General features: G+C 38.2%; 79 protein-coding genes (2 of these 79 running past the window's edge). 55 read left to right on the forward strand and 24 right to left on the reverse strand.

Annotated features, from left to right (window positions below; all coding sequences use genetic code 11):
* Positions 1-736: the 3' portion of an ABC transporter permease gene (locus AC1DNH_RS06580; RefSeq protein WP_477579376.1), read on the forward strand. Its footprint begins 407 nt before the window's first position; the window shows 736 of its 1,143 coding nt (coding positions 408-1,143); the start codon falls outside the window, past its left edge; its stop codon occupies positions 734-736.
* A 61-nt stretch (positions 737-797) separates the two neighbouring features.
* On the opposite strand, the gene AC1DNH_RS06585 is transcribed toward AC1DNH_RS06580, so the two are convergent.
* The 7 genes from AC1DNH_RS06585 to pgi form a co-directional block, all read right to left on the reverse strand.
* Entirely contained in the window at positions 798-1,250 is a 453-nt protein-coding gene (locus AC1DNH_RS06585; RefSeq protein ID WP_477579374.1) for a QcrA and Rieske domain-containing protein, read from the reverse strand.
* A 35-nt stretch (positions 1,251-1,285) separates the two neighbouring features.
* Complete coding sequence (locus AC1DNH_RS06590; protein ID WP_477608160.1) at positions 1,286-2,233, reverse strand: DUF5777 family beta-barrel protein; 948 nt, start codon at positions 2,231-2,233, stop codon at positions 1,286-1,288.
* 6 nt (positions 2,234-2,239) lie between these two features.
* Positions 2,240-2,782, reverse strand: coding sequence for a YceI family protein (locus AC1DNH_RS06595; protein WP_029278693.1), 543 nt, complete (start codon positions 2,780-2,782; stop codon positions 2,240-2,242).
* 59 nt (positions 2,783-2,841) lie between these two features.
* On the reverse strand, positions 2,842-3,210 hold the full coding sequence (locus AC1DNH_RS06600; protein ID WP_477579370.1) for a hypothetical protein: 369 nt from the start codon (positions 3,208-3,210) through the stop codon (positions 2,842-2,844).
* Between the two features lie 384 nt (positions 3,211-3,594).
* The gene (locus AC1DNH_RS06605) at positions 3,595-5,673 is read right to left on the reverse strand and encodes a M16 family metallopeptidase (RefSeq protein ID WP_477608158.1); all 2,079 of its coding nucleotides are present in this window, start codon (positions 5,671-5,673) and stop codon (positions 3,595-3,597) included.
* Positions 5,674-5,706: 33 nt separating this feature from the next.
* Complete coding sequence (locus AC1DNH_RS06610; protein ID WP_477579366.1) at positions 5,707-7,020, reverse strand: M16 family metallopeptidase; 1,314 nt, start codon at positions 7,018-7,020, stop codon at positions 5,707-5,709.
* Positions 7,021-7,275: 255 nt separating this feature from the next.
* Complete coding sequence (gene pgi / locus AC1DNH_RS06615) at positions 7,276-8,922, reverse strand: glucose-6-phosphate isomerase (protein ID WP_477579365.1); 1,647 nt, start codon at positions 8,920-8,922, stop codon at positions 7,276-7,278.
* 153 nt (positions 8,923-9,075) lie between these two features.
* Between pgi and AC1DNH_RS06620 the strand changes: the two genes are divergently transcribed.
* Complete coding sequence (locus AC1DNH_RS06620; protein ID WP_477579363.1) at positions 9,076-9,588, forward strand: hypothetical protein; 513 nt, start codon at positions 9,076-9,078, stop codon at positions 9,586-9,588.
* Between the two features lie 239 nt (positions 9,589-9,827).
* Positions 9,828-11,132, forward strand: a complete 1,305-nt coding sequence (locus AC1DNH_RS06625; RefSeq protein ID WP_477579361.1) for an amidohydrolase — start codon at positions 9,828-9,830, stop codon at positions 11,130-11,132.
* A gap of 18 nt (positions 11,133-11,150) precedes the next feature.
* Here AC1DNH_RS06625 and AC1DNH_RS06630 read toward each other — a convergent pair whose 3' ends face one another.
* Positions 11,151-13,973 carry a hypothetical protein gene (locus AC1DNH_RS06630; protein WP_477625267.1) on the reverse strand — a complete coding sequence of 941 codons (2,823 nt, stop codon included), beginning with the start codon at positions 13,971-13,973 and terminating at the stop codon, positions 11,151-11,153.
* 13 nt (positions 13,974-13,986) lie between these two features.
* Entirely contained in the window at positions 13,987-15,249 is a 1,263-nt protein-coding gene (locus AC1DNH_RS06635) for a 6-bladed beta-propeller (RefSeq protein ID WP_477585911.1), read from the reverse strand.
* 377 nt (positions 15,250-15,626) lie between these two features.
* Here AC1DNH_RS06635 and prfB point away from each other — a divergent pair.
* The 5 genes from prfB to AC1DNH_RS06660 all read left to right on the forward strand — a co-directional run bounded on the left by prfB (position 15,627) and on the right by AC1DNH_RS06660 (position 20,287).
* Positions 15,627-16,701, forward strand: a protein-coding gene (gene prfB / locus AC1DNH_RS06640; RefSeq protein ID WP_131030342.1) for a peptide chain release factor 2 whose coding sequence is annotated in 2 segments (ribosomal slippage) — positions 15,627-15,686 and positions 15,688-16,701 — 1,074 coding nt in all. Because the reading frame shifts where the segments join, the coding sequence is not laid out codon by codon here.
* 10 nt (positions 16,702-16,711) lie between these two features.
* Positions 16,712-17,626 (forward strand): alpha/beta hydrolase, encoded by a 915-nt coding sequence (locus AC1DNH_RS06645; RefSeq protein ID WP_477625268.1) that lies wholly within the window; start codon positions 16,712-16,714, stop codon positions 17,624-17,626.
* 40 nt (positions 17,627-17,666) lie between these two features.
* The gene (locus AC1DNH_RS06650; RefSeq protein WP_477611709.1) at positions 17,667-18,506 is read left to right on the forward strand and encodes a DUF4595 domain-containing protein; all 840 of its coding nucleotides are present in this window, start codon (positions 17,667-17,669) and stop codon (positions 18,504-18,506) included.
* A 401-nt stretch (positions 18,507-18,907) separates the two neighbouring features.
* Complete coding sequence (locus AC1DNH_RS06655; RefSeq protein ID WP_215132291.1) at positions 18,908-19,735, forward strand: LamG domain-containing protein; 828 nt, start codon at positions 18,908-18,910, stop codon at positions 19,733-19,735.
* 69 nt (positions 19,736-19,804) lie between these two features.
* Positions 19,805-20,287 (forward strand): CAP domain-containing protein, encoded by a 483-nt coding sequence (locus AC1DNH_RS06660; protein ID WP_477610826.1) that lies wholly within the window; start codon positions 19,805-19,807, stop codon positions 20,285-20,287.
* Here the strand turns inward: AC1DNH_RS06660 and AC1DNH_RS06665 are convergent.
* Both AC1DNH_RS06665 and AC1DNH_RS06670 read right to left on the reverse strand, forming a co-directional pair.
* The gene (locus AC1DNH_RS06665) at positions 20,282-21,403 is read right to left on the reverse strand and encodes a glycoside hydrolase family 18 protein (protein ID WP_477585063.1); all 1,122 of its coding nucleotides are present in this window, start codon (positions 21,401-21,403) and stop codon (positions 20,282-20,284) included. The two genes, AC1DNH_RS06660 and AC1DNH_RS06665, sit on opposite strands and share 6 nt — an antisense overlap.
* A 13-nt stretch (positions 21,404-21,416) precedes the next feature.
* Positions 21,417-22,280, reverse strand: coding sequence for a transglutaminase-like domain-containing protein (locus AC1DNH_RS06670; protein WP_116248731.1), 864 nt, complete (start codon positions 22,278-22,280; stop codon positions 21,417-21,419).
* Positions 22,281-22,324: 44 nt separating this feature from the next.
* Between AC1DNH_RS06670 and AC1DNH_RS06675 the strand changes: the two genes are divergently transcribed.
* The 6 genes from AC1DNH_RS06675 (at position 22,325) to AC1DNH_RS06700 (ending at position 30,943) form a co-directional block, all read left to right on the forward strand.
* Positions 22,325-23,107, forward strand: coding sequence for an O-methyltransferase (locus AC1DNH_RS06675; RefSeq protein WP_477625269.1), 783 nt, complete (start codon positions 22,325-22,327; stop codon positions 23,105-23,107).
* Positions 23,108-23,111: 4 nt separating this feature from the next.
* Positions 23,112-23,783, forward strand: coding sequence for a DUF1345 domain-containing protein (locus AC1DNH_RS06680; protein ID WP_477625270.1), 672 nt, complete (start codon positions 23,112-23,114; stop codon positions 23,781-23,783).
* Positions 23,784-24,464: 681 nt separating this feature from the next.
* Entirely contained in the window at positions 24,465-24,833 is a 369-nt protein-coding gene (locus AC1DNH_RS06685; RefSeq protein WP_477585200.1) for a BlaI/MecI/CopY family transcriptional regulator, read from the forward strand.
* Positions 24,830-26,383 (forward strand): N-acetylmuramoyl-L-alanine amidase, encoded by a 1,554-nt coding sequence (locus AC1DNH_RS06690; protein WP_477585199.1) that lies wholly within the window; start codon positions 24,830-24,832, stop codon positions 26,381-26,383. The genes AC1DNH_RS06685 and AC1DNH_RS06690 overlap by 4 nt, the downstream gene beginning before the upstream one ends.
* 12 nt (positions 26,384-26,395) lie before the next feature.
* A complete protein-coding gene (locus AC1DNH_RS06695) occupies positions 26,396-28,567 on the forward strand; it encodes a M56 family metallopeptidase (RefSeq protein ID WP_477610315.1) in 2,172 nt (723 codons plus the stop codon).
* Entirely contained in the window at positions 28,568-30,943 is a 2,376-nt protein-coding gene (locus AC1DNH_RS06700; RefSeq protein ID WP_477579781.1) for an outer membrane beta-barrel protein, read from the forward strand.
* Positions 30,944-31,186: 243 nt separating this feature from the next.
* Here the strand turns inward: AC1DNH_RS06700 and AC1DNH_RS06705 are convergent, their stop codons facing one another.
* Positions 31,187-32,317, reverse strand: coding sequence for a BamA/TamA family outer membrane protein (locus tag AC1DNH_RS06705; RefSeq protein WP_477579779.1), 1,131 nt, complete (start codon positions 32,315-32,317; stop codon positions 31,187-31,189).
* An 821-nt stretch (positions 32,318-33,138) separates the two neighbouring features.
* Between AC1DNH_RS06705 and AC1DNH_RS06710 the strand changes: the two genes are divergently transcribed.
* From AC1DNH_RS06710 to AC1DNH_RS06835, 26 genes are all read left to right on the forward strand, one after another.
* Positions 33,139-34,119, forward strand: coding sequence for a deoxyhypusine synthase family protein (locus tag AC1DNH_RS06710; RefSeq protein WP_477579777.1), 981 nt, complete (start codon positions 33,139-33,141; stop codon positions 34,117-34,119).
* A gap of 255 nt (positions 34,120-34,374) precedes the next feature.
* Positions 34,375-35,667, forward strand: a complete 1,293-nt coding sequence (locus tag AC1DNH_RS06715) for a c-type cytochrome (protein WP_477579775.1) — start codon at positions 34,375-34,377, stop codon at positions 35,665-35,667.
* Between the two features lie 48 nt (positions 35,668-35,715).
* A complete protein-coding gene (locus AC1DNH_RS06720) occupies positions 35,716-38,748 on the forward strand; it encodes a TAT-variant-translocated molybdopterin oxidoreductase (RefSeq protein ID WP_477579773.1) in 3,033 nt (1,010 codons plus the stop codon).
* Between the two features lie 26 nt (positions 38,749-38,774).
* Entirely contained in the window at positions 38,775-40,247 is a 1,473-nt protein-coding gene (nrfD, locus tag AC1DNH_RS06725) for an NrfD/PsrC family molybdoenzyme membrane anchor subunit (RefSeq protein ID WP_029275886.1), read from the forward strand.
* 2 nt (positions 40,248-40,249) lie between these two features.
* Positions 40,250-40,786, forward strand: a complete 537-nt coding sequence (locus AC1DNH_RS06730) for a DUF3341 domain-containing protein (RefSeq protein ID WP_029275887.1) — start codon at positions 40,250-40,252, stop codon at positions 40,784-40,786.
* On the forward strand, positions 40,758-41,363 hold the full coding sequence (locus tag AC1DNH_RS06735) for a c-type cytochrome (protein ID WP_057931704.1): 606 nt from the start codon (positions 40,758-40,760) through the stop codon (positions 41,361-41,363). The genes AC1DNH_RS06730 and AC1DNH_RS06735 overlap by 29 nt, the downstream gene beginning before the upstream one ends.
* Before the next feature lie 15 nt (positions 41,364-41,378).
* Positions 41,379-42,602, forward strand: coding sequence for a quinol:cytochrome C oxidoreductase (locus tag AC1DNH_RS06740; protein WP_276902113.1), 1,224 nt, complete (start codon positions 41,379-41,381; stop codon positions 42,600-42,602).
* Positions 42,603-42,671: 69 nt separating this feature from the next.
* A complete protein-coding gene (locus AC1DNH_RS06745) occupies positions 42,672-43,904 on the forward strand; it encodes a cytochrome c oxidase subunit II (RefSeq protein ID WP_477607807.1) in 1,233 nt (410 codons plus the stop codon).
* Positions 43,905-43,927: 23 nt separating this feature from the next.
* On the forward strand, positions 43,928-45,808 hold the full coding sequence (locus tag AC1DNH_RS06750) for a cytochrome c oxidase subunit I (protein WP_477625271.1): 1,881 nt from the start codon (positions 43,928-43,930) through the stop codon (positions 45,806-45,808).
* 82 nt (positions 45,809-45,890) lie between these two features.
* Complete coding sequence (locus AC1DNH_RS06755; protein ID WP_477585701.1) at positions 45,891-46,949, forward strand: COX15/CtaA family protein; 1,059 nt, start codon at positions 45,891-45,893, stop codon at positions 46,947-46,949.
* 12 nt (positions 46,950-46,961) lie between these two features.
* Positions 46,962-47,870, forward strand: coding sequence for a heme o synthase (cyoE, locus tag AC1DNH_RS06760; protein WP_477625272.1), 909 nt, complete (start codon positions 46,962-46,964; stop codon positions 47,868-47,870).
* Positions 47,871-47,885: 15 nt separating this feature from the next.
* A complete protein-coding gene (locus tag AC1DNH_RS06765) occupies positions 47,886-48,452 on the forward strand; it encodes a cytochrome c oxidase subunit 3 (protein WP_083488668.1) in 567 nt (188 codons plus the stop codon).
* Positions 48,453-48,483: 31 nt separating this feature from the next.
* The gene (locus AC1DNH_RS06770) at positions 48,484-49,197 is read left to right on the forward strand and encodes a cytochrome c oxidase subunit 3 (RefSeq protein ID WP_477585697.1); all 714 of its coding nucleotides are present in this window, start codon (positions 48,484-48,486) and stop codon (positions 49,195-49,197) included.
* 25 nt (positions 49,198-49,222) lie between these two features.
* Positions 49,223-49,576, forward strand: coding sequence for a cytochrome C oxidase subunit IV family protein (locus AC1DNH_RS06775; RefSeq protein ID WP_215130619.1), 354 nt, complete (start codon positions 49,223-49,225; stop codon positions 49,574-49,576).
* Complete coding sequence (locus AC1DNH_RS06780) at positions 49,576-50,271, forward strand: SCO family protein (protein ID WP_477578567.1); 696 nt, start codon at positions 49,576-49,578, stop codon at positions 50,269-50,271. Before AC1DNH_RS06775 ends, AC1DNH_RS06780 begins: the two co-directional genes overlap by 1 nt.
* Before the next feature lie 89 nt (positions 50,272-50,360).
* On the forward strand, positions 50,361-50,903 hold the full coding sequence (locus AC1DNH_RS06785) for a DUF420 domain-containing protein (RefSeq protein ID WP_477578569.1): 543 nt from the start codon (positions 50,361-50,363) through the stop codon (positions 50,901-50,903).
* Between the two features lie 225 nt (positions 50,904-51,128).
* Positions 51,129-51,728 (forward strand): RNA polymerase sigma-70 factor, encoded by a 600-nt coding sequence (locus AC1DNH_RS06790; protein WP_477578571.1) that lies wholly within the window; start codon positions 51,129-51,131, stop codon positions 51,726-51,728.
* Between the two features lie 62 nt (positions 51,729-51,790).
* Positions 51,791-52,951 carry a FecR family protein gene (locus AC1DNH_RS06795; protein WP_477578572.1) on the forward strand — a complete coding sequence of 387 codons (1,161 nt, stop codon included), beginning with the start codon at positions 51,791-51,793 and terminating at the stop codon, positions 52,949-52,951.
* A gap of 343 nt (positions 52,952-53,294) precedes the next feature.
* Positions 53,295-56,921, forward strand: a complete 3,627-nt coding sequence (locus tag AC1DNH_RS06800) for a SusC/RagA family TonB-linked outer membrane protein (RefSeq protein ID WP_477625273.1) — start codon at positions 53,295-53,297, stop codon at positions 56,919-56,921.
* 11 nt (positions 56,922-56,932) lie between these two features.
* Complete coding sequence (locus tag AC1DNH_RS06805; RefSeq protein ID WP_477607797.1) at positions 56,933-58,396, forward strand: RagB/SusD family nutrient uptake outer membrane protein; 1,464 nt, start codon at positions 56,933-56,935, stop codon at positions 58,394-58,396.
* A gap of 8 nt (positions 58,397-58,404) precedes the next feature.
* Positions 58,405-59,787, forward strand: coding sequence for a substrate import-associated zinc metallohydrolase lipoprotein (locus AC1DNH_RS06810; RefSeq protein ID WP_477607795.1), 1,383 nt, complete (start codon positions 58,405-58,407; stop codon positions 59,785-59,787).
* Between the two features lie 11 nt (positions 59,788-59,798).
* Entirely contained in the window at positions 59,799-61,145 is a 1,347-nt protein-coding gene (locus tag AC1DNH_RS06815) for a DUF4302 domain-containing protein (protein ID WP_477578580.1), read from the forward strand.
* A gap of 192 nt (positions 61,146-61,337) precedes the next feature.
* On the forward strand, positions 61,338-61,610 hold the full coding sequence (locus tag AC1DNH_RS06820) for a hypothetical protein (RefSeq protein ID WP_477578582.1): 273 nt from the start codon (positions 61,338-61,340) through the stop codon (positions 61,608-61,610).
* Positions 61,611-61,614: 4 nt separating this feature from the next.
* Positions 61,615-62,013: a DUF983 domain-containing protein gene (locus tag AC1DNH_RS06825; protein WP_477578584.1), complete on the forward strand. Its 399-nt coding sequence runs from the start codon at positions 61,615-61,617 to the stop codon at positions 62,011-62,013.
* An 84-nt stretch (positions 62,014-62,097) separates the two neighbouring features.
* Positions 62,098-62,757: a DUF2461 domain-containing protein gene (locus tag AC1DNH_RS06830; protein WP_477578586.1), complete on the forward strand. Its 660-nt coding sequence runs from the start codon at positions 62,098-62,100 to the stop codon at positions 62,755-62,757.
* 109 nt (positions 62,758-62,866) lie between these two features.
* On the forward strand, positions 62,867-63,706 hold the full coding sequence (locus tag AC1DNH_RS06835) for an OmpA/MotB family protein (protein ID WP_230144482.1): 840 nt from the start codon (positions 62,867-62,869) through the stop codon (positions 63,704-63,706).
* A 666-nt stretch (positions 63,707-64,372) separates the two neighbouring features.
* Here AC1DNH_RS06835 and AC1DNH_RS06840 read toward each other — a convergent pair.
* Positions 64,373-66,964, reverse strand: coding sequence for a hypothetical protein (locus AC1DNH_RS06840; RefSeq protein WP_477625274.1), 2,592 nt, complete (start codon positions 66,962-66,964; stop codon positions 64,373-64,375).
* Positions 66,965-67,202: 238 nt separating this feature from the next.
* On the opposite strand from AC1DNH_RS06840, the gene AC1DNH_RS06845 reads away from it, so the two are divergent.
* From AC1DNH_RS06845 to AC1DNH_RS06860, 4 genes are all read left to right on the forward strand, one after another.
* Entirely contained in the window at positions 67,203-79,859 is a 12,657-nt protein-coding gene (locus AC1DNH_RS06845; RefSeq protein ID WP_477625275.1) for an Ig-like domain-containing protein, read from the forward strand.
* A gap of 37 nt (positions 79,860-79,896) precedes the next feature.
* Positions 79,897-80,898 carry a PorP/SprF family type IX secretion system membrane protein gene (locus AC1DNH_RS06850; RefSeq protein WP_057933132.1) on the forward strand — a complete coding sequence of 334 codons (1,002 nt, stop codon included), beginning with the start codon at positions 79,897-79,899 and terminating at the stop codon, positions 80,896-80,898.
* Positions 80,899-80,906: 8 nt separating this feature from the next.
* Positions 80,907-82,907, forward strand: a complete 2,001-nt coding sequence (locus AC1DNH_RS06855) for an OmpA family protein (protein ID WP_477579969.1) — start codon at positions 80,907-80,909, stop codon at positions 82,905-82,907.
* A 213-nt stretch (positions 82,908-83,120) separates the two neighbouring features.
* A complete protein-coding gene (locus tag AC1DNH_RS06860) occupies positions 83,121-85,919 on the forward strand; it encodes a lantibiotic dehydratase (protein ID WP_477625276.1) in 2,799 nt (932 codons plus the stop codon).
* Here AC1DNH_RS06860 and AC1DNH_RS06865 read toward each other — a convergent pair.
* The gene (locus AC1DNH_RS06865) at positions 85,916-86,779 is read right to left on the reverse strand and encodes a sensor histidine kinase (protein ID WP_477579973.1); all 864 of its coding nucleotides are present in this window, start codon (positions 86,777-86,779) and stop codon (positions 85,916-85,918) included. The two genes, AC1DNH_RS06860 and AC1DNH_RS06865, sit on opposite strands and share 4 nt — an antisense overlap.
* A 394-nt stretch (positions 86,780-87,173) precedes the next feature.
* Here AC1DNH_RS06865 and AC1DNH_RS06870 point away from each other — a divergent pair, with 394 nt between their 5' ends.
* Positions 87,174-87,317, forward strand: coding sequence for a hypothetical protein (locus AC1DNH_RS06870; protein ID WP_230144489.1), 144 nt, complete (start codon positions 87,174-87,176; stop codon positions 87,315-87,317).
* Between the two features lies 1 nt (position 87,318).
* Here the strand turns inward: AC1DNH_RS06870 and AC1DNH_RS06875 are convergent, their stop codons facing one another.
* On the reverse strand, positions 87,319-88,062 hold the full coding sequence (locus AC1DNH_RS06875; protein ID WP_477579975.1) for a LytR/AlgR family response regulator transcription factor: 744 nt from the start codon (positions 88,060-88,062) through the stop codon (positions 87,319-87,321).
* A gap of 378 nt (positions 88,063-88,440) precedes the next feature.
* On the opposite strand from AC1DNH_RS06875, the gene AC1DNH_RS06880 reads away from it, so the two are divergent.
* Positions 88,441-88,815 (forward strand): hypothetical protein, encoded by a 375-nt coding sequence (locus AC1DNH_RS06880; protein ID WP_477579977.1) that lies wholly within the window; start codon positions 88,441-88,443, stop codon positions 88,813-88,815.
* Between the two features lie 27 nt (positions 88,816-88,842).
* Positions 88,843-89,331, forward strand: a complete 489-nt coding sequence (locus AC1DNH_RS06885; RefSeq protein WP_477625277.1) for a type I restriction enzyme HsdR N-terminal domain-containing protein — start codon at positions 88,843-88,845, stop codon at positions 89,329-89,331.
* 146 nt (positions 89,332-89,477) lie between these two features.
* Here AC1DNH_RS06885 and htpG read toward each other — a convergent pair whose 3' ends face one another.
* From htpG to AC1DNH_RS06920, 7 genes are all read right to left on the reverse strand, one after another.
* Positions 89,478-91,364, reverse strand: coding sequence for a molecular chaperone HtpG (gene htpG, locus AC1DNH_RS06890; protein WP_477579979.1), 1,887 nt, complete (start codon positions 91,362-91,364; stop codon positions 89,478-89,480).
* Positions 91,365-92,120: 756 nt separating this feature from the next.
* The gene (locus tag AC1DNH_RS06895; RefSeq protein ID WP_477579981.1) at positions 92,121-92,513 is read right to left on the reverse strand and encodes a response regulator; all 393 of its coding nucleotides are present in this window, start codon (positions 92,511-92,513) and stop codon (positions 92,121-92,123) included.
* Positions 92,514-92,628: 115 nt separating this feature from the next.
* The gene (locus tag AC1DNH_RS06900) at positions 92,629-93,492 is read right to left on the reverse strand and encodes an N-acetylglucosamine kinase (protein WP_029277095.1); all 864 of its coding nucleotides are present in this window, start codon (positions 93,490-93,492) and stop codon (positions 92,629-92,631) included.
* 17 nt (positions 93,493-93,509) lie between these two features.
* Positions 93,510-94,820: a TolC family protein gene (locus AC1DNH_RS06905; RefSeq protein WP_477611180.1), complete on the reverse strand. Its 1,311-nt coding sequence runs from the start codon at positions 94,818-94,820 to the stop codon at positions 93,510-93,512.
* Between the two features lies 1 nt (position 94,821).
* Positions 94,822-97,932: an efflux RND transporter permease subunit gene (locus tag AC1DNH_RS06910; protein WP_029277099.1), complete on the reverse strand. Its 3,111-nt coding sequence runs from the start codon at positions 97,930-97,932 to the stop codon at positions 94,822-94,824.
* A complete protein-coding gene (locus AC1DNH_RS06915; RefSeq protein WP_477579986.1) occupies positions 97,932-98,327 on the reverse strand; it encodes an efflux RND transporter permease subunit in 396 nt (131 codons plus the stop codon). Before AC1DNH_RS06915 ends, AC1DNH_RS06910 begins: the two co-directional genes overlap by 1 nt.
* Complete coding sequence (locus tag AC1DNH_RS06920) at positions 98,324-99,424, reverse strand: efflux RND transporter periplasmic adaptor subunit (RefSeq protein WP_477579988.1); 1,101 nt, start codon at positions 99,422-99,424, stop codon at positions 98,324-98,326. Before AC1DNH_RS06920 ends, AC1DNH_RS06915 begins: the two co-directional genes overlap by 4 nt.
* A gap of 426 nt (positions 99,425-99,850) precedes the next feature.
* Here AC1DNH_RS06920 and AC1DNH_RS06925 point away from each other — a divergent pair, with 426 nt between their 5' ends.
* Positions 99,851-101,629, forward strand: a complete 1,779-nt coding sequence (locus tag AC1DNH_RS06925; RefSeq protein WP_477579990.1) for a M61 family metallopeptidase — start codon at positions 99,851-99,853, stop codon at positions 101,627-101,629.
* Positions 101,630-101,768: 139 nt separating this feature from the next.
* Here AC1DNH_RS06925 and AC1DNH_RS06930 read toward each other — a convergent pair whose 3' ends face one another.
* The gene (locus tag AC1DNH_RS06930; protein ID WP_057933119.1) at positions 101,769-102,233 is read right to left on the reverse strand and encodes a hypothetical protein; all 465 of its coding nucleotides are present in this window, start codon (positions 102,231-102,233) and stop codon (positions 101,769-101,771) included.
* Positions 102,234-102,486: 253 nt separating this feature from the next.
* Between AC1DNH_RS06930 and AC1DNH_RS06935 the strand changes: the two genes are divergently transcribed.
* The 5 genes from AC1DNH_RS06935 (at position 102,487) to AC1DNH_RS06955 (ending at position 111,926) form a co-directional block, all read left to right on the forward strand.
* Complete coding sequence (locus tag AC1DNH_RS06935) at positions 102,487-104,262, forward strand: AMP-dependent synthetase/ligase (protein WP_477580165.1); 1,776 nt, start codon at positions 102,487-102,489, stop codon at positions 104,260-104,262.
* Positions 104,234-105,955: a gamma-glutamyltransferase gene (gene ggt, locus AC1DNH_RS06940; RefSeq protein ID WP_477580163.1), complete on the forward strand. Its 1,722-nt coding sequence runs from the start codon at positions 104,234-104,236 to the stop codon at positions 105,953-105,955. The genes AC1DNH_RS06935 and ggt overlap by 29 nt, the downstream gene beginning before the upstream one ends.
* Positions 105,956-106,037: 82 nt before the next feature.
* The gene (locus AC1DNH_RS06945) at positions 106,038-108,374 is read left to right on the forward strand and encodes a GAF domain-containing protein (protein ID WP_477610009.1); all 2,337 of its coding nucleotides are present in this window, start codon (positions 106,038-106,040) and stop codon (positions 108,372-108,374) included.
* Between the two features lie 116 nt (positions 108,375-108,490).
* Positions 108,491-110,200 (forward strand): DUF885 family protein, encoded by a 1,710-nt coding sequence (locus AC1DNH_RS06950; RefSeq protein ID WP_477625278.1) that lies wholly within the window; start codon positions 108,491-108,493, stop codon positions 110,198-110,200.
* 403 nt (positions 110,201-110,603) lie between these two features.
* A complete protein-coding gene (locus AC1DNH_RS06955) occupies positions 110,604-111,926 on the forward strand; it encodes a DUF6089 family protein (RefSeq protein WP_477580158.1) in 1,323 nt (440 codons plus the stop codon).
* A gap of 318 nt (positions 111,927-112,244) precedes the next feature.
* On the opposite strand, the gene AC1DNH_RS06960 is transcribed toward AC1DNH_RS06955, so the two are convergent.
* A complete protein-coding gene (locus AC1DNH_RS06960; RefSeq protein ID WP_477580156.1) occupies positions 112,245-113,222 on the reverse strand; it encodes a hypothetical protein in 978 nt (325 codons plus the stop codon).
* Positions 113,223-113,331: 109 nt separating this feature from the next.
* Between AC1DNH_RS06960 and AC1DNH_RS06965 the strand changes: the two genes are divergently transcribed.
* Positions 113,332-113,766 carry a MarR family winged helix-turn-helix transcriptional regulator gene (locus AC1DNH_RS06965; protein WP_477580154.1) on the forward strand — a complete coding sequence of 145 codons (435 nt, stop codon included), beginning with the start codon at positions 113,332-113,334 and terminating at the stop codon, positions 113,764-113,766.
* Between the two features lie 76 nt (positions 113,767-113,842).
* Positions 113,843-115,343 carry the 5' portion of a 3-hydroxyacyl-CoA dehydrogenase NAD-binding domain-containing protein gene (locus tag AC1DNH_RS06970; protein WP_477625279.1) on the forward strand. It continues 905 nt past the right edge of the window, so 1,501 of the gene's 2,406 nt are visible here — the first part of the coding sequence; the start codon lies at positions 113,843-113,845; the stop codon falls past the right edge of the window.

Consider the following 115,343-nt stretch of genomic DNA (forward strand, 5'->3'; position numbering starts at 1 on the left):
CAAAATAGGGAGCCCGCAGGCGCTTTTTGAAAAAAATAGCATTTATAAAAAGACTTATATTTTAGGCACAGATATTTACGGACGTGATTTATTAAGCCGGTTGATTTTAGGTATCAGAGTTTCGTTATCTGTAGGTTTAATGGCCGTGCTCATCTCTCTTTTTATAGGCGTGAGTTTAGGAGCCATTGCTGGCTATTTTGGTGGTCGCGTAGACGCAGCCATCAGTTGGTTTATGAACGTAGTTTGGTCACTGCCCTCGTTACTGTTGGTAATCGCCATATCATTCGCTTTAGGCAAGGGTTTTTGGCAGATTTTTATTGCGGTAGGCTTATCAACCTGGGTCGATGTAGCAAGGTTGGTACGCGGGCAGGTAATGGCTTTAAAAGAAGTCGAATTTGTAGAGGCCGCAAGAGCCTTGGGCTTTAGCACGAGCAGAACCATTATCAAACATATACTACCGAACATCGCGGGGCCAATTTTAGTTGTTGCCTCATCAAATTTTGCCTCAGCCATATTGCTGGAAACAGGGTTAAGCTTTTTAGGCTTTGGCGCTCAACCACCTATGCCAAGCTGGGGGAGCATGATTAAAGAACATTATGGTTATATCATTATGGATGCAGCCTACTTAGCTGTTTTGCCCGGTTTAGCCATTATGTTTACTGTTTATGCCTTTAATGTGCTGGCCATAGGCTTACGCGATGCATTTGATGTAAAAGGACAGAATGTAACTGTTTAATCATTGTCATAAAAAAAAGCAGTACCAATTATGATACTGCTTTACCCTTAAAAACAAAAACTTATGCTGTGGCAGTCAGTGTGTTTCCTGAAACAGTAAGCGGATAAACTTTTAGCACACTCGTGGTGCCACCATCATTTGGTTGGGCCAAAATGCTACCCGAAGTGGTATAACGCGAACTATGCAGGCCACATTGAATGTAATTGCTGGCCTGGATAAAACTCAATGCACCGCCCTGGTGTGGGCAAACTGCTTGTGTGGCCACAAACGAGGTGCTGGCATTCGCTGTTGCGATACGAATAAACAATATGCTGTTTACAGTGATAGATGCGCCAACGGTTAGTAATTGCGTACTCAGATCCACACTTGCGGTAGTACCCGAAGGAACACCACCACCATTAGGTTTGTCGGGTTCTGGGGCATCACTCTTTTTACCGCAAGCAGAAAAGCAAGCGCCGGTGCAAACCATGGCAACACCCAGCCCCAATGATTTGATAAATTCGTTACGTTCCATAATTGTTTAGGTTTTTATTTTTGGTTGAATTTGATCTACTTTGCTTTCTTCTTATCGAAAGAGAACCTTCGGGCAATACTAAAACCCCAACGGTATTGTCCCTTCAGCCAAGAGGTATTGGTATCGGTAATAAATTGCGATTCCTGTATGGCCGTGGCATTGGTGAAATTAAGGTGGAAAATATGACCGCCAGTTTCAAACTCCAGTCCGGCACCAAGTGTCTTATAATATTGCGTTCCCAAGGTGTTTTCGAGGTAGGCTTTTTTATCTTTATCTCTGAATGGAATGGTATAATCGGCAACAAAAGCCATCCGTTTAGTGATCTTAATACGCCCACCAACAGACAGTGCAAGCATATCGTTCTGATCTCCAAAAACAGTAAAGTTGCGGTGTACGTACGATGGCATGACCAGCATCGAGAAGTTCGAATTAAATTTACGGGCAATTACCGCTTGCACCACATAGGTCAAACGATCTTGAAATTTGCTGTAAGCATTCACCGCTGTCGGATCAGTTGAAGCTTTTACGGCTGCAATGGTTGTACTGCCAAACAATGTTACCGCTACGGGTACTTTTTCATCATCTGTTTGTTCCAGTAACCGATATTTTAAGTTTCCTTCATACAATTGTGTTACAACTCCGGCGCCTTTTGCCCTGGCTAAGCCTACAGAAAGTTTATCGCTGATTCCATATTCAAAACCAATGCGGATGTCGGTAGATTGATCCAGACCGAAAAAGTTTTTAATTCCGCCACCAGATCCGGCAATGTCTCCAAACCGGTGATCTACCCTGAAATCCATCTCATTTTTGTAAATGGTTTCATTGGTTTGTATGTTAATGAGTTTGGTTGCTTTAAATGTGGCCTTTACATTCTTTTTTTCTACAGGCATCTGCAATGCATTTTCGAGCGAATCCTGTGCAGAAGCAACTATTGGTAAACAAAGGGCAAACAAGTATAAAAGTGATTTTAGATGATATTTCATAAGGTTTTATTTTTTAGGTTGATAAGTAGCCGTCATTTTTACCTGTATGGTTTCGGCAATTTGTTTGAAAACAATTGTTGGGATTTTGATGTCGTGATCAGCAAGCTTTACGTTAAAAGCTGAAGTGGCCTTTATTTCATCAGTTGTAATCACCAGTGAACCTTTGGCTTGATATTCTTTGCTAACCCCATGGATCTGTAGATTGCCTTTCACCGTGATCGGATAGGTTCCAGGTTTCGAAAAATCAATCTGTTCTATAATTTTTCCTTTAAAATCTGAAGTCGGATATTTGTCGCTTTCGATATAATTCTCGTTAAAATGTTCTTGCATCAGTTTTTTCTTAAACTGATAAGAAGTATTGTTGACCTTGAAAATGATATCGTTGGTTTTGATATTGAGAGCCGAAGCCCCTGTTTTGCTCTGTGCATCTATATCCTCTACAGGTGTCGAAGAAAAAAATGAAGAATTTACGCTTTTACTTACCCATATCTGTGCTTTTACGCCTGTGCATAAAAACAAGGCTATTAAGGTGAAAAATAGTCTTTGCATTGGTGTATTTATTTAAATTTTTAGTGGAACCATTTGGATTTAGCGTTAATTTTTATTGATTATTCTGGCATACCTTTATCAAACCATGCTTTTAACAGTGCCTTATCGCTCTCCGATATGGTATTATTGCCTTTAGGCATTGTTTTGGTAACAAATATGGCATTGTTTACACGCACCTCTTTTGCTGATGAAATGCCATTAAAAAGCCAGAAACCCTTCGCACCACCATTAGCACCATGGCAACCTCCACATTTGGTTTGAAACAATGCTCCGGTAAAATTAGTGTAAGTTACATTTGCTGTAGTTACAGTTGTTGGGCCAGTAGGTGGTGGAGTTTCAGGTTTTAATTCCTCTGCTTGTTTTTTAGAGCAGGCAAAAAGCAGGGCAGTAATTGCGGCGAATAAAAAGATTGAATTTTGTTTTTTCATAGGTATTTAGTTAAGATTAAAATTAGTGGTAGATTCATTTCTATCATCTCTGATTGTTGGGCAGTGCAATTGAAATTTTTGCGGCAATAGCCGCATTGTTTTTTGCTTTTATCGATAGGCATAACATAATCAGAAATGCCGCAAATATAATTGCGATAACTTGTTTTTTTGCAACCATATCCGAATTTTTTAAGATTTATGTTTTGTTTATTTGAAAACTATCGCTGTTTTTGTAATAACCATAGGTTTTTAAATAATTTTTATTGAAATCTTAGTCGTTACGTGCACTTTTTGCAATTGGTTGCCTGCAATAAAAAAAAATACAAAAAAAATCCGCCCCGATTTTAAATCGGGGCGGATTTCGAGATAAATTGTATCTAAAACCTAATTAAAATCTTCGGCTTTTAATGGAGGATTAATTTTAATGTCTTTAATTACAACTGAAAACTCCTGAGAACCTTGTGGGGTTGCCGCCGATTGAGTTAAGGTAAACGGAAATAATACATCGCCAACTTTCTTGTAGTTCGAATATTCTGTAGATTGACTAATTTCAGCCCCACCTTTGGTCGTGGTACTTTCATCTTTTAAAAGTAAACCCGATTTGGTATCGTAGTATTCAGTTTTCTTTTTGCCCGATGGTGAAATGATATTCAATTTAAATGCATCAGCAGTACCTACCTTTGCAGTTCCGGCCGCTTCAATTTTCGTTCCATCAGTTGCGTAGTAAATTTGACTACCGTAACCTTTATCATCTTTCTTTTCAGCCAGGTCATCGCCAGTTAATTCAGCCTTTTGGCCCATTTGCATCGCATAGCCCGTTTTGCCATTATAAACCTGTTTCATCACGGTTTGGCCGCCCATAGAAATCTCCACGCTGCTTAAGTTAGGCGCCATGTTTTTAATGGTAACCGTAAGCTTTTGACCTTGCATTTCCATTTCGCCACTTTGCTGTAATGAAGTAATTTTTTTAATGGCTTCTTCACCGCCAATGGCTTTAATGTAGTTTTTGATAATTTCTGCAGGAGCAGCTGTTGGTACAGCAGTAGCTTCGGTTGCTTTAACCGCATTCGCATAGTTATCATAAGCCTGTGTTTTAAAACCTACCTTAGTTAAGCCTGCCGCAAACGCATCAGTTTTACCCACAATAACAATGCGAGTATTATCGTGGTTAAAGTATTTTTTGGTTACCCTTAAAATATCATCGGTTGTTACGGCATTAATCTTTTGTAAATAAGTGCGGTAAAAATCCTTTGGTAAGTTATTAATTAAGATATTACTCGCAAAACCTGCAGTTCGTGCCGGATTTTCTAAGCCTAATGCAAACGATCCGTTGAAAAGATTTTTCGCGTTCTGTAATTCATCAGCAGTTACCTTTGTAGTGCGGATCGTGTTAATTTCTCTTAAAAATTCCACCACTGCACTGTCAACTTTTTCGTTTCTAACGGCTGCATTGGCCGAAAATTTAGATTGGAAACGGCCTGAGCCTGTGCTTGAATATGCACCATAAGTAAAGCCATGTTTCTCGCGGAGGTTATCAAATAATCTCGATTCAGAGCCACCACCTAAAATCTGGTTTGCCAATAAAATCGGGAAATAATCTGGGCTGCTCATTGGCAGGTCGATTAAGTTCACAACTGTAATTTCAGATTGAACAGCATTGCTCACATTAATGATGTCAACTTCTGTTTTGGCAGGATTAGCAACTTTAGTAAGTACTGGTAAAGTTAAGGCAGTTCCTTTCCAATCGCCAAAGGCTTTCTCTGCCAAAGCTTTTGCTGCTTCTGGTTTAATATCACCTACAAAAGTTAAATAACCTCTAGATGGGGTAATGTATTTCTTATAAGCTGCTTTTACATCGTCTAAAGTAATGCCTGTAATAGAAGCCTCCGTTTCAAACTCTCCATAAGGATGGTTTTTACCATAAGCCAATGCATTTACCACACGTGCTGAAATGGCTTTTGCACTTTTTTCGTTAGATTTTAATCCAGTAATGGTTTGCGATTTTAGTTTTTCGAAAGATTCTGCAGGAAAAGCAGGTTTACGGATACTCTCCGCCATTAAAGCAAATGCCTCAGGAAAATAACGGGTTAAAGCAGAAGTTGAGCCCCCATATGCCCCTGCACTTACATCAGCACCAAGCTGATCTACCGCTTCGTCAAATTGTGCTTTTGTTTTAGCTGTGGTTCCCTCGTTCAGCATACTGCCCATCAAGCCTACTACACCTGCTTTAGCACCTTCAGTAATGGGACCTGCATCGATACTATAACTTGCTGCTACTTTTGGTAGTTTATGGTTTTCTACCACCAAAACAGTTATGCCATTCGCTAATTTATAAATCACAGGATCGCCAACGGTAATAATGGGTGCCGGACCTGGTTTTGGTTTGTGGCTTCGATCTATTGTTTGTGCTGAAATACCTTGAGCCAATAAGGAAACTGCAGCTATAATGAATAATTTCTTCATGTTTTTAATAATTAAAATGAAAAAGCGATCAGCTTATTTCTTAGGTAAGTAATACAATACAACTCTTTGGTTTTTGTTCAGGTATTTTTTAGCAACGTCTCTGATCTCCTCGCGGGTGATTGATCTGATTACCTCTAATTCCTTATTGATATCGTTTGTATCCTTATCATGGAAAGTATAACCATCGGCCAGGTTTTCGGCAACACCCAACATTTTACTGTTTGCACTTACGTAGTTGTTTTCGAATTTATTCTGCAGTTTTTTATAATCACTTTCGCTAATCAAATCGGTTTGAAGACGTAAAACTTCTTCATCAATATCTTTTAATAAATCGTTAAGCGGTGTATTTTTATTGGGTAAAGCTAAGGTGATATAAGCGCCATAATCTTCAAGCGAATAGTTAAAAGCAGCAACCTGCAGGGCAGTTTTCTTTTGATCGACCATTTTAGTGCTTAATCTCGAGCTTCCGCCTTCTGATAAAATAGAGCTGATCATACCTAAAACCTTGCTTTCTCTACTCTTCATTCCCGGTACGCGGTAAGCCGCGAAGATGGCCGGGATCTGAATGTTGGCATCATAAGCAGTATCGATAATTTCTTTGGTAATTTCTGGTAATTTGAATTCTTGACGAACAATTGGTGCACCTTTAGGTACTTCGGCAAAGTATGATTTTACTAAAGCTTTGGTCTTCTCTATATCTAAATCGCCGGCAATGGTTAAAACCGCATTGTTAGGCACATAATACTTTTTAAAGAAAGCAATAAACTCGCTCAATTTTGCTGCATCTAAGTGCTCCATTGAACCAATTGGCTGCCAACGGTAAGGATGCCCATCAAACAAATGAGCGAAAATTTTCTCTGTAAATTTTCCGTAAGGAGAGTTGTCTATACGTAAACGTTTCTCTTCTTTTACTACTTCATTTTGTGTTTTTACCCCACCTTCGTTAATTACCGGGTGTAACATTCTTTCGCTTTCCAGCCATAAACCCAGTTCCAATTGGTTTGATGGAAAAAGTTCATAATAAAAAGTACGGTCTTGAGAAGTATTGGCATTGTTCTGGCCGCCGTTACTACTCACTAATTTCATAAATTCACCTTTTTTGATATTATCCGAACCTTCGAATAATAAGTGTTCGAAAAAGTGAGCAAAACCTGTACGCTGGGTTTCTTCATCTTTAGAACCAACATGATACATTACCGAAACGGCAACTACTGGAGCGGTTTTGTCTTGGTGTAGAATGACATGGAGGCCATTGTCAAGGTCAAATTCCGTAAACTGTACTTTTTGGGCAGAAGCACTTAAGCACAGACCGGAAATGGCCAAAGCAAAAAGAATTCTTTTTTTCATAAGTTTATAATTGTTTTTTAATGATTATGAAGCTATCATTAGCATGTTTTTTTGTTATGATGAATAGCATGCTAATGATGGTTTCATTAGTAGTTTTTTTAAATGATTAGAAATAATCAAAGGCGAAAGCGAGCAACTATTTCATTAATAAGTTAATTTGGATTTTTCACTAGCGTGAAGAATAATAAGGATGGCCTAAATTATGGATTTAAACAAAAAAAAGCGAGTATTTACACTCGCTTTTTTTAATATATTTTATCTCCAGGCCTTGTATTGGTTAATTAAGCCGTTGGTTGAGCTATCGTGGCTCGAAATTTTTTCGCTGCCCTCCAGCTCTGGAAGAATTTTTTTGGCCAATTGCTTGCCAAGTTCTACCCCCCACTGGTCGAAACTAAAGATGTTCCAGATAATTCCCTGAACAAATATTTTATGTTCGTAAATGGCAACTAAACTGCCCAAAGTATATGGCGTTACTTTTTTCAATAAGATAGAATTTGTTGGGCGATTGCCTTCAAATACCTTAAACGGCGCAATTTTTTCAATTTCTGAATCTGATTTGCCTTCTTTCTTTAACTCAGCGGTTACTTCTTCTTCGGTTTTACCGTTCATCAAAGCTTCTGTTTGTGCAAAGAAGTTTGACAGTAAAATTGGATGATGATCGCCTAGTGGATTTAAACTCTGTGCCGGAGCAATAAAATCGGCAGGGATAATTCTGGTACCCTGGTGGATTAACTGATAAAAGGCATGCTGGCCATTTGTTCCGGGCTCACCCCAGATAATCGGTCCGGTCTCATAATCAACTTCATTACCGTTCCTATCTACGTGTTTACCATTGCTCTCCATATCTCCCTGTTGGAAATAAGCAGCAAAACGGTGCATATATTGATCGTAAGGTAAAATAACCTGTGTTTCTGCATTGTAGAAATTGATATACCAAACGCCTAACAAACCTAAAATTACAGGCAGGTTGCTTTCAAACTCGGCAGTTTTAAAGTGGTTGTCAGTTGCATGAGCTCCAGCTAACAATTGTTTAAAATTATCGAAGCCTATACTTAGTGAGATGGATAAACCGATAGCGCTCCATAAAGAATAACGACCACCAACCCAATCCCAAAACTCAAACATGTTCTCTGTATCGATGCCAAAAGCAGAAACGTCTTTAGCATTGGTGGATAATGCGGCAAAGTGTTTGGCAATATCGCTTTCTTTTCCGCCTTTATCCAAAAACCAAGAGCGTGCAGAGTGTGCATTCGTCATGGTTTCTTGTGTAGTAAAAGTTTTTGATGCGACTAAGAATAATGTTGTCTCGGCATTTAAATCTGCTAATGTTTCGGCGATGTGTGTGCCATCAATATTCGAAACAAAGTGAATGTTTAAGTGGTTTTTATAATGTTTTAGTGCCTCGGTAACCATAACCGGACCTAAATCTGACCCACCGATACCAATATTAACCACATCAGTAATGGCCTTGTCTGTATAACCTTTCCATTCGCCGCTAATGATGCTGTTGCTGAATTTCTCCATTTTAGCCAGTACTGCATTTACTTCCGGCATCACATCTTTACCGTCAACTAAAATTGGCGTATTGCTTAAATTACGTAAGGCAATATGAAGTACCGAACGGTCTTCCGTTTCATTAATTTTATCGCCGTTGTACATTGATTTTATAGCTTCATCCAATTTACACTCACGGGCCAATTGAATCAATAGTGCTAATGTTTCATCGCTGATGCGGTTCTTGCTATAATCTAGTAGAATATCTTCAAAAAAAACAGAAAACTTATTGAAACGATCTGCATCCTCAGCAAAAAGATCTTTAATGCTTTTTTGGTTAATATCTATAAAATGATCGGCTAAATACTTGTAGGCCTCAGTTTCTGTGAAATTTACTTTAGGTAACATAATCTTTGTTTTTTTGTAAAAGTAATAAAGCAAAAATTTAAAATGGTCTTTTTAATGTTCTAAATGAATAAGAATTTTTAATGTCGATTAAACATAGTAACTTTAATACACCATCCCTGTTAGTTCATCAATTATTTTAACCTTAAATTCTACATGATGTTAGAAAACTTAAATGAAATGGTGCGTGAAAACGTCCAGGAAAGCGTTGTAAACAACACTGCCATTCCGAACGAACAAAATGAAGCAGTAATCCAGGCTGCATCGGGTTCTATCTTCGATACGCTGAAAGATCAGGTATCATCAGGTAATATTGGTGCATTAACCGATATATTTAACGGTAATAAAGCAGAAGGTACCCAGGTTGCTGAGCAGGCTTCGGGGAATTTTATCGATAAATTAAGTGGCTTGGGCATTAATGCTGATACGGCGAAATCTTTGGCAGCAAGCATTATTCCGGGCCTGATTGCCAAGTTTACCCAAAAAACAAACGACCCGAACGATAGCTCCTTTAACATTAAAGATGTTTTGGGAAGTTTGGGTGGTGATGATGGTAAATTTGACGTAAGTGATGTAATTGGAATGTTTAATGGCGGTGGGCAGGCGCAGCAGCCCGGCCAAGCGGGAGGTGGCGGCATTATGGATAAGCTGAAGGGAATGTTTAATTAAGCATTTACTGATTTTTAGGATTCATTTCCTTCAGATCTACCTGTAAAAATATATACTTGAGAAGAGTTGTCAACTTTTAATAGCAAACCTGCCCATTAAAGTTGACAACCCTAAAGTCCATTCTGGAAACCTTTGCGTCGATGCCTGCAGAAATCTGTTGTTATCTGTTCAGGTAAGACCAAATCCCATCTCTCCTTAAAATTGTTTAGCTTAGGGCACCTAAACTAAATAATTCATTTATGAAGAAAATATTCCTGACTGGTTTTTCGCTACTGGCATTAAATTCTTTCGCCCAAAAATCAGATTTAAGACCATTGGTTTCGAAAAAGGCCGATGCCATCGAACAAAAAGTAATTACCTGGAGGCGCGATTTTCACGAACATCCTGAATTGGGAAATACTGAAGTAAGAACAGCTGGTATTATTGCAAAACATTTAGAATCTTTAGGTATTCAAGTAAAAACAGGCGTTGCCAAAACAGGCGTAGTTGGTGTGCTAAAAGGAGGGAAGCCCGGACCAGTAGTTGCTTTGCGTGCCGATATGGATGGTTTGCCTGTTACCGAGCGGGTAGACGTTCCATTTGCCTCGAAAGTGAAAACACAATATAACGGACAAGAGGTTGGCGTAATGCATGCCTGTGGACATGATAGTCATGTGGCTATTTTAATGGGTGTAGCGGAAGTGCTGGCTTCTATGCAAAAAGATATTCAAGGGACGGTGAAATTTATATTTCAGCCCGCTGAGGAAGGTGTGCCTGCTGGAGATGAAGGCGGGGCAGCGTTAATGATTAAGGAGGGCGTACTCGAAAACCCTAAAGTTGATGTGATTTTCGGTTTACACATCAATTCTCAAACTGAAGTTGGCGATGTAACTTATCGCCCGGGAGGTACAATGGCTGCAGTAAACGATATGAAGATTACAGTTACCGGCCGCCAGGCACATGGGGCTTATCCATGGAGCAGTATCGATCCGGTTGTGGTTTCGGCCCAGATTATTAATAGCCTGCAAACGATAGTAAGTAGGAATTTAAATGTGACCGAAAACCCGGGTGTAGTTACCATTGGCGCCATTAATGGCGGTGTACGGTCGAATATTATTCCCGAAAAGGTAGAAATGTTAGGTACAGTACGCAACTTTAGTAAGGAAGATGAGGCCATGTTTATCGAAAGGATTAAAACCATTGTAACCAAAACGGCCGAGGCAGGTGGAGCTACAGCTGAAGTCAAAATCCCCTATAGCAACCATTATCCGGTTACTTTTAATAATATTGCGCTAACCGAAAAGATGTTGCCAAGCATGGAGTCGACGGCAGGTAAGGATCACGTGAAATTAAAACCACCAGTTACAGGCGCAGAAGATTTCTCCTTCTTTCAGGAAAAAGTACCAGGTTTATTTGTGTTTTTAGGAGGGATGCCAAAAGGTAAAGATCCTTTAAAAGCAGCATCGCACCACACACCCGATTTTTATCTTGATGAAAGCGGTTTTGTTTTAGGGGTTAAATTATTATCTAATCTTACTTTAGATTATATGTCGATGAAGAAATAAGATGATTATTAAATCATCTTATTTCTTCACTGGCTTTTTACCAAACTGCCTAGGATAGTATGAAAAAGTTGCCATAAAGTATTGTTGTAATACATTTTGTGTGCCCAAAGTAAAACTGTTAGCGCCACCGTAATTAATGATGTTAGTGTTTTGATGAAGTAGATCCATAGCAGAGAACTTAAACTCGGCATTATTTCCTTTAAGAAAGCGATAAACCGCGCTGGCATTCCAGATGGCAAAATTAATACTGGCGGCACTGTTCGATTTGCTGGAATTAAAGCTAATGTTGCTGCTCAAGGTAAACTTTTTGGTCACATTATAAATACTGCTTAAAGACGTCGTTAAATTTAATCCGCTGTATTTGGTATTAAAGGCTTCCTGTTCCGACCGATAGGTATTAAAACCCTGCCCTACTTCAGTAGCAAACTTATCCTTGTAAGTATAGTTTAAACTTAGTTTCGCATTCGTATTTAAAGTATTTGAAAAACTGAATACGTCGTTTAAGTAACCTGGGTTTTTGGCGATATTGATTCCTCCATTTAAACTGAGTTGCAATTCAGTCGTTTTCAATTTGAAAGCTTTTCTTAAATATCCATCAACATTTAAATACTTATTTCCACTCGCATTGGCTAAGTATGCCGTACGCTTATTTTGGCTGTCTATAAAAATACTATCAACAATTGCATCATCAATTATGCCTGCCGAAACACTAAAGTTATAATTTAAGGTATTTTTGCTTTTCTGATCCGAACGATCGAAGTTAAAGCTGATGGACCTGTCAGTAGCTTCCCTGAGTTTAAGATTGCCCCGCTGTAAATTGTATAAATTGGTACTATCGGTTAAAGGCGCTAGTTGTTGTAAATTGGGTATAGTGATATTAGTTCTATAGTTTAATGATACTGAGTTATAAGATTCGCCATATTGATAATTGCTATAATTGATATTCACTTCAGGAACAAATCTGTTATAGGTTCGGTTAATGTTTTGTTGCACCTTATCCGATCTGTTATCCTGAAAAATAAAACGCTGTTTCGCGGAGATCCCGATGTTTAAACTTTTACTAAATCTGTTTGATAAACTCTTATGGAAAGATTTACTTAGGGTTAGGCCTGGGGTTTCATCAACAGTACTGGTTTTGGTGTTATTGCTTAAATAGGTATTTGTAGCATAAGCACTAGCTTTTAAATCTTCTACCAGGTTATGGTCATTACTATTATTAAGTTCTAAATTGTTGTTTAAAGATAAATCGAAGCCAGCAAGATTTTTATATCCAAATAGTAACGATTTTAAATTGGGTAGTTCTAACGATAGGGTCTGGTTAAAAGATTTGCGCTGTGTATCATAGCGTCTATCGTAATCGGTATTGGTGGCTGCGTTTACAAAAGATCTAAACGAGGTTAGATTCGATCTTTGGTTGTCATTATCATTTATTGATAGCCGATAATTTGCATTAAGACCGTTAAAACGGTGTTCTTTTCTGGTGATATAATTGGAGAGACCATACCTTATACCAAGACTAAAGCCTTTGTCGTTAAAATCATTTTGTGCTTTGGTGTTGTTGGTACTCGTTAACACATTTTGTCCGTTAAAAGCACTTCTTTGTGTATCGTTGTTTGAGCTACCATTGTTTAAAGACATCCATTGGTTAATGTTTAAACGGTGGTTCTTTTTAGTAAATTCTAGACTCGAATCAAAAGCCTGATTGGTTGATGCTGTATTTCCCCTGGTGGTATTGTTCTCGAATATCTGATCGGTACCATTAATAGAAGTTGTAGTTCTCGCATCCGATATATTTTCGTTGTTTTTGTTTTGAACAAAATAATTGGCATTTAACGTGCTTTTTTTCTCATAAGTGGGCTTTTCAATAAAATTATAAGTAAAAGTTACGCCACCAATATTCGGTTGGTTTATGCCTGATTGCCTGAAATCGGGCTGATACTCTACATTGGTAGTTAGTCCTTTAAAAGTACTATTGGCGGTTAACGATCTAATACTGTTGGCTGTTTTATTAATGTTGTTGCTCGCCCCTATAATACCGAGCTGCATTTTGGGCGAAAACATATTAAAACTTGCATCTGTTTCATATTTTTTGGTGGTGCCGTAACCCGCACCAATTTTGCCGAAGTAGCCGATGTCTTTGCCTTTCTTAAGTTTTAAATTAACCGTTAAGGTACTGTCAAGTGGGTTACTCTCATTCCGTTCCCGGTAAACCTGTACCTTGTCTAATGCATTTTTCGCAATGTTTTGGGTAGCCATTTTAATATCACCGCCGAAAAACTGTTTCCCGTTTACCAATAAGCTCTTTACTTCACGGCCGTTAACGGTAATCTGTCCATCGCCCCAAAGGGTTACATTGGGTATTTTGCGCAAAAGATCTTCTACAACCGCATTGCTATCCAATTTAAAGGCTGCGGCATTAAATTCTAAAGTATCGCCATTCATGGTAATTGGCGCTACCCTAATCTCTACATCCTGTAAATTGTTGTCTTTTATAGCGATAATTAATGTTTTTAAATCCAGTGCAGTTTTTCCGTCTATAATCGTGAAATTTTTGCGGAGTAACTGGTAGCCAACATGGCTTATTTCCACATACATTTTAGCATTTAATGGTAAATTTTTGAAGTTAAACTCACCATAGTTATTGCTCAGTTGATAGCTGACTAAAGTACTATCGCCTTTAAATAAAGATACTGTTGCCGATTTTAAATTGTAGTTGTGTGTAGTATCTCTAATAACGCCCTTTACTGCACCAATTTGAGTAGGATTAGCTTGCTGGGCTTTTGAATTGTAAGAACTGAATAATACTAAAAATACGATGAGGTAGCGTAAGATATGGCGCATTTAGATGGGGAAATTAATTTTGTTTAGGTTTAAGTTTAATAATAATGGGGTTACTCTTTTTATTTTGGGTTTTAAAGTAAGCTTCTAAATTGGGCGGGTATTTTGTTGTTTTACCCTCGCTTTGCTCTTTAAAAGTAAACATGGCTAAAGACGAATAATTGGTATATAAATAACCATTTTCGTACATATGAAAGCCACGATTTTTAAAATCATAAAAATCACCACTGGCATCGGTAACGGGTAAAAAAGAGGAAAGCGAATCGGGTTCCAGATCTTGTATAGAGGTTAGCTCAGTGGTTTTTAGGTTGTAAATAATCGCTTTTTTAACGCTTGGATCCCAGCCAAAATTGTTCATTTGGAGGTAAAGATTATCACCTACTAAATAAGGCTTACTTAAATCGTAAAAAACCTTTGGATTGTTTCTGAAATACTCCAATCTCTTTTTAACGTAAATGGGATTGGTTTTGAAATCAGTAGGAAAGGAATTTACTGCAGGAAGTATGATATGGTAAGCAAGCGAAAGTTTAGTGGTACTGGCCTTGAAGATATCGTATGAATAGTAGGTTAAAAAAAACAATTCATTTTCTGAGCCATATTGATATAACGATGAACCCGAACCTATAAATTCATCTGTTTCGTACCTTTTTGGGCTATAGGGGAAATAACCAATTGAATCTTTACCCTTGTTAATTATTCCCACTTCATAATAAGTACTATCCTTCCCCGTTTTTATGATAAAATCGGGTCTTACCAGAGTAGTTTGATTGGCCAGTTTGATGTCGCGGTTATTGCCCTGTTTATTATGCTCTTTGAGTGGTATCTTTTTGATCTGCCTGCCATTTAGATCGAAGTAAAAGGCATTGGGACGTGCGGAAATAACTATAAATTCGACATTATTCTCCTTTCTAGTGGTAAAGCCATAAAAAACTGTCTTGTCTTTGTTGCTTTTATCTTCTTGTTCTATTTTACTAGCGTTAATTTTTGAGCGAAACTTGCCATCTCTAGTAAAAATCAAGATTGCCTTGGTATCGTAATCAAAAATTACATAATTATCGTCTACGATTTTTAGCTGGCTAATATTTCCAAAAAGGCTCTCTTTTGTAGTTTCGAGGGGAATAAATTCTACTTCGCTAAAAACCTGAGAAACAGCCGCGCCGCGCGCAGTTTGAGGGTCGATACGCAATGTAGCCATTTCAGCGCTATCTATTTTACCTGTTTGTGCAAATGTTGCCGTACAGAAAAACAAATAACCTAAAATAAAAAAGAGCATTTTCATTTGTGTTGGTTAAGATGTTAATATTAGTTTGGATATTAACAGATCGATTTGAACTATGCTACTCCATTAATAGCATATGATTTAAATTCCGGCCGATCTGATAAATATTTTCGAAAATTAATCAATTAAATAATTAGTTGATGGTTCATTTTATGATTTTAACAAGTTTTAACAGCAAAGCTGCAGGATGAGTTAATTTATAGAAGCCTATGGTTAAAATGCAAGTAATTTGGTCTTAACTCAATCCTACTTAATGTCCTTAATTTCTCAATGGTAAAAGGACCTAAATTATTTTGTACACCATTAAGAAATGAAGATAGTTAAGGTTTTGGGTAGCGTCTCCTTAATAGTATCTCATAATTGCTATATTTGTTACCATGACCAAAGAAAATATTCAAGATTTAAGGGACAGAGTAACGTCGCTGAGGAGGTATCTTTGACGTTGATGAGCTACTTTACGCCATCCGCGAAGAAGAAAAATTAACAATGGCTCCCGATTTCTGGGATGACCCTAAAAAAGCAGAAAAAATTCTTGCCGAAATAAGTTCAAAGAAAAAATGGACGGATGGCTTTAACCAAACCAATAATGCGGTTGAAGATGCTGCGGTAATGTTTGAGTTTTTTCAATCGGGCGATGCTTCAGAAGCTGAGCTGCAAGACCAGTTCGAGATCAGTAAAACTGCCGTAGAAGAACTGGAACTTAAAAATATGCTCCGTAGCAAAGAAGACCAACTTTCTGCCGTTTTACAGATTACTGCTGGAGCTGGCGGAACTGAAAGCTGTGATTGGGCTTATATGCTGATGCGCATGTATATGATGTGGGGTGAAAAGAACGGTTATAAAATTACCGAACAGGACAGCCAGGAAGGGGAGGTTGCCGGTATAAAATCGGTAACGCTTCAGTTTGATGGCGATTTCTCATATGGTTATCTGAAAGGCGAAAATGGCGTGCATCGTTTGGTTCGGATTTCTCCATTCGATTCGAATGCCCGTAGGCATACATCTTTCGCTTCTGTTTATGTTTATCCCCTGGTTGACGATACCATACAGATTGATATTAATCCTGCTGATATAGAATTCGAAACATTTAGGGCTGGTGGAGCAGGCGGACAAAACGTAAACAAAGTTGAAACAGCTGTACGTTTATACCACAAACCTTCAGGCATTATTATTAAAAACCAGGAGTCGCGATCGCAATTGCAGAATAAAGAGAATGCTATCCGTTTATTAAAATCTCAATTATATGAAATTGAGGAACGGAAACGTAACGAAGCAATTGCTGCGGTAGAGGGATCGAAAAAGAAAATAGAATGGGGCTCACAGATCAGAAGTTATGTGCTGGATGATAGAAGGGTAAAAGATCACCGGACCAATTATCAAACCTCTAATCCCGATGCGGTTTTAAATGGCGATATTAACGGGTTTTTAAAAGCATATTTAATGGAATTTTAATCTAAAACAAATGGGAAAATCATCCATCCTTATCATGTTATTGTTTATGGCAGTTAACTATTCGAATGCCCAAGAAGTTGTACCGTTATATTCAGGTGAAATTCCGGGCGCTAAAACTACACCTGCTGATTATGTAGAAAATACTGAGGTACGTGCAAATGGTACCTTGAGTGTTACCAAAGTATCGGTACCTACGTTTACGGTTTTCGAAGCACCTAAAAATATCGCTAAAGGAACTGCAGTAATCATTTGTCCGGGCGGTGGTTATGGCGCTTTGGCATTTAGCCATGAAGGAACCGATGTAGCCAAAAGATTTAATGCGATTGGAGTTACCGCTTTTGTATTGAAGTACCGGTTACCGAGCGATCAGATTATGGTTGATAAAACTTATGGCCCATTGCAGGATGCACAGCAGGCCATTTACCTGATTAGGAAAAATGCAAAAAAATATGGGATTAAGGCCAACAAGATCGGGATTATGGGTTTTTCTGCCGGGGGGCATTTTGCCTCAACTTTGGTTGCCCATTATAACGATCTTAAGGTTTCCGATCCGGAAAAGATAGATCTTAGGCCAAATTTCGCTGCATTAATTTATCCTGTAATCAGTTTTGAAGAATCTGTACACACTGGTACGATGAAGAATTTATTGGGCCCAAATCCTGCTGATAGTTTGAAACATTATTTCTCGGCCAATAAAAATGTAACCAGGAAAACACCTCCAACTTTTTTTGTGCATGCTAAAGATGATAAAACTGTTCCTTTCGAAAATAGTGTTTTAATGAACGAAGCGTTAAAGCAGAATAAGGTAGATACTGATATTTATCTGTACGAAAAAGGTGGTCATGGTTTTGGTTTAATCAACAGGACTTCGGATGTAGATTGGTTTAACTTGTTGGCTGACTGGATGAAAAAAGAGAAATTTTAATATCTTTGCCGATATTTTAACCTCTTAACCGGAAATTTTAATGCATAAAACAATTAAATATGTTATGGTAGCTTTTGTTGCTATCATATCAATAGCAAGTTGTAAAAAAGAAATTAATGGGAACGCCAAGTTCGATCCTAATGGAAATGGCTGCAAACTAGCCAGTTTAAAGGCCGATCTTGATATTTTAGGCACTTACACACTTGCCTTCACTTACGACGCCTCTGGTAGGATTTCAAAAGCAACCACTACCGACGGTCAGACGAGTAATTATTTTTATACGGCAAATAAAATTACCGCTACCGATGGGGATGGGAATGTGTCTGAAATCGTTTTGGAAAATGGAAGGGCAATATCGAGTGGGAGTGATGGCGTTATTAGTGGAGGTGGGGTTAGTTATAGTTATACCAGAAAATACTCCTACAATGCAGATGGTTATTTAATTCAGGTGAAAAATTATTTAAACGGAGAATTAAATACAACAGATAACTTAACTTATGCTAACGGCAATTTAGTAAAAGCAGTTTCAGTTGATACTCACCTTGGCTACACAGAAACCACTACCTATGTATATTCAACAGAAAATGCGGTAAACACATACGAGATTGCGGATCCACTTTCTTATCATGTTGATTATTTTCCTGGTGGATATTTTGGGAAACAATCTAAAAATGTATTACTTAAAGGCACAGCAAAAACGGTAGACGGCGATGGTGATCCTTTTACTGATGCTGTTTATACCTTCGGCTATCAATACGATGGAAAAGGAAACGCTACATCGGTATCGTTTTCGGTGCTTTCTACTTTTTATCCAAGCAGTGGACCAGTTCAAACGGATACTTATAATGTAAAATATAGCTTAAATTATACTTGTAAATAGATATAAAAAATATCATTGAAAGCCTGATCATAACCATGATCAGGCTTTTGTTTTTGTGGGCTTTATTTCCGTCAATAAAAATTAAACACCTAAACATTTAGAAACAGAAAATAACCCGTATTAAGAAAAGTGATGTAAAAACGCTCATTTTACCACTCTTTTTTTACGATTTAGCCCCTCATTTTTTGATAAGCCTGCGTATATCTTTGCTTACAAGCATGTCGATTTAAAATTGAGATTATGTTTGCAGCCTAACCAAATCTTATGAAAAAAAACCAACCAAGCTTGTCTCCACTACTGTGGTTGCTGAGATCTTTTGTGTTGTTAATTATTGATTTACAGCCGATTGATCACATCCTAATGCCTTACAATTAACCAAATATTTACCTAATTCAAAAAAAATGAGAAATGAAAAAATGAAATGGTGTATGTTATTTACATGCATGTTTGTGGTGCTTTTATCTTGTAAGAAAGAGAAAGAAGAAGTTAAACAAGAAAACGGACAGGTTAAAGCCTGGGAAACATTAATAGATGGTAATTCTCTTGCCAACTATACTAATTTTGAGGCACAATGGAATTATAATTATCCCTGGGGTACCGATCATAATGGTTCTGCCCGCATGGTAGGGAGTACCTCAAATCATAACCAGATCTCGTTAAGCGGAGGTGTACTCACCATTAAAGCTACCCGCTTGGCTTCATCTCCAGGAAACAGTACTGCCAATGGTTTTACCAATATTGCTATTTGGTACAATTCAGGTGCTTGTTACGCCAAACAACAGGTTTTAATTAACGATCAGTTTCCCAGTTATACCATTTCTGGTGATTTTGCTGTACCAACCAGTAAAGGAACCTGGCCTGCTTTTTGGATTACCGGCGTTAATTCATGGCCACCTGAAAGTGATATTATGGAGTTTAAGGGCAATAACACAAATTGGCAGAATACTTATGATGGTGGTTGGGAGAATAAACTCACCGCAGTTTCTAATGCGGGTTCCTACCATAATTACAAATGCTGGTACAATAAGGTAAGTGCAACAGATGTAGATTGCCATTATTATATTGATAACGTTTGGGTAGCCAAGCATACCATGAGTAATTCGGTAAATAAACCCATGTGGCTAATCATCAATATGCAAATGGAAGGCGATAGCGGCTCTCCAGGCCCTTCTGGCAATACTTTCTACACAGGTAAAAATGTTTATATGGGTAGAGAAAGGGCTTTTTAATTTATAAAAATAAATATTCACTTTCGGAGGTAGCTTTATAGCTGCCTCCTTTTGTAGCATAAAATAAATATGAAAAAATGCCTAAGCATGTTTGCCTGTATACTGCTCTGCATTTTATTTGCACAGTGTAAAAAGGATGAAGTGTCTGTGCCAGAGAATGATGTTGATTTGGTAATTGCTAAAATTAATCTGTTAAGGCAAAGTGGGTGTAATTGTGGCACAGCGTACATGCCCCCAGTACCCACCCTATCATTAAATAACCAACTGCAAAATGCCGCAATAAGTCATGCCAAAGATATGGCACAACAAAACTATTTTGATCATTTATCTCTTGAAGGCGGTACTCCAGAGGAGCGTGCATTAAATGCAGGTTATGCAGGTGAATTTAGAGCAGAAAACTTAGCTAAGGGATATGGTCAGGCAGATCAGGTAATTGCTGCATGGAAAAATAGCGTGAGCCATTGTAAAGCCATGATGGATGCTAAAAGTAAAGAAGCTGGTGTAGGCATGGCCCAAAATTACTGGGTGGTAACCTTTGGTAATCCGTTATAATTCTTTTATCGTTTTATCAATCACATCCAATAGTCCATCGGTATAAGCATCATCTGTTAATTCCCAGAACATGATGCCATTTAATTTTTGATCAATTACATATTTGGTTTTCAATGAAATTGATTTCGGATCGTCAAAAGTGGCGAGGTATTTTGTTTGTGGATTATAATAATATGGGGCTTTGGCTTTCTCGTCCCAATAATAAGTATAGCCATTTTCTGCAGTGAACTGCTTTTTAAAATCCTTAAAAGAAACACCGCTTAAAAATTTGGTAGGCTGGTATAATCCCTGGTTGGCATCGATAGTGTTTTCAAAAATACGGGCGTAAAATGCTGCTCCTAATGCAATTTTTTGTGCGGGTACACCTAAATCTATTAAAGCTTTTACAGCGTAATCGCCTGATAAAGATTGTTGAGCGGTAGCATACAACGGGGTATGGTGGCCGCTTTGTGTCGCATATCCGCTTACCAGATCGTAGCTCATCACATTAACCCGGTTTACCAAAGGCATTACTTTATCCCATTCGAAACAAGAATCGATGCAGTTTTTTGTACCGCCTGCAGCAAAGCTAATTTCGGCCTTTTTACCTAATTTTTTACGGAGTTCTTTAATCAGTAAAGTGAAATTATGTTTATCATCAACTGTATATCTATGTCCAGGAAAACCAACTACTGCAGGGTATTCCCAGTCAATGTCTATCCCATCGGCATGGAAAAAATCGAGTATTTCTTTAGTTGTTTTGGCAAATGTTTTTCGTCCCTCAGCCCTGCTGAATACCTCCGAACAATCTTTGCAGGCACTCCAGCCACCCATTGCAATCATCACCTTTAAATCGGGATTTCGTTGTTTTAAAGTCACCATTTTAGTAATCAAGGCTGAATCCCTCGCCGAGCTTATGTTTAAACTATCACCCTTCAAATGACCGAAACTATAAATCAAATGACTCATTTTTTCGATCGGAAAGCTATCTATTACTGAATTATGTCCGGTGTAATAGGCAATAACGTTTGGTTTAATTGTTTTTTGGGCTTTTGATTGGATACTCAAAAATGATAAGGAGATGATGACTGTAATGCAGAACAGTACAGTAGGGGCGATAAACTTTCTTTTGTGCATGGGATCTAGTAAACTATTTTTCGGCAATAATATCTTGAAGTTCGTTCAATTCGGCAACTTTATCGGTAGCCCCTGCATTTTCATAAGCCGAAATCAGGTTTCTGATTACCCGGCGGATAATATCGGTATTGCTGCAAGGCCGGTAATATTCGGGCAGGGCCTCTAAATTAAGCTGGCGAAGAAACTGATCAACATCATGTTTGCCGAAGATATTACCACGGTTAAAAGCATTGATGTAGAAAAGCACACCATATTCAGTTCCTTCCTGTTTGCTATCGTCTATATAACCCAAAATAAAGTGCTGTGGCAAGTTTATTCCATACACAGGCAGGTCTAGTTTCTGTGCCAGGGTAGAATAGATAATGGCCAGCGAAATCTGGTTGCCTTTTTTGCTTTCCAGAACCTGGTTTAAATAAGAATTTTGTGGATCGTGGTGGTTTTTGGTATTGCCACCAAAACCATATTGTTGATACAAAACGTGATTGATCAGTTTTACTTTTTCAACCGAGCTCATTTCATATTGAAGGCCCAACCAGATATCCCTTTTAATTTCTTCCATCTGGTTAATTACCTTTTGCTCATCTAAATCCGGATATTGGTACCGGTTAATAATTAATGCGCCCTGCAATAAATCAAAAGCACCGCTTAAATACCATAAGCTTAAATCTTCTTTAACCGTTTTAAATTGGATCTGATGAACAATATTTTCAATTCGCTCCTGCAACAAGCCATCAAAAGACTGTTCCCAGGCATTTTCTAAAAAATGTACTACTTCGCCGCCATATTCAAGCAGTTTCTTTTCAACATGATGGAACACTTCCTCGTCAGGATCATCCAACAATTTTACTAAAGCACTTATCTCTGCGTTATTTTCCATAAAACATACCTACGTTTGCAGTGTTTAATTACTTTTGCAATATTATGCTATTTCAATTTATTACAGATTACCTTAAACACCGTTTAACAGCAAAAAGCCGACATGGAACGCACTCACCATTCGTGTACAAGCTCGCTGATGAGGTAATTTACGATTTTACCGACAAATCTGAATACAAAAACATAGAAGAACAACGAAAAAAACTTTTTAATGACGATTCGATAATCACTGTTACAGACCTTGGGGCGGGTTCTCACCTCAATAAAAATCGTACAAAAAAGGTAAGTCAGATTGCGAAGAATGCGTTGAAAAGTCCACGCCTGGCCAAACTGATTTACCGGTTGGCGAAAAATACAAATCCTAAAAGTGCTATAGAATTAGGCACTTGCCTTGGCATTACAACGGCTTATCTGGCCACAACAAGTGCTGATACAGAAGTGATTAGCATCGAAGGTTGCCCGCAAACGGCAGAGGTGGCGAGGAAAAATTTCAAGGATCTAAATTTAGAGAATATAGAGCTTCATGTGGGCAATTTTGATTTGATCCTACCCGATATTATTGCCAAACAGCCAAGTTTAGATTTCGTTTACATTGACGGTAACCACCGCAAGGATGCTACCCTGAACTATTTTAACTGGTGTTTGCCTAAAATTAATGAAGATTCACTGTTGATTTTTGACGATATTTATTGGAGCGAAGGCATGAAAGAAGCCTGGGCTGAAATTAAAAACCATCCTGATGTTACCATAACAGTAGATTTGTTCTGGATCGGCTTGGTTTACTTTAAAAAAGGACAGGCAAAAGAACACTTTAAGCTTAAATTTTAAGAAAATGGAAATCGAACCGAAATTAGAAGGTATCCAAAAACGGTCAGCGCTGTTTATTTTGTTGATTAGTCTTTTTTTAGGGATTGCTTTTTATTTGGTTTCGCTTTTTATTAAAATGAGTGTGCTTACACACATTATGCTGGGCTGGGATGCATTTTGTTTGATGCTGATTACCCTCCATTGGTATATGTTTTTTCATACTTCCGCTGCCGAAACACATCTTAAAGCGAAAATGCAGGATGAAACCCGGGGCGAAATTTTTGCCATTGTGTTGGTTTCTACCTTTGCTGGTCTGCTTGCCGTAATTTTGTTGCTGATTAATAAAGATATTGACCCACTCGATTTAGTAGTAGCCATAACAGGTATGTTTTTATCGTGGTTTTTGGTGCATACCACTTTTAGCATGCGTTATGCACATCTTTATTATGGGGATAATAAAAAAGGGCATTCAAATAAAAAAGGAGCAGGACTTGAATTTCCTGGAGATGATGAGCCCGATTTTATCGATTTCGCCTATTTTTCTTTCGTGCTCGGCATGACTTTCCAGGTTTCTGATGTAGAAATTTCAGATCGGAAGATCAGACGGCTTTCCCTTTTACACAGTTTAATCGCCTTTATCTTTAATACCGTAATTGTGGCATTAACCATTAATGCATTGGCTGGTTTAAGCAAATAAGTTTTAGCTAAGGCTTGGAAAACTTACGAAGTTTAGGAAGGCCAAAGCACAGGCGAACTTCGTAAGTTTGGCCTGGTGTGGGCGACACTATAGTAAATTTTAGTATTTTGGAAACGAGCAGTCCAGTTCTTTTGGCGGGCTTCAGTCCCGCTCTCCGTTCCTTCCGGTGAAGAACCGGAACCACTTTGATCGGGTTTAGTTACAAGGGTTAAATGCTTTTGGCCACATGCTAGAAGCAAGCCATTCGGTCATAAACCTGACAAAAGCGAGCATCCCGATTTAAGCACGATTCTTTTATTTTTATTGTGTGCTTGCTTGTTTCACAGGTTTCATCGGGATAAAGCGGATGGCAGGGCTTCATTTGCCAAGAACCACAAGCCGTTTGTTTTCAAATTAAAAATATTAGTGTTTAGGATTTGGAAATGAACAGTCCAGTTCTTTTGGCGGGTTTCAGTCCCGCTCTCCGTTCCTTCGGGTGAAGAACCGGAACCACTTTGATCGGGTTTAGTTATAAGGTTAAATGCTTCTGGCTCCATACCAGAGCAAGCCATTCGTTTTCAAATTAAAATTTACGATAATTTAAGTATTTGTAAATCAGTTATTTAATATTTTAAACTGATTTTTCAGTAATGTAACTTGTTTTTTAGTTGTAAAACTGAAAAATAAGTTATAAGTTTGGGTATGGAAGAATTAACCAAAGCGGAAGAGCGTATTATGCAGGTTTTATGGAAACTGCAAAAGGCATTTGTGAAAGATATTATTGATGAACTGGAAGAAGAACCTAAGCCCCCCTACAATACCATTTCCTCAATTGTTAGGCTTTTAGAGAAGAAAGGCTATGTTAATTATAAGGCCTATGGAAAAACTTACGAATACTTTCCGGCGATTACAAAAGATGAATATGCCAAAACTACCTTTTCGAAATTGTTTTCGGGTTATTTTGATAATTCTCCAACCACCCTTTTATCGTTTATGGTAAAAGAAGAAAAACTAAGTGAAAAGGATATAGAAGAAATTAAAAAAATCATTAACCAAGATCCAAAGTCATGATTTTAATTTACTTATTAAAGGTATCGGCCTGTACCATAATCTTTTTTGCAGCCTATCAGTTTTTACTGGCTAAACTTACGTTTTTCAACCTGAACCGTGCTTATTTATTAATGATGCTGGTGTTGAGTTTTAGTATTCCGGCAGTTACCATCGAAAACCGTCAGGAAGTAATGGTAGCCAGCCAGGAGATTCCGTCAAAAATAGCTTACAGCAACGATGGTTTTGTTGAGCAGGATTTTATAGATGAAGGTAATACTGCCAACACTACCATAAACTGGGATCAAGTGCTCATGTATGGTTACTGCTTGGTTTTAGCCGCCCTTGTTTTTAGAATGTTTTTTATGATGGTACGTATTCAGATTCAATTACGTAAACATGCCATAGACAGAAACGGAGCTGTTATCTTGGTCGATGCGAAATCAACCATAAAAAACTGTTCTTTTTTTAACCAGATTATTGTCGACTCCTCTTTGCAGCACGAAGAAAAGAATCTGGTAATTAAACACGAATACGTTCATGTGAAGCAGTTGCATGCTGTCGACAAACTTTTAGTCAATTTCGTTACTGCTCTCCTTTGGTTTAACCCCATTATTTATTTCTGGCGGAATGCCATCGATCACAATCACGAATTTCTGGCCGACCGTGAAACTTCTAAAGTTGCAGATAAGAAAGTTTATGCTTCCCTGCTCTTAAACCTGGCTATGCCAGCTAAAAATTTAGCCATTAATAGTTTTAGTAAACTTCCACTAAAAAATAGAATCATGATGTTGTATAAAGAACCAAATGCCAAGTTGCAAAAGCTTGCCTATTTAGCCATTGTTCCGGTTTTAATGATCTGCTGTATGGCATTTATAAACCGCAAAGAAATTATTGTTGAGAAAACATTAGCAGGGAACCAGGCTTCGGCAGATGCGCCCATAAAGCCAAATGTTTATGCCATGAGGTATTTAAACAGCAATATTAAGGTTAATCCGAATACTGCTTTTAATGAAGTAGAACCTACATTGGTTATTGATGCCGGCCATGGCGGAAAAGATGGAGCTGTAAGTGCCCTGGATGGACAAAAGGAAAAAGACTTAAACCTAAGGGCGGTAAAAATCCTAAAGGAAGAAGCAGCAAAAAGAGGGATTAAAGTAATATTAACAAGAAATTCTGACCAGTTTATTTCACTTCGCGATCGTTTACCGAAACAAGAGGCTACGGCTTTTATTTCCATCCATCATAATGCAACACTTGCAAATGCCGCTGTACCTTTCGGTGGAATTGAGGTTTATGTTTCGAAACAGAACAGCAATATTAAAACTGCGGAAGATCTGGGGGCTGGTATTTTAAGCAATCTGAAACAGCTTAAAGGGATGGAAGTAAGAGATTCATTAAAAAACGCAAACCTTTTGTTGCTCCGCGAATCTAAAATACCTGCAGTTTTAATTGAACTTGGAAATATTTCGGATAGTAAAACGCTGGAATATATCAATCAGGAAAAAAATATCCGAAGAATCAGCAACCTGATTTTAGATGGATTTGTAGCTTTTTCGAAACGTGGTTGTTAGTAAATTATAGCTATGGAATGGTTAACCTACCTACTCAAAGTTACCGCCTGTACGGTGTTATTCTTTGGCTTCTACCTGCTGGTTTTAAGAAAACTGACTTTCTTTAAAATCAACCGCTTTTATTTGCTGGCTACACTATTGCTTAGTTTTATTATTCCGGCTTTGCAGTTCGAAGTTAAGCGAGAAATAACAATAGTGGAAACTGAGGTTCCGGTTAATATACCTGAAATAAAACCCCTAACTCAAGCACCTGTTCAGCTCATTCAGCCCATTGTGGTGAAGTACCAGCCAGGGGTAGTGCATAAAATCGACTGGATGGCGGTGATGTATTACGTTTATGGTATTACAACTTCACTTTTACTGTTGGTTTGCCTGTGGCGTTTGTTCAGCTTGCTTAAGCATACCAATAGGTACACTAAAAATGGCGATGGCCTAAAGCTGATTACCAAAACAGAAGGTTTTACCAATTGCTCTTTTTTTAACTATGTTTTTATAAATGATGAAGATTTAAGTACAGCCGATTTATCGATTTTGCTCAAACACGAACAGGTTCATGCCAGGCAATACCATTCGATAGATAAAATTGTTTTAATGGTTTTTAAAGCCGTTTTGTGGTTTAATCCTGTTGTTTACTTATATGATAAAGCTTTAGAGCAGATACATGAATATGAGGCAGATGAAATCACTTCTACAGATTTTGGCAATCAGGAATACGCCAACCTCCTGTTAAAATTGACGATCAGCAAAAGTGATGTACCGCTGATCCACAATTTTGTGAAGAGCCCGATTAAAGACCGGATTAAAATGTTGTTCCACGCTAAATCTAAAAACATGAAGAAATTAATGTATTTATTAGCAATACCTGTTGTCATGGGACTGATCTGGTTATTTGCTGTTCAGGTGGTATACGCGCAAAATAAAAAGGAGGAGAGTAAACCTTCAAAAGATTTTTATAAGGGAACTTTGAAGGGAAAAGTGCTGAAAATTGGAAAAACTTCAGTGGGTGGCTATACATTCGATTTATTATCAGAAGGGAAAGTCTATGCGGTAGAAGCCACTGGCTTTAAAGAAAAAATTAAGATTGGCGATGGACTTATAGCCTACATATCGGGTAGGATTGCGAATATGAAGAGAATGAATAAAAGTGGTAAAGTTATCGCAGAAACAGATGGACCAATCTATAATCCGACAAAAGTAACAACCTTAACGGGAAAATTAATTTACGAACCAAAAATAGACAAGCATGCTTTTTTATATGAAGCCAATAAAGCACGTTTTGCTTCCTCTAAAATTAAATCAATTCAAAAAGGTGCCAATGGTAAGATTGAAAAGATTGTTTTGAATGATGGGTTTTTTACCATCAACCTAAACCTTAAAACACAGAACATAAAGGATGACAATTTTAAAGCTGGCGATAAGGTACTGGTTAAATTTATTGGAGAAAAGTTGATTTCAAAAAATACTTATAATACAGATAAAATGATTGTGCTGTATTCTGAACCTAAAAAATATACGATCAAAAATGAAGCGCTTTATAACCGGTTTTATCTTAGCGATGGCAAACAGAAGGTTGCTGCGATGAAAAATGATACAACAAAAGTTGGCGGACCAGTTGAGCCTAAAATCATTTCATTCAAAAAAATAATCGGTGATGTGAAGCATAAAGTTTCTTACATGGAAAATGCGGTTATCGATATTGTGAACTGTAGATTAGAAGCCGAATACGTAGAATTGGATCAACTTAATGGTAAAATGATCGCCAAAAATGCAGTATTAAAAGCCAAAGAAGGTGGATCTGCAACTGCTAAAATAATTGTATTTAATTTGAAAGACGGAAGCTATAGGGCTGAAAATGGAGAGGGTAAGGTTGGATTGAATATACATGATGCTGCGCATGAGAAGGATTTTTTAACAAAGTTGAATGACAAAGTAGAATATGTTGCCAAGGATTCTGTTAAAATGAGTAAGGATAGATCTATCGTATCTCTATTTGGAAATGCAAGGTTGTTCTATAACAAGATAAAGTTGTCAGGTTCTAAAATTGTTTACAATAAAAAAGATAATACAGTGCTTGTTAACGACGCCACCATGACCTCGGGCGATACTAAAGTGAGGGCTGATAGCTTATTTTTTGATATAAAAACAAAAAAAGCCAAATTATACGGTACTGATTTAAACCGTTAGATGTTCCGGTCTATTTTCTTTTTTATTGCTGTTTTTTGTGGCTTCTCTTCCCGGGCACAGTTTAACCTTTCGGGCAAGGTAACGGATAAGGAGTTTAAAACTTTACCCTTTGTTACGGTTAAGATTTCAGCACCTCAAAATAAAGTATTTTATACCCAAACCGATAGTTTAGGCACTTACCAATTCAAATTACCATCGGGGAAATATTCGGTTGTTTTTTCTGCAATCAATTTTAAAGCTGTAAACCAGTCATTTGCCTTAACAGAAGATACTGTAATTAATATTCAACTTCAGGAAAACCCAAACAGGCTTACTGATGTCCAGATCAATGCTAGAAAAGCTTTAATAGAAAAACAGATCGACAGGACCATTTTTAATGTAGAGAATAGCATTTCTGCTGTCGGAACCGATGCATTGGAATTACTTTCGAAAGTGCCTGGCGTGCGGGTTTTGAATGATAGGGTTTCATTGGTGGGCAGGGGTAGTATTAACATTATGATTAACGATAAACTGGTGCCCTTATCGGATGATGAACTGGCGAATTATTTAAAATCAATTCCATCAGGCGTCATTGCCAAGATTGAAGTGATTACCAATCCGCCGGCAAAATATGATGCCCAGGGAAATAATGGCTTGATTAATATTGTATTGAAGAAAGTTACTGCCGAAGGCTTTAGAGGGTCGGTTAATACTGTTTTTTCACAAGCTACTCATCCAACGGCATCAGGAGGTGGGAATTTGAGTTTTCGGAAAAATAAAATTACGCTCTCCTCAAATTTCAATATCAGAAAAGGATCTCTTGTGCCGTTTGAACAAAGTGACGTTTTTTATCCTACACAGAGCTGGAATATTGTAAATAAAGACCGGAATTTTAGAACGGTACCCAGCGGACAGATCGGAATTGATTATCAGGTCTCCCCAAAAACAGTATTGGGTTTATCATATAACGGTGGTTTAACCAACTTCCATTCCGAAGAAAATGTTAAAACCACTGTTTATAGCAAAACAGGTAATTTAGATTCGGTGTTGAATTCTGATGCCAATGCCAAAATCAGGTCTCATTATCATTCGGCCAATATTTATTTAAAACAGGCCTTGGATTCAGCAGGGAAAGAATTGACCATTAACGGCGATTGGTTTAAATACAATGATGATAAAAACAGGCTTTTTAACAATACAAGTTATTCCCAAAATGGAGCGATTATTCCGAATTCTTTTGTCGAATACCTATCAACCAGCAAACAAAATATAGATTTATATACCTTAAAAGTCGATGTAGACTTGCCCTATAAAACCTTTAAGTTATCCTTCGGTACAAAACTGAGCTTTATCAATAACCAGAGTGATCTTGCATTTTACAAAGCCCGTAATGCAATTTACGAATTAGATCTGGGCCAAACCAACCTTTTCAACTATCAGGAAAATACACAGGCCCTCTATGTCAATTATAATAAAACCATAAGGAGTTGGGATTTTCAAGCTGGGCTGCGTGGAGAATATACGCAGATTGATGGCATATCCGTTAATGAACAAAATCGAAATGAGTATTTCCGTCTTTTCCCTACATTTTACATCGCTTATCGTGCAAATGATAAAAGTACTTTTGCGCTTAATTATGGCCGTCGGATCAACCGACCTGCTTACCGTAAACTAAATCCCTTCCGTTGGTACAGCAACCAATATGCTTATACAGAAGGAAACCCTTTTTTGCAACCATCTTATAACGACAACATTGAAATTTCGCATACTTACAATAATGTTTTCACCACGAGACTATCTTTTAGTCATACCACAAACGGCTTTAATGATGTAAATTTTATTGATGCTGGCACTAATATTCAGGCAGCCAAACCTGTTAACTTTATTACAGGGTATCATTATCAGTTCAGCAATGCAGTTACTTTTAATGTGTTGAAATGGTTGGAAAGTATCAATCAGGTTGATGTTTTTTATAATACATCAAATTCCAATATCACGCAAACCCTAAGTAACCTGAATGGATTTGGTGCTTATTTTTCTACATTAAATCAGTTTGTTTTTAACCCATCGAAAACTATTTTAGGCGAGGCGAATTTCTGGTGCCAATTCCCCGCAGTTGATGGCTTGAACAAAAATAAAAGCCAATACAACCTCGATCTGGGTATAAAAACGTTATTATTTAACAAAAAGATACAATTGGCCATTACCGCTACCGATGTTTTAAAAACCAACCAATACCGTTTTAAGAGTTTGATCAATAATATCAGTCAGGAGTACAATAACTATTACGATAACCGCCAACTCAAGATTGCCTTCCGTTATAATTTTGGCAATGAAAAAATTAAACAGCAGGATAGGAAGCCGGGGAACGAAGAGGAGCGGAAGAGGAGTAATTAGGGATGTAGGAGAAAAGGTGCTGGCAAATCGTCATTCCCAACTTGATTGGGAATCGTAATGCCTTAGTAGGGTTTGTAGCTTGCATTAAGATTCCCGCCTGCGCGGGAAAGACGACCATTCGTTGTAATCTGTCATTGGTAACTTGGTTAAAGATCTTTCGACTACGCTCAGGATCACAAAACGAGTAGGTCAACTAATGAACAGGATCATATTACGAAGCCCTCCATCTTGCACACCTTTCGACTAAAACGCTTCTGCTAAACTGATGTAAAACCCGGCCTGGCGTTTTTCATTTGGTAATTTTTCGCCTATTCCATAATCTACCCGAACACTCAAGCCTTTTGCCGGATCGAAAAAGTAGCGACCGCCAAAACCAAAGTTTGGTTTTAGCCCATCGCCGTTAAACTGACCGTTTGCGAATACTTTACCTGTACCCGCAAAAGCTACAATGCCAAAACGGTTCATAAAACGGTAGCGGACTTCGGCTTGTGCCGCCATCAGGTTTTCGTCGCGGTAGCGGCCACTATAGTAACCGCGCATCATCTGGTCGTTGCCTAACTGTTGTAACAGGTAAAATGGGGTGCTTTTGCTTTGGATGGTATAAAAAATGCCCTGTACCCCTAAAACTACTTTTGGTGCCAGACTAAAGAAACCACGGAGATCTAGCTTAATCTGTGAGCCATTAAAACTTTCTCCGCCAAAAAAATCGGGTGCGTATTGATAGGTTGCCCTACCAAAAAAGCCTTTTGTTGGATAATTATTGCTGTTCCGTGTATCGTAACTTTGCGATGCACCGATCCAGGCTACAGATCCACCATCTTTATCCAAAATCTGTGGGTTGGTGGTAAAAATGCCTCCGGCTTCCTTGTCGATAAAATGGTAATTCTCAAAACCTAGCGAAACACCTGTATAAGCCTTCGGTAAGGTGTTCATTTCCGCATCGAAAAGTGTTTTAAATACCCGTTGGTCTAGTTTATCTTCATTTGCCTTTATTGCATTGTTGCCAATACCATAAAAATTAAATGGCTGGTTTTTGAAACGGATATCACCGATAAAATGATATTTATTTCCTTTCGTCCAGGCATCGCCTTTAAGCATAAAATTAGCTGTCTTTTTGGTAGAATAGGTTGTGTTCAAGGCGAAGTTGGAACTGCGGTTCAACGTATCTTTACGGTCTATGTAAAATGAATAAATGGCACCAACACCAAATTCAAACCCTGTTTCCTGACTATAACCAAAAGCTGGTAGAGGTAAAAAGCTTGCTTTACGGGTAGTATCTTTTTCGTTTGAGAGCATCTTTTTGATCAGTTTCATCTGTCCAAACGAACTTCCTGAAATGAGCGCAAGTAAAATAATTAGATAATATTTTTTCATTGCCACAAAGAAAAGGAAATTTAGTTATAGTTCATTCGTTCATTGGTCATTTGTTCATTGGTGACCGCAAACTGCCAATTATTGGTTAATCGGTTAATTGTTTAAAATGGTTAACTGGTCGCGGATATCTTGTAATTAATGTTACTTCAAGTGCTTTTCAAAAAAAGATCCTTCGACTACGCTCAGGATGACAATCGCGAGGGAAATCGGTTAATTGTTCAGTTAACCAATTTGGAGAGAATTCTTCTATTAGCGGTTATTTTATTGTTTTTTTGAAAGCAGATACAGTAGCATTTAGGGGCGAACAGTCCCGCCCCCGCTTCTGCTCCAATGAAACCTGTGAAACAAGCAAGCGCACAATAAAAAACAAAACAGACAAGTTCTTAAATTGGGAGCATCCCGCTACGGTCGGGTTTAGGTGGCGTGGCTTGCCGTACTATTTGGGGTTGCGAGAAGTCATACAGATCTGTGTTTTGTAGCTATGGGTTGGGACAAACTTTAATAATTGTAAGATTTAGGCCACCTAAACCGGATTATAGGGAAAAGCCCACAGGTGAGGTATCCCGATTCATCGGGACGGACTTGTACCGGAAAGCCGGACTACCTTTAATAGGGGCTAAGCAACTGCTTTTCAAAAAAGATCCTTCGACTACGCTCAGGATGACAATCGCGAGGGAAATGCGCTTTATGATTTTAACCGACTTTGGACTGAAAACTATGGACTTGGGACTAATTTAACGCTAAACGCCATGCCCCAAGCGTAAAACGCTTTTACCTTTCGGCCTAAATACCTATTTTTGCGGCAAACAATACAAAACGAAATGAGCAATACAAGAGGACCAATATCTCAGTTTATGGAGCGTAATTACCTCCATTTTAATGCTGCGGCAATGATGGATGCGGCTAAAGGATACGAAATGCATTTAGATGAAGGTGGTAAAATGATGATCACACTTGCTGGTGCAATGAGTACTGCAGAATTGGGAATTTCACTTGCAGAAATGATCCGCCAGGATAAAGTGGCTATTATTTCTTGTACTGGTGCAAACCTTGAAGAAGATATTATGAACCTGGTAGCACATTCACATTATAAACGTGTACCAAACTATCGCGATTTAAGTCCGCAGGATGAATGGGACCTTTTAGAAAACCATTACAACCGTGTTACCGATACCTGTATCCCTGAAGAAGAGGCTTTCCGCCGTTTACAAAAACACATCCAAAAAATCTGGATGGATGCCGAAGCTGCAGGTGAGCGTTATTTTCCGCATGAATTTATGTATAAAATGCTTTTAAGCGGAGATTTAGAACAATACTATGAAATTGATCCTAAAAATTCATGGATGCTTGCTGCGGCTGAAAAGAATTTGCCAATTGTAGTTCCGGGATGGGAAGATTCTACCATGGGAAACATTTTTGCATCGTATGTGATGAAAAAAGAACTTACCGCAACTACTGTAAAAGGTGGTATTGAATATATGGGTTGGTTGGCCGACTGGTATATTGCAAACAGCGGAGGCAAAGGAATTGGTTTCTTCCAGATTGGTGGCGGTATAGCCGGCGATTTTCCTATTTGTGTAGTGCCAATGCTTTATCAGGATATGGAAATGGAAAATATTCCTTTCTGGAGTTATTTCTGCCAGATTTCAGATTCGACCACTTCTTATGGCTCATATTCTGGTGCTGTACCGAACGAAAAGATTACCTGGGGTAAATTAGATATCCACACCCCAAAATTTATTGTAGAAAGTGACGCAACAATTGTAGCACCGTTAATGTTTGCCTGGATATTAAAACAATAATCATTAAAAATAAATAAACCAAATTGGTTTCTAGTATGCCCATTGAAGATAACATATCAAAAATGGGCATTTTTATTGCCTGAATGGCTTGAAATGACATTTGTTTAGAATGATTATAAATTGTATTTCCAGTCACTATTATGTCATGGGATTTATTAATAAGTTATACTTTTGTTCAAGTTTTGGTGGGGCTACCCCTAGTTCAGCATCAATTTCACAACAAAAAGTAAATTAAATAAGTATAAAGTGTTCATTATGAGAGATATCTCGATGATTTTAAAAAGCGTTTGGAAGTCGTTATTCGTATTTTCAGCAATTTCCGTAATAGCGGTTTCTACCGTAAATGCGCAGGATGCTAAAGAAGGAAGAACGCTTTTCAAAGCAAAATGTTCTTCGTGCCATGCGTTAGATCACAAAGTTATTGGTCCGGCATTAGAAGGAGTAAGCGATCGTCACCCTGAAGCGTTCCTGTTAAAATGGATTCCGAACAACGCGGCTATGATTGCTGCCGGAGATCCTGCAGCTGTTAAATTGTTTAACGATAACGGTAAAGTAGCAATGACTACCTTCCCTGAGTTAGATGATGCAAAAGTAAAAGATATCTTAGCGTACATTAAAGAAGGCGAGCCAAAAGCCGCTACTCCGGCAGGTGGTGTTGCAGTAAAAGACGAATCTACTTCAGGTTTATCAATTGCAGGTATTGTGGCTATCGTTGTATTGGCGATTGTTATTTTAGTAATCTTAGGCCGTGCTTCTAAATTGTTAGAACGCCTGATTTTACAAAAACAAGGTATCGAGATTGAAGAAGATGTGCCATTAAAGGTAGGTGTGCGCAAGATGTTCAAAAACAAGAAATTTGTAATGTTCTTTATCTTGTGTTTAATCATCTGTTTAGGTTCATTCGGTTGGATGGGCATGTGGAATACTGGTGTTCATACCGGTTACCAACCAGTTCAGCCAATTAAATTCTCTCACGAGTTGCACGCGGGTATCAATCAGATCGATTGTCAGTATTGCCACAATGGAGCATTTAAATCTAAAAATGCAACTATTCCATCATTAAACGTTTGTATGAACTGCCATAAAGCTGTTCAGGCGAGAGATAAATATGATGGTGAGATTTCTCCTGAGATCAAAAAAATCTACAATGCTTTAGGTTACGATCCTGAAACACAGAAATATGATGAAGGTAAAGCTAAACCAATGGAGTGGGTACGTGTACACAACCTTCCTGATTTTGCTTACTTCAATCACTCTCAACACGTAGTTGTTGCAGAAGATGCAATCCGTAAAGCAAAAGGATTACAACCAACAGAACCTGTATGTTTCGCTTGTCACGGTCCTGTTAATACAATGGAAGAAATTTACCAATATTCTCCATTAACCATGAAATGGTGTATTAACTGCCATAAGGAAACAGATATTTCTGGTCAGAAAAATAATGCTTTCTACGCTAAGGTTATCGAAGCGCACGAGAAGATTAAAAAAGGCGAGAAAATTACACCAGCGTTATTGGGTGGTTTAGAGTGTGGTAAATGCCACTATTAATAGATAGAGTTTAGTAAGAACGTTCGAATAAACAGTAATATAGCTTAAATGGAAAGCAACAAAAAATACTGGAAAGGCTTAGAGGAGTATAACAATACACCCGATTTTGTTAAGAATAGCAAAAACGAATTCGCCGAGCCACTTCCAATAGAAGATGTTTTAAATGAAGCAGGGTTAAGTACCGTTACCCCACGCCGCGACTTTTTAAAGGCGTTAGGTTTTGGTTTAGGTGCCGTTACATTAGCTGCCTGCCAAAGTACACCGTTAAAAAAATCTATCCCTTATTTGGTAAAACCTGAAGAGGTTACTCCAGGTATTCCTAACTATTATACGTCTAGCTTTAATGGCCAGAGTATTTTGGTTAAAACAAGGGAAGGTCGGCCGATTAAAATTGAACCAAATCTAAATGCGGGTCAATTTAACTGCGGTACGGATGCGAGAGCGCAAGCTTCGGTTTTAGATTTATATGATGTATCTAAACTAAAAGCGCCAGCTTTAGTAAAAGATGGAAAAGTTGAAGAAACTACCTGGGCAAAAATCGACAGCTTTGTAAAAGGCGAGTTGGCAAAAGCACAGGCGGGTGGAAAGAAAATCCGTGTTGTAGCATCAACCGTAAACAGCCCATCAACTAATGCAGTTATTGCGCAGTTTATTGCAAAATATCCTGCTGCTAAATTGGTTCAGTACGATGCGGTTTCTTATACTGGTATTATCCAGGCTAACCAAAACAGTTTCGGTAAAGCAGTTTTACCTAAATACAACTTTGATAAGGCCGATTTAATTGTAAGTTTCAGTGCCGATTTCTTAGGTACCTGGATTAGCGGAGAAGAGTTTACTGCTCAGTATACTGCTAACCGTAACTACAAATCGTTAGAAAATAAAAAAATGAGCCGCCACATTCAGTTCGAAAGTGGAATGAGCTTAACAGGTACCAATGCAGATACCCGTGTTCCGGTTAAATTATCGGAAGAAGGACCTGCTTTAATTGCCTTATACAATGCAATTACCGGTAGTGCTTTACCTGGCGGAACGTTAGGTAACAACACCACTGCCGATAAAGTAATTAAATTGGTAGCTAAAGAATTAGTACAAGCTAAAGGTAAAGGCCTTGTAGTTTGTGGTTCGAACGATGTTTCTACTCAGATTTTAGTAAATGCCATTAACGCCGCTATCGGAAGTTATGGTACTACTATCGATTTGGATAACCCTTGTTATTTATATGCAGGTAACGATGCCGAATTCAATGGCTTAGTTGCTGAAATGAACCGCGGCGAAGTTGGTGCTGTTTTATTCTTAAACAGTAACCCAGTTTACGATGCTGCAAATGCCAAAGCATTTACTGATGCATTAGCTAAGGTTCCTGCTAAAATTTCATTCTCTGATCGTGCTGATGAAACTGCAACCGCTTGTGATGCCATTGCAATTAACCATAACTATTTAGAATCATGGGGTGATGCAAACGCTTACGAAGGATATTATTCTATCGTTCAGCCAACTATCAACCCTGTTTTCAATAGCCGCCAGGCTGAAGAAAGTTTATTAACCTGGGCTGATGCTCCGGTTAAAGATTACTATCAGTTTGTACGCAGCAACTGGGAAGCTAAAATGTTACCAGCTGTTGGTTTGAAATGGGAAGAAGTTTTAGAAAAAGGAGTGGTTACTGCAACAGCAAAAACCGCTGGAGTATATTCATTCACACAATCTTTAGCACAAGTTGCTACTTCAATTGCGAATAGCAGCAAAGCTTTAGCTAAAGAAGTAGAATTACAGGTTTACGAAAGCATCCCGATGCGTGATGGTAAAAATGCAAACAACGCATTCTTACAAGAGTTACCTGATCCGGTTTCTAAAGTAACCTGGGATAACTATGTTGCACTTGCACCTAAGTTTGCCGAGAAATTAAAGGTTAAAGAATTTGATGTTGTAACGGTTAAAGCGAGCAACGGATATTCAGTAGATCTTCCGGTATTGATCCAGCCAGGGCAAGCACAAGGAACTGCATCTATCGCATTAGGTTATGGCCGTACCAAAGTTGGTAAAGCTGGTAACGATGTGGGTAAAAATGCTTTCCCTTTTGTTTCTTTTGTAAATGGAACTTTCCAATATGCTACTTCGGTAACCATTACCCCAACAGGCGGTTATTACGAATTGGCTCAAACACAAACTCACCACTCTTTCGAGGGCCGAGCAGTGATTAAAGAAGCTACTTTTGCGGCGTACTTAAAAAATCCTGGAGCTGGTAACGAAAAAGGCGAGCATAAAGATTACGATCTTTGGGATCAATACGAAAAACCAGGTAACAACTGGGTTATGGCAATCGATTTGAATGCTTGTACAGGTTGTGGTTCTTGTATTGTTGCCTGTAACGTAGAAAACAACATTCCTGTTGTAGGCCGTGATGAGGTTCGCCGTCGTCGTGAAATGCACTGGATCCGTATCGATCGTTATTATAGCTACGAAACTGCAGCTGGTGATGTAACCAGAGAGAAAGAAATTGCTAAGTTAGAAGACTTAGATCATGTTTCTGTGGTTCACCAGCCAATGTTATGCCAACACTGTGATCATGCACCTTGCGAAACAGTTTGTCCGGTATTGGCAACTGTACACTCAAGTGATGGTTTAAACCACATGGCTTATAACCGTTGCGTAGGTACACGTTACTGTGCGAATAACTGTCCGTATAAAGTACGTCGTTTCAACTGGTTTAACTACTGGAACGATTCACGTTTCGATAACTATTTAAATAACGAGTTTACCCAATTAGTTTTAAACCCTGATGTAACTACACGTTCGAGAGGGGTAATGGAAAAATGCTCTATGTGTATTCAACGTATACAAGGTGGCAAATTACAAGCTAAACTGGAGAAACGTCCATTAAAAGATGGCGATATTAAAATGGCTTGTCAGGAAGCTTGTTCAGCAAATGCGATTGTATTTGGTGATGCAAATGATCCAAATTCAGAGGTTTCAAAAGCATTACGTTCTGAGCGTATCTACTACGTATTAGAAGAGATCAATGTGAAACCGGGTATCGGATACATGACAAAAATTAGAAACACAGATACAACAGTACAAGCGTAAGCTTTAGTATAAAGAAAATACAAATTATGTCAGGACATAACGAATCAATACTTAGAGAACCATTAATTACCGGAGATAACATCACGTATGCAAAAATTACGGATGATATTTTAGGCCCGGTAGAAAACAAGCCAAATAAAGCTTGGTGGATTGGTTTTACCTTTGCTTCATTAGGCGCTTTACTTTGGGTGGTTGCAGTGAGCTACACCTTCTGGAACGGTATCGGAGCTTGGGGTTTAAATAAAACAGTAGGTTGGGCTTGGGATATCACCGGTTTTGTGTGGTGGGTAGGTATCGGTCACGCTGGAACACTAATTTCGGCAGTACTATTACTTTTCCGTCAGAACTGGCGTAACTCCATCAACCGTTCTGCAGAGGCGATGACGATCTTTGCGGTTATTTGTGCAGCAACTTACGTTGTATCACACATGGGCCGCCCTTGGTTGGCATACTGGGTTTTACCTTTACCAAACCAGTTCGGGTCACTTTGGGTAAACTTTAACTCACCATTGGTATGGGATATGTTTGCAATCTCTACTTACTTCTCGGTATCATTATTATTCTGGTACACGGGTTTATTACCAGATATTGCTACCATCCGCGACCGTGCAGTAGGCACACGTAGAAAAATCTATTCTATCTTCTCTTTTGGATGGAGTGGAAGTGTTAAAACATGGCAGCGTTTCGAAGCGGTGTCGTTAATCTTAGCAGGTATTTCCACACCACTTGTACTTTCGGTACACACGATTGTATCAATGGACTTTGCAACATCGGTAATTCCAGGATGGCACACCACGATCTTCCCTCCATATTTCGTAGCAGGGGCGATCTTCTCAGGTTTTGCGATGGTATTAACCTTATTATTGGTTGCACGTAAAGTATTAGGCTTAGAGAACTACATCACCATGTTCCACATCGAGTCGATGAATAAAATCATCATCTTAACCGGATCTATCGTAGGTGTGGCTTATTTAACAGAGTTTTTCATCGCCTGGTATTCGGGTTCTGAATATGAGCAATATGCTTTCATTAACAGATCTACTGGTCCTTACTGGTGGGCATACTGGATGATGATGACTTGTAACGTAATCTCACCACAACTATTATGGTTCAAGAAAATCCGTTTAAGCATCCGTGCTACCTGGATCTTATCTATCGTAGTAAACATCGGTATGTGGTTTGAGCGTTTCGTAATTATTGTTACTTCATTACACCGCGATTATATTCCATCAAGTTGGGCGATGTTTTATCCAACATGGGTTGATATCAGTGTATTCGTAGGTTCAATTGGTTTGTTCTTTACTTTATTCTTATTATTCTTAAGAGTATTACCATCAATCGCTATAGCAGAGGTTAAATTATTATTAAAAACTGCAAGTGAGCAAGCCAAAATGAAACAGATTAAAGAAGGGCATGAGAATAAAGAATACGTTGCAGAATACGTAGAGTCTTTAGAAAAATTTGATAGTGTTAAACAAGAAGATTACGCAAAAATATAACAATGAGTGATATCAAATATATTTTAGGCAGTTTTGGCGATCCTGACGAAATGATGCACGGCATCGAAAAGCTTCAGGAAAATAACATCAGCATTCATGATGTATATACACCGATGCCTATACACGGAATAGAAGCCAAATTAGGAATTAAAAGATCTAGAATCGATATCGCGGCATTTTGCTTTGGTATTACCGGTACTTGCTGTGCATTCGCTTTGATTTATTTCTGCGCAGTAATCGATTGGAGAGTAAACATAGGTGGTAAACCATCATTTGCATTACCGGATTTTATTCCGATAATGTTCGAGCTTACAGTATTATTCTGTGCTTTCGGTATGGTGTTAACTTATTATGCATCTACTCACTTATTTCCGGGAAGAGCACCAAGAGTGATGGATTTACGTGCTACTGATGATCGTTTTGTTATTGCAGTTGATGCAAAAGACAATGTAGAACATACTGTAATTGATGGATTATTAAAAGATGCAGGTGCTTTAGAAATAAAGTATAATGAAAGGAAGTACATTAGCTATGAATAAGAATAAATTTGTTTACACGGCGTTTTTAGCTATCGCTTTTGCAGCTACCTTTTCTGCTTGTAAAGATAAACGCAGTACTGGCTTAGAATATGCCAGAAACATGTATGATCCGATTGCTTACAATCCAGATCAACCAAACAAAAATTTTAAAGATGGTAAAACAGCTCAGTTGCCACCTGCACATACTAAACCAGTAGGTTTTACTGAATATGATGAGTATCCCAATACAAAAGAAGGATATGAAGCAGCAGGTGTGAGTATGGTTAACCCTTTACCAGTAGATACAGTTAATTTAGCTCAGGGTAAACACTTATTTACCGTTTTCTGTAGCCCTTGCCACGGAGAAAAAGGCGATGGACAAGGACACTTAGTTAAAATTGAGAAATTTAGTGGTGTACCTGCTTATCAAACAGGCGCATCGTCTAGAGGTGGTAACATGGTTGATCTTACTGCAGGTAAAATTTACCACACCATTACATACGGTGTAAATAACATGGGCTCGCATGCTTCGCAAATCTCACCAACAGATCGTTGGAAAGTGGTGATGTATGTTCAACAATTACAAAAAGGACAATAGTAAAGCAGAATATAAATGGGAACTCACAATATTAATTTTAGTGAACAGTTTGAGTTTACAGGTAAAGTAAAAACCTTAAGCATTGTTGGTATCGTTATCGGTATTGCGGCTGTATTGTTCGGTTTCTTAGCCGGCGATAAAGTAATGCACGAGCGTACTTTTGCTAACCTGTTGCTTATGGCATATTACTTTGCATGCGTTTGTATGTCGGGTACATTTTTCCTGGCTGTTCAATATGTAGCTCAAGCAGGTTGGTCTGCATCAATTTTACGTGTACCACAAGCTATGGCAAAAACATTGCCTATTGCAGCTGTAATACTTGTTGTAGTAATTTCGGCAGGTTTATATACACATAATCTATATCACCACTGGCATGCTGATGGATTAACTGATCCAAACAGCCCTAACTACGATTCTTTGATCGCTGGTAAGTCGGTGTTCTTAAATGTACCTTTTTTCTTAGGCCGCCAAGTGGTGTTCTTGGGTATATATAGTATATTTTCGATCATGTTTGTTAAGTTTTCTTACAATGAAGATTTAGCAGGTGGTTTAAATTCTTACAGAAAAAGCTTTAAAAATGCTTGTATCTTCTTGGTAATTTACGGTTTTACAACGCCAATTTTTGCTTTCGATACTGTAATGTCATTAGAGGCGCACTGGTTCTCAACCATGTTCGGTTGGTATAACTTCGCCGCTATGTGGGTAAGCAGTTTAGCTACTATCGCCATTATCCTTATCTTATTAAGAAGAGCTGGTTATATGCAATGGGTTAACAATAGCCACTTACACAATTTAGGTCAGTTTATTTTCGGTTTCTCTATCTTCTGGACTTACGTATGGTTTGCTCAATTCTTATTGATCTACTATGCAAACATGCCTGAAGAGACTGTATATTTCTACAAACGCTTTGAATATTACAAGTTCTGGTTTTTCTTAAACCTGGCCATGAACTTCTTAGCGCCAGTATTATTATTAATGGACAGAGATAACAAAAGAACAGATGCAAAATTATTGTTCGTTTCTATTGTGGTACTTTTAGGTCACTGGGTAGATTACTACCAAATGATTATGCCAGGAGCGGTAGAAGAAGGACATAATGGTTTTGGGATCATTGAAATTGGTACTGCAATAGGTTTCGTAGGATTGTTTACCTTTACGGTTTTAACATCATTAAGCAAAAAACCGTTAATTGCAAAGAACCACCCATTATTACAAGAAAGTTTGCATCATCAACTGTAGTGGTGATAGGATAAAGCAAATATTTAATTATTATTATAATTAGCAGTACAGCGTACTACTTTTAAGAAAATGAGTTTAAGAAAGTTTATAACGAATAAAACGACCGCAGCTTTAGCAGTATTGATTACTGTTTTTGCAAACACTAGCGTATTTGCGCAAGATGCAGCAGCAGGTGCTGCCGCGGCACCGAAAGTTGATATGGGTGAGGTTTATAAATCGGTAATATTTTATATTCTGGTTTTCCTTGCCGTATGCTTATTCATTGCAATTATTGGTAAAGCAATAAGAGTATATGAATTAAGCCGCGAAGCACAAGGTAAATCTGTTGGCATTAACTGGAACAGGGTACACGCAAGTTTATTTGCGCTGTTCTTGGTGTTAGGTTTATATGGTGTATATTGGGAATATACTGTGCATGGCGCCATGTTACTTCCAGCTGCAGCATCTGAGCACGGAAAGAAAATTGATGATATGTTTAATTTAACATTAATCATCACCACAATCGTATTTGTGGTTACACACATCTTGTTATTCGGATTTTCTTACATCTATAAATACTCAGCCAAAAGAAAAGCTTACTATTATCCACATAATAATACAATCGAAAAAATCTGGACAATCGTTCCGGCTTTAGTATTAACTGTTTTGGTATTAATGGGTTTCTTAACCTGGAGATCTATTTTCTTCAAAGTTGAAGATCCAAACAACAAACCATTACAGATAGAAGTTACTTCTGAGCAGTTTAAATGGTCTATCCGTTATCCTGGAGCTGATGGTGTAGTTGGTAATAAAAATTACAAGTTAACTACAGCTACCAACCCATTGGGTATCGATTTTAAAGATTTAAACTCTCGTGATGATGAGATGGCTGATGAGATGGTGCTTCCGGTTGGAAAACCTGTAAAGCTGATCTTAACCAGTAAAGATGTAATTCACAGTTTTTATATGCCTCATTTTAGAGTACAGTTAAACACTGTACCGGGTATGAGAACCATTTTTGAGTTTACGCCTACTAAAACTACTGCTGAGATGCAGCAAGAAACCAACGATCCTAACTTTAAGTACCTTTTCTTATGTGCTAAAATCTGTGGGTCAGGTCACTACAACATGCAAAAAGTTGTGCGGGTGGTTTCTGAAGCTGAATACAAAACTTGGATAGCAGAACAGAAAACATACTTAAACGACGATTTAAGAAAACAATTTAATTTGCCAGTGGCACCTGCGCCTGTAAAATCAGTAGCAGATTCAGCAGCAACAGATTCTACAGCTGCGAAAACTAACCAAATGGCTTTAAATAAATAATATTAAGCAGGAGCGAACGAATTATGTCAACAATAGCATTACACGACGAACACAATCACGATCACGCTGATCATGGGCATCATAAAGAGACTTTGATTTCAAAGTATATCTTTAGTATGGATCATAAAATGATTGCTAAGCAATTTTTAATTACCGGTATCATTATGGCGGTAATAGCAATGGGCTTATCAATTTTATTCCGTATTCAATTGGCCTGGCCAGATCAAAACTTCCCTTTCTTAGAAACATTTTTAGGTAAATGGGCAGAAGGTGGTCGTATTAAACCCGATTTTTACCTTGCACTGGTAACCATTCACGGTACCATCATGGTATTCTTTGTTCTAACGGCAGGTTTAAGTGGTACATTTAGTAACTTACTTATTCCACTTCAAATTGGGGCAAGAGATATGGCTTCGCCATTTTTGAACATGCTTTCATACTGGTTCTTCTTTACCGCTTGTGTGGTGATGATGTCATCATTCTTTATCCAAACAGGACCTGCATCTGGTGGTTGGACGGTTTATCCGCCACTATCGGTAGTTGCTAAAGCAATGCCAGGATCTGGAATGGGTATGACTTTGTGGTTAATCAGTATGGTACTTTTCGTAGCATCATCTTTAATGGGTGGTATCAACTACGTAAGTACAATTTTAAACATGCGTACTAAAGGTATGGACCTTTGGAAAATGCCATTAACCATTTGGGCTTTCTTTTTGACCGCTATTTTAGGTATCTTATCTTTCCCTGTTCTTGTAGCTGGGGTAGTATTAATGGTATTCGACCGTAGTTTTGGAACAAGTTTCTACTTGTCTGATATCGTAATGGGTACAGATATTTTACCAAATGAAGGTGGTTCTCCAATTTTATGGCAACACTTATTCTGGTTCTTAGGTCACCCTGAGGTATATATTGTAATTATGCCGGCATTGGGTATCTCATCTGAAGTTATCTCAGTAAACTCACGTAAACCAATCTTTGGTTACCATGCGATGGTTTACTCTTTAATTGGTATTACCGTATTATCGTTCATCGTATGGGGTCACCATATGTTTGTAACCGGTATGAATCCATTGTTGGGTGGTGTGTTTATGATTACGACATTGATTATTGCAGTACCATCGGCAGTAAAAACCTTTAACTACTTAGCTACATTATGGCGCGGTAACATCCGTTTCACGCCAGCAATGTTATTTGCTATCGGTTTAGTTTCATTCTTTATCTCTGGTGGTTTAACCGGTATCTTCTTAGGAAATGCTTCATTAGATATTAACTTACACGATACATACTTTGTTGTTGCCCACTTCCACTTGGTAATGGGATCTGCAGCAATCTTTGGTATGCTTGCAGGTGTGTATCACTGGTTCCCTAAAATGTTTGGTAGAATGATGAATGCTAAATTAGGATATTTACACTTCTGGTTAACTTTCATTGCAGCTTACCTGGTATTCTTCCCGCTTCACTTCTTAGGTTTAGATGGTGTACCTCGTCGTTACTATGCATTTACCGAGTTTGAATTTATGAAGAAATGGTTAACGGTTAACGTATTTGTAACATGGGCAGCTATTATGGCAGCACTAGCTCAGGTAGCGTTCTTGTTCAACTTCTTTTATTCAATCTTTAAAGGAAAAGTATCTCCTCAAAATCCTTGGGAATCGAATACATTAGAATGGACTGCGCCTGTTGAGCACCTACACGGTAACTGGCCAGGTGAAATCCCAACAGTTTACAGATGGCCATATGATTATAGCAAACCAGGACATCACGAAGATTTTATTCCTCAAACAGTTCCTTTCTCTCAAACCATGAGCTCTAACTTACCTCACGATTTTGAAGGAAATGCAGAAGCAGAAAAAATACAACAAGATTGGGAATTGGCTAACCCTGTTGAAGAAAGCAAGGGCTAGTTTAAACTTAAAATAAAATTTTAAAAGGGGTATCTGATTAAGTTTCTGCTTATCCGGATACCCTTTTCATCTTAATAGATATATGGTCAGCAGATCAGAACAACGTTTCATTAGCATTAATCTTATAACCATTGTAGTTACGCTATTGGTTATACTCGCCGGAGGTATTGTGCGCAGTACAGGGTCTGGCATGGGTTGTCCGGATTGGCCGAAATGTTTCGATCGTTACATTCCGCCAACTGATGTATCGCAACTTCCTGCCAATTATAAAGAGAAGTACGTAGCAGGTAGGTTAAAGAAGAATGAAAAGTTTGCCAAATATCTGGAAAGCATGGGCAAAGTAGCCTTAGCTGATAGTATTAGGCATGATAAGAGTATCACCATACCTGAAGAATTTAATCCAACTAAAACCTGGACCGAATATCTGAACAGATTGGCTGGGGTAGCCGCGGGGATATTCCTGTTTTTAACAGTTGTATACTCATTTGCCTACCGAAAAACGGCCAAACGAATTATCGTACTCAGTATCCTAAATCTTTTTGTAGTGGGATACCAAGGCTGGTTAGGTTCGATAGTGGTTTCTACAAACCTGGCACAATGGGTGGTAACCGTACACATGTTGTTAGCACTGGTTATTTTGGCGATATCTATTTATACCTATAATTATGCGAAGCAATTGAATAAAGCGCCTTCCGTAATTATGTACCGGATAGCGTGGTTAAAAGGTTTTTTGTTTTTTACCCTCGTAATCAGTATCGTTCAGATCGTATTAGGAACTGAGGTTAGGGAAGCGGTAGATGTTATTGCAAAGTCGCTCTCTTACGGGAACAAGAATACATGGATTTCGAAAGTAGGAGAAGTATTCTCTTACCACCGTGATTTAGCTATACTCGTAGTAATTGCCAATGCAGTAGTGTATAAAATGGTTATCGACCGTTTTAGTGGTAAGGCTGCACCGTTGTTAACCGCAAGGTTTATGTTAATAACGCTCCTCATACAGTTATTAAGTGGTTTTGCTTTAGCATATATCGCTTTCCCACCGGCAGCGCAGGCATTGCACATTTTGTTCTCTACGCTGTTATTTAGTTTACAGTTTTACCTGTACTTATTGGTTTACCGAACAAGTACATATAAACAATAATATTTAAGAAAATTGAAGCAATATCTTTCAGATTTTTCTAAACTTATCAAATTCAGGCTATCGTTTACGGTGGTGTTTTCGGCGTCGATCTCTTTTTTGATCGGACAGAAAATGCAGGTGGGTAGAGGCCATATCCCTAGTATTGATTGGGGAAACTGGTTAATATTGATTGCCGGAGGTTTTTTAGTAACCGCTGCTGCAAACTGCTTTAACGAAATTATTGAGAAGGATTTAGATAAGTTAATGTCTAGAACTAAAGATCGCCCTATGCCAGCAGGCAGAATGACTACCGGACAAGGATTGATCTTGGGGGTTTTTATGGCATTTTTAGGTACCTGGTTATTGGGGAAATTGAATCTCGAAACGGGTTTACTTTCTGTATTTTCGATCCTGTTGTATGCCTTTGCCTATACACCATTGAAAAGAAAATCGCCAATAGCAGTTTTTATAGGTGCTATTCCAGGTGCTTTACCACCGCTTATTGGATATTTAGCAGCATTCGGTAGTTTAAAAGCCGAAATGTTCCACGAAATTGATTATTACATTGCTGGCATTTTGTTTTTAATTCAGTTTGTATGGCAGTTTCCACATTTCTGGGCAATTGCCTGGGTTTTGGATGATGATTATAAGAAAGCAGGTTTTAGGTTGTTACCTACAAAGAAAAGAGATAAAACCTCTGCTTGGCTTACCTTTTTAAGTACATTAATTTTAATTCCGGTAAGTTTACTGCCAACACTATATGGTTTTGGTGGATATTACATTGCAGGTTTATCATTAATAGCCGGACTTATTTTTAGCTGGCTGGCTTTTAAACTTTTAATGAGCAGAGAATTGGCAGATGCCAAGAAAGTGATGTTCTGTTCGTTTTTTTACATCCCGGCAGTACAGTTGGGTTTATTATTAAATTTTATAGCAAAATAATTTATGGTGCTAACAATGGAAAAGATGCAGGATACGTTTGACCCAAAACCAAGAAAATTTATTGTTTGGTTATTTGTCGTATCATCAACAATTATGTTTGGTGGTTTTACCAGTTATTATCTGGTATTTGCCGCTTCGAAGGGAAAGGGGCATGGTTTGGTTTTACCAGATGCTTTTATTTACTCTAGTTTGGTAATTATTGCCAGTAGCATTACCTTGGTGCTTGCATCAAAGGCTTTAAAGAAACTGAACTTCAGCTTACAGCGCAATATGCTGTGGATTACCGTAATCTTGGCCATAGCTTTTGGAGTAATGCAGTTTAATGCCTGGGGAAGTATGGTAAGAACTGGTGCAACCCTGGTAGGAAATAACGCAGCAATATCATTTATTTATGTGGTATCTGGCATGCACTTATTACACATTATTGGTGGTGTTGGCCTTATTATTAATGCTTTAGCAGGAAGTTATAAAAGTCTGCCTGTTGCCAAAGTCCAATACAGAATGGAAATTGCTTCTATTTTTTGGCATTTTATAGATATATTATGGATATATCTGTATGTTTTTTTACTTTTGAACCGTTAAATTTGTTAACAAACTATTATACTATTTCCAAATGAATGCAGTATCACAATTAGATCAAGTTAAAACCGGACCATGGAATGGTGGTCGTTCTCCGTGGTCGGTAGAATATGGTAAAATCATGATGTGGTTTTTCCTTTTGTCAGATGCTTTTACCTTTTCATCTTTATTGATCTACTACGGCGCTCAGCGTTTTTCTAAATTAACATGGCCAGCTCCAGATAAGGTTTTTCAATCTATTCCGGGTATTGCAGAACATGGTTGGCCGTTGGTTTTCGTAGGTATCATGACCTTTATCTTAATCATGAGTTCGGTAACCATGGTTTTAGCGGTAGAGGCAGGTCACAGACGTTCTAAAAAAGAAGTTATCGGCTGGATGATTGCAACCATCATTGGTGGTTTCATGTTCTTAGGCTGTCAGGCAATTGAGTGGACTCACTTACACCACGATGGTTTCTGGTGGGGACATATTCCATCAGCAGAAGAATTAAAACATTTCTTCCTTAAACCAGAAGATGTATCATTAGTTGCTTCACAACAATTTGCAAACTTATTTTTTACCATTACAGGTTTCCACGGTTTCCACGTATTTAGTGGGGTAATCATTAACATCATCATCCTGATTATGACAATTAATGGAACTTTTGAGAAAAAAGGACATTATCTAATGGTAGAAAAAGTGGGTTTATACTGGCACTTTGTTGATTTAGTTTGGGTGTTTGTATTTACATTCTTCTATTTGGTTTAATTTATCATATTATAAAAATATTTTTATGTCAGAGCATACACATACAACAGAAGAGCACGGGCACGGGGATCATGCAGGTTTATCAAAAGGTAAAATCTGGAAAGTTTTTGGAATCCTTTTATTGATTACCGTAATTGAATTTATCATAGCGCTGGTATTAATTCCTAAAGGATATATGACCCAGCACATCGGTAATTACATTTATATTGCGTTAACCCTGTTAAAAGCATTTTATATTGTAGCCTATTTTATGCACTTAAAATATGAAAAGCTAGGCTTACAGCTTGCATTAACAGTATCATTTATTTTCATTATTTACTTTATTGTTTTAATGCTGATAGAAGGTGGGTTTTTAAACATCCACATGATGAACCATTAATGAAAAGAAGTCCTATAAAAAAGGTAATAATCCTGGTAAGCATTTTAGCTATACCGGGATTTTTGTTTTTTTACTTATTGCCACACTTTGCAAAGAACAGGTATAAGAGTTTACCCATCTTTGGTGAGAAAGTTGTCGCATCAACCTTTCATAGCGTAAAAGGGAAAAAAATACCAGATACCATTTATCACTTGGTTCCTGATTTTAAACTCGTAAATCAGCAAAATGATACCATCTCATGGAAATCATTAGAAAACAAGATCGTGGTACTAAATTTATTTTATACCGGCGCCAACAACCAGGAAACAAGTAAATACACCAAGAAATTATCTGATGGGTATGAGCAAAAACCTTTGGTTAAGTTTTTAAGCCTGTCTGTTGATCCACTTGATAAAGGTAGAATAAAAGATTTTGCCGAACAGTTTAAGGCAAAAGCTGGGAAATGGGATTTTCTGATTGGCGATACCACTCAAACTTATCCGTTAATCAGAAAAGGTTTGTTACTTGATGTAGTGGCAGATGAAACGAAAGAGAAAACCAATTTTATTTTTAGTAATAAAATAGTACTTATTGATAATCTACACCGTATACGCGGAATTTATGATGCCGATAATGTTGAAGCAAACGCCAGGTTGGAGGACGAAATAAAAGTACTTATTGCGGAGTATTTGAGGAATGTTAAAGACGGCAGATAGTTGGCTTAGCGGTTAGGGTTTAGGACTTAGCGTTTAGACTCCGAAGTCGACACAAAATAATAATAATATAAAAGAGATTTTAAAAACTCATGGAAAATAGCCCAATTGAGAAAAAGTATAGCAAGTGGATCATCATTCTTTCTATTTTTATACCCGTAGCTGTAGCATTTTTATTCGTGGTAAAGTTAAAGGATTTGGGGATAGATGCGCCAACTCTACCTTTTTTGCCGCCAATATATGCTACCATTAACGGAATTACAGCTGTACTGTTGGTGGTGGCTGTATGGGCCATAAAAAACGGTAAAATACAATTGCACCAAAACTTGATGAAAACCGCTATCGGTTGTTCTTTATTATTTTTGATAATGTATATCGCTTATCATATGACTACCCCATCTACTAAATTTGGTGGTGATGGTGCTATTAAATATGCCTACTTCTTTATCTTGTTAACGCATATCCTATTGTCGATAGCCATTATTCCACTGGTTTTGGTTACTTATGTAAGGGCATTGGCCGAGCGTTTCGATCGCCATAGAAAGATTGCCAGGATTACTTTTCCACTATGGCTTTATGTAGCAATAACCGGAGTAGTTGTTTATCTGATGATATCACCGTATTATTCATACTAAGGTTGTCCTACCTTAACTTTTGAACCCCTACCCTAAAAAGTGGGGGTTTTATTTTTAATTAATTTTTTACCGACTAAAATTTCTTAATCAGTATATTTGGTAAGGAAGCTTATTATCATAGTAAAATGTTTTAGTTTAAATCTTTCTTCTCTTTTAATGATAAATCTATTTATTATTACGCCTTAGAATAATGGAAGACATAGCAAATTGTGATGAACTAATTTTATGGCGCTAAGCAACGCAGACAAAGAACATGTGCTGATTGATAAAATCGTAGGAGGAGATGAGCAGGCTTTTTCTGTCCTTTTCTTCAAATACCTTCCTGTACTCCAAATTTTTGCCGCTAAGTTTACTAAATCTAATGATGCCGCTGAAGAAATTATTCAAGATTCATTTTTAAGGGTTTGGCTAAATCGCGATAAATTAGCAGAAGTAGATAATGTGAAAGCCTATCTATATAAATATGTTTCTAACGAATGTTTAAGCTATTTACGCAAGAAACTTAAAGATGATAGAGTTGTTGATGCATTTACTGCGAAACAACAAAATAGCCATAACAATACTGTAGAAACTATTAATTTAAACGAGGTAACGAAAATTATTGCTATTGCTGTTGAAAAATTACCTGATCAACGCAAAAATATATATCAATTGAGCAGACGCGATGGTAAAACCATACCTGAAATTGCAGAAATACTCAATATATCGCCTAATACGGTTAAAAATGCCCTGGTAATAGCCCTTAAATCGATACGTATACACCTCGATCAACATGGGATTGTATTCTTTTTCCCAATTGTTTTTTTCTTTTTGAAAATAAAATAGAAAAAAATTAATATCCCGATAGTCCTAATTTTCTTTTGCTGCTTCTTAGTATCAGAATCTTTATGGAAGAACGTATACATTACCTTTTACAACAGTTTACTGCTAAGACCTTAAGTGAGGCCGAAAGGGAAGAACTTTTAGTTTTGGCAGAAAACAGCACATCATTGCTTTCTGACGAAATCGTGAAAATGATTATCGTTGAAGAAGAGTATGCAGTTAATGTTGTTGAGGAAAAATGGAGCCCGGTTCTAAATAAAATTCTGGCGGTAGATAAACCAATCCGATCGCCTAAACGGATTTTAATGAACAGCTTAAAATGGGCTGCCGCTGCCGTTGTTTTTATTGTGTTTTCGTTCAGCGCTTACCTCTCTTTACAGAAAAAGAAAGAGCATGTTTTTGCTACTGACGTGGCGCCGGGAAAAAATAAAGCAATCCTCACCCTGGCCAATGGAAAGAAAATTTCACTTTCGGATGCGATGAATGGCGATGTTGCCAAAGAAGCCGGTTTCTCTATCACCAAAACAGCTGATGGCCATTTGGTGTACAACGTTGCCGCAGCAGAAAATGTAAATGATAGTAGATTAAATACCATTTCGACTCCAAACGGTGGTGAATGGCAAATCCAGTTACCCGATGGTTCTACTGTTTGGCTAAATGCAGCATCTTCAATTCAGTATTCGTTAAATATCGGGACAGCAAAACAGCGTGTAGTTAAACTAGATGGCGAAGCTTATTTTGAAGTAGCCAAAAATGCAGCACACCCTTTTATTGTTGAAACCGATAAACAAGCTGTTGAGGTATTAGGTACGCACTTCAACATTAATAGCTATAAAGATGAAAAGGTAACTAAAACCACTTTGTTGGAAGGAAGTGTACGTGTTTCGCATAATACTACCAATGAGAGCGAGGTGCTTAAGCCTGGGGAACAATCCCTAGTATCTGTTTCGGGTATAGCTATAAAAGAAGTAAATGTTGATGAAGCAATAGCATGGAAAAACGGCTATTTCATGTTTAACAACGAAAGGCAGGAAAGCATTTTACGCAAAGTTGCCCGTTGGTATAATGTAGAAATTGAATATGCCGATCCTGCTGCAAAAAATGTAATGTATTACGGAACGGTAAGCCGTTTCGAAAAAATATCGAAAGTGCTAACCAAATTTGAGCAAACTGGGGAAGTACGTTTTGATATTAAAGATAATAAACTAATTGTCTACAAAGAATAAACGAGAAAAGATGAGGGAGTAACTAACCTTTATCTCTAAAAATAACTAATTAATCAACTTAACCTAAAACTTAACAAATGATGAATAGACCTCGACAAAACTCCTGACGATTCAACGTTGAATAAATAAAAAAGGAGTGCTTGTAACACCCCCTTTATTATCTGTTTAGCTATTCCGTAACCCGGAATCGATTAAAAATCAATTACTTCTTGGATAACCGCGAAACGCTTTTTGGCGTCTAAACTTTATTGCGCTTCGCACAAAAACAGACTATTAAATGTACAAAATTTATATTAGAATTTTATGTACGCATCGACGCTACATACCTAAATTGCTATTAATTATGAAGTTAGTTACGGTCATATTACTTGCCTCGTTAATGCAGGTAAGCGCAGCTTCATTTGGCCAGCTGGTTACATTAAAAGAGAAAAATGTAACATTAGAGAAAATGTTTAGGGAAATCAGACAACAATCTGGTTACGATGTATTATTATCAAGTAATACCATTAAAAGTACTACTACTTTAAATGCCAACTTTAGTAAGGCTACCATAGATGAAGTGATGGCTAAAATTATTTCAGGACGGGATTTAACCTATACTATTGAAGATAAAACCATTTTGATCAAACCGGCAGATAAGTCAATCTTCGATAAAGTGCTTAGTTATTTCGTAGCAGTAAAAGTAACTGGTAAAGTAAGAGATAAAAGTGGAAGTGCTTTGCCTGGGGTAAGTGTACGAGAAAAAGGGGCCGCTAATGCAGTATCAACTAGTTCTTCTGGAGATTACACCATTTCGGTAAAAGAAGGAGCAGTTTTATCATTTAGTTATATTGGCTATAAAACCCTCGAAGTTCCCATAGGTGGAAAAACAGTTATTAATGTAACCTTAGAAGAGGATGCAGCACAGTTGAAAGAAGTAAATGTTGTTTCTACTGGTTATCAACAGCTGGACAGAAAATTATTTACAGGTGCAGCTACTCAGTTAAAAGTATCTGATGTAGAAAGATTGGGTGTTTCTGATATCAGCCGTATGTTGGAAGGACAGGTAGCTGGTGTTACCTTACAAAATGTTTCAGGTACATTTGGTGCAGCTCCAAAAATCAGGGTACGGGGTGCAACCTCTCTGTCTGGGGACAATAAACCGCTTTGGGTGATAGATGGTATTATTTTGGAAGATGTGGTTAATATTTCAAATGAAGCTTTATCCAGTGGTGATGCAAATACTTTATTAGGATCATCAGTTGCAGGGTTGAATGCTGATGATATTGAGAGTTTCAATATCTTGAAAGATGCAGCTGCTACAGCCATGTACGGTGCAAGAGCTATGAACGGTGTTATTGTGGTAACCACAAAAAAGGGTAGACAAACAGAAGGTACTCCAAAAATTAGTTATACTGGGAACTTTACAACTTACTCAAAACCAACTTACGAAGGAACAGACATTTTGAACTCAGACGAGCAAATGGCTGTTTTGATTGAGTATTTTAATAAAGGAGCTTATCAAATCCCAGGATCTTCAAGTGGCCAAAATGGAGGTATCTTTTATAAAATGTACAATGAGCTTTATAATTATGATCCGGCAACAAAAACCTTTGCTTTAAAATATGATAAATCAAGCGTTTCAAATTTCTTAAACAGATACGCGAATGCCAATACAGACTGGTTTGATATCCTTTACAAGAATTCATTGAAGCAGGAGCACTCTATGAGTGTAACCTCAGGTACAGAAAAGTTCCAAACCTATGCCTCAACATCATATTTGAACGATAAAGGTCAAACTATTGGTAGCAATGTAGATCGCTTTACCGGAAACTTCAGGGCAAATTTTGCACCCAGCAGTAAATTAAGCTTTGAATTGCTTACTACAGCTTCCATCCGTAACCAAAGAACACCCAGTGGTAACTCTGATCGTAAATCAGACCCGGTATATGGCAGCTACTATCGTGAGTTTGATGTGAATCCATATACTTATGCGCGTAACACAAGCCGCCTGATAACGCCATATGATGAGAATGGGAACCTAGAGTATTTTGTTAGAAATTATGCTCCATTTAATATTTTAAATGAGCTTGAAAATAATTATACGAAACTCCAGATGCTTGATATTAAAGTACAAGGAGGTGTAAAATACAAAATCATTCCTTCTTTAACTTACTCTATCAATGCCGCTTATAGGTTTTCTAAATCAGAAAGACAGAGTTATGTGTTAGAACAATCTAATCAAGCTCAGGCATTTAGGTCAGGTGGTGATGCCACACGCGACGGTGATAACCAGTATTTATACATAGACTCAGCTAATCCCACTGGTTTACCCACCAGTCTGCTGCCAACAGGTGGGTTTTATAATACTGCGGGCGACAACTTAACAAACTATTATTTCAGACACGATCTTGTATACGATAAGAACTTTAATGATAAACATCTCGTTAATGTTTTCGGTTCAATGGAGGTTCGGTATATTGATAGACAGAATGAATATTTTAATGGAGTTGGCTATCAGTATGAAAATGGCGGCTTAGTAAATCCAAGTTACTTATATTTTAAGCAGGCTGGTGAAGCGGGTAAAGCTTATTTTGGAATGGGTAACAACTACGAACGCTATGTTGCCTACATGCTAAGAGCAGCTTACTCATACAAAGGTCGTTATAGTTTTAATGCTACCACACGTTACGATGGATCTAATAAAATGGGTAGGAGCAGGAATGCAAGATGGTTGCCAACCTGGAACGTATCTGGATCCTGGAATGCTGATCAAGAAAGTTTCTGGCCTAAAAATGATATCGTAACTTCCGCAGTTTTAAGAGGATCGTATGGTTTAACTGCCAGCATTGGTAGTGCTACCAACTCGCTTCCCGTTTTTTATGATCAAATATCTAGAAGACAGTTTTTAAAAGATCAGGAAGTTCAAACCTATATATCAACGCTTCAAAATACGGAGTTAACCTGGGAAAAATCGTACGATGCCAATATAGGTTTAGATTTAAGATTCTTTAAAAACAAAGTAAATTTATCTGTCGACCTATATAATCGTAATATCCACGATCTATTGGGTAACTTGAATACTTCTGGTATTGGAGGCGAATTCACCAAAACCGCCAACTATGCGGCAATGTCTAGTAAAGGTATCGAATTCACTATATCGGGTTCGCCAATTAATGCTGGTGATTTTAAATGGGCAACCAATTTTAACTTTGCATTTAATAAAACAAAAATTACAGAACTAGATGCACTTCCTAATATTTGGAGAGCAGTTTCTGCAACAGGGGGGGCAGTTTTAGGGTACCCACAAAGAGGATTGTTTTCGGTTCAGTTTGCTGGTTTAAATCCACAATATGGTTATCCAACTTTCTACGGTGCAAATAGTACTGCCACAACGTATATTGGCCTACAAGGTGATGATATTGATATCTTAAAATATGAAGGTCCAACAGATCCGACAACAACAGGAGGCTTTTTCAATCAGTTCAGGTACAAAAACTTCTCTTTATCTGCTCTATTTAAATTCTCAGCAGGAAATGCATTACGTTTAGCACCATCTATCTCTGCTTCTTATTCTGATATGACAACTTTAAGTCGCGATGTGTTAAATAGATGGATTATGCCAGGAGATGAAAAAATTACGAACATCCCTGCCTTACTCGACCCAGTTTCTGCGGCGGCGATTGTAAGTTCTACAGGTTCTACAACTAATCCAGTATATCCTTATAACCTTTATAACTATTCTACAGAACGTGTTGTAAGTGGAGATTATATTAAACTTTCCAGAATTACTGCTAGTTATGATATTCCTAAGAAAATCACTTCAAAGTTTAAAATGACAAACGCTTCCCTTATTGTGGCTTGCGACAATGTGGCGGTTCTTTATGCCGATAAGAGACTTAACGGTGAAGATCCTGAATTCTTTTCTACAGGGGGTGTTGCATTACCGGTTCCAACACAGTTTACATTATCATTAAGAGTTGGATTTTAATTTAAAAGATTATGAAACTAATAAAATCAATTACCATATTATCAAGTGTAATGTTACTCGTATCGTTACAATCTTGTAAGAAATTTTTAGATGAAGTACCTGATAATAGAACAGAGATAACAACTGTTGCTAAAGTAGCACAATTAACTGCAACAGCATACCCTTCTGCTCATTATATCACTTTTGCAGAGGCTGCCTCGGATAATACCGAGGAAAAGGAAAAAGGTGTAGGGACTTTGAACGATCAATGGGATAAGCCGTATTATTGGGAAGACCTTTCAGGAACCGATACAAATAGCCCAGGGTCCTACTGGAATGGGTGCTATGAAGCTATTGCTGCAGCTAACCAGGCATTACAGGCCATAGAGAACGGCAACTTTGGTAATGCGGTATTGCCATATAAGGGAGAAGCATTGGTTGCACGTGCCTATGCTCACTTTATGTTAGCTGTATTTTTTGCAAAACCTTACGAAATAGGCGGGGCTAACAGTTCTCCTGGTGTACCCTATGTTACTGTACCAGAAACTGAGCCGATTAAGCAATATTCGAGAGGGACAGTTAAAGAAACTTATGATAAAATTAAAAAGGACCTTGAAGAGGGATTGCCTTTATTATCTGCAAGTGCTTATACGGTTCCTAAGTACCATTTCACGCCTTCAGCTGCACACGCATTTGCCTCACGTTTTTATCTATTCCTTGGCGATTGGCAAAAAGTAATTGATCATGCCAATTTAACCGTTTCTGGAAACGATTTTGTTAATAATATGAGGCCCGTTTCTACAACCTTGTACGAAATGACAAACAATGATTTTAGAGCTAACTATACTAAAACTGAGCAAAGAACAGCAATTATGCTCGGTAATGCTTATAGTACTTATACTTATGTAAATACACCAAATCATGGTATTGGCAATAAGCTGGTTAGAATGTATACTTCTCCTAACGTTACGGGCAAAATACTGGCAAATAAGGTTTACCAATGGAGTGCTGGAAACTATAATACGCTAAAGTATTTATACTATTTCTTTTACACAGGTCCGGGTATCGGTTTTCCATACTTGGTTGTTCCATTACTTACTGCTGATGAAACCTTAATGAACAGGGCTGAGGCTTATGCCCAATTGGGTAATAATGACGCAGCCTTAAAAGATATCAACGATTTTATGAAGGTTAGAATTAGAAATTACAATGCTGCTACCGATGTAGTCACCTTAGCTAAAATAAAAGCATTTTATAGTATCGACGATCCGAAACAGGGATTGATACAAACTATTTTAGATTCTAAAAAAGCAGAATTTTTGGAAGAAGGTATAAGGTGGATGGATATTGTTCGTAGTGGTTTAACTGTTAAACATAATATATTTAGTAATACTGGTGTAGAGAGTTTCATGGAATTAAAACCTGCCGATCCGCGTAGATTGTTTCAATTACCGAATGAAGTAAAGCTTTCTGGAGTAGAACTAAATCCAAGATAAATATGTTTATGAAAAATTTTATTAAAAGTTCATTAGCCATAATAATGATTTTGGCTATTGCTACCTCATGTAGAAAAACTGAGGATTTAGATGTTGATTTCAACAAGTATAATTTAGATATGCCTGAATCTAATACAGATTTGGATAAATGGTTAAATACAACCTTTCTAAATCCGTATAATATGAAAGTGGTGTACAGGTTCAACAGATATTATTATGGAGATGCCGCAGCCGATGTAGCACCGCTTAAGCCTGAAAATGTGCAGCCTATGATGCAAACGGTATTGGATGGCTATTTGGCGCCATACTTAAAAATTGCAGGTTTGGATTTCGTACAGCGTACAAATCCTAAAGAATGGGTTTTATATGGCTCTGCAAAATATCAAACCGATGGCTCTGCTATAGCAGGAACAGCAGCTGGAGGTAGAAGGGTTACATTATACGGACTTAACAATTTCAGCCTTTCCCCTGGCTTTGTAACTTCCAGATTGTATGTAATTCATCACGAATTTACCCACATTTTAAACCAAACTGTAGCTATTCCTATTGATTTCGAAGCCATATCTGGTGGTACGTATAAACAGCCATGGACACTAACACTAGCTCAAACAGCTAAAGATAATGGATTTTTGGGTAGTTATGCCAGTGGTAGCCCAACAGAAGATTATGCCGAAACAACCGCAACTTTATTGGTTTCAGGTCAATCATATTATGACAACTATGCCAATACAGCCAATGCGACTGCTAAAAGTAGACTTAAATTAAAAGAGGCAAACGTGGTAAATTATTTTACAACCGCATTCGGAATCGACTTTAGAAAACTGCAAAAGGAAGTACAGGACTATATCAAAACTACTTTAAAAGATCCATCAGTTTCTTTTGGCTATTGGTTAAACAGGAACCTGTATAAAAGCATGACGATTAATCTGGATAACGATGTAACCTATAGCCAATTTGGTATTTCTGATCAATTCAAAGCTGTTTATCAAAATTCTAAAACAGCACTTGCTACAATAGGTGGGGCAAATAGGGTGTTAAATTACATTAGATTTGATTTTACCTCAGGTACTGCTGCAACGGTTTATGTTAATTATTCTAATTCTGCCGGATCAGTCTTGGAGGCTAGATATGCTTTAAATATGGTAATTAATACGACTACTGGCGAAACCAAATTTACAACGGGTACAGCCGGAGGCACAGATGCAAGCTGGGTAGGAAATGCAAATACAGTTAAACCAGGAATACAGCCTTTATTGGACTATTTTGTTAATAATACCTTTGTTGCAGACTGGTTACCAGCTGGATATAATGCGGGTACTTATACCAATTTTGGCGGTTTTTATGTTAGTGGTACGCCTACAAACTATTTTTACGGTGCTTTAGGGCAATAAATATAACTGTTATGAAAAGAATATTATTTTTATTCACTTGCCTGTTAATATTTGCAGGCTGCAAGAAATCATCATTTGTAGCTAAATTTGATCAAGATCCAGAAATTAGGATGGGTGAAGCTATTGCAAAAGTAAAAACTACTTTAAGCTCTGCCGAAAACGGATGGATTGCTACTACACCAACTGCTGATGGAGGAGGATATAGCTTCTTTATGAAGTTTGATGCTACCGAAAACGTTAAGATGTATGCTGATTTAAATGATGCATCATCCAAAACAGAATATGCTTCATATTACCGAGTTAAGCAAGATCAAGGTGTAGATTTAGTTTTTGATACATTTAACTACATCACCATGTTGAACGATCCGGATCCTTCAACTTTTGGGGGAATCGCTAAAACAGGTTTTAAGAGTGATGTTGATTTTATTTACGATAGAATTTCTGGGGACAGTATTGTTTTTATAGGTAAAAGATACCGCCAGCCATTAAAAATGATCAAGGCAACTGCTGCCCAAAGAGCTGCTTATGAAAGTGCCGGATTAAAAACTGCTATTGATAAAATTAAAGATTATTTCAATACTTATGCGAACCCATATATTGAAGTAGTTGTTGGTGGTAGTGCGCTAAAAGTTGGTGTTTCTCCAAATGTTTCCAATAGCGTTTTATCTGGTAAAAGGATAGATTTAACAGGTGTTTTAGCTGATGGGTCTACGGTTTTTTCTAGTGGTCAAAAGTTTGCTTTTAACTTAACTGGTGCTGAAATTCTAAATGGAGGTCTAGTATGGCAAGGCATTACTTTTATCCGTCTTGCCTGGAAGGACGCAACGACCTTAGTTTTATATGATTCTACCGGAAAAGAATATATTATTAAAAATTCTGCAACGCCTATAGTTCCGCTTTATAGGCTATGGGGTAGTAAATATGGAGGTATGTTGTCCGAATATAAGACCATATATCCTGGAACAAGTACCAATGGAGCTACTATTCTAAATTATTTTCATAACGGCTTAACACCTGCCGTAACTGGATATAGTTTTAACTATGGTCGAATCAATTTTGCTTGGAACATTGCAAACAAGAGGTTAAACTTAAATGGCTTTAGTAGTCAAAATGGTGGAAGCTCTGGTTGGATAACTACTATTGTGTACAATTACACAGTTGATGCAAACGGGGTATACAAGTTTAGTCAATTTGCAGCTGCATCTGGAGGATATGTAACAAATTCACTTTCAAGACTACATGCTTTTTTATTGGCAAATAGTGTGACTTTCGATTATTATGTTGATGGTGCAAATGTTTATGGTAAAATGACAAGCGTTGAAGATCCATCAATTGTAATGACGTTTGTTTTGCAATAAATGCTCCGATATATTTAAAATCCCCCATTTTTGGGGACATTAAAGTCAGTGTTTTTTATATACGGAACGCTATAAATAATTAAAATCTAATTTTAATCTTTCTCTCCCGTAACCCTTGCCCTAAAAAGCAAGGGTTTTTTTATGACATAATTTTTAAACCCCTCCAAGCGTTTATGCTTATATTTGTAACGAATGAAGAAGAAAGCAATTTTTATCCTGTTTGTACTGGTATTTACATTCACGGTAAGTCCCAATGTTAATGCCCAATGTTCTATGTGTACCATTAATGCCGAGCAAGGTGTTAAAAACGGCAATACACAAACAGCAGGCTTAAATACAGGTGTATTGTACCTTTTATCTCTTCCTTATTTAATGGCTGTTATTGTTGGTGTGGTTTGGTATAAAAAATACCGCAAAAAGAATGTGCACCTTAATATGAAAAAGGAACCTTTTAATTTAAATTAAAAGTATGTCTGAGCAAACTACCTCAAAACTTTATGCCATTATACACTGTAAGTGTCCGCATTGCCGTAGGGGAGATATTTTTACAGGCAGTATGTATGGCTGGAACATTCAGCATACCAAAGAAATCTGCGGGCATTGTGCACAACGCATAGAAATTGAACCAGGCTACTTTTATGCAGCCATGTATGTAAGTTATGCGATGAATGTAATCGAAATGCTGTTCGCCAGTTTCATCACCTATTTAATTTTTGGTCCGCTTACCGATGCAACTTTCTGGCCTTATCTGATCGTTATTTTTGCAGGTTGTTTTATTCTGTATCCATTTAACTATCGATATTCGAGAATTATACTGCTCCATGTTTTATCGCCGAACATTAAGTATAAGCCATATTACGATAAGTAGTATTGGTTAATCGTTTAAATCGTATAAACTGGTTAATTGTTAAATTCAGCGATTAACCGATTAACCAGTTAACCCAATGCCCGTATGTTAAAAAAAGAAACCCTTAGTTTTATAAAAGACGTAGCGGAGAATAACAACCGCGAATGGTTTGCCGCCAACAAAGAAGTTTATGAAAATGCAAAGGCCGATGTACTCGGACTTGTAGCCAATATCATCCCGGAGCTGGCCAAAGTAGACCCGACACTTTCGGCAGAGATGGATCCAAAAAAGTGCCTTTTACGCATTTATCGTGATGTGCGCTTCAGCAAGAATAAAGATCCTTATAAAAATAACTTCGGCATATGGTTCTCTACCAAAAAAGGAGGAAACGAACCCGGTTATTATCTGCATATTCAGCCAGGGAAAAGTTTTATTGCCGGTGGATACTGGATGCCAGATGCACCACATTTAAAATTGATCAGGCAAGAGATTGATTATAATATAGGCGATTTTAAAGAAATTATTAACAACGCAGCCTTTAAGAAAAACTTTAAACTGGGTTTTGATAATGCACTTAAAAATGCACCTAAGGGTTATGATCCTGCAGATCCAAATATCGAATTTTTAAAATTGAAAAGCTTCGAGGCTACTACAAAAATCGAAGATGAAGAATTTTTAAAACCAAACCTCGTTAATAAGTTGATAAGTTCTTTTAAAACAGTACAACCATTAGTTGCATTTTTACGGAATGCCATTGAGCAATAACCAACTGTTAATTTTCAATGACCAACACCCAAAATAATCAATAACCGATAATCAATGTTCAAACTATAAAAGGTCTTGATACTTGATACTCAAATCTTGAAAATAAAATATGAAAAATACCTTTTTTGCATTTGCGTTACTCTTGTTTATCTCTTCAATTAGCTCTTGCGTTGTTCTTTCGCCTAAAAAGTACAAAGCCTTATTGGGCACTAAAGATTCGCTATATACTGCTTTTAACGAAGGCTTAATTAAAATCGAAAATTTAGAAAAAGAAGTAGGCAAGCTTAAAAAGGATACTACCTTAATGGCTGAAGAACTTCGCGATCTGCAGAACAATTACAATGAAATGGATGCAAGCTATAAAAAGCTTAAAAATAATTCGTCATCAGAAATTACCAAACTATCTGGAGACTTAGCTGCCCGCGAAAAACGTTTAAAAGAAGTAGAAGAAGTTTTGCGTAAACGTGATGAGGCAACCAATGCGCTGAAAGAAAAACTTCAACAGGCTTTATTGGGTTTTACCAAAAGCGGTTTAACCGTAGAGATTAAAAATGGTAAAGTTTATGTTTCGCTAACGGATAAACTATTGTTCCCTTCGGGAAGTATTATTATCGATGAAAAAGGAAAACAGGCCCTTACTCAATTGGCCAATGTATTAAAGCAACAACCAGAGATAAACATTGCTGTTGAAGGTCATACCGATAACCAGAAAATAAATAACCTGGGCCAGATTAAAGATAACTGGGATTTAAGTGTGTTAAGGGCTACTTCTGTAGTACGTTATTTAACAGAGAATGAGAAGGTAGAAAGTGTAAGGATGACGGCTACAGGTAAGGGCGAATTCCAACCGTTGGGTACCAACGCAAATGCAGATGGAAGAAGCAAAAACAGAAGGATAGAGATTGTACTTTCGCCTAAACTGGATGAACTTTATAACCTGATTAAATAAATATTTTACGCTATCGGTGGTGAAACAGCAACCGAAATTCAAGACATTTTAAGGATAATTTCTTTATGGTTAGAAAATGAAGGTGCAGCAGTTCTTGGCAGCCTTCAGTCCCGCTTTATGCTTTATACCGATGAAGAATCGGTATGTTCGCAACAATCGGGTTTAAGAACAAAGTTTGTGCACCCTGCAACCCTAAAAATGAAAAACTGTTTTGCCATTTAGCCCCGGTTGAAGCGTTACCCTGCAGCAACGAGGAACGAGGAAGCGAAGCGTATAAGCATAAAACGGGAAAGCATTTACTGATTTGCAGTGGCATTGCGCTCTATTAGGAAAAAGTATTTTAGAATTAGGAAATGGATGGCTTGTGGTTCTTGGCAGCCTTTAGTCCCGCTTTGCGCTTTACTCCGTTGCACTCCGTGTTCGCTGCAATCGGGTTTAAGAACAAAGTTTGTGCATCCTGCAACCGCGAAAATGAAAAACTGTTTTTGCCATTTAGCCCCTGTTGAAGCGTTACCCTGCCGCAACGAGGAACGAGGAAGCGAAGTGTAAAAGCGTAAAACGGGAAGAAACTAGATCTTTTATACAGGCCCTGCGCTCCATAAAAAAGGGATTGTAGGCTTTGGATGCATGTGTTTGGAAAAAGCATTGCGATAATTGCAGGGCTTTTTATAGGTTTTGATGCCTGCGGTACGATTTTAAAATTTTAAAGGTATGCTCGAACTCGTAACTGCTTAGGTTAGAATAATCGGGCATGGAGATTTTATGTACCGTTAAAAAGTTTAACAGTTCTTTAATTACGTTTGATACTTCTTCTGATTCTTCGGTATGTTTTAGGGTATCGATCTTACTTAATAACAGGGCAATCTCGAACATCTTAAAATCATTCTTTCCCGTAATACCCAAGCCGATATTAGTTTCTATAAGCGCTTGTTCGTAATTATGTGTTGCATTATAAAAGTTGGCTTTAAACACACTGAAGCTGGCCAAAATAAAATTGGTATAATAGGTGTAATCGCTGCTGATGATTTTATCAACAAATTGCATAATGCGCTGCGCTTTTTTAAAATAGTTGAGCTTGATATAGGTTTGACCTAAGTGAAGCAGTAAAAAAGAAGAGAAAACGGAATGTCTTACATAAAAAATATTGGGGTACTTAGTCAAAATAGCCATAATAAAGCGGTGGCATTCTGCATAGCTTTTTTGAGAAAATAAGGTAATTAATACCAAGCGGTAAGAGAGTATTTCGGTAGAAGTGATTTCTTCGTTTTTCTGTGGTTTACTCTGATCTATCTCCTGGCAAAGTTTTATTATTTTATCTTCCAGGGTTTTACTCTCGTTAGGTTTATTAACCAGGTTATTGTAGAAATAAAGAATTAAATCATAAGGATTAATTGGGAACAATTCATTTAATCTTTTGTAGTTCCGCTTTAGCAGCTGCATGGTATTGGCTAAAGCCACTTTGTCCACATCAATTAGATTAACGTTGCATTCTATTACGTGCAGGATAATCTGAATGTCTTCATTGAGTACATTCTCTGAAATGGTTTTGATGGTTTCTTTATACAGGTTGCTCATGGTTCGCCCTGTAGCCATAATGTCGATAAAATCGACGCCAATGCTTAACTTATTGAAATTAGAATTGGGTTTGCCAAGTTCGTATTTAGACACATAACAGATAAAATCGAAAGCACTGTTTTTTTCAATGTTGGTAAATTGCAGCCTGAAAATGTTTTTTAAGGCTGCAATTTCATTTCTGGTAATACAGAACCTAATTGCCCAGTTAAGTATATAGTCTCTCAGCGAGGTTTGGCCAGGGAAACTGTTTAATATATGCTCGAAAAATGATTTACAAGGCCTGTATTCAAACTTATCAGTGATCTGTATAAATAGGAAATAGGTATAAATATCGTCGTTTAAAAAGCGGACAATTTCTGTAGGGATGGCAGTACTTAATCTTTTTTCTTCGATGATGATCCCGGCATGCAAAAGTTCTTCGTATGCATCGGGATAACAATTGATATAACTCAGGATTTTTTCTTTAGAAACCCTTAATTTCTTATTTCCTTCTGAAATGCTATCGCTTATTTTTTTAAGGAGAAATACTTTTTCAGTGCTTTTTTTTGCCAGAAATACGCGTTTCTCTAAGAAATAACTAATTAATTCATAACGTAATAAAGGATTACTCAGCTCAAGATGGTGGTTCTCATCTTTGAGCTTAAAATAAACCTGTAACCAGAATGGTGTTTTAAACTGAGTTAATAGGGGCAGGCTTACATCTGCCCGGTTGATAATTTTGTTTTCTATATTGCTTAAGGTGTAGAGTACCTCATCAACATTTAACGATGGTACATTACTTAGGGTTTCCTCATCATAAAACAAGCCCGTATACCAGGCTTTAGTTAAAGATGCAGAACCGTAAATAGCGGGTTGAAGATTAATCCAACTATTCGTTCGCAGACCAAATGCGAGCTTAACAAAGTTGTTTTCTTCAATACTGTATAAAAAGTCGATAAACGTTTTAAAATAATTACCTCTTGCTAAATGTTCATCAATACCATCAACAATAATAATGAAACGGCCTTCTCTCTTTTCGGGATTTTTTTTAAAAAAACTGATTAACTCGGAAAGGCTCCCAAATTTAAATTCTTTTAAAAACCAGTCTTTTAAAGTATTTCCAGTTTGAATAATGGTATTAATACTGGTAGAGTTAACCAATAAAACGATGTCGTTTTTGTAGAGTGCATTTTCTGACAGGAAAAAATACTCTATCATGTGTGCAAGCAGTATCGATTTTCCCTGGCCAGGTTGAGCACTTATGGTTGTAAACTGGTAGTTGTTTTTTAAGAAATAATCAAAATCAGGGTAAAAAAAACTTCTGTTGGCGGTAGCACTAAAAGGAATGCCCGAGTTATTTTTATTTGCAATTAACGATATCTCTGTAACAGCATGTGCTTTTAGCTTTAAATCTTGCCAGATACTTTGAACGGAGGTAGTTTGGTTTTCCTTGTCTTTACAAAATGAGTCCCAATCGTTATAACCTATATATTGTGATAAGCTATTTAAAGTAAATAAAGAGAATTTATGTAAGGTGTTCGCAAAGCCAAAAAATCGTTTGATGGTTGTTTCACTTACGTAGTTTTTAGTTTCTTGAAATACATACTCGGAAATAATCTTACAATGAGCTGGGTCGATATTTCTCAAACCAGATTTTATAAGGACAAACTTCCTGAGTTCGATAAGGAGATCGTTAGCATTCATTAATTAACAGATGGGATGACTAGCGCTAATGTCATCATAATTTCACAATTGAAGAAATCTATTCTCTAAGAATGCCCTGTATGAATAAAATGAATGAAATGGGTTGCATAAAAATGAATAGCAATGGATAGGATAGGATGCTATTCTAGATTTAGATTTGTCATAATTATATAATGCACCAAAAAGCATTTACCAAACAAGCATTAGTACATAGTAAGTCTCTAAAATAACGCCTGACATGATGAAAACTCATACTTACTCGTCCCGCATAGGGATAATTAGCAATACCTTAATTGCAATCATCATTCTATTAACGCTCTTCTCCACTAAATCGTATGCGCAAACTAAAATTTTTGCAAATACTGCCACCAAATCGGATCATGTTGATAATGCAACAAATGCAACATTAAACAACAATGATTTTGCTACAGTTAATTCGTACGGTGGAGCGCTACTAGGTATAGGCGCATTCAGTGGAGAACTGGAGCTAAGTTATCCGGCACCAGTTGCTGCAGGAGTTACATCCTATATCAGAATAGATTTTGACGGCGATATCCTGAACAGATTACTCGGCGGTAGTTTAGGTACTTTATTGGCTAATGTAGGTGGGACAGTTATTCTTGGAAACCATTCGTTCCAGGTAGGCGCCAGAAACGGAACTACAGCCGTACCGCCAACGGGTGGTAATAGTGTAGACGGATTTTCTTCAGATAATTTACGCTTAGTAAAAGATGCAAATGGTTATTTTTACATTGCAATAACCCCTACACAGACTTACAATAGGGTGTTTATAAAAGATGTAACCAATGCACTTTTGCTTGGAGCTAGTAACAGTACAAAGGTTTATTATTCATTTTATACTTCAGGTAATGATCCTTGTGCACAGGCATTTACTACAGGGTATGAAGGCACTGGTATTACACTTGATGCCTTGCAATTGGGTAGTTCGGGGGTAACCAATAGCGAAAGGGCTATTGATTCGGATCCAAATAATTTTTCTCAACTTAGTTTAGGTATACTTGGCGTCGGTTCATCCATTAGCCAAAATTTTTATTTTGCAACACCATCAAATCCAGGTGACGATATTAACCTGAGATTTGGTACTACCTCTGCGTTGCTAACAGCAGGAGTTTTACAGAACATTTCGATAACCGCATATAATGGTGGTACCCAGGTATACACCGGATCAGTTCCGACTACGTTAAATTTAGATTTATTAGGTCTATTAAATAGTGGACAGCCGGTATCGATTCCTTTTTCTCCAGGCGCAAATGTAGTATACGACAGGGTGAAGGTAACACTAGGTTCGGTAGTTACTTTAAACCTTACACAAACGCTTAATGTTTATGGTGTGATCCGCTCTGCGGGCAGGCCAACACCAGCAAGCACTGCAATTGCGGCATGTTATAATAGTACAGTGGCTTTAAATGCGACTACGCCAAATACCAACGAATTGCTATGGTATGAGGCTATAGAAGGTGGACTACCAGCAGGCACCGTTGCTTTTAATGGTACTTTTACTACACCTCCATTAACCGCTACTAAAACTTATTATGTTGCTGCCAGAAGATTAGGTTGTACTGCTGAATCGACAAGGATTCCTGTTGTAATTACAGTAAACCCACAAATTATTTTTAACGGATCAACATTAACTAACGCAACACCAGGCTTTGCTTATGCTAAACAATTAGATGCAGCTACTGGCGGTACAGCAGGTTATACTTATGCTTTAGCAGCAGGAAGTACATTGCCAGCTGGTTTAACTTTATCATCAACTGGTGCAATTACCGGAACACCAACCGTAGCCAATGCTTACACTTTTTCAGTTGTTGCAACTGACAGCAAAGGCTGTAAAGCAACTGCAACTTATAATTTAACAGTAACAGCTTCATTGGTACTTACTCCAGGCGCATTGCCTGATGGTTTAACAGGAACGGTTTATCCAACGCAGACTATTCCAGCTGCAACCGGTGGAACAGGGCCATATACCTATACTGCAACCGGTGTACCTCCAGGTTTAACTTTTAATCCAGCAACAAGAGAAATTACCGGAACACCAACTCAACCTGGAATATATACGATACCAGTTACAGTTGTTGATGCGAATGGTAATACCATTACTTCAAATTATACTGTAAAAATTACTGATCCATTGTTGTTACCTACAGCCACCTTAGCTGACGGCACAACTGGTACAGCTTATACTACGCAGATTATTCCAAGTGCAACTGGTGGAACAACACCTTACACGTATTCGGCAACAGGTCTTCCTCCTGGTTTAACTTTTAATCCATCAACTAGAGCCATTACCGGTACACCAACAACACCAGGAACTTATACTGTACCAGTTACGGTAACTGATGCTGATGGAAAAACGGCAACTACAAATTATAGCATTACTGTAAATAGTCCATTGACATTGCCAGCGGCAACCCTACCAGATGGAACAGAGGGTGTGGCTTATGCTACACAAGTTCTGCCGGCTGCAATAGGCGGCGTTGGACCATATACTTATGTAGCCACTGATCTTCCTGCAGGATTAACATTTAATCCAACAACAAGAGAAGTTACCGGTACACCAACTCAGGCAGGTAATTATGCAATAAATGTTACGGTTACCGATAGTCAAGGTAAAACAGCAAGCAACACTTATCCAATTAAAGTAATTGGAACATTAAACTTACCTACAAAAACTTTACCGAACGGAATTGTTGGTACTTCATACTTACCACAAACGTTACCTGCGGTAACTGGTGGTACTTCGCCATATACTTATGTAGCTACAAACCTTCCTCCGGGATTATCGTTCAACCCAACTACAAGAGAAATTACCGGAACGCCAACACAAGGTGGTACCTATAATGTTTCTTTAACCGCTACAGATGCTAACAATAATAAAGCAACTACCAGCTACGCAATAACCGTAACAGTAAATGCGCCGGTTGTCGCTTCTGCGACTGTATGTACCGGAAGTACTGCAACTTTAACCGTTAGCAACCTTCAGCCAGGTGTAACTTATAATTGGTATGCTTCTACTGGAAGTACACCACTGGTAACCGGTAACAACGGCACTTTTGTAACACCTGTTGTAAATTCGGCAACGGTGTTTTATGTTGAGGCCGTTTCTGGAACAGCAATCAGTTCGAGAACATCGGTTTCGGTTTCGGTTAACCCGCCTGCAACTTTGGCTACGGTGACCACCAATAACCAGGTAATCAACTCTGGCCAAACCACAACATTAACCGCAACCGCTGATGCTGGAAATACCATCGCCTGGTTTGACGCACCTTCGGCAGGAACACAGGTTGGAACCGGGACTTCGTTCACTACCCCAGCTTTAACTGCAACCAAAATTTATTACATCGAAACCACAAGTAGCAATGGCTGTAAAAGTGCAAGTCGCGTTCCAGTAACTGTAACCGTAATTAACGGCGGTGGTGCAACAGCTTGTAATGCAGCAAATAGTCAGAATACAGGTATTAATGGTATCTGTTTATTATGTGCTGTAAATGGCGCAGGTAACTCAACAGATGCCGATGCCAACAACTTCACCAGGATTTCTCTTGCTGTAGGTGTTGCAGCAACAGGCTACCAACAATTAATTTTCCCATCAACAGGTGTTGCTACTGATAGCATCCGTTTAGATTTAGCTTTACCAACTGGTTTAGCTGATGTTGGCCTTTTAAACAATGTAACCGTTACCATATTAAATGGTACTACGGTTGTAAGAACAGTACAATTAAACGGTGGATTATTAAACCTTCAACTTTTATCGGGTAACCGCTTTGCTGCAACTGTTTTAGCAGGTGGCGTATACGATAGGGTACAGGTAAGTTTTGGCGCATTAGTTTCGGCTTTAACCAGCTTAGATATTTATGGTGCAACCGTAGTTTACCCTAACCCAACATTTATTGCTGGTGCGCAATCTATCTGTTCAGGTAGCACTGCAACATTAAGTGCAACTGCAAATGGCGGTACTACTTTAGCCTGGTTCGATGCACCAACAGGTGGAAACCAAGTAGGCACGGGTGCAAACTTTACAACTCCGGCCTTAATTGCAACAACTACTTATTATGTTCAGGTAAGCAAAGGAACCTGTTCAAATGCAACAAGAGTTCCGGTGGTTATTACCGTTAACCCAGCAATTGTATTTGCAGGCACAACTTTAACCAATGCAACAATTGCATCTCCTTACAGTAAACAACTTCCGGTTGCTACCGGCGGTACACCTGGTTATACTTATACTTTAGCTGCAGGTAGTACTTTGCCTGCTGGTTTAACTTTATCGCCAAGTGGTGTGGTAAGTGGAACGCCAACAGCAGCAGGTAACCCAACATTCGATGTTGTAGCAACTGATACTAAAGGTTGTAGCACAACTTCAACCTTTACTTTAACCGTAACACCAGCATTGGCTTTGGCTCCGGGAGCATTGCCTAACGGTGTAACAAGTACAACCTATACTACAAACGGAATTCCAGCCGCAACAGGTGGAACCGGACCATATACTTATTCGGCAACAGGTGTTCCTCCGGGATTAACCTTTAATCCGGCAACAAGAGAAATTACAGGTACACCAACTCAAATTGGAACCTTTACCATTCCTGTTACAGTAACAGATGCTAATGGCAATACCATTACTGCTAACTATACAATTAAAGTAACTGATCCATTGGTTTTACCGGCAGCGACTTTAGCTAACGGAACAACAGGAACAGCTTATCCAACACAAACTATTCCATCTGCAACAGGCGGATCAACACCTTATACTTATGCGGCAACTGGTCTTCCTCCGGGATTAACTTTTGATCCGGCTACAAGAGCAATTTCAGGAACACCTACACAATCCGGAACTTTCACAGTACCGGTAACGGTAACCGATGCTGATGGAAAAACAGCAACCAATAACTATACAATCGTAGTGGTTGACCCTTTATTGTTACCAGCAGCAACTTTGCCTGATGGAACTGAGGGAACAGTTTATGCCACACAAACCTTGCCTTCGGCAACTGGTGGTGTTGGTCCATATACGTATGTTGCAACTAATCTTCCGGCCGGATTAACTTTTAATCCAGCAACAAGAGAAGTTTCGGGAACACCTACACAGGCTGGAAATTATTCGATCGGTGTAACTGCTACAGATAGTGAAGGCAGAACCGCAAGCAATACTTATGCACTTAAAGTAATAGGGGTATTATCATTACCAGGTGCAACTTTACCAAACGGCATTGTAGGCACACCTTACCCAACACAAACCTTACCAGCAGTAACAGGTGGAACAGCTCCGTATACTTATTTAGCAACAAACCTTCCTCCGGGATTAAGTTTTAATACTGCAACAAGAGAAATTACAGGAACACCTACTTTAGGAGGAACCTTTACGATTTCTTTAACCGCAACAGATGCAAACGGAAACAAAGCAACAACAGCTTATAGCTTAACCGTAACGGTTAATGCGCCAGTGGTTGCTGCAGCAACTGTTTGTTCTGGAAGCCCAGCTACATTAAGCGTAAGCAATTTGCAGGCTGGCGTAACCTATAACTGGTATGCCTCTACCGGAAGTACACCATTGGTTACTAATAATACAGGTGTTTTTGTAACACCAGCAGTAACCGCTCCAACAGTTTTTTATGTAGAGGCGGTATCTGGAACTGCAGTAAGTTCGAGAACTGCGGTTAATGTTTCAGTTAACCCACCAGCAACTGCTGCAACCGTAACTACGAATAACCAGGTAATTAATGCTGGCCAGTCTACTACATTGTTAGCAACGGCTGATGCAGGCAATACCATTCAATGGTACGATGCTGCAACAGGTGGAACACAGGTAGGAACAGGTACTTCATTTGTTACTCCGGTATTATCGGCAACTACAACTTATTATGTAGAAACTACAAATGCCAGTGGTTGTAAAAGTGCAACCCGCGTTCCGGTAACTGTTACCGTATTAAATAACGGTGGTGGTACTGCATGTAACGCTGCCAACTCACAAAACTCTGGTATAAACGGAATTTGTTTATTGTGTGGTATAACTGGCGCAGGAAATTCTACTGATGCAGATCCTTCTAACTTTACCAGAATATCTCTTGCAGTAGGTGTAGGTGGCTCAGGTTACCAACAATTAATTTTCCCTAACGTTGGAACAGCTACAGATAGTCTTCGTTTAGACTTAGCATTACCAACCGGTTTAGCTGATGTTGGTTTATTAAACAATGTAACTGTTACCGTATTAAATGGTACTACAGTTGTAAAAACAGTACAATTAAACGGCGGACTATTAAATCTCCAGTTGTTATCAGGTAACCGCTTCGCTGCAACTATATTAGCAGGTGGTGCTTACGATAGGGTACAGGTTAGCTTCGGCGCATTAGTTACAGCTTTAACCAGTTTAGATGTTTATGGTGCAACGGTAATTTATCCTAACCCAACGGTAACAGCGGGTGCACAAACCATTTGTGCCGGAAGTACAGCAACATTAACTGCAACTGCAAACGGTGGTACAACATTGGCCTGGTACGATGCAGCAACTGGTGGTACACAATTGGCCACTGGCGAAACATTTACTACACCAGTTTTAACTGCTACCACTACTTATTATATTCAGGTAAGCAAAGGTGGTTGTCCGAACACAGCAAGAGTTCCGGTAACTGTAACGGTTACACCTGCATTACCAACACCAGTATTGGCAACAATAGCTAATGTGTGTGAAGGATCATCAGCAACTTTATCGGTTGCCAATCCGGATGCTGCTGTAACTTATAAATGGTACGATGCCGCGGCAGGTGGAAACTTAGTATTCACTGGCGCGGTATTCCCAACACCGGCATTAACAGCGGCAACTACTTATTATGTAGAAGCATCTCAAGGAAACTGTACAAGCACTAACCGAGCTGCAGCAGCAGTATCAGTAAATCCTCGTCCGGCTTTACCAGTCGTAACTGCAAGTTCATCAACAGTTAGCGCAGGTCAGACTGCAATTTTAACAGCTAGTTCGGCAGATGCAACCAATACTTTCAACTGGTACACTTCAAACACTTCAACCACACCAGTTTATGTAGGCGCAACTTATGTTACACCACCGCTATTAGCCACTACAACTTATTACGTGGAATCGGTTTCTACAAATGGTTGTACATCAGCAAGCCGCGTTCAGGTTACCATTACAGTTGATGGTAATGGATCTCCAAATCCAGTTCCTTGCGAGGCGGCAACAACACAAGTTAACGGTGTTAACGGCGTAGCTTTATTATCCGGTGTATTTAACCCGGCATTGGCTATTGATAACGATACTCAAACCGCATCTTCATTGGTAATGCCAGTAGGAGCGCTTGGTGCTTCAGTTTATCAAAGAGTTGGTTTTGGATCATTATCTAAAGTGGGTGATACGGTACGCGTTTTAGTATCATCTCCAGGAAAACTATTATCACTTTCGTTATTAGGAAACGCTTCCGTTACTACTTATGTTGGAACCAATAGCAATGGTGATTCTAGATTGTTAAATGATAACTTAATCAATGTTCAGTTGTTAAGCGGTAATACCCAGGCCTTAATCACTTTTGTCCCAACGAATGTTTTCGACGGAGTAGAGGTTAGATTAAACTCAGGTTTATTAGGTGCTTTAACATCAATCAATTTAAATTACGCACAACGCGTTTTGGTTGCGCCTACCGTAACATCAGCGAATGTTACTGCTTGTGTTGGCCAAACTGCACAGCTTGAAGTAAGCAACCCATCAGCAAGTTTAACCTACAGATGGTACGATGCTACAGGTACATACTTAACCGGTAAAGACGGTATCATATTTACTACCCCAGTTTTAACAGGCGATACTAAATTCTACGTTGCAGCAGTTTCTGCAACTGGTTGTGTAAGCTATAAAACAGTAGTTAATGTAACTACAAACCCTGCACCGGTAACACCAGATCTACTTTCAGCATCTGTAAATACCTGTCCGAATACATCAGTTACTTTCCAGGTTAAAAACCCAATTGCAGGCACAACCTATAACTGGTACGATGCTGCAACAGGTGGAAACTTAGTATTTACAGGCGATAACTTTACAACACCTTTAATTACTGCAAATACGAGTTATTTTGTAGCAGCAGTTAATGGCTGTGGTGCTTCATCAACCAGAACAGAGGGCAAAATTATATTAGGAACCATTGATGTTCCGGTAATTACGCCACCATCAATTACCATCAGCGAAGGTTCGGTTGCCGTATTAAAAGCAACTTCGAGTACAGCAGGTGCAACTATTAACTGGTACACTACTGCAAATGGTGTAGTTCCAGTATTTACTGGCGAAACTTATGTAACACCGCAATTAAGTGCAACCACTACATATTATGTAGAAGCTACTATTCCTGGCGGCTGTACTGCAACAAGCAGGGCAACTGTAACCGTTACTGTAATTCCTAACGGTACACCTGTAACCACACCTTGTGGAGCAGCTACAACAACAGTTGCAAGTGGTGTAACAGGAGTGGCATTATTGGCTGGAGTTTTCAACCCTACTTTTGCGGTTGATAATGATATCAATACAGGATCTAGTTTGGTTATCCCAGTGGGATTACTTGGCGCATCTGTTTATCACCATGTTGGCTTTACAGGATTATCAAACGTAGGCGATACGTTAAGAGTGAAAATTACCACTCCGGGTGCATTACTTTCGGTAGGGGTGTTAAACAACTTAACGGTAACCACTTTCCAAGGTACAACCAGCAATAACGATGCGGTTTCTATATCTAACCCATTAATCAGCTTAAAACTATTAACCGGCGGAACATCAGCCATATTAACTTTCGTACCAACCAGTAAATTTGATGGAACAGAGTTAAGATTAAGTTCAGGCCTTTTAGGGGCATTAACATCTGTTAATTTAGATTATGCTCAAAGGGTAATCACTACGCCAACAGTTACCACAGCTACAGCAAGCGCTTGTCAAGGATCATCTGCAACCTTAGGTGTTCAGAACCCTCAAGCAGGTGTAGTGTACAAGTGGTACTTAGGCACAGCTTATCAGGCAGGAAAAGATGGAGCAACTTTCACAACAGATCCAACTTTAACTGCTGGAACTTACATTTATTTGGTAACAGCTACGGCTAACGGTTGTGAGACTGTAGGAACCAAAGTAACTGTAACTATTTTACCTCCGGCAGTAACACCGATCCCATCAACTACCAACCCGGCTACAACCTGTATTGGCTCACCTGCTACCTTAAGTGTACAGGCTGTTGCAGGTATTACTTATAACTGGTACGATGCTGCTACAGGCGGAAACATGCTTGTAACCAACAACAGTAGCTTTACCACGCCTGCATCGCTTGCAGTAGGATTACATGATTACTACGTGGAAGCCGTAAGTGGAGCAGGTTGTTCAAACTCAACACGTACTAAGGTGTCTATCACTGTTAATCCATCAGCAGTTGCTGCCGATTTAACAGTAACCGGAACAACATCATTATGTGCTTCTGGTACAGCGGTGCTTACTGCAGCCAGTACAACAGTAACCAGTCCGGTATTTACTTGGTACACTGATGCTGCTTTAACACAGGTTGCTTTTGTAGGTGCAGTATTTAATACACCAGCCATTACCGTAACTACCAAATACTATGTTACCGTTAGCGGAACAAATAAATGTGCAAACACAGCAGGTAATGCAAAAGAGGTTACGGTAACGGTAAATCCTGTTGCTACGGCTGCAGATATTAACTTAGCTGGAACAAGTACCATTTGCGGAAGCTCTTCAGTTACTTTAAATGCAACAAGTACAACCGTAACCAATCCGGTATTTACCTGGTACAGTGATGCGGCTTTAACTACTGTAGCGTTTACAGGAGCTAACTTTATTACTCCTGCACTTAATGCAACCACTACATATTATGTAACGGTTAAAGGCGATAATAAATGTGAGAATACATCAGCTACTGCAAAATCGATTACCATTACGGTTAATCCTGCGGCTACTGATTCAGACATTGCCATTAACGGAATTGCATCAATCTGTAAAGGATCTACAGCGGCACTGTCTGCTTCAACAACAACAGTAATTAACCCAGTATTTACCTGGTACAGCAATGCAGCTTTAACTACAGTGGCCCATGTAGGTGCCAGCTTTACTACACCTGCGCTTAATGCAACCACCACTTACTATGTAACTGTTAAAGGCGATAATAAATGTGAGAATTTGGCTGCAAATGCTAAGGTTGTTACCGTAACAGTTAAAGAGTTTGCAACTTCTGCAGATATTGCGGTAAGCAATGCTCAAATCTGTTCAGGTTCTACTGTAATGTTAATGGCTTCGAGTACTACGGTTACCCAACCGGTATTTACCTGGTATAGTGATGCATCATTAACAAGTGTTGTATTTACAGGTCCAACTTTCACAGTAACTGGTTTAACTGCCACTACTACTTATTATGTAACTGTTAAAGGTGCCAATAAATGTGAAAACAGTGCTGCAGATGCCAAAGCGGTAACAATAACCGTTAATCCTTTGGCAACTGCTACCGATATTATTCTTAGCGGAAGCACAGTGGCTTGCGCAGGATCATCGGCCGTATTAACTGCAACATCTCCAACAGTAACCAATCCAGTATTTACCTGGTATAGTGATGCGGCATTAACCAATGTAAGTTTCATTGGCGCAACATATACTACGCCGGCTTTAACCAGCACCACTACTTATTATGTAACTGTAAAAGGGGATAATAAATGTGAGAATGCACCTGGTACTGCCAGAGTAATTACCATAACTGTTAGTCCGGTTTCTACCGCTGCCGATATAACCGCTACTGATGCAACAATCTGCTCAGGTTCTGGTACAACCTTGGTAGCAAGTACAACAACCGTTACCAACCCAACATTTACCTGGTACAACGATGCTGCGTTAACTTCAGTAGCTTATGTAGGTACATCATTCGTTACCCCTGTATTAACGGCAACAACTAAATACTATGTTACGGTTAAGGGTGATAACAAATGTGAGAACTCAGGTATCACTGCAAAAGTGGTAACTGTAAATGTTAATCAGGGGGCAACAGCTGCTGATATCACATTATCAACCCCAGCTAGAATATGTGGATCTGGAACAGCAGTAATCAATGCAAGTTCAGCAACGGTTACCAGTCCGGTATTTACCTGGTACAATGATGCTTCATTAACAAGTGTTGCCTTTACCGGCCCAATATTTACCACTCCGGTATTAACTACTACTAAAACTTATTATGTAACTGTTAAGGGTGCCAATAGATGTGAAAATACAGCAGCAAATGCGAAAACAGTAACTGTTACGGTTAGTCCAAACGCATTGGCAACAGATATCACAGTAAATGGATCAACTTCAGTTTGTGCAAGTACAGCCGCAACGTTAGCCGCAACAAGCACAACAGTAACCAACCCAATATTTACCTGGTATAGTGATGCGACTTTAAATACCGTAGCATTTACTGGTCCAGTGTTTACTACACCAGTATTAACTGCAAGTACAACTTATTATGTAACGGTTAAAGGCGATAATAAATGCGAAAATACTGCAGCAACAGCAAGGGCAGTAGCCATTACCGTAAATGCATTACCAAACAACCCAGTAGTATCTGTTCCAAATGGAGGCATATGTGCAGGTGATGGAGCCACCCTATCAGTAACGAATGCACAGGCAGGTGTTACTTACGAATGGTACACTGCAGCGGTTGGTGGTAATTTGTTATTCACTGGCACAACATTCAATGTAACAGCCTTAGCTGCAACAACAGATTACTATATTTTAGCAATCGGAACAGGAGGTTGTAACAACAATGGTGGCCGTGTTAAAGTAACGGTTACTGTTAATGCAAAACCAACAGTGCCAACAGTAGCTTCAACATCGGTTAATGTTTGTACCGGAAGCCCAGCTGTATTAACGGTAACAAGTCCTCAAACAGGTGTAACATACAATTGGTACACTACAGCTGTAGGTGGAACATTGGCTGGAACAGGAGCAAACTTTACCACTCCTGCGGTTAATGCAAACATCACATACTATGTTGAAGGTGCAAATGGAACTTGTATCTCATCATCTAGAACTCCGGTAAATGTAATTGCGCTACCAGTACCAGTTGCACCAGCATCGGTAACAGCAGCAAATGGAACACTTTGCGCAGGAAGCTCAACCATATTAACGGTTAATAATGCTTTAGCAGGATTAGTTTACAGATGGTATGCTGCAAGCTCTGGCGGCCCTGTACTGGCAGAAGGTATAACCTTTACTACACCAAACTTAACTGCTACCACAATCTACTACGTAGAGGCAATAGCTGTGGGTGGTTGTGCTAGTCCAACAAGAACAGGCGTTACGGTTAATGTACTGCCGGTATTAGAAAAACCAGTAGTAGTGGTGCAAAGCACAACACCAAACAGTGTAACCTTTGCATGGGCTGCGGTTGCTGGCGCTACTGCTTACGAAGTTTCTCAAGATAATGGCTTAACATGGGTAAACCCAACAGGCGGATCAACCGGAACTACTTACTTAGTAGCAGGCTTGAAACCAGATCAAAGTGTAACCATTATTGTACGCGCCAGAGGCCAGATTGAGTGCCAAACCAGTGCTAATTCTACTCCGGTAACTGGTAAAGCAGCTAATCCATTTGGAGATCAGGTTTACATACCAAATGCATTTACACCAAATAACGACGGTAAGAACGATACCTTCTTAATCTATGGTAATACTATATCAAGTGCCAAAATGAGTATTTTCACACAATGGGGTCAATTGATATTCCAATCAGATAATGTAGCAAATGGATGGGATGGAACTTTCAAAGGAGTAAATCAACCGATCGGAGTTTATGTGTACATGGTTGACATTACGTTCACCAATGGAACAACATCATTAAGAAAAGGTACAGTAACGCTGATTAGATAAGAAGAGGATTAATAATAAACAGATAAAATCAAAGACCATGAAAATACTATCGGCTTTAAAAATATATGTTGCAGTGCTAGGATTACTGCTGTGTACAGCTAAGTCCTTTGCACAAACTGATCCGCATTTTTCACAATATTATGCAAACCCGTTATATCTTAACCCGGCCTTAACCGGGGTAATAGACGGCGATTACCGTGCAACTGTAAACTTTAAACAACAATGGAGTGCATTAAACAGTTCTTTCTTAACAGGCGGTGCATCGTTCGATATGGCGCCAAAAAAGAACTTTGCATTTGGTGCAACCATTTTAAACCAAAGGGCAGGTGAGTTAGATTTTAACTACCTGTCTGCCCTGGTATCAGGTTCGTACCGTTTAAGGTTTGGTGCCGAGGGTTTACAGATGGTGAGCTTTGGATTACAAGCTGGTGTAATTAACCGCAGTTTCGATTTCTCTCAGGCCAGGTTTGGTAACCAGTTTAATCCAATTTCAGGTTATGATGGTGGTATGATGAGCGGCGAAACACTTTCATCTCAATCTTCTTTGGTTCCTGATGTAAATGCAGGTATCATGTATTTTGATGGTAACCCCAACAAAAGTGTGAACGTTTTCTTAGGAGCAAGTGCGGCACACTTAACCCGTCCTATGGATCGTTTCTCTGGTTCAAATTCACGTATCCCTGTTCGTTTTACTGCACATGGCGGTGCGCGGATCAAGGCTTCAGAGTTATTGGATATTGTACCCAATGCATTGTTTATGTATCAGGGGAATACAAACGAGGTATCTTTAGGTGCTTATGCTCAGCTTAATGTTAATCCATCAGCAAACATTTTGTTTGGTGGTAACTACCGCAATAAAGATGCTGCAATTGCCTTTGTTGGCCTACAGTTAAAGAATATGGTTTTCGGCTTAAGTTACGATATTAATACCTCTACTTTCAACCGTGCTTCTAACAGTAACGGTGGTTTAGAGCTTTCGATATCCTTAATTGGCCGTAACGGTCTTATTGGTCCAAACTTCTTTTGTCCACGTTTATAATTAATCAAATGAAAAAAATATTACTCTTTTTGTTAGTGGCATTTGGCGGTTTTGCAAACGCACAGTATGTGGTGAATTATAAAAAGGTTGCAGATACTTATTTCGAAAATAAGGATTACTACGCAGCATCTACTTTTTATAAAAAAGCCTTAAAAATTACTGGAGATAGTACCCAGGCCATTTTACCGTACGGTATGGAAAGGAAATCAGCAACTGATGACAAAGTGATAGACGATTATGAAGGATCGATTTATAACCTTGCAGAATCTAGTAGGCTGTATAGGGAATTTAACGAGGCTGAAAAATATTATGCCATAGCGATCAACTTTACCAATACACGTTTTAGAAAGGCGCTATTTTATTATGCAGAAAGCTTAAGGGCAAATAAAAAATTTAACCTGGCTATCGATGCTTTTCAACAGTTCATCCAAAAAAATCCTGGTGATGCTTTAGCTAAAGACGCCCAAAAGGAAATCGAATCGTGTAAGTTTGCGATCGAAGAAATGCGTTTTCCGCGCATGGTGCAAGTTAAAAAAGTACCTGGCAATGTAAATGGTTTAGGCTCTAATTATGCTCCTGTTAAAATCAACAATGAGTTGTATTTTACTTCATCCCGCCCGGTTGCTGTAGGTAGTAAAAAAGACATCGTTAAAACAGGTGCTGGAGAAGTTCAGGTATCAACTAAAAGCAATCCGTTCCTTAATAATATTTATACAGCTAAGGGCGAATTAACTTCGGCTGATATTGCAGTAAGAAAAATCGATATCAGTATTCCTAAAAACATGGAAGTTGCTGCTGCTACTTTTACTCCTGATGGAAATACAGTATACTTTACAGCCTGGAAGGATAAAGAAAAATATGCCATTTATTCTTCTAAAAAAACTGGTGATAAATGGGCAGACCCACAACCGGTTGGCTTACAGGTAAACAGTAAAGATTTTAATTCAACTCAACCATTTGTAACCAGCGATGGTAAATTCCTGCTTTTCTCATCTGATAGAAGCGGCGGTTATGGTAAGTACGATCTTTGGTATTGCACCGTTCGCGAAGACGGATCTTTAGGTCAGGCCGTAAACTTTGGCTCAACCATTAATACAGAAGATGATGACCGTGCACCATACTACAACCCATTAACCAAAAAGTTATTGTTTAGTACCGATGGTAGAATAGGTTTTGGTGGTCTCGATTTCTTTGAGTCAGAAGGTGATCTTGTAGATTGGACCAAACCAAAAAATGCTGGTTATCCGTTTAACTCATCAAAAGATGATCTTTACTTCACTGCAACAGATGATAAAGGAACAAAAGGATATATCAGTTCTGATCGCGAGTCATCATGCTGTTTAGAGGTATTTGAAGTGAAAAAAGAATACTTCTCAATTGCAGGTATTTTAACTGACTGTAAAACTAAATTGCCATTAGCAGGGGCAAATGTAACGCTTACCAATGCAGAAGGTGCTCAGAAAATTACAACAGGCACTGATGGTGTATACAGATTTAAAGTAGATTCAAAAAGACCAATCAAGTTGCTTTTTGCGAAAGATAATTATTTCGCAATTACTAAAAACTATCCTTACGAAGAATTGGCTAAAGCAGATACCTTGATTTATAAAGATTACTGTTTAAGCCCTTTCAAATTAGGTATCCCAATGGCTTTGGATAATGTTTATTACGAATTTAACAGCGCCGAACTTACGGAGCCTTCTAAAAAAGTGTTAGACTTCCTGATCCCAATTATGGAAGATAATCCTGAAATGGAAATCGAGTTGGGTTCTCATACGGATAATATTGGAACCGATGAGTATAACTTAGATCTATCGAACAGAAGAGCAAAATCTTGTACAGACTATTTAGAAAGTAAAGGAATTGCCGCTGCTAGAATGACTTCTAAAGGTTATGGAGAATCAATGCCGATTGCACCAAACGAAATCGTAGTTAAACGCAAGAAAAAAGATAATCCCGAAGGAAGAGCAAAAAACAGAAGAACAGAATTTAAAGTAACCAAAAAATAAAACACAATTAACATCCCGGTAAGCCATCTTCCTAAAAAGAAGATGGCTTTTTAATTTATATTAAATTGGCTGGGGATTTGTAACCTAGACCTATGTGCCCCTGAATTTTTAATGCACTATTAACGGATTGTGCGTATGGAACTGCAAACTGCAAACTGTCAATTGATAACTTTCTAAATTAATCTTTGTAATTTTCGCCCACATTTAAATTCAATGAAGCTTAATATTCAACCAACCGTAATTTTTAGAACACCTAAATTTTCATATCAATCTGAACTGGTAGATTGTTGGGAGGAATTAAAAGCAGCAATTGCAATATCTTCTGCAACATTTTACGAAACTATAAAAGAAGTAAAGGCAAACGAACTAAAAGATCTTCCACCTAAAGTTTATTTTACCATATGGAAATATTTTAACCGTGCGAAATTCCGGTCGACCCCATATGGTACCTTTGCCGGTTTTAGCTTGTTAAGCGATGCCATTAAATCATCGGAAAGCAGAATAGTAGTTGAAAAAACCCAAAAGGTACGCGAATTGGTTGATTGGCCTTATAAGAATAATATTCAATTGCCATTGGCAGAAGTGCTGCGAAAGAACTGCCTCATATTTAGTAATAGCAGCTATTATTTAACGCCCAACAGTATCCGGTATATAGCTTGTACCGATGGTATTTTTGAACTTGCCGAGTTAGATCAAGACGATTTTGTAAAGCAAATATTGGCTGCTTGCTTAACACCGATTAGGCTTAACGATCTGGCAAAACAATTAAATTTAAATGATGCTGAAACCGAAAACCTGTTTGCTTTGCTGCAGGATATGCACGATTTACAGCTTGTTTTTACCAACTACGATCCCAATATTATAGGGGATGATTATTTTGAACGTGTAGGGCTCACTGCTACGGCTGAGTTGCCAAAATATCTTATCGCGCAGCGCACTGCTTTATCGGGTGGTATTAATGAACGTTTGCTTCAGGCTATTCCAGGTTTGATCAATATACTCCATGGTGTGATGCCCGCAAAAGATCGTGATGCCCTTAGCCAGTTTCAGATCAGGTTTAAAAAGAAATTTGAAGATCAGGAAGTACCATTATTACTGGCACTAGATCCAGAAATGGGTGTAGGCTACGATGAGCTGGAGCAAGCTGGTCAAAATAGCGAGTTTATCACACGCTTCAATACTAAGCCGCCGAAAAAAGCGGAGGCAGAAAATATTAAAACGGCATTAAAAACCTTCCTGACGGAACAAAACTTCGAAAAAGGTAAAACTGTTTATCTGAACAAACTTACCTTGATACCGAATCAGCAATTAGCAGCCTTACCTAATTCATTTAGCATGGTAATGTCTGTTCACGACGATTTGATTTTTATCGAACAGATAGGTGGAGCAACATCAAATGCATTAAGTGGAAGATTTACAATGGCAGCCGATGATGTAACACAATATGCTAAAGACATTGCGGGCGCCGAACAACAAGCAAACCCCGAGGTTTTATTTTTTGATGTGGCCTATATGGTTGAGGCGAATGTAGATAATGTAAACAGGCGAAAACTGATTTATGGGCATCAATTATCAATCTTAAATTTTGATACCTCAGCATCGCCACTTGCCTTAAATGATATACAGATTTCAATTCGGGGCACAGAGATCATCCTTCGCTCTAAGCGTTTAAATAAACGGCTCGTACCAAGAATGGCTTCTGCGTACAATTACATCCGCTCAGATCTTTCTGTATTTAGGTTACTGTGCGATTTGCAACATCAAGGCATACAAACAAATCTTTCCTTTCCACTTGATACTATTTTCCCTGATTTGGATTATTATCCAAGGTTACAATATCAAAATATAGTTTTAAGCAGTAATAAATGGAGGATTAAAAAAGAAGCCCTTTTAGGTGCCGATCAAAAGTGGCTATCTGTCGCCAACTGTAGGTCATACTTGAGTAATTTAGGTGTTAGCGAATATTTTAAAGCAGGTATATCCGATCAAACATTATGCTTTGCACTACAAAATGACGATGATATAAATGCTTTTCTGCAATACCTGCAAAAACATGGGAGTACTTACATAGAAGAAATGTTACTGCCTCAAAACAGTATCGTGGTTGATGAAGCAGCTAAACCTTATTTAGCCCAGTTTGTTTTAAGTATAGGCCATGGCGAACAGATTTATCGGGGTTTGGCTAAAACATCAGCAAATGCTGAAGTAACGCGATTTTTCCTGCCAGGTAAAGAATGGCTGTATTTCGAAATTTATTGCCACCAGCAACGCGGTGATCAGATTTTGACAGATGTAATTGCGCCTTTCATATTCACTCATACTGATCAGGTCAAATCGTGGTTTTTTATCCGTTACAATGAAAATGGAAACCACATCAGGTTTAGGATTCAGCTAAACAATCTAAGGGATGGGCAGCTGTTAACATCAAAACTTATGGATAATCTGGAATTGTTTTTAAATTCAGGTTTGGTATCTGATGTACAGATTAAGACCTATAAACGAGAGTTAGAGCGTTATGGCAGCAACATGATCGAAGATGTTGAGCAGCATTTTGCTGTAGATAGTGAATTTGTATTATCGCTTTTAGAAACTCAGACTGATGATTTCAACAAATATAAATTGTGTAGCCTTTTGATTTCAAAGATTATTGGATCTAACATTATAGATAAGTTGGCCATCAATAAAATCGTGAGAATAATGTCTGATACCTTTAATGAGGAACATCGATTAGATGCTGCCGATTTTAAACAATTAAACAATCACTACCAGGAGTTTCGTAAAACTGAATGGAGGGCGTTAACAACAGCGCAAGAGCAGGAGTTCGATAAGTTTTCAGATTCGTTCATCAAAATTCTTAAACAATGTGCTCCCGAAAATGCACTAAAGCTATTAACTGATTTAATGCATATGCACGTAAATAGACTTTTCAGCAAAGATCAGCGGACACATGAAATGGTTATGTATTATTTTCTGCTAAAAGATATCCAGCGTCAAAATGCAATGAAAGCTTAACGGTTTAACTTGGCCAAGGGGTTAACAACAGCTACATTTATTTCAGTAATATATCGGTTAAGCGGGTCTTTGTAATACCTGAATACATAATCATTGCCATAAAAATTACTCAGGCGCTTGCTAATATTGTCAATCCCTACATGATGGCTTTCTGTCTGTTTGCCCTTATTATCATTAATCATGTTTATAGTACTGATATTAAGGTTGTCATTTTGGTAAGCAATTTTAATAAGGGCCTGTTGAGTAGAGTGTGAAACATTTCCATGCTTAAATATGTTTTCTACCAAAGTTAATAAGATAAGCGGTGGAAATCTTAACCCGAACATATCGCCCGTTACCTCAAGTTCCAGATTAATTGTGTTAGCCGTTCGAAGTTTATGCAGATTGATCAGGTGTTCAATTTGCTCAATTTCTTCACTTAGCGGAACCATTTCTGATGCTTCAGGACGTTTTAGGGCATAACGCATCATTTCGGCCAGATTCATAATTGCATCTGCCGCCATAGGTGCCTTTTTGCGGGCGTCGTTATAAATAAAGTTTAAAGTATTAAATAGAAAGTGTGGATTGATCTGACTCCGCAGATAATTATTCTGCGATTGCACAAGGTCGTTCTCTAATGCCTGTTTCTCTATCTGGGTAACCAGGTTTTGGCGTTCTAATGCTTCTACTTTCTTCTGATCCTGAAATGATTTGATAATGTAAACATAGCCAGTAGCAAAACCTATAAATAATAATGCCCTGTATATACCTGATAATATAAAACTACGACCAATAAAGTCCCAATTTTCACTTTCTATTATCCCAATTTTTCCAAATAACATTACAAGTACATAACTTACAATAACATAAGCTGTTAACATGAATAATATTAGTAACGAAATTTTTAAGAACCTGAAGGCTTCATTCTTGTTATTTAACACTTTTTTTAACAAAAATGAATGAGAATAGAAAGCAGATATATTAGTGATATATATAAGCAGATAGATACCGGCCGGTCTAAATTGTTTAGAAGTGTAACCTAAAATAAATACTTCATATATGATGTAAATACTCCAGATAAGCAAATGAAGTTTATATTTTTTATATAATATTTTGAGGGTTGAAAAAGTCATTTTTTCGCTTTAAATCTATTGAAATAGGGTTTTTATCTCCTAAAATTGGGGTTTTGTGTAAAAAAGTAGTTGTGGTTAATTTTACGCTGCATCTTTACAGAAATTAATAACAACAATAAATAATTATTAAATATATAATATCATGAAAGCACAACACACTACTAAACTTGCAAAAAAAACTGTTTTTGTTTATAAAAATGTTAAAGGTCAAAACAACTTTACTACTAACACTACAGGTGACCAAAGCCACACAGTAGTAATGACTAGCTGGATTGTAGACCTTTAGTTTATTGATTTCGATTAGATTTTAACAAACTGCTCTGTACATAGGTGAAGAAAGCTTCTTTATAACCTTCGCCAATTTGGATCATCTCGTTATTTACCAAACGGATTATATTTCCATCTACTTTTTTAATTGCCGCTTTAGCAACAATGTTCGATTTATTAACACGGATAAATGCGTGGTTTTCTAAAGCCTTTTCAATTTCCTTAAGTGTAAGGTAGGTAGTGTGGGTTTCAGATTTAGTAATAATCTGTATATAATTCTGTAGTGCTTTGATGTAAAGTATTTCATCAATGGCGATGTTAGAAAAAGCATATTTATGGTCGCCTTTAATATAAAGTGCCGCTACCTGATCAGCTTCTTTCGTAGTAACTTTGGTATTATTTGCTTCCTTTTTTAAAATCCTATCAATACCTAATGCAAATTTAGCAAAGGAAATAGGTTTTAATAAGTACTGATCTGATTGTACATCAAATGCCTGCAGGGCATAATCAGGATGAGCAGTAGTGAAAATCAAATATTTTGCTTTTTCTCTGATATTTTTAGCCAGTTCCAATCCATTGATTCCTGGCATATCAATATCCATAAACAATAAATCAATTTCGTCCTCAATACTGATCTCAGTAAGTGCTTGGACAGGGCTGGTAAAAGTTTTAAAAACTGTTAAACCAGGCATTTCTCCAATGTGGTCAGTTAATACTTCAATTGCATGTTGCTCGTCGTCTATAACAACGCATTTTAGATTCATGAGTATAAATATGTTTATTTTATTTGATTTGAATGCAAGTTAAATAAAAATGAATTGAATTAACAAATGCACCAAAAAACTTATTCCAGGTTTCGTCTAAAAAAAACATAGGTTTCGTGTAATATTCTGGGTGGTTGATGTAAAAAAATTATCCGGACCCCTTCTTTTTATAATCTTTATACTGTTTGCCAAAAACAAAATAATTAGGAGTGAAAACGACTAATTGTGAAAAACATCTGCCTGCCCAATCTTGTGTAGCCTGTAGATAATAAAATTAAAAACAGGCCATACAATACTGGGTTAAAGATTTATTAAAAACCAAAAAACAAAAATACCGAAAGCAAAAGAAACATTCCCCTACATCTACCAAGCCTCCACATGAAACACAACGAATACGAGTATTTACTTAATAAAATCTACTACAAGGGGATTCTAAAAAAACAAGGAATCAACGCAGATATGTACCAGAGAATGCAAAATGAATATAGCAATCTTGATGGACAAAACCTTGTTAAGGGCCAATTAGATGGCGAATACGCATTCAGAAAATCTTTTCTGGTTGTACGTAACTACGTTCAGCAGGCGATAAAAGATGGCATGAAAAATTTTCAGTTTACCATGCGCGCTAATGATATCAATAAATTGACTTATATGATCGATATGTTGAACAGAAATTTTTTTGATAAACAAAGTTTGGATCAAATTATTATCACTGCAAACTCGGTATTTAACCAATACAATTTAAAAAACTAACTACCTATAATAGATAACATCATGGAATTGAAAGACGAAATCGGGCAGTTTGCCGTAAGAATTAAGAAAATGCTTCCACAAGTTCAATCTGAGGATTTAACTAGGAATGCGTTAGTTATGCCTTTTATCCAAATTTTAGGATTTGATCCTTCTGAGGTTCAATCTGAAGCTGTTCTAGACTTCGGGGTTAAAAAAAGTAAAAAAGTTGATTACACCATTATGAAAGATGGCGAACCAACAATTTTGGTGGAATGTAAACACCATGCTGAAAATTTAGATATCCATGATTCACGCTTATCTAAATATTTCCGTAAAACAAAAGCTAAATATGGTTTATTAACCAATGGTTTGGTATACCGCTTTTATACAGAGAAAATGGTGAGATCAAAGAAAAATCAAGAGCCATTGTTCGAATTTAAAATAACCGATACTAAAGCGGCCACAATTGCCAAAATGATCGAAGACCATAAAGATTACTTCAATGTAGATCAAAAGCAGGCACCAATAGCAAGCTAAACAATATTAATTTTAATCTAAGAGTTCCCGAAAATTCTTACCTAAAAGTCCCGATCTAATCGGGACTTTTTTTTTGAGCTTAGCTTAAAAACAAAAGGGCGAAATCTAATCGATTTCGCCCTTTAAATTATAACAGGATTTCCTGATTAAATTAATTCTACACTTCTGCTTACAAAAGCTGTTAATTCTGCACCCGTTAACATACCCTGTGCTAAAAGTGCTAAATCTACCGCTTGTTTAGCCAGGTTGCGCTGCTCTTCTCCTTCAGCTTTTAAAATTTTACTTACCAATTTATGGTTTCCATTAATGGCAACCTTATAGTTGTCTGGCATCTGGCCATAAAAGCCCATTCCGCCACCCATTGCAGCCATATCTTTCATTCTGCGCATAAATTCATCCATGGTAATGGTAACTGGTAACTCTTCAGGGTGTAAAGCCACAATTTCTACATGCATACCTGGTTTGGTAATGGCTTTTTCAAAAATAGCAGTAACTTCTTTTACCTGATCTTCGGTTAAAACATGCTCGTTCTGCTCATCTTTCTCAATTAACTTATCTGCAACACTCGAGTCAACACGTTTGATTGATGTTTTCTCTAGCTTTTGCTCCAATTGATTAATAAAGTGATTGTCGATTGGCGAATCCAATACTAAAACATCGTAATCTTTTTTATTGGCCGATTGGATAAATGCATCTTGTTTAGCAGCATCATTGGTATATAAATAAACCACTGTGCCGTTTTTATCGGTCTGTAATGCGGTTACCTTCTCCTTATACTCAGGAAGTGTGAAAAGCTCATTTTTAGTGTTTCCAACTAAAGCAAAATCTTTGGCTTTATCATAAAACTTCTCTTCACTGATCATTCCGTATTTTACAAAAAGACCAATATCTTTCCATTTATCTTCGTAAGCTTTACGGTCTTTAGCAAATAACTCTCCTAATTTATCAGCAACCTTTTTAGTAATGTAGTTGTTGATCTTTTTAACGTTGCTGTCGGCTTGTAAGAAACTACGCGATACATTTAACGGAATGTCCGGAGAGTCGATTACACCGTGCAATAACATCAAAAACTCAGGAACAATATCTTTAACCTCATCGGTAATAAATACCTGGCGAGAGTATAATTTAATTTTGTTGCGCTGCATTTCGAAATCGTTTTTCAATTTAGGGAAATACAGTACGCCTGTTAAATTAAAAGGATAATCAACATTTAAGTGGATCCAGAATAATGGTTCTTCACTAAATGGATATAATTCGCGGTAAAAGCTTAAATAATCCTCGTCTGACAAATCTGCAGGAGCTTTTGTCCAGATTGGGTTGGTGGTGTTGATAATGTTATCAACCTCAACATCGTTATACTTCGCTTTACCTTCTTCATCTACGCCATCTTCAACCGATTCTGTTTTAGTACCAAACTTAATTGGAACCGGTAAAAATTTAGCGTATTTATCAAGAATTTCCTGCAGTTTACTTTCTTCTAAAAACTCTTCCGAATCTTTGTTTACATGGAGGATAATATCGGTACCACGTGTAGTTTTAGTACCTTCAGTAATTTCAAATTCTGTACTGCCATCGCAAACCCAACGTGCGGGTTCAGCGCCATCCTGATATGATAAAGTTTGAATCTCAACTAAATCTGCAACCATAAAGGCCGAGTAGAAACCTAAACCGAATTTACCGATGATTTCATTGGCATCTTTAGCATCTTTAAATTTCTCTACAAACTCACTTGCGCCAGAAAATGCAACCTGGTTAATGTATTTTTTAATCTCTTCGGCAGTCATACCCAAACCATTATCGCTAATGGTAATGGTTTTTGCCTCTTTATCAACCGCAACTTGTACCAATGGTTGACCAACTTCGCCATTAAACTGACCTAATGAACCTAGTCTTTTAATTTTCTGGACTGCATCTACTGCGTTAGAAACCAACTCACGAAGAAAAATTTCGTTATCAGAGTATAAAAACTTCTTAATTATCGGGAAAATATTCTCGGTGTGTATGGAGATATTTCCTTTTTCTTGTATGCTCATATGTAAATAAATTGTTTAATCTATATCCTGCATAACAAGGGTTGTTCCAAAAGAATTTGTTTGCCAAAATGACAGCCGCGCGAGTCGTCATTGCAAAGCCAATATTTCAATTGGTGTTAGTCCCGCTGTACCTGCTGCCCCGATGAAAACCTGTGAAACAAGCAAGCACACTATAGCATAATAAAAAGCAGTACTTAATCGGGAGCATTCGTGCCATCAGGTTTAGATCAGGTTGTGCTGTGCCAGTCGGAGGGGTTTCCACTCATAGTGCCTATTCCATGATTCGTGTATGATTCTGTGTGGCTATCTCATGATATAGATTGTCATCCTGAGCCTGTCGAAGGAGTAGATTAAATAGCCTTAGCAGAGCGTTTCGACAAGCTCAACGTGACAGTACTAGTTGTTTTTATTGCACAGTTTAAATAATGATTTGGAAAGCAAAGCCAGTATTTCAATCAATGTTAGTCCCGCTGTACCTGCTGCCGATTGAAGGATCGGGCATTCGTGCCATCGGGTTTAGATCAGATCGGGCTGTGCCAGTAGGAGGGGTTTCCACTCATAGCGCCTATTCTATAGCTTTATTCCAATTCCGTGGTCTGTGTCCTCACAGACTACCGCTAATATTTTACCAAGCAAAGATTTTAACCATGCTTCACTTGGTAATATGATGTTGTTTTAAGATCGATTTTTATAAAAATAAAAAAGCCAAGAAGATTTTTAAATCCTCTTGGCTAAATATTGTAAGGTTAGATTAACTTAATTGAAAAGAAAACTTGGTTTATCTTCTTCCAGTGAAAGAATTTTAGTGATCTTTTTAAGCAATACATCCATTTGGAATGGTTTTGATAAGAAATCGTCCTGACCGTAGTTTAAGGTTGTAAAATCTTTTGGATCGTATAAACCAGAAATCAATAAAATTGGAATTTTAGAGGTACTTTCAATTGATTTTAACTGCTCGCAGAGCACACGCCCATCGATATGCCCGAGAGAAATATCAAGTAAGATTAAATCAGGACTAAATTTTTCGATTCTATTAAAAATTTCTTCACCATCATTTAGTGCCGAAACTTTAAATCCTCCGATTTCCAGTATTAATTGTATGGTTTCTAAAACCTCAATATCATCGTCTACTACCAGTATTCTCTTCATATGTGTTAGCATTTGTATGCCGTTAAAAATATAACAAAAGTTTATGTTGTTATGTTTACAATCTTAAGGATATTTTAACAATAAGTTTATAGGAGCTAAAAATTAGACTTCGATTTTAACTCGCTTGGTGTACGATGCCTTCTTTATTTAAGATAAAATTAAATAACTCTTCAATGGGCTTCTGTAGTATTTTCCCAGGCTCAATGCCATTTTCTAATAACACCGAAATTAATGTTTCCTGGTAATAATAAGCTATGGAGCCTACAAAATGGCATGGAACGTTTTTATGTTTTGGATAATCTTTAACATTCGTATCTACAAATTCCTGAAAACCAGTTCTTAAAATATCCTGAATAAATGGATGGTCTTTGTGGTTGGCCATGAAACGGCTAAAACCTGCCAAATAGATATTAGGGAAGGGTTTTTGATATACGTTGGTAATAATTTGCTCCTTTTCTGCTGGGAAAGATTTTTTAAATTCTGCCGCTAAGTTGGATGGCATTTTATTGTACATATAGCTTAAAAGCACTTTTTTCCCAAAGAAAGTACCAGAACCTTCATCGCCAAGTACATAACCTAAGCCATGGTGGCCATCGTGGATTTTCTTTCCATCGAAATAACAAATATTCGATCCGGTGCCTAAAATACAATTTAAGCCTTCGGCATTTCCGCAGGTAGCATATACCGAACCCAGAAGATCGTGATCTACTGAAATAAAAGCATTACCAAAAACGGCTGATAGGCCATTTGAGACTACTTCATGTTTGTCTGGTGAAGAACAACCCGCTCCAAAAAAGTAGATTTCTTTCACCTCATCAGCACATTGTAATAAAGGTTCATTTTTAGAAATCAGCTTGGTAATTTCTTGCTCACTTAAGAAATAAGGGTTTATTCCAGGAGTGCTAAATTTAATGGTTTCGCCATTGTGATAGCCCATCCAATCGGTTTTTGATGAGCCACTATCTGCAACAAGTATCATGGGACTAAATATAAAAATTAATTAGATAAGTTTATATTTCCACTGATTTCTTTCAGTGTTGTTTCGGCAATTTTGGCCTGATATTGCATTTCGATGAAACGGTTCTGTGCATCTATTGCATTTCGTTGTGCTTCTCTTAACTCTAAAGGGGCTATGCTGCCTAAACGGTATTTTGCTAAAGTAATATCTAGGTTTTCTTTTGCAATATCTACATTTCGTTGCTCTAATTTAATCAGATCAAGGTAAGTGCTGTAATTTTGATAAGCGGTAAGCAACTGCGCGTTTACATCAAGTTTGGTTTTGTTTAAATTCAGGATAGAATTGTCGATCTCGATCTTTGCATTGCGTTCTTGCTGGCGCTGTAAAAAGCCGTTAAATAAGTTAAGGCTTGCCGTAACACCATAAGTAAGTCCGTTTGCAGCAAACTTTTGGTTAAAGCCCGTAGGGCTGGTACTGTTCGCCCTGCTGTATCCAGAGTTTAAACTGATAGATGGGTATCTTGCCCCACGTACTGATTTTAAGGTCAGGGAAGCTATCCGCTGATTGATAAAGGCGTTTTGTACATTCGGGTTCTGCTGCTCGGCCATTTCGGCCATTTTGCTAAAGAGGATACCTTTGTCTACATCAATGTTATTAACAACAGAAAACGAAGTACCTATATCTCTAACCATCAGTTGGTTTAATCGAACTTTAGCTACCTGTAAGGCATTTTTGGTCTGTAGGTAATTTGAAGTATCGGTATTATAATCAACCTGTGCGGTTAATACATCCAGTTTAGAACCGCGGCCAAGCTGCAGTTTTGTTTTGGCAATATTGGTGCGTAATACCGAAACATCCATAGCACTATCAGCTGCTATAACCAATTGCTGCTGTCTTACAATATCATAATAGGCTGTAATTACATCGGCTATAGTAGTTAAAATGGTTAGGCGTGCGTTTAATTCGCCTTGTTTTTGCAGTTCTTTTAAGCGATCGTAATTGGCGAACATACTAAAACCATCAAAAATGGTCCAGTTTAAATCGGCTCCATAACTGTTATTGGTACTTTTTGCTCCTGTAATTACCCGATCAGGACCAGTTGCAGGGGTTTGTCTGGTGTTCTGGATACTTCCACCATTGGTATAACTTCCGGTTAAATTGGGCAACATACCAGCATTGCCAATATTGGCATTGTTCTTTGCTATATCGACCTGGTTTTTATTGATTTTAATATCGTAATTATTCTGTAAAGCAATGGTAATGGCTTCCTGCAGGCTCAGCTGTTCTTGTGCAACGCCCGAAAGGGATAAGCTTAGCAGTAGGGTGAATATTTTTAATTTCTTGCTCATCTTATTCTTCTATATGTAAAGCTTCTTGTTCAAAACGATGGGCTTCTTTCAATTCTTTATTCGGTTTGTATGGTTTAGCCCAGTAAGAGTAAATAGCAGGGATTACAAATAAGGTTAAAACCAAAGAGAATAAGGTACCACCAACAATTACGGTTCCCATACTCATTCTACTTTTTGCAGCAGCTCCTAAAGCCAATGCAATAGGTAGTGCACCAATGGCAATCGCCAAACTGGTCATTAAAATTGGACGCAAACGCGAAACAGCAGCCTCCCGTATGGCTTCGGGGATTGGAATGCCTTTTTCTTTTAACTGGTTAGCAAATTCGACAATTAAAATGCCATTTTTAGTTACCAGACCAATAAGCATAATGGTACCGATCTGGCTAAAGATATTCCAGCTTTGGCCACATAACCATAGCGATAAAAATGCACCCGCAACCGCCATAGGTACGGTTAAAATGATAATAATCGGATCTTTGAAGCTCTCAAACTGCGCCGAAAGAATTAAATAAACGAGTAGCAGTGCCAAACCGAATGCAAAGAAGGTGTTTGAAGAACTTTCTTTAAAATCCCGCGATTCTCCACTTAAATCAGTAGAGAAAGTTTCATCCAATACTTTTTTAGAAATGGCGTCCATGGCATCAATACCTTCACCAATACTTTTTCCAGGTGCTAACCCTGCCGAAACAGTTGCTGCGATAAAACGGTTGTTCCTGTACAGTTGTGGTGGACTACTTTCTTCTTTAGCAGTAACCACATTGTCGAGCTGAACCAATTCGCCCTTATCATTACGTACATAAACCGAGCTCAAATCTAATGGATCTTTCCGGTCTCCACGATCGAACTGGCCAATTACCTGATATTGTTTTCCATTCATGAAGAAATACGAAAACCTTTGGCCACTTAAACCTAAATTTAAGGTTTGGGCAATAGCAGATATGGAAACACCTAAATTTTTGGCTTTATCCCTATCGATGGTTAAATTAATTTCAGGCTTGTTAAATTTCAGGTTCACATCCGAAACGGTGAATGTTGGATCTTTCGATACCGCATCCATAAACAAAGGAATTTTCTCCCTTAATTTTTCGAAATTTTGTGCCTGGATGATATAACTGATCGGTAAACCGCCACGGCGGCCAACTGAGATGGTTGGTTGTTGATTTACAATGGTTTTGCCCTCGGTATATTTCTTTGTAATGCGGGTAAGCATATCGGCAATGTCTTTTTGCGAACGCTTACGATCTTCAGGATCAGTTAAACCCATCCTTACAAAACCAGAGTTTACCGAGCCTGAACCACCGAAACCTGGCGAGGTAATGGTTATGTTCACATTTTTTTCAGGTACAGAATCGAGAACCAATTGGTTCAATTTCATAATAAACTGATCGGTATAGGTAAAAGATGCACCCTCTGGAGTAGTCGCATTAATATTTATCGCACTTCTATCATCATATGGAGCGGTTTCTTTTGGCAAAATCTTCCAGAATAAGAAAATTAAGCCCATACAAACCAAAATGATCGGAACGGATAGCCATCTTTTATCCAAAAATTTATTCAGGTTCGATTCGTAGGCATCATTTAATTTTACAAAATAGGGTTCGGTCCAATTGTAAAACCTGGATGGTTTATGTCCACCTTTTTTCATCAGGTAGGCGTTTAACATTGGTGTTAAAGTAAGCGATACAAAGGCCGAAACCAATACTGCTGCACCGATTACCACCCCGAACTCTCTAAATAAGCGGCCAACAAATCCCTGCAAGAAAATTACCGGTAAGAATACGGCTGCAAGGGTAATGGAAATAGAAATTACGGCAAAAAAGATTTCATTTGATCCTTTAATGGCTGCCTCGAAAGGCGACATCCCTTCTTCAACCTTTTTAAAGATATTTTCGGTAACCACAATACCATCATCTACCACCAATCCCGTAGCGAGCACAATGGCCAGCAAACTCAATACGTTGATTGAAAATCCGAAGGCGTACATGATAAAGAAAGTGAAAATCAACGATACCGGAATATCAATCAATGGTCTGAAGGCAATAGCCCAATCTCTAAAGAAAAGGTAAATGATCAAGATTACCAGTACCAATGATAAACCAATCGTCTCGGCAACTTCGGTTACCGATCGCTTGATAAATAGTGTATTGTCTAATGCAACTTTTAGCTTAATGTCTTGAGGGATATCGGCTTTTAGCTTATCAAAACGCTTGTAAAACTCTTTACTGATATCGAGGTAATTGGCTCCTGGCTGAGGGATAATGGCGATGGCCACCATCGGTCTGCCCGATTCGCGTAAAATGGTTTCTTCGTTTTCAGGCCCTAAAACTGCATAACCTACATCTTTTAATTTGATTACCTGGTTGCTATCTGTTTTCAGGATTAAGTTGTTAAACTCGCTTTCGTTGGTCAGTTTTCCTAAGGTTTTAACTGTCAGCTCGGTAGTAGCTCCGGTGATTTTTCCTGATGGAAGCTCTACGTTTTCATTATCTAAGGCGGTAACAATATCTTGTGAAGTTAAACCGTAAGCACTTAGTTTATTTGGGTCCATCCAAATACGCATGGCATATTTCCGTTGCCCCTGGATCTGTACGCTACTTACACCCGGAATGGTTTGGATACGATCAGCGATTACGTTTTCAGCGAAATCACTTAACTCCAGTGTATTGCGTTTATCGCTCTGGATGGTCATTGATAAAATCGGGTCAGAATTTGCATCGGCCTTACTTACTACCGGTAAACCGTCAATATCTTTTGGTAAGGTACGGGCAGCCTGCGATACTTTGTCACGCACATCATTTGCGGCCTCTTCTATATTTTTATCGAGGTTAAACTCTATGGTAATATTGCTTGTTCCCTGGTTGCTTGATGAAGAAATATTTCGGATGCCATCAATTGAATTGATCGATTTTTCTAAAGGTTCGGTAATTTGCGATTCGATAATATCTGAGTTGGCACCAGGATAGGAAGTTCTTACCGAAACCACCGTGGGGTCGATAGACGGATACTCGCGCACACCTAAAAAGGTATAGCCGATTATCCCGAAAAGGACAATCAATAAGTTCATCACAATGGCCAAAACCGGCCTTTTTATACTCGTGGTTGAAATACTCATTATTGATTGTATTTATTTTTTTTATGCTCGTTGTTCATTCTAAAACAATATATTTTGGCTTCTTTTGGTAAACCGGTGTTAGCCACAGTTAGCCTGTTTTGTACCTCAATAGCTGCACTATCTATATTTTTATCCATGTTAAATTCAACGATAATATTGCCTGCACCTTTTTGGGATGATGTTGATATTTTATGGATATTGCTGATTTTTGAAATTTCTTTTTGCAAAGGATCTAAAACCTTCATTACTGTAGCCGAATCTGCTTCAGCATAGGATACATATACCTGCATCGCGGCACGCTCTTTAGGGGTTTGCTTGCAGCCAACCAGGCCAAAAACCATATTCGCGACGGCAATAAAGGCTACTTTTTTGATACCCGTGGTTGAGATACTCATAATTGTTTAACCAAATGAACTTTTACCGGGGCATCTTTCTTTAACGCCATCGATCCGGTTGTCAAAACCGTATCGCCAACTTTTAATCCCGAAGTAATTACAATATTTTCATCGGTACGTGTACCAGCTTCTACTTTAACCTCTTGTGCTTTTCCATCCTTTTGGATATAAACAATCTTACCTTTTAAAACAGGAATAACTGCTTCGTTAGGGATAAGAATAGCATTTTGAAGGGTGTTTAAAGCCAGTTTAATTTTGGCGAATGAGCCAGGTAATAAAAGATTATCGGCATTTGGAGCCAGAGCCCTGATCTGCAATGTTCTGGTTGCAGCGTTAATTCCAGGTTCAATGGCATAAACCTTTCCTTTGTTTTCTTTAGAAGAACCATCAGTGGTAAAGGTAATTTCCGAATTGAGTTTAATCTGCCCAGCATATTTTTCAGGAACAGAAAATGTAATTTTAACCGGGTTGGTGCTCACCAAATTGGCAATTACGGTGGCTGGTGTTAAATATGTTCCTGCAGAAATACTACGTAAACCCACTCTGCCTGTAAAAGGTGCGCGGATAGTCGTTTTAGCCAGTTGTGCCCTGATTAATTGTGCCTGCGCCTGCAACGATTTTAAATCTGCTAGCGCTGTATCATATTCTTCCTGACTGATTGCACCTTTAGCCAAAAGTTGTTTTGCCCGGTTTTCGTTTGTTCCGGAAAGTTTTTGTTTGGTTAGTGCATCCTGCAATTGGGCCTGTATATCTCTGTCGTTTACTTTAACCAGTACACTTCCTTTCGATACCGTTGTACCTTCTTGAAAATAGATGCCGGTAACCAATCCTGATACTTCACTTTTTAATACAACAGATTCGTTTGCATCAATAGCGCCAGTTACCTCCAGATCATTATCAAACGATACCGGTTTTACGATGATTCCGTCAACTATCAATGGTGCAGAAGCGCCCCCTTTGCCACCAAGTTTGCCTTTTCCAGCTCCGGCAGATGCTCCGCCTTTCCCTTCGAGTTTTTTATTTGCGTTAATTCTGTAATAGACCAAATAAGCCAAGCCTATAGCTAAAACAGCATAGATAATATACCTTTTCTTCATGTTTCTTTTTGTGTCGTGCGTATTCCGAACATTAAAATAAGATTAATATTCTAGAATTAGAGCGTAAAAATATTCAAATAGTTTAGTCCTAAATTTGTTGTATTAAGGATGTTACCGATTTTAGTCCGAAGTCTGCAGTCTGAAGTCTACAGTTTGGGTGTAAATAATAGGTCATAGTCAATTATTATCCCTTCAAAAATCAACAAAAACATGCTTGGTGCCATTTGGGTACTTAAGCTCCCTGTATTTTCCGCAAATCGCCAAACGCCAAACGCAAGTTGAACCGAAACAACTATTTTACACCACATTTAGCTATTTTGTTCCAAAACCCCGTCAATAAATCTAAATTTGCAACAAAACACAGTCAATATCAATATGTTTAACAAAAAATCAATTTTAAGTTTAGTTTTACTACTAACGTGTATTATGGCAGCGAAGGCGCAGGTAAAAATAGGCTTTGAGGTTTCTTTTAAAGAACCACAGGCACACTATGCTGAAGTTCAGATGAATATTTCTGGCTTGGCAAAAGATTATGTAGATGTAAAAATGCCTGTTTGGACACCAGGTTCTTATTTGGTTCGCGAGTTTGAAAAAAGTGTAGAAGAATTTAAGGCTACTGCAGCAGGTAAAGCCGTAAAAGTTGAAAAAGTAAGGAAAAACACCTGGAGAATTTTCTCAGCCAAGGCTGCCAATATCCAGATCAACTATCGTGTTTATGCATTCGAAATCTCGGTGCGTACACCTTTTATCGACGAATCTCACGCTTTCTTGTCTCCAACAGGGATTTTTATGCATCCTGATGGCATGATCAAATCGCCAAGCACTGTAAAAATTATTCCTTTTAATACCTGGAGTAAAGTTTCTACTGGTTTAACACCTGTTGCTGGAGCGCAATTCACCTATAAAGCTACCGATTTTGATATTCTTTACGATAGCCCTATTGAAGTGGGTAATCAGGATATTTTCGAATTTACAGCTTCTGGTGTTCGTCACGAAGTAGCCATGTACGGCGGTGGTAACTACGATAAAGAGAAACTTAAAGTAGATATGGCTAAAATTGTAGAAAAAGAAACTGCAGTTTATGGCGAAAACCCTAATAAATATTACCTCTTCATTGTTCATAATTTCTTAAAAGGTGGTGGAGGTTTAGAGCACTTAAACTCTACCACTTTAGGCGCTACAAGAAACGCTTACAATACTGCAGAAGGTTATAAAGGCTTTTTAGGCCTGGTTGCACACGAGTATCACCACCTTTGGAATGTTAAGCGTTTACGTCCGGTGGCATTAGGTCCTTTTGATTATGACAACGAAAATTACACCACTAACCTTTGGGTAGCTGAGGGATTTACATCGTATTACGAAAATAAATACTTGCATAGAGCAGGTTTTACTGATGTAAACGAATTTTTGAAAGATCTGGCTAGCGGTGTTGGTACAGTATTAAATACCCCTGGAGCTAAATATCAGTCAGCTGCTTCATCTAGTTATGACGCATGGATTATTGGCTACCGTCCGAATGAGAATTCAAAAAACAATTCCATCTCTTACTACAATAAAGGAGAAGTGATCGGTATTTTGATGGATCTCGAAATCATTAATGCCACCAAGGGTGCTAAAAGTTTAGATGATGTAATGAAAGCCATGTATTTGCAGTGCAAAACCTTAAAACGTGGTTATACCGATGCAGAATTTAAAGCAATGGTTGAAAAGATATCAGGAACTAGCTTTACTAACTTTTGGACCAAGTATGTAAACGGTGTAGATGATGTAGACTATGTAAAATATTTCGCATATGCAGGTGTTGATGTTTCTACAGAAAATGCAACGCCTGGTAAACCGGTTAGTGGTGCAGCAGTTCAGTTGGCTACTAAAGGTTTAGAAGTAACTTCGGTTACCAGAAACTCAGCAGCTTGGGTAAGTGGTTTAAATGTTAACGATGTAATTGTACTGATTGATGGCTCATCACTAAGTGATGTACTGAAAAATGTGAAATTAAAAGAACCGAAATTTTCGCTAGATATTTTACCCATCATTACCGATAAAAAAATTGGCGATCAGCTAACGGTTAAGGTAATCCGCGATGGACTTGAAAAAGAAATTTCTTTAAGCTTGAAAGAAAATCCAAATGTACGCTTAAAGGCAGCTGTAAACGAAAATGCAACACCAGCCCAAAAAGCAGTGTTAAAAAAATGGACAGGAATTTAAGTCTAGAGTCTTAAGTCATTAGTCTTGAGTCCATCACTCGGGAAATAAAAAAATCCCGTAAGATTAGTTTCCTACGGGATTTTTTATGCCTTTATACTTTTGCTTTAGTCTTTCAGCGCTCAGCGCCAAACGCCCCCGCTTAAAAAGTATATCTAAAACCTAAGCCGAATCTTCCAGCGTTAAAATCGCTATCGTTGTCGCCAATGTAAAGTCTTGGTCTCCAGTCTAAAGCTAATGCCAACGGTGCGCCAGAGAATTTATAATCTAAACCAACCATCGGAACCAGGTAAAAACTAGAACCACCATCATACAATTGAATCGACGGACCACCACCTAAATACCAGTCTAAACCTTTTGCGCCAGGGATAGATGAATTGTATTGAAGAAATCCCTGGATAATTGTAGAGTTTCCACCAAATAAAACTTCACCTTGTAGTGCAGCTTTAGGGCTAAAGTGATGCCTAACTGAAGGACCAACCAATGTAGCACCATCACCAAAGTCAATGCCTAAACCTAGTCCGGTTTTATAGTTTTGAGCTTTAACGTTTGTTGTAGTAAGGGCAAACAATGCAATGCATCCTAAAATTGTAAATAACTTTTTCATAATTTAAATGTTTTGTAAATAATTATCAGCCTAACAACTTTAATGCCGTTTCTGTTTTTTTGGTAAAAATCCATAAGGATAAAAAACAATGCTTGCATAGTAATTTTGTAATCACTAAGTTTATTTAAATATTTTTTACGAAAAGTAAATACAGCGTTTTATTAACTACGAGGTATTATTTTTATTAAAAAGGCATATAGATGTTAATCTTTATGTTTGATTTTTTAACTTAACCAAATAATAAACAATTCATATGGCGGCAGAAATTAAACGGGTTTTTGATCTTTTGAAATATAGCCTCGAAAATCCAAAGCAAGAATTCATCAGCGGAAAAATTAACGGAAAATGGATAAATTATAGTACAACCGATTTTTGTACTGCCGTAGATAACCTAAGCCGCGGATTAATTAAACAAGGAATAGGCAAAGGGGGCAGGGTCGCTGTAATGTCGCACAACCGACCTGAATGGAATATTGCCGATTTTGCAGCCAACCAAATCGGTGCCTATCAGATTCCCTTATATCCAACCTTGGCCGAGCACGATATCCAGTTTATCTTAAAAGATGCAGAAATCGCCATTATTTTTGTAGCCGACGAAGATTTGTATAAAAAAATTAAACCTTGTGCCGATGCAATTAACCCAGCCATTAAGATTTATAGTTTTAACGAAATTACAGAAACCGAAAACTGGAATACATTAATCGAATTGGGCAAAGCGAGTACAGATATTGATTTGGAAAAATATCGTGCTAATGTTGCACCCGAAGATGTATTAACCCTAATTTATACATCTGGCACTACGGGTACGCCAAAAGGTGTAATGCTAACGCATCATAACTTGGTGGCAAATTTTGTTAACTCGGCTGTGGTGATACCCGAAGGCGTTAAAAAAGGGTTAAGCTTTTTGCCGCTTTCGCATATTTTCGAGCGGATGATCATTTATTTATATCTGTTTAATTATACAGGAGTTTATTATGCCGAAAGTATGGAAACCATTGTAGCCGATATTCAGCATGTAAAACCCAATGTATTCTCTACAGTTCCAAGGCTTCTCGAAAAAGTGTACGATAAGATAATGGAGAAGGGGAAAGCATTAACGGGGATTAAAAAAGGTATTTTCTTCTGGTCGGTAGCTTTAGCCGAAAAGTATACAATTGATGCGGGGGCCTGGTATAATTTCAAATTGGGGATTGCCCGTAAACTGGTTTTTAAAAAGTGGCAGGAAGCACTGGGCGGTGAAATTGTAGTGATTGTATCGGGTGGAGCGGCGCTAAATCCGCGTTTGGCCAGAATTTTCTGGGCGGCTGGTATGCCTGTTTTTGAAGGATATGGACTAACAGAAACCTCACCGGTAATTACCGTTAATCATTTCGGCGGAACCATGTTCGGTACCGTTGGTGAAGTAATTAAAGGGGTGGAAGTTAAAATAGCGCAGGATGGCGAAGTTTTAACCAGAGGGCACCAGGTAATGAAGGGTTATTACAACCGACCTGATTTAACCGATGAGGCAGTGGATAAAGAGGGATGGTTCCATACCGGAGATATTGGAGAACTGGTTGATGGCCGCTTTTTAAAAATTACAGACCGTAAAAAAGAAATGTTTAAAACAGCAGGTGGTAAATACGTTGCCCCACAAATGCTGGAGAATAAATATAAAGAATCAATTTTTATCGAACAGATTATGGTTTTAGGCGAAAATAGAAAATTCCCTTCTGCACTGATTGTTCCAAATTTCGAAACCTTAAAAACCTGGGCGGGAAGAAAGGGCATTACTTTTACCTCGAACGAAGAGATTATTAAAAATGAACAGGTGCTAGCTAAATATAACGAGGTTGTCGAAGCGGCAAATGTAGGTTTCGGTAAATGGGAGCAGGTAAAAAGATTTGCGCTGTTACCAAAAGAGTGGAGCATAGATGGAGGAGAGCTTACCCCAAAATTAAGTTTGAAAAGAAAAGTGATTACCGAGAAAAACAATGAGGTAATCGAAAAAATATATAAAGATGCAGAAAACTATAAAGCCCCTCAATAACATAAAAAAATCGTTAATATACCTAAGCGTTGTGCTGTTATTGGCTGGTTGCGTAACCGGACAATTGGGTAAAAACAATAGTGGTGAATATAAAAATGGGATGGTAGTTTCTGCCCATCCGGAAGCATCGCAAGTAGGTGTAGATATTTTAAAAAAAGGTGGGAATGCGGTTGATGCAGCTGTTGCTGTTCAGTTTGCACTTGCTGTGGTTTATCCAAACGCTGGGAATATAGGTGGGGGCGGTTTTATGGTGTACCGTGGTGCAAACGGCGAAATAAATGCCTTGGATTTTAGAGAAAAAGCAGCTGCGGCAGCTAGCAGAGATATGTATCTCGATTCGGCTGGGAATCCAATTATAGATAAAAGTTTATTTGGGCATTTAGCCGCTGGCGTACCAGGATCAGTAGATGGTATGGTAGAGGCACACAAAAAATATGGGAAGCTTTCTTGGGCACAGGTGTTACAACCGGCAATAAATTTGGCGCAAAATGGTTTCAAAATTACTAAGCGGCAGGCAAGCGAATTGAATGGTTTGCATAGAAAGTTTATGGATTTTAATCCCGATGGAACGGCCTTCGTAAATTTAGAAAGTACCTGGCAGGAAAATGATCTTCTGGTTCAAAAAGAGCTTGGCAATACGCTAAAACTAATCCAGGGAAAAGGTAGGGAAGGTTTTTATGAAGGTGCTGTAGCCGATTCGCTTGTGGCTGAAATGCAACGAGGCCATGGACTTATTACAAAAGAAGATTTAAAAAATTATCACGCCACCTGGCGTAAACCCATAACAGGCAACTATAGAGGCTATAAAATTATTACCATGCCGCCAACTTCAAGTGGAGGTATTGCCCTGATTCAATTACTGCAAAGTGTAGAAAATTTCCCATTAAAAAAGTGGGGGCATAATGCAGACTCTACAGTTCAGGTAATTGTAGAAGCCGAAAGAAGAGTGTATGCCGATCGGGCAACACATTTAGGCGACCCTGATTTTTATACTGTTCCACAACAGCAAATGTTGAGCGCCGATTATAATAAAAAACGCATGTCGAACTTTAACTGGGCAGCAGCAACACCAAGCAGCGCTGTTTTGGCCGGTGAAATAAAAGGGGCAGAGCACGAAGAGACCACACATTTCTCTATTGTAGACCGCGATGGAAATGCTGTTTCGATTACCACTACCTTAAATGGTTCTTACGGATCGTTAGTTGCTGTAAAAGGAGCCGGGTTTCTGTTGAATAACGAAATGGACGACTTTTCTGTTAAACCTGGCGCACCTAATATGTACGGTTTAGTTGGTGGCGAAGCCAATGCAATTGCACCCAATAAACGAATGCTAAGCTCTATGACACCGAGTATTGTAGAGAAAGAGGGAAAATTGTTTATGGTGGTGGGTACTCCAGGCGGTTCAACCATCATCACATCCGTATTTCAAACCATTATAAATGTAATCGATTTTGATATGTCGATGCAGTCGGCTGTGGCTGCTAAAAAGTTTCATCACCAATGGTTACCAGATGAAGTGTATATCGAAAAAGATGCCATCGATAGTTTAACCCTCGAAAAATTAAAAGCAAAAGGCTATAAAATTGTACCGAGAGGTGCGATTGGCAGGGTTGATGCCATCTTAAAAACTAAATGGGGCAATTATCAGGGCGGTGCCGACCCAAGGGGAGATGATAAGGCCATTGGCTGGTAGCGATTTCTCACATCTATTTTTTATCTTAGCATTAGTCAATCTTTTGCAATTCAATTAGTTGTGTGGTTTAAAATTTAAAGAGATGAAAAAGCGCATATTTAATCTTGCCCGAAATTACCCAGATTTACCCCAGGTAGATTCGGCAATCTCTTTTGGCCCTTTTATCAAATACCTGCAGCGAAAAATTAAAGAAGAACGAACTGTAAAATCTACCATTTATAGCAATGCCTTAAAAGAATTTAAAAAACAGGGAATTGATGAACAGGTTATCGCTATCGAAGATATTTATCAGCACGAATTACTGCTGGAACATATGTATGCCTGTCTTTCGCCAGCACTTTTAACAGAAGACCATCAGGCCTGGGGGCTTTGTGCACCAATGCAGCCCATTACTTTTTATGGAACGGAGCTGATGTACGAACTGCTTGAACATGAAGAAAAAGATCAGAATAGTTTTGCCGGGTCAAAAACGCTTGAGCAACATCAGCATGATCGCCTGCATTTTATCTATTCCTTCATTCTTAACGAATTATATGCATTTCATGTGCCTTTAAAAGAAAAATACCATTCAGGCATCAATGCCGATACCGGCTTGCCGGGTTACTTCCATATCGGTGTAAATGCCAGTTTTATCGAAGTTAAGGCTAAGCAGCCATTGCCCGATCTTAGCTACCGGGAGTTACAACTATATTTGAGTGACGAGTCTGGATTGGATAAGCTACAGCAGGTGCTGCCACTAACTCTTTTTGAGCTTAGAGGTATTTCGGTGCTTACCATTACCGATGTTACTGCCAAGCAGGCGGTAGAAAATATTAAAAGTATAAGATTGAGCCGTGTGCCAGGCAGTGAGGGTGTCGCTTATGGAGAGGTGATACAATCGCTTAAAGTGCTGGTGCAAAATGCCAATATCCAGTTCGATCTTTTTCCTTTCGTAAGGGTAAACAACAAAATGGTTTATGGGTATGTAAAAGGCGGAAGCGGTCTGTTGTTTTCTGTATGGGGTGAAGAAACTTTAAGTCCCGAAGCTTTTCGGCAGATTGCCGAAGGTTACGCCGCAAATCCGAATTCCTTTTACTCGCCCGATATCTGGGCCGAAAGCAAAGAGATGTTTCCCTGGTTAGACAGGTTTAGGGAGCTAAATGTAAAATCGATGGCGCTCCTACCTGTATTTCACAACCAGATTTTGGTTGGCGTATTAGGCATGCACACCTGGGTTGGAGAAACTTTCGACGAAAAAAAAATTACTTTATTGGAGCCCGTTTTAGCGCCTATTGCTCAACTCTTACAGGTCTATATCGATGAGTTTAATCTTGAGATTGAAAACATCATCAAAGAAAAATATACCTCTATCCAACCTGCTGTACAGTGGAAGTTTAATGAAGCTGCCTGGCATCACCTTTACAATAAGAAAAGGAATTTGCCACAGCGTAATGAGGATATTAGTTTTGCAGACGTTTATCCCTTTTATGGCGCAATAGATATTAGGAATTCTACTACTGAACGCAATGTAGCCAGTAAGGCCGATCTGAGCCTGCACTTGAGCCTGTTTCGAGAAACGCTGGAAGAGTTGAGCAAAATTTATAGCGATGCTTTGCTGGTAGAAATTATTTTTAACTGCAACAAGTGGAGTGATATTTTACAGGGCGACGAGTTGAACACAACTGATGAAAACAACCTCAATATTTTCCTTAAAGAAGAAACCAGCGATTACCTAAAGCTCATCTCCCAATCGCATCCTGATACCCAAAAGGTAATCGGTAAATATCTCGACCGCATTTCGGTGCCTCATGGCGAAGTGTATAAACACCGTCAGGCGCTGGAAACATCTATGCAGCTGATTAATACAGCCATTAACAATTATTTTGAAAGTGAACGCGAAAAACTGCAGGATTCTTATCCCTGTTATTTCGAAAAATTCAGGACAGATGGTGTTGAATACGATATTTATATCGGGCAGTCTATCGCTCCTGATCGGATTTTTAATCACTTCCATCTTAAAAATCTACGGTTATGGCAACTATCATCAATGGCTGAAATTGCCAAAATGGTTCAGCAGCTCCAGCCCGATCTGGCCGTTAAGTTGGCCACCACACAACTTATCTTTATCCATAACCATCCAATAGACATTAGTTTTAGGATCGACGAGCGGAAGTTCGATGTAGAAGGCGCTTACAATATCAGGTATCAGATGATCAAAAAAAGGATCGATAAGATACTTATTCGCAATTCGCAGGAGCGCCTTACCCAGCCCGATAAACTAGCACTGATCTATTTCAATAAAAGAGATATTGACGATTACCTGCCCTTTGTGAAATATCTGCAGGAAACTGGCGTATTGAAATCTGAAACTGAAGATCTTGATTTGGAAGATTTACAGGGACTAAGTGGATTAAAGGCATTGCGCTTAACTATTTTTTAAACATTTAATTTGGACTTCCTTAGTCTAATATCTTCAATAAGTTACACAGGCACCCTCTGCAAATATTTGGCGGTTTAGCTATATTGCGTTAGCTAATCAAACATGCCCCAATCGCTATGCGCAAACTATTTTCGCTGTTTTTATTTCTAACAGTTACAGTACAATTACACGCTCAAACTAATGAAGCCAGCCTGGTGAGTCCGCTGATTAATCAATACCAATCAGACGAGACCATGTTAAACCGTAAATATACGCTCAAGCGATCGGAAGAATACTTTAAGCGGATGGAACGCTTTTATGCTGAATGGAAAAAACAATTAAAGGCATTGCCTTTTAACAAGCTAACTGTAAATGAAAGGGTAGATTATATTTTGCTTAAACGCGATATCCGATCAGATTCGGCAAGTTTGCAACAGCACTACGCCGAATTTAGAAGCAGTATTTTTACTTTGCCTTTTGCCAAAATACTGTTGGATTTTGAAGCAAAGCGAAGAGTTGGCCAGCAACAAGATGGTAAAATTACCAAAGAACAATTCGAACAACTGAAAGAAGCTATTCAGAAAACCACAAAAGCAGTAGAAAACAAAGACCTGGCAGTTACGCCAGTACAGGCTTCTTGGGCGCAGGAAACCGTTAATCAATATCTGGCTGTATTTACCGAAGCTTATAAGTTTTATGATGGCTACGATCCGCAATTCACCAAAGCCACCAAAGCAGTTTATCCTGATGTAGTAGATGCCGTAAAGGATTATGCTGCTGCACTGGGTAAAATAGCTAAGCCGTCAAATGCCAAAGACGATGGAAGTGGCATTATTGGCAATCCGATAGGAAGAATAGCTTTATTAAGCAGCTTAAAGGATGAGATGATTGCTTATACTCCTGAGCAGATTGAGGCCATTGCCATGAGAGAATTTGCCTGGTGTGATGCCGAAATGCTTAAAGCCTCGCAACAAATGGGCTTTGGTAACGAATGGAAAAAAGCACTTGAAAAAGTAAAAACAGATTATCCTGAATTGGGGAAACAGCCTGAACTGGTTTATGAACTGGCTAATGAAGCCATAGACTTTGTAGAGAAAAATAAACTCATCGCCATTCCAGCCCTGGCTAAAGAAGGCTGGCGCATGCGCATGCTAAGTCCGAAGGAGCAATTATTTGCGCCGTTTTTTCTAGGTGGCGAATCCGTATTAATTGCTTATCCAACAGAAGACATGACCGAGGATGCCAAAATGATGACCTTACGTGGCAATAACAGGCATTTTTCCAGAGCTGTAGTTTTTCATGAGCTTATTCCCGGGCACAACCTTCAGTATTTTATGCAAAGCCGCTACAAGCCTTATCGCAAAGTATTTGGTACACCTTTCTGGACGGAAGGCTGGTCGCTGTATTGGGAGATGTTGCTGTGGGACCAGAATTTTGCAAAATCTCCTGAAGATAAAATTGGAATGCTTTTTTGGCGCATGCACCGTTGTGCGCGTATCATTTTTTCAATGAACTACCATTTAGGCAAATGGACACCTCAGCAGTGTATCGATTTTTTGGTAGATCGTGTTGGTTTTGAACGTGCTAACGCAGAAGCAGAGGTACGTAGATCGTTTACCGGAGGTTATGGGCCATTATACCAAATTGGGTACATGTTAGGTGGATTACAGTTCAGGGCATTGCACAAAGAGCTGGTACAAAGTGGTAAAATGACCAATATTCAGTTTCATAATCGCATACTCCGCGAAAATAATATGCCTGTAGAAATGGTAAGGGCCTTGTTAACCAACCAGCAATTACCCGAAAATTTCAGTACCCAATGGAAATTTGCCGGCGATATCAAATAGTATACAATTTTGGCGGATGTGCTACGGCATGAGGCAATAGATGATCAAAAAAAGGAGTGAAAAATATTTACCCATAATTTGCAGGAGCGACTTACCCTGTCTGATAAATTGGCATTGATCTATTTTAACAAGAAGGGTACCGACAATTACCTCCGCCCGTAAAATGTCAACAGGAAATAGGGGTACTAAAGTCCGAAACTAAAGATTTTGATTTTGGAAGATTAATAAGGTGAGGCGGATTAAAAGCCAGGCGTTTACTATTTATAACTTATTTTTTAGTTTGCCTGTGTGTTGCATTGGCGATTAGTGTTGAAAAGTTGATAAGTATTTTTACATGCTTGTATTTTTGGTATGGCTATTGCAATACGTGTGCCAACGCTTATTCAACGTTAAAAGAAAATTTATGAAACTACAACTATTTAAAACACTCCCAGTTGCACTCGCTGGTTTACTCATCGGGTCGGTTGCTTCAGCTCAAGAAAGCCCTGCAACTTCCGCAACAACGTTCAGAACATGGTCTATCGGTGTAAACGCTGGTGTACTTACTCCATTGTCACCATTAGGTGGGAAAAATGATTTCAGTAATAACAAATCAAGTTTAGGTTATGGCCTTTACATTAAAAAACAATTTACACCTTATTTCTCTCTTCGTTTAGATGGAGTTCGTGGTAAATTAAAGGGAGATAATACCGAGCCTTACGAAAGTGGTTTGGTAAACAACTCTCCAGTAAGAGCATTCGATACAGAGTTATCTTATTCAGGAAGTTTAAATGCTGTAGTAAACATGTTCAATATTGATATGTTTAAAAAAGAGAATACATTACAGCTTTACGCTTCTGCCGGTGCTGGTATCGCGGCCTACAAACCGACCATTACTACAGCAGCTGGAACTTCGACACTTAATGGTGGGGATAACATCAATGAGTTGATTATTCCTGTAGGCTTAGGGGCTAAATTTAAAATTTCTGACGCGGTTAATTTAGATTTAGGCTGGACTATCAACTTTGTTGATGGTGATAACTTAGACGGTTATTATAAAAATGGAAACGATAAATATAACTACGCTTACGCTGGTTTAGAGTTTGCTTTAGGTAGCGGAAAACAATTGGCTTTCCACAATCCGGTAGCTTTAACGTACGATGAAGCTTTAAAAGCAAAACAAACTGCAGAAGGTTTAAAAGCTGATTTAAACGCTCAAAAAGCTGAAAATGCAAAACTACGTTCAGAAATGAACGACATCTTGAAAGATACAGATGGCGATGGTGTTGCAGATAAATTAGACAAATGCCCAGATACACCAGCTGGTACTGTTGTTGATGGTTCTGGTTGTCCGTTAAAAACTCCAGAAAAAGTTGTAGAGAAAGTAATCGTAACCGAAGAAGATCGTAAAGTTGTTAACGAAGCGATTAAAAACTTAGAGTTCGATTTAGGTAAAGCAACCATCCGTTCTAAATCTTATGCTTCTTTAAACAGAGTTGCTGCATTATTAATCCAGAAAAACTTTAGCTTAAAATTAGCTGGCCACACAGATAATACAGGTTCAAAAGAATTAAACTTGCGTTTATCAAAAGATAGAGCAGAATCTGTAAAAGCTTATTTAGTTTCTCAAGGTGCAAATGCATCACGTATTGAGGCTACAGGTTATGGTATGGGTCAACCAATTGCTACCAACAAAACAGCGGCTGGTCGTCAACAAAACCGTCGTGTAGAGTTTACCCTTTACTAGTCTGTTTTAACACACATATTAAAGCGCCCCGAATTTATTGGGGCGCTTTTTTTTATATGCTAAAACCACCTAATGCTAGTCGTCGCGTCTCGCTACGACATAAGATAGTTCTGTAATGTTATGTTAGCATTTTTTAATGTCTTCATGAGACACTAAGACCAGATTAGTGCAAACCAGAGCTTTTTGTTTTAAATAGATTTTTATTTGTACTAGATTTCTACTCGATCGTCATGCTGAATTTATTTCAGCATCTTTCTAGCCAATAGACCCTGAAATGAATTCAGGGTGACGGCACTATTGTTTAATTGCATTTTCATTTTATTTAAGCGAAACAATTACTTTTTTGATTTCGCTTAAATCATTCATTTCAAAATTTGGTGATTGCGGATAAAAACGCTGGTAAATGATTTTATCGTCTTTGCTATCATAAACACTGATTATTTTATCATTAGAACGTTGAGTGTAAACTACATACTTAATATTCGTTTCAGTATTCAAAATTAAACTATCCAATTCCTTGTACGATACAAATTTGAGTTTATAATTATAAGGTTCTAAAACTACCCCCGATTGAGGCAAAAGAGTCAATTTGGATGAGAATACCTGCTTAATATACTCAGGCACATACAGCGTTTCTTTTGTTAATTCTGGTAAACGTACTTTATTGTAAAACTGGTAATCTAAATTACAATCCTTGTTTGCGAGCAATCCATCATTAATCTGTTTTAAATACCCTGTTAAAAATCCTGGCGACCAATTGAGAAAATTCGACTTGTTGTAAAGGGTTGATATAAGGTTATTTCTTATCGCCCTTTTCGAGCCAGTAGTAATGTCCTGAATTTCTATTTGAAGATTGGTACTCCGATCAGCAAAAAGTGTAACCGTCGCAAATACACTTTCTTCCTTTGTTTTAGGTTTTTTGGATGGACTAACCAGCTTTAATGCGTAAACTACGTTTACATTTTTGGTGCTATCCAGCTTATTGGCATAACCATCGAAATAGAAGAACGAATAGTTTGAAAGCGTATCGTAACGGGCAAGTTCTTCGGGTTTAATAATTTTATAAGGTGTAATCGTCCAGTTTTTTTTAATGGCCCGATCAAATTTTTCTAATTCAGCATAATCCGCATACTGTAAAGTAAACAAGGTTGTTGTTTTTTTAAATATCTCTAATTTTTGACTGTTTAAAAGAGCAGCTCCGAAATAAGATACCTGACTTTTACAAATTGTAGCCGATAAAATAAATAGGCTAAATAAGAGAATTCCTCTAGCTTTTAACATATTAAGTGTTTTCATTTTGTGTTTGACTATGATAAGAAAAATTTGACAAATATTTTGAATTTTTCTGTTGCATTAACAAAATACATTCATTAGCTTTGTTATGCAAGCATAATAAATTAGCAAAATGAAACAACAACAAACCATAGATTACCACATTAAGTTTGCCTGGCAAAATATGTTTAATAAGTACAATCAAATGGCATCTGGTTTTGGGATTACCCAGGCCATTGGTTATATGCTTATTAATATAGATGATGCCGAGGGAACTGCGGTTTCAAATTTAGCAGGCTTACTTGGGGTTAAAGCAACCAGTTTATCCCGTATGTTAAATAATATGGAAGAGGCCAACCTTATTTACCGTGAAACATCCGCAGGTGATAAACGATCGGTAAAGGTTTTTCTAACTGATTTCGGTAAAGAGAAAAAACAATTGGCTAAAGGTGTTGTTCGAAAATTTAATGAATATCTCGATGAGCATTTCTCTAAAAAGGAGAAAGAGACTTTTATTAACCTATTGATAAAACTAAATGATATCACGGTAGCCTATACTGTTGATTAACAAATATAACAATCAAATCTGTTTGGTAGGTTGCTACATAAATGATTCTATCAGACTAATGAAAAGCAAATAGATAATGAAACGAAGCATTAATAAAGTTGCAGTTTTAGGTTCGGGTATTATGGGGTCGCGTATTGCATGCCACTTCGCCAACATTGGTGTAGAGGTTTTGTTGTTAGATATAGCCCCCAAAGAGCTAAGTCCCGAAGAGCAGGCAAAAGGATTAACATTGGATAATCCAGCTGTAAAAAACCGGATTGTTAATACAGCTTTGCAAACGGCCGTAAAAACCAATCCATCGCCAGTTTATAGCAAAAAAGCATTAAATAAGATCAAAACTGGAAATTTCGACGATGATATGCCGAAAATTGCCGGTTACGATTGGGTAATTGAAGTCGTGGTCGAAAATCTTGATATCAAGAAAAAAGTTTTCGAGCAGGTAGAGCAGTTCCGTAAACCGGGCACATTGATTACTTCGAATACTTCTGGTATTCCAATCCACTTAATGGCTGAAGGAAGGAGTGATGATTTTAAATCGCATTTCTGCGGTACACACTTTTTTAATCCGCCCCGCTATTTAAAATTGTTAGAGGTTATCCCTACACCACACACGCAACCTGAAATTGTTGATTTTCTGATGCATTATGGCGATAAGTTTTTAGGGAAAACAACTGTTTTATGTAAAGATACTCCAGCTTTTATTGCCAATCGTGTAGGTGTCTATTCCATCATGGCACTTTTGCATTTAGTTGAAAAACTGGATTTGACAGTAGAAGAGGTTGATAAATTTACCGGACCAGCCTTGGGTAGACCAAAATCGGCTACTTTCCGTACTTCGGATGTGGTGGGTTTAGATACCATGATCAAAGTAGCAAAAGGACTTTATGATAACTGTCCGGATGATAAAGCACACGATTTGTTTAAACTTCCAGCATACGTGCAAAAAATGGAAGAGAACAAATGGCTTGGCGATAAAACCAAACAGGGTTTCTATAAAAAAACCAAATCTGCCGATGGTAAAACCGAAATCCTGGCGCTTGATTTAAAAACTTTAGAATACAAAGCACAGCAAAAAGTAAAATCGGCTACCTTAGAAATGACTAAACCGGTTGAAAATCTTCGTGAGCGTATGAAGATTTTTGCCAAAGGAAAAGATAAGGCGGGCGAGTTGTTCCGCCATTCTTCATTTGGTTTATTTGAATATGTATCAGATAGAATTCCTGAAATTTCTGACGAATTGTACCGTATCGATGATGCCATGCGTGCTGGTTTCGGTTGGGAGCTTGGCCCCTTCGAACTTTGGGATGCAGTTGGCGTAAAAGAAGCCATCGAAGGAATGGAGCAATATGGCAATAAAGCTGCGGCTTGGGTACATGAAATGCTCGATGCCGGAAATACTTCATTCTATAAAGTAGAAGATGGCGTTAAAAAATATTACGATATCCCTTCTAAAAGTTATAAAGCCTTACCAGGAACCGATGAGTTCATCATCTTGGATAACCTCCGCGAAAATAAAACCCTTTGGAAAAACTCAGGTGTTTCGATTATCGATCTGGGCGATGGCATTCTGAATGTAG

The organism is Pedobacter sp. 01N310, assembly GCF_056399805.1.

Bases quoted from the DNA above. Each gene is read 5' to 3' on its own strand.
- AC1DNH_RS06710 (WP_477579777.1), top strand. From the start codon at position 33,139: ATGAGCAATACAAGAGGACCAATATCTCAGTTTATGGAGCGTAATTAC.
- AC1DNH_RS06675 (WP_477625269.1), top strand. From the start codon at position 22,325: ATGCTATTTCAATTTATTACAGATTACCTTAAACACCGTTTAACAGCA.
- AC1DNH_RS06965 (WP_477580154.1), top strand. From the start codon at position 113,332: ATGAAACAACAACAAACCATAGATTACCACATTAAGTTTGCCTGGCAA.
- AC1DNH_RS06635 (WP_477585911.1), bottom strand. From the start codon at position 15,249: ATGAAAATGCTCTTTTTTATTTTAGGTTATTTGTTTTTCTGTACGGCA.
- AC1DNH_RS06805 (WP_477607797.1), top strand. From the start codon at position 56,933: ATGAAACTAATAAAATCAATTACCATATTATCAAGTGTAATGTTACTC.
- AC1DNH_RS06595 (WP_029278693.1), bottom strand. From the start codon at position 2,782: ATGCAAAGACTATTTTTCACCTTAATAGCCTTGTTTTTATGCACAGGC.
- AC1DNH_RS06665 (WP_477585063.1), bottom strand. From the start codon at position 21,403: ATGCACAAAAGAAAGTTTATCGCCCCTACTGTACTGTTCTGCATTACA.
- AC1DNH_RS06650 (WP_477611709.1), top strand. From the start codon at position 17,667: ATGCATAAAACAATTAAATATGTTATGGTAGCTTTTGTTGCTATCATA.
- AC1DNH_RS06605 (WP_477608158.1), bottom strand. From the start codon at position 5,673: ATGAAGAAATTATTCATTATAGCTGCAGTTTCCTTATTGGCTCAAGGT.
- AC1DNH_RS06795 (WP_477578572.1), top strand. From the start codon at position 51,791: ATGGAAGAACGTATACATTACCTTTTACAACAGTTTACTGCTAAGACC.
- AC1DNH_RS06835 (WP_230144482.1), top strand. From the start codon at position 62,867: ATGAAAAATACCTTTTTTGCATTTGCGTTACTCTTGTTTATCTCTTCA.
- AC1DNH_RS06960 (WP_477580156.1), bottom strand. From the start codon at position 113,222: ATGAAAACACTTAATATGTTAAAAGCTAGAGGAATTCTCTTATTTAGC.
- AC1DNH_RS06865 (WP_477579973.1), bottom strand. From the start codon at position 86,779: ATGTTAACAGCTTATGTTATTGTAAGTTATGTACTTGTAATGTTATTT.
- ggt (WP_477580163.1), top strand. From the start codon at position 104,234: ATGCAGAAAACTATAAAGCCCCTCAATAACATAAAAAAATCGTTAATA.
- AC1DNH_RS06720 (WP_477579773.1), top strand. From the start codon at position 35,716: ATGGAAAGCAACAAAAAATACTGGAAAGGCTTAGAGGAGTATAACAAT.
- AC1DNH_RS06790 (WP_477578571.1), top strand. From the start codon at position 51,129: ATGGCGCTAAGCAACGCAGACAAAGAACATGTGCTGATTGATAAAATC.
- AC1DNH_RS06910 (WP_029277099.1), bottom strand. From the start codon at position 97,932: ATGAGTATTTCAACCACGAGTATAAAAAGGCCGGTTTTGGCCATTGTG.
- AC1DNH_RS06900 (WP_029277095.1), bottom strand. From the start codon at position 93,492: ATGATACTTGTTGCAGATAGTGGCTCATCAAAAACCGATTGGATGGGC.
- AC1DNH_RS06920 (WP_477579988.1), bottom strand. From the start codon at position 99,424: ATGAAGAAAAGGTATATTATCTATGCTGTTTTAGCTATAGGCTTGGCT.
- AC1DNH_RS06660 (WP_477610826.1), top strand. From the start codon at position 19,805: ATGAAAAAATGCCTAAGCATGTTTGCCTGTATACTGCTCTGCATTTTA.
- AC1DNH_RS06585 (WP_477579374.1), bottom strand. From the start codon at position 1,250: ATGGAACGTAACGAATTTATCAAATCATTGGGGCTGGGTGTTGCCATG.
- AC1DNH_RS06685 (WP_477585200.1), top strand. From the start codon at position 24,465: ATGGAAGAATTAACCAAAGCGGAAGAGCGTATTATGCAGGTTTTATGG.
- AC1DNH_RS06695 (WP_477610315.1), top strand. From the start codon at position 26,396: ATGGAATGGTTAACCTACCTACTCAAAGTTACCGCCTGTACGGTGTTA.
- AC1DNH_RS06690 (WP_477585199.1), top strand. From the start codon at position 24,830: ATGATTTTAATTTACTTATTAAAGGTATCGGCCTGTACCATAATCTTT.
- AC1DNH_RS06855 (WP_477579969.1), top strand. From the start codon at position 80,907: ATGAAAAAAATATTACTCTTTTTGTTAGTGGCATTTGGCGGTTTTGCA.
- AC1DNH_RS06600 (WP_477579370.1), bottom strand. From the start codon at position 3,210: ATGAAAAAACAAAATTCAATCTTTTTATTCGCCGCAATTACTGCCCTG.
- nrfD (WP_029275886.1), top strand. From the start codon at position 38,775: ATGTCAGGACATAACGAATCAATACTTAGAGAACCATTAATTACCGGA.
- htpG (WP_477579979.1), bottom strand. From the start codon at position 91,364: ATGAGCATACAAGAAAAAGGAAATATCTCCATACACACCGAGAATATT.
- AC1DNH_RS06630 (WP_477625267.1), bottom strand. From the start codon at position 13,973: ATGCGCCATATCTTACGCTACCTCATCGTATTTTTAGTATTATTCAGT.
- AC1DNH_RS06590 (WP_477608160.1), bottom strand. From the start codon at position 2,233: ATGAAATATCATCTAAAATCACTTTTATACTTGTTTGCCCTTTGTTTA.
- AC1DNH_RS06830 (WP_477578586.1), top strand. From the start codon at position 62,098: ATGTTAAAAAAAGAAACCCTTAGTTTTATAAAAGACGTAGCGGAGAAT.
- AC1DNH_RS06880 (WP_477579977.1), top strand. From the start codon at position 88,441: ATGAAACACAACGAATACGAGTATTTACTTAATAAAATCTACTACAAG.
- AC1DNH_RS06680 (WP_477625270.1), top strand. From the start codon at position 23,112: ATGGAAATCGAACCGAAATTAGAAGGTATCCAAAAACGGTCAGCGCTG.
- AC1DNH_RS06775 (WP_215130619.1), top strand. From the start codon at position 49,223: ATGTCAGAGCATACACATACAACAGAAGAGCACGGGCACGGGGATCAT.
- AC1DNH_RS06845 (WP_477625275.1), top strand. From the start codon at position 67,203: ATGATGAAAACTCATACTTACTCGTCCCGCATAGGGATAATTAGCAAT.
- AC1DNH_RS06715 (WP_477579775.1), top strand. From the start codon at position 34,375: ATGAGAGATATCTCGATGATTTTAAAAAGCGTTTGGAAGTCGTTATTC.
- AC1DNH_RS06735 (WP_057931704.1), top strand. From the start codon at position 40,758: ATGAAAGGAAGTACATTAGCTATGAATAAGAATAAATTTGTTTACACG.
- AC1DNH_RS06800 (WP_477625273.1), top strand. From the start codon at position 53,295: ATGAAGTTAGTTACGGTCATATTACTTGCCTCGTTAATGCAGGTAAGC.
- AC1DNH_RS06955 (WP_477580158.1), top strand. From the start codon at position 110,604: ATGAAACTACAACTATTTAAAACACTCCCAGTTGCACTCGCTGGTTTA.
- AC1DNH_RS06755 (WP_477585701.1), top strand. From the start codon at position 45,891: ATGGTCAGCAGATCAGAACAACGTTTCATTAGCATTAATCTTATAACC.
- AC1DNH_RS06930 (WP_057933119.1), bottom strand. From the start codon at position 102,233: ATGAAAAAGTTATTTACAATTTTAGGATGCATTGCATTGTTTGCCCTT.
- AC1DNH_RS06950 (WP_477625278.1), top strand. From the start codon at position 108,491: ATGCGCAAACTATTTTCGCTGTTTTTATTTCTAACAGTTACAGTACAA.
- AC1DNH_RS06740 (WP_276902113.1), top strand. From the start codon at position 41,379: ATGGGAACTCACAATATTAATTTTAGTGAACAGTTTGAGTTTACAGGT.
- AC1DNH_RS06820 (WP_477578582.1), top strand. From the start codon at position 61,338: ATGAAGAAGAAAGCAATTTTTATCCTGTTTGTACTGGTATTTACATTC.
- AC1DNH_RS06870 (WP_230144489.1), top strand. From the start codon at position 87,174: ATGAAAGCACAACACACTACTAAACTTGCAAAAAAAACTGTTTTTGTT.
- AC1DNH_RS06745 (WP_477607807.1), top strand. From the start codon at position 42,672: ATGAGTTTAAGAAAGTTTATAACGAATAAAACGACCGCAGCTTTAGCA.
- AC1DNH_RS06860 (WP_477625276.1), top strand. From the start codon at position 83,121: ATGAAGCTTAATATTCAACCAACCGTAATTTTTAGAACACCTAAATTT.
- AC1DNH_RS06730 (WP_029275887.1), top strand. From the start codon at position 40,250: ATGAGTGATATCAAATATATTTTAGGCAGTTTTGGCGATCCTGACGAA.
- AC1DNH_RS06670 (WP_116248731.1), bottom strand. From the start codon at position 22,280: ATGGAAAATAACGCAGAGATAAGTGCTTTAGTAAAATTGTTGGATGAT.
- AC1DNH_RS06750 (WP_477625271.1), top strand. From the start codon at position 43,928: ATGTCAACAATAGCATTACACGACGAACACAATCACGATCACGCTGAT.
- AC1DNH_RS06700 (WP_477579781.1), top strand. From the start codon at position 28,568: ATGTTCCGGTCTATTTTCTTTTTTATTGCTGTTTTTTGTGGCTTCTCT.
- AC1DNH_RS06825 (WP_477578584.1), top strand. From the start codon at position 61,615: ATGTCTGAGCAAACTACCTCAAAACTTTATGCCATTATACACTGTAAG.
- AC1DNH_RS06610 (WP_477579366.1), bottom strand. From the start codon at position 7,020: ATGAAAAAAAGAATTCTTTTTGCTTTGGCCATTTCCGGTCTGTGCTTA.
- AC1DNH_RS06905 (WP_477611180.1), bottom strand. From the start codon at position 94,820: ATGAGCAAGAAATTAAAAATATTCACCCTACTGCTAAGCTTATCCCTT.
- AC1DNH_RS06815 (WP_477578580.1), top strand. From the start codon at position 59,799: ATGAAAAGAATATTATTTTTATTCACTTGCCTGTTAATATTTGCAGGC.
- pgi (WP_477579365.1), bottom strand. From the start codon at position 8,922: ATGTTACCTAAAGTAAATTTCACAGAAACTGAGGCCTACAAGTATTTA.
- AC1DNH_RS06620 (WP_477579363.1), top strand. From the start codon at position 9,076: ATGATGTTAGAAAACTTAAATGAAATGGTGCGTGAAAACGTCCAGGAA.
- AC1DNH_RS06770 (WP_477585697.1), top strand. From the start codon at position 48,484: ATGAATGCAGTATCACAATTAGATCAAGTTAAAACCGGACCATGGAAT.
- AC1DNH_RS06875 (WP_477579975.1), bottom strand. From the start codon at position 88,062: ATGAATCTAAAATGCGTTGTTATAGACGACGAGCAACATGCAATTGAA.
- AC1DNH_RS06655 (WP_215132291.1), top strand. From the start codon at position 18,908: ATGAGAAATGAAAAAATGAAATGGTGTATGTTATTTACATGCATGTTT.
- AC1DNH_RS06915 (WP_477579986.1), bottom strand. From the start codon at position 98,327: ATGAGTATCTCAACCACGGGTATCAAAAAAGTAGCCTTTATTGCCGTC.
- AC1DNH_RS06625 (WP_477579361.1), top strand. From the start codon at position 9,828: ATGAAGAAAATATTCCTGACTGGTTTTTCGCTACTGGCATTAAATTCT.
- AC1DNH_RS06705 (WP_477579779.1), bottom strand. From the start codon at position 32,317: ATGAAAAAATATTATCTAATTATTTTACTTGCGCTCATTTCAGGAAGT.
- AC1DNH_RS06925 (WP_477579990.1), top strand. From the start codon at position 99,851: ATGGCAGCGAAGGCGCAGGTAAAAATAGGCTTTGAGGTTTCTTTTAAA.
- AC1DNH_RS06850 (WP_057933132.1), top strand. From the start codon at position 79,897: ATGAAAATACTATCGGCTTTAAAAATATATGTTGCAGTGCTAGGATTA.
- AC1DNH_RS06785 (WP_477578569.1), top strand. From the start codon at position 50,361: ATGGAAAATAGCCCAATTGAGAAAAAGTATAGCAAGTGGATCATCATT.
- AC1DNH_RS06945 (WP_477610009.1), top strand. From the start codon at position 106,038: ATGAAAAAGCGCATATTTAATCTTGCCCGAAATTACCCAGATTTACCC.
- AC1DNH_RS06895 (WP_477579981.1), bottom strand. From the start codon at position 92,513: ATGAAGAGAATACTGGTAGTAGACGATGATATTGAGGTTTTAGAAACC.
- AC1DNH_RS06780 (WP_477578567.1), top strand. From the start codon at position 49,576: ATGAAAAGAAGTCCTATAAAAAAGGTAATAATCCTGGTAAGCATTTTA.
- AC1DNH_RS06810 (WP_477607795.1), top strand. From the start codon at position 58,405: ATGAAAAATTTTATTAAAAGTTCATTAGCCATAATAATGATTTTGGCT.
- AC1DNH_RS06645 (WP_477625268.1), top strand. From the start codon at position 16,712: ATGGGAAAATCATCCATCCTTATCATGTTATTGTTTATGGCAGTTAAC.
- AC1DNH_RS06935 (WP_477580165.1), top strand. From the start codon at position 102,487: ATGGCGGCAGAAATTAAACGGGTTTTTGATCTTTTGAAATATAGCCTC.
- AC1DNH_RS06765 (WP_083488668.1), top strand. From the start codon at position 47,886: ATGGAAAAGATGCAGGATACGTTTGACCCAAAACCAAGAAAATTTATT.
- AC1DNH_RS06840 (WP_477625274.1), bottom strand. From the start codon at position 66,964: ATGAATGCTAACGATCTCCTTATCGAACTCAGGAAGTTTGTCCTTATA.